The sequence below is a fragment of the Streptomyces sp. MS06 genome (assembly GCF_047200655.1).
In the GTDB taxonomy this organism is placed as follows: Bacteria; Actinomycetota; Actinomycetes; order Streptomycetales; family Streptomycetaceae; genus Streptomyces.
This window is the reverse complement of the sequence record NZ_JBJZOJ010000004.1, coordinates 1-113,599: the sequence shown is the minus strand read 5'-3', so window position 1 is coordinate 113,599 and position 113,599 is coordinate 1. Positions and strand designations below refer to the sequence as shown.

The window sequence follows — 113,599 nt, the reverse complement described above, 5'->3', positions numbered from 1 at the left end:
AACCTCCTGCTGATCGGCCACAACCCGGGTGTGCAGGGGCTCGCCGAGGTGCTGGCGGGTTCGGCCGAGGCCGACGCCCGCGCGCGGATGAGCGACCGCGGCTTCCCCACCGCCGCCTTCGCGGTGCTGTCCTTCGACGGCCCCTGGAAATCCCTGGAGCCCTCGCTGGCTTCCCTGACCACCTACTGGGCGCCGACCGACTGACCCGCGGCCCCGCCCCAGCCCCGCCGCACGGCGAGGGCGCGGCACCGCCGCAGTGCCGGGAGCTCGCCGTCCGGTCGCCGTCCAGCCGGCGACCGCTGATCCGGAGGACCGCCGCGGCGTGTCGCCACCCCGCGGCCGGTGCCGGCCGTCCGCCGGTGCCGGCCGTTCACCGCCGTTCCGGTCACTCTCCGTCGAGGCCGTTCCGGTCACTCTCCGTCGAGCGTGTCCGCCGCCTCGACCTCCTCGCGGGGCACGCCCAGCAGGTACAGGACCGTGTCCAGGAACGGCACGTTCACCGCGGTGTGCGCCGCCTCGCGCACCACCGGCTTGGCGTTGAAGGCGACACCGAGACCGGCCGCGTTCAGCATGTCCAGGTCGTTGGCCCCGTCCCCGATCGCCACGGTCTGCGACAGCGGCACTCCCGCCTCCGCGGCGAACCGGCGCAGCAGCCGCGCCTTGCCCGCCCGGTCCACGATCTCCCCGGTGACCCGGCCGGTCAGCCTGCCGTCGGCGATCTCCAGGGTGTTGGCCTGCGCGAAATCCAGCCCCAGGCGGTCCTTCAGGTCGTCGGTCACCTGGGTGAAGCCGCCGGAGACCACCCCGACCTGGTAGCCGAGCCGCTTCAGCGTCCGGATGAGCGTGCGCGCCCCCGGCGTCAGCCGCACCTCGCTGCGCACCTTGTCCACCACCGAGGCGTCCAGCCCGGCCAGCAGTGCCACGCGCGCGTGCAGTGACTGCTCGAAGTCGAGTTCCCCGCGCATCGCCGCCGCGGTCACCTCGGCGACCTCGTCCTCACAGCCGGCGTGCGCGGCGAACAGCTCGATCACCTCGTCCTGGATGAGCGTGGAGTCCACGTCCATCACGACCAGCCGCTGGGCGCGCCGGAGCAGCCCCGCGCCGACCACGGCCACGTCCACACCCAGAGCGGCCGCGTCGATCGCGAGCGCGGTCCGCAGCGGTTCCGTCTCCACCCCGGACACCGCGAACTCCACCGCGGTCACCGGGTACTTGGCGAGCCGGAAGATACGGTCGATGTTGCCGCCCGCCCTGGTGATCCGGGCGGCGATCGCGGAGGTGGCCTCCGCGGTGAGCGGGTGTCCGAGCACGGTCACGAGGGACCGGCCGAGCCCGCGCGGCCGGTTGTCGCCGATACCGGAGATGATCTCCGCCTGCATCCTCATCGACTCGGCCCAGCTGTGCACGGTCGCCCGCAGGTCCCCCTCCAGGCCGCGCGCCGGCTGGGTGACGAGCGCGCACAGCACGATCCGGCCGCGGGTGACGACCTGCTCGATGTCGATCACGTCGAGGGAGTAGGCGGCGAGGGTGTCGAACAGTCCTGCCGTGATGCCCGGCCTGTCCTTTCCGAAGATCTTGACCAGGAGGGTCGGGACGTCAGAGGTCTCGGGAACCGGGGTCTGCGAAGCGCTCATGGTGCTCCCACCGTATCCGGCACGCGGTGCCGGACGCCCCCGAGGTCCGCCTGGCGGACAGGAAACGGCCGATGCCGGCCGGGTGGTGTGTGCACCGAGTCCCGACGGCGCTCCCGCGAGCGCCGGGCGGGACGCCGGGCCGGGTCAACGCGGCCGCTTCGGCTTCCCCGGCGGAGGCGGTGAGGAGGGCGGTGGGGGCGGAGGGGGAGCGGGGGGAGAGGCGGACGACCCGGCTCCGGGGGCGGGGGACCCGTCCGGGCGGCGCGCACCGGGCCGCCCCCGGCCGGCGGGGGGACGTGGCCCGAGCGGGCCGACCATCGTCTCCGCCGCGTGCACGTCCGGGGCCGGCGGAGGTGTGCTGCGCCCGCGAGGAGCGGCGGAGCCGGGCGGCGCGGACGCCTCTTCGCCCCGCTGCTCCGGCTCGGCCTCCGCGGGACGGGCGTCCTCCGGCTCCCGCAACTCCTCCCGCAACTCCTCCGGCACCCGCAGATACGGGTTCGTGTCGGGGTTGGGCGGCCGGTAGGAGGGCCTCGGCGTGTACGGTCCCGGACCGCCACGGGCCTCCTCGCGCTGCGGTGGGCGGTGCGCGGGCCATGTCGCCCGTCCCGCCTCGCGGTGGCCGGTCTCCGCCTCGTGGTACCCCGGTGCACCGCCGTCCCGCCCCCACGGAGGGCGGGGCCGCCCCGGCAGGACCGCGGCCGTAGCGGTCGCGGTCGCCGTGTTCGTCGCGGCTGTCGTCGCCGCCGCGCCGCGTGCCCGCGGTGCCGCCCGCCGGCCGGCCGCTCCGCCGGCGTACGCCAGCAGTGCGCCCGCCGCGCCCGCTCCCGCGCCCCACAGGGCGCCGAGCGCCAGGGCGGCCCCCGGTTCCCCGCGCAGTTCCATGCCGGTGCCGAAGGCGTCGAAGCCCAGCGCGGACAGGGTCGCGACCGCGGAGACCTCCGTCAGCCGGGCGAGCAGGGGCAGGGCCAGAGCGGTGCCGATGCCCAACCGCAGTGCGCACCACCCGGCGAACGCGAGCGCACCGGGCCTCCGCCGGCCCGAGCCGGCGCCGCCGCGTCCCGCCGCCTCCGGAAGCCCACGGCCCGTCGTCCCGTGAGCGACGCCCGGGACCCGCGCGTTCCCGGGCGGCCACGTCGACTCCCACGCCGCGGGCGCGCCACCCGGCGGCGTGCCCCCAACGCCCGCTCGCGGTGCTGGGCCCCCGCCGCCCGCCCCCTCCGGCGGGCTCCCCGCGCCGGCCCGCCCCGGTGGGTGGTCGGCCCCGGCGGCGGGCGGGAGCGGCGTCCGCACGGCCGTCAGCACCCCCGCCAGCAGCATCAGCAGTGCCGCGGCCACCGCCAGCAGCCACACCCGCCCGTCCAGCTCGGCGAGGCGCCCCACCGTGACGGTACGGTCCGCGCCCCCGCCGAGAAGCCGGTCCAGCGGGTCCGGCAGGAAGTTGGTCAGCACCCCGGTCGTCCGGCCCCGCCACGGGACGAACAGGCCTGTCGGCACCCCGAGCCACACGCCGTTCGGCGCGCCGAGGAGGGCCGCTGAGGCGATCCGCCGCGGGTGGTCGTCGCCGAGCGCCGCGTACCCGGCCGCCGCGAGCCCCGCCGCGACGGCGACCAGTCCCACGGTGACCAGCGCGGACGCCGCGGGCCGCACCACCCGGTGCAGGACCTGCAGCCCCGGCGGCAGCGGAGTGCGGCGGGACGCCAGCAGGGCGACCAGCAGTACCCCGGCCGTCCAGCCGACCCCGCCGAGCACCGTGGGGGCGGTCGCCACGGCGAAACGGACCGTCACCTCCGTGTGGACGAGGTCGCCCAGCCGGTCCGGGAGCAGCCCGCCGATGCCGCCGATGTCGCCGAGTCCGGGAATGCTGGGGCCGCCACCGCCACCGCCACCGCTGCCGCCTGTACCGTCCGGCAGCCAGGACCCCAGCGAGCCGCCGTCGACGGTGACCACGTCGTGCCCGGCCCAGGCCAGTCCGCGCAGCACCGCCGCGCACAGCGCGAGCACGGTGCCCGCCCGGGCCAGCAGTTCGGCCGGCGCGATCACGGCGCCCGCCCGGCGCAGGGACCGCAGGAAGAGCAGGGACAGCAGCAGCGCGCCCACCAGACTGACACCCAGTGGCGTGATCTCGACGGACGTGGTGGCCCGCGCACCGGTCAGACCGTAGGCGGAGACGTCAGCGGTAGGGGTGACCGAACCACCCGCGGCGAGCGCCACCACCGCAGCCGTCATCGGCCCGAGCGCCGCCGCCGAATCCGCCCGCAGCAGGTGCAGCCCGAGCGCCGCGGTGCCGGCCATGCCTATCAGGGCCCAGCTCACGGCGGTGACCGAGGAGAGCAGGACATCCCCCCACGGCACCCGTGTACGGTGCCGCGCCGTCCCCGTACCTGTGGCAGTGCCCATGGCAGACCCCCCGATCCGCGGTGCGGTGTGCGCCGCGCATGTCCCCCTCGCCTGGAATACCACTCTCCGGGCCGGTTTCAACCCCGTCAACGGGAACGGCCCATGTGGATACGCGGAGTTGCCGCAAGGTCCGACTTTCGGTCAGGGGGCCGCTCCTGAAATAGTTCCCCCCGATGTTCGACATCCCTAGACTCCCCGCGACGGGGGCAATTCGGGGGACAACTCAGTGGGGCATGGAGTGCCGGAACTCGTACTGGAATCAAACGGACGCACCTGGACGCTCGATCCGTCCAGGTCATACACCCTCGGACGTGATCCGCAGGGCGACATCGTCTTCGACGACGGCAGGGTGTCCTGGCGGCACGCCACGCTCGGCTTCAACGGCCGCAGTTGGGTCATCGAGGACCACGGCAGTACCAACGGCACCTTCGTGCAGGGCCGGCGCGTCCACCAGTGGGAGATCGGCGCCGGCACCGCGGTGCACCTCGGCAACGCGACCGACGGCCCGCGCCTGAGTGTCTCCGCGGCCGCCGCAGCGGCCGCCCCGCAACCTCGGCAGCAGCAGGACCGGCAGCCCTACGCCGCGCAGAGTGCGGGCTGGTCCCCGCCGGCGCCGCAGCAGGTTCCCGAGCAGCACAACGCCCAGCAGGCCGGGCGACAGCAGGGACAGCAGGCGCCGATCCCGCCGCAGCAGGCCCCGGAGCAGCACCACGCCGCGCAGCGGACGCCCGGTGGCGACGCGGGGGCGCCGCCGGTGCACGGCGACCGCAGCCCGACCACGTTCCACCAGTTCTCGCTGGGCCGGGTGATGCGCATCGGCCGTGCGCTGGAGAACGAGCTCGTCGTCTCCGACCTCCAGGTCTCCCGCCACCACGCGGAGTTCCACGCCACGCCGGACGGTCGCATGGAGATCCGCGACCTGGGGTCGCACAACGGCACGTACGTCAACGGGCAGCCGATCGCCAAGGGCGGCACGCAACTGCTCGGCCCGACCGACGTCGTCGGCGTCGGCCACTCGACGTTCCGGATCGTCGGCGACCGGCTGGAGGAGTTCGTCGACACCGGCGAGGTGTCCTTCTCCGCCCGCCATCTGACGGTCACCGTCGACGGCGGCAAGCAGATCCTCAAGGACGTCTCCTTCGGCGTCCCGGAGAAGTCGCTGGTCGCGGTCATCGGCCCGTCCGGCTCCGGCAAGTCCACCCTGCTGAAGGCGCTCACCGGCTACCGCCCCGCCGACCAGGGGGAAGTCCTCTACGACAACCGGAACCTCTACAAGCAGTTCGCCGAGCTGCGCCAGCGCATCGGCCTGGTGCCGCAGGACGACATCCTGCACAAGGAACTGACCGTCAGGAAGGCCCTCAAGTACGCGGCCAAGCTGCGGTTCCCGGCCGACACCACGGCCGCCGAGCGCGAGGCCCGCATCGACGAGGTGCTGCGCGAACTCAAGCTGGACGTCCACAAGGACAAGAAGGTCACCTCCCTCTCCGGCGGTCAGCGCAAGCGCGTGTCCGTGGCCCTGGAACTGCTCACCAAGCCGTCGCTGATCTTCCTGGACGAGCCCACCTCGGGCCTTGACCCGGGCATGGACCGGGACGTGATGCAGTTGCTGCGCGGACTCGCCGACGACGGCCGCACGGTGCTCGTGGTCACCCACTCGGTGGCCGAACTGGCCCTGTGCGACAAGCTGCTGGTGATGGCGCCCGGAGGGGCGGTCGCCTACTTCGGTCCGCCGGAGGAGGCACTGAACTTCTTCGGCTACGACACCTGGGCCGACGTCTTCTCCGCCTTCGAGAACTACCGCGACTACGACTGGGCGGGCCGCTGGAAGGGCTCGCAGCACTACCAGATGTACGCCGCGGACATCGACGCCGTCGCCCCGCAGTCCGTACCGGTGCCGGCCATGCAGGGGATGAAGCCGCCGAAGCCGCAGGGCTGGATGTCGCAGTGGGGCACCCTGGTGCGCCGCTACCTGTCGGTGATCGCCTCCGACCGCGGCTTCCTGGCGCTGATGGTGATCCTGCCGGCCGTCCTCGGCGCGGTGAGCCTGCTCATCGACTCCGGCAACAGCCTGCTGCCGAACCGGCCGAACCCGCAGACCGGGCGCATCATCCCCAACGGCACCGCCACCACGGTCCTGCTGATCCTCGCGGTCGGCGCCTGCTTCGCGGGAGCGGCCAACTCCGTCCGCGAGCTGATCAAGGAGCGGGTCATCTACGAGCGGGAGCGGGCGACCGGCCTCTCCCGGTCGGCGTACCTGATGTCGAAGGTGTTCGTGCTCGGCCTGATCACCGTGTTCCAGGGACTGCTGGTGGTGGTCATCGGCCTCTCCAGCCGTGAGATCCCGGACCGCGGCCTGGTCCTGGGCGGTGCCCCGCTCGTCGAGCTGTCGGTGCCGATCATGGCGCTGGGCTTCACCTCGATGATGTTCGGCCTGATCATCTCCTCGCTGGTGAAGACGGCCGAGAAGACGATGCCGCTGCTGGTGATGTTCGCGATCATCCAGGTGGTGTTCACCGGCTGCCTGTTCACCCTGCACGGGTCGATCGGCGCCGACCAGTTCTCGTACCTGATGCCGTCGCGGTGGGCGGTGGCCGCCGCGGGGGCCACGCTGGACTTCAACCGGATCAGCCCGCCGGCGAAGGGCGCGGGTACCGATCCGCTGTGGGACCACACCGTCGGCGCCTGGACCCTGGACATGGCCGCGCTGCTCGTGCTCGGTGTGGTGTGCGGCTTCTTCGTCGCGCGGTTCCTCCGCCGCCACGAGCCGGAGGTCATGCGCAGGTAGCGGACCCGTCCGTCCCGAAGGGCGGCACCCCGTCAGGGAGGTGCCGCCCTTCGGCGTCTGCGTGAAGAGGTCCGCGCCGACCTCAGTACGCGCTGTTGACGTTGTCCATGGAGCCGTAGCGGTGGGCCGCGTAGTTGCAGGCCGCGGTGATGTTGGCGACCGGGTCGTAGATGTTCCAGCTGGTGCCGGCGACGTGGTAGGTCTTGAAGGTCGGCGGGATGACCTGCAGCAGGCCCTTGGACGGGATGCCGTTGATGGCGTTGATGTCCCAGTTGTTGATGGCCCGCGGGTTGCCGGAGGACTCGCGCATGATGTTGCGGTGGATGCCGCTGTAGGAGCCGGGTATGCCGTGCTTCTTCATGATCGCCATCGACTCGCGGATCCACCCGTCGAGGTTGTTCGGGTAGGTCTTGACGGCGGGGCGCTTGGCGGACCGGCTGGCGGCCGCCTTGGCCTTGCGGGCGGCCTCGGCCTTCTTCTTGGCGGCGGCCTTCTTGGCGGCGGCCTCCTTGGCCTTGCGGGCCGCTTCGGCCTTCTTCTGGGCGGCGGCGGCCTCGGCCTTCGCCTTGGCGGCGGCTTCCGCCTTCTTCTTCGCCTTGATGGCCTCGACCTTCACGGTCGCGTTGGCGAGCTGGTCGGTGATGTCGGCCTTGACGCCCTTGATCTGCTCGGTGCTGTAGGCCACGTGCTGCGCCGGCGCCGCCTCGCTCGTGGTGGTCGTGTCGGCGCTGCTGGGCACCGCGGAGAAGGCGAGCGCCGCGACACCGAGGCCGGCGACACCGCCGAGGGCGATCCTGCGGTGCGGGGTGAGGGCGCGTCCGTGGCGGACGAGGGCACGCTTGTGGCGGGTGAGGGTGTTCTTGAGCATGACGGGGGGACCTCTTCGACGAGTTGCGCGGAGGTCGCTCACGTCCGGCGGGGACAACGGGCTCTGCCCGCACGAACGCCGCGGGCAGGAACCCGCGGCGCTGAGCGACGGCAGCCATTCTTAGCTCCCGCAAAATGTCCCGGCAAAGGTGTGACCTACGATGCCGGATAGTGGATCAGGTAATGGCAAATCGGGACAGACTGGACCGTCTGTGCCGTTCATGTCGGGCATGCACCTCTCCTATTTCGCCTCGTACGTGACCTGCGCCCTATGTGCGGGCTCACACCGGTCGGGAGGTTTCCTCACCAAGGGTTGCCCGAGCAATGCAATCCGTGAGGCCTCTTCACGGGAGGACGAGATGCACGTCGCCGAACTCGTGCCACAGGTAGCGCCCCCGCAGCGCCTCCTCGTAGGCGCGGTCGACGGCCACCCGTCCCGCGAGCGCCTCCAGCATCAGCAGATGAGAGGCCCGCGGTTCGTGCAGCCCGGTCAGCAGTCCGTCCACCACCCGCACCCCGCGCTCCGGCGTCACCACCAGGTCCGTCCACCCGGCCCGCGCGCGCACCACCCCGTCGGGGCCCGCAGCCGACTCCACGGCCCGCACCGCCGTCGTCCCCACCGCGACCACCCGCCCCCCTCCTCTTCCGGGACCGGGGGCGGGTCCGGGCCCGCCCCCGGCCCGCACGGCGTTGATCAGCCGTGCGGAGGCCTCCGGCACCGCGAAACGCTCCGCGTACGGCGGCTCGTGCGCCTCGGCCGAGGCCACCCCGGTGTGCAGGGTGACCGGCGCGAACTGCACGCCCCGGCTGACCAGCTCCGCGACCAGACGCGAGGTGAACGGCCGGGCCGCACTCGGCATCTCCGCGCTGCCCAGCCCGTCGGCCGACGGCAGCGCGAACACCGTCTGGTACGCCGAGAGCGGCTGGTCCCGGTCCGTGTACGCGTAGCGGATCGGCCGCCCGTGCTCGCGCAGCAGCCCCAGGACCCGCTCCCCGCCCGCCGCCGCCGACGCGCCCGCGCCGCTCGTCCCCGCGTGCGCCGCCTCCGGCCCCTCGGCCCGCGCCCAGCGCAGCCGGCTGCTCCGCCCGTTCAGCGGTTCCTGCGGCACCAGGCGCATGCCGCCCGGCAGCATCACCTCGCTCCCCGTGGTCCACGCACGCGCGCGCGTGGAACCGCGGCCGTCCGGCTCCCGCAGCTCCACCGCCCACCGTCCGTCGTCCCCGCAGGTGGAGAAATGGACCACGACCCGCACGCCACCCTGCCGGCCGTCCACCGCGGCCGCCAAGGTCGGGGAGGTGTTCACCACCAGCACGTCGCCCGCCCGCAGCAGCCGCGGCAGCTCGGCGAACCCGTGATGCGCCACCCGCGTCCCCCGCGAGACGAGCAGCCGCACCGCGCCCCGGTCCAGTCCCGGCCCGCGCTGCTCCGCCGGTACCCGCGCCGACAGCTCCTCGGGAACCCGCAGCCGCACACTCATCGCCTGACCGCCGACTCCGCCGGCACCGCGTAGCGGCCGCTCGCGGGCCTTTCGTCCAGCAGCCGCAGCAGCCCCGGCACCACCCGGGCGGGCTCGGGACGCGGGGCGTCGTCGTCCGGTACGGCCGCCGCGTACAGGTCCGTGGCCATGTCCCCGGGGTCGACGGCCCACACCCGCAGCCCCGGCTCCTCCTCGCCCAGCACCGCCGCCAGCCGGTCCAGGGCCGCCTTGGACGCCCCGTACCCGCCCCAGGTCTCGTACGCCTCGACCGCCGCGTCCGAACTGATCGCGATCACCGTGCCCGCGTCCGACGCGCGGAGCAGCGGCAGCGCCTCCTGCACCAGGCCCAGCGCCGACACCACGTTCACCTCCAGCGCCCGCCGCAGGCCGGCCGGCGGCAGCCCCTCCAGCCGCACCAGCGGCTCGGCGCCCAGCGCACTGGCGTTGTGCACCAGGAGATCCGCACCGCCCAGCCGACGGGCCGCCGCCACCAACTCCGACCGGTGCCCGCCGTCCGCGACGTCTCCGGGCACGGCCTCCACCCGGGTCCCGTGCACCGCCAGCCCGGCGGCCGCCTTCCGCAGCGGGCCCGGGGTGCGCGCGTCCAGCACCAGGTCCCAGCCGCGCCCGGCCAGCGCCTCGGCGAGCGCCCGCCCCAGCCCCTTGGAGGCCCCCGTGATGATTGCTACCGGCATCTCGCTCACTCCCTGTTCACTGCCTTCTCGGTCCACGTTCACTGCCTTCTCGGTCCACCGGCTTCTCGCCGTGTGTGAGGTGCGTGGTGCACGTGTGACGTGCGCGGACGCGGGCGCCCGCGGCGTCCGTGCTGCCGCGTGGTGCACCCGGTGCACCCGGTGCATGCGGTGCACGCCGTGCACGCCGTGCCTGTGATGCATGCGGTGCACGTGGTGCTACCGGTGCGCGCCGTACCTGTGCTGCTCCCGCTGCTCCGGCGGCAGGTGAGCGGCGGTGGGCCCACCGTAGGAACGGCGTCCTCGGCGCCGCCTCGGCCGCGGGCAGCAGCACGGCCGGTCCCTTGGCCCTAGTCCCGCGGCCCCGGCCGCCACCCGCCCCCGGGCCGATCCGCCCGCCCCGAACCCGCCGGTACCGTGAGGACATGAGCCACGCCCCCCGGTCCGGCCTCGCCGCGGTGAGTTCCGCGCTGCTGGCCATGAGCAGGCACCTCGAGATGCGGGACGTCCTGAAGACGATCGTCGCCTCCGCCCGCGAGCTGCTCGACGCCCGGTACGCCGCACTCGGCGTCCCCGACGACCACGGGGGCTTCGCCCAGTTCGTCGTCGACGGTGTCGACGAGGAGCAGTGGAAGGCCATCGGCCCGCTGCCGCGCCAGCACGGTGTCCTGGCCGCGATGCTCCACCGGGCGCAGCCCGAGCGGCTGGCCGACGTGCGCCGGGACCCCCGTTTCGAGGGCTGGCCCGCCGCCCACCCCGAGCTGACGGACTTCCTGGGGCTCCCGATCCGGGACGGCGACGAGACCATCGGCGCCCTGTTCCTCGCCAACAAGCGCTGCCCGGAGCGCGAGGACCGCTGCGGTTTCACCGACGAGGACGAGGAACTGCTGGGGATCCTCGCCCAGCACGCCGCGATCGCCCTCACCAACGCGCGCCTGTACGAGCGCAGCCGCGAACTCACCATCGCCGAGGAGCGCTCCCGCCTCGCCCACGAACTGCACGACGCGGTCAGCCAGAAGCTGTTCTCCCTGCGCCTGACCGCGCAGGCCGCCGCCCGCCTCGTCGACCGGGACCCGCCCCGCGCCAAGGGCGAGCTCCAGCAGGTCGCCGCGCTCGCCGCCGAGGCGGCCGAGGAACTGCGCGCCGCGGTGGTGGAGCTGCGGCCCGCGGCCCTCGACGAGGACGGCCTGGCCGCCACCCTCCGTACCCAGATCCAGGTCCTCGACCGCGCCCACACCGCCCGCGTCACCTTCGTCCACGGCGATCCGCGCGCGCTGCCCGCCGCGCAGGAGGAGGCCGTGCTGCGGGTCGCGCAGGAGGCGCTGCACAACGCCCTGCGGCACTCCGGGGCCCGGCGGGTGGAGGTGGTCCTCGCCCACCGCGGCCGCGGCGCCGTCCTGCGCGTCACCGACGACGGCGGCGGCTTCGACCCGGGAGCGGTGCGGCGCGCCGGACGCCATCTCGGCCTGGTCTCGATGCGCGACCGGGCGAGCGGGGTCGGCGGCCGCCTGACGGTGGAATCGGCGCCCGGCGCGGGCACCGCGATCGAGTTGGAGGTCCCCGGTGGCTGACGCAATCAAGGTGCTGCTCGTCGACGACCACCAGGTGGTGCGCCGGGGCCTGCGCACCTTCCTGGAGGTACAGGACGACATCGAGGTGGTGGGCGAGGCGGCGGACGGAGCCGGAGGCGTCGAACGCGCCGAGGAGCTGAAACCCGACGTGGTCCTGATGGACGTCAGGATGCCGGGGATGGACGGGGTCGACGCGCTGCGGCGGATGCGCGAAGCCGGCAACGCCGCCCGCGTGCTGATCGTCACCAGCTTCACCGAGCGGCGCACGGTCGTGCCCGCGCTGCGCGCAGGTGCCGCCGGCTACGTCTACAAGGACGTGGACCCCGACGCGCTCGCCTGCGCCATCCGCTCCGTGCACGCCGGCCACGTGCTGCTGCAACCGGAGGTGGCCGTCGCGCTGCTGTCCCCGCAGGAGGGCGGACCGTCCCACGGCAGGGCCGGCTCGCTCACCGAACGGGAGCGGGAGGTGCTCGGCCTGATAGCGGACGGCCGCTCCAACCGGGAGATCGCCCGTGCCCTGGTCCTCTCCGAGAAGACCGTCAAGACCCACGTCTCGAACATCCTGATGAAGCTCGACCTGTCGGACCGCACCCAGGCCGCGCTCTGGGCCGTTCGCCACGGTCTGTCCGGGTGATCGGCAACACGGAAGTTCCGCTTCCGGGCTGAGATTCATACCGTCGTGGGAATGTCACCCGGACGGCGTACCTCCGGATGGATCTCCGCCGTTCTCCAGTGCGTGCTGCGGCGACTGCCGCGGCCATCGCGAGGAGGACTGGGAAAGTGAAGAACCTGAAGAAGGCGGCGGCCGTGACGATGGTGGCCGGCGGGCTGATGGCCGCCGGTGCCGGGATGGCCTCCGCCGCCGGCGGCTCCCACGCCGACGGACACGCCGTGGGCTCTCCCGGGGCCGTCTCGGGCAATGTCGTCCAGGCCCCGGTGCACGTCCCGGTGAACGCCGTCGGCAACAGCGTCAACGTCGTCGGCGTGCTCAACCCCGCCTTCGGCAACCTCGGCGTCAACCACTGACATCCGCCGCGCGCCGGACCACGGCCTCCCGCCCTCCCGGTCCGCCCGGGAGGGCGGGAGGCCGTCCGGCCCTGCATCTTGTCGGCCCAATGATCCGAACGGGCCCTTGCGCGTCCACCCCCGTGCCCGCCGGGCCCCGACCGCGTTGATCAGCGCACGGCCCCGCGGCGGGTCGGACACGCACAACGCAGGAGGAACGTTTCCCATGAACATCGCCAAGAAGGCCGCCCTGGCCGTCACCGTCGCCGGCCTGGCGGCCGGTGCCTCCGCCGGTGCCGCCGTCGCGGACGCGGGCGCCGACGGAGCCGCCGTGAAGTCGCCCGGTGTCGGCTCCGGCAACCTCGTCCAGCTGCCGGTCCACGTCCCGGTGAACGCCGTCGGCAACAGCGTGAACGTCATCGGTGCGCTGAACCCGGCCTTCGGCAACCAGGGCGTCAACAACTGACGCACCCGGCACAGGGGGGGGGGGGGGGAGGGGGAGGAGGGGGGGGGGGGGGGGAGAGGGTGGGGGGGGGGGGGGGGGGGGGGGGGGGAGGGGGGGGGGGGGGGAGGGGGGGGGGGGGGGGGGGGGGGGGGGGGGGGGGGGGGGGGGGGGGGGGGGGGGTTTTCGAGGGGGGGGGGGGGGGGGGGGGGGGCGGCCCCCCCCCCCCCGACACCCGGGATCACGTTCTGCCCGACGCCGATCGGCCACCCGCAGCACATACGCGGGTGGCCGATACGCGTCGAACCCGATGCGAAGCGGCGCCACCGCCCGAAGCGGGCGGGCGCCGCTCTCGCATCGGCCCCGGCCGGCGCCGCCGCGGGGCGCGGCGGGCCCCGGCACGGAGGCGGACTGCTCCGACGGGGATGCCGCTCCGCTAATCCTCCTCGGCCCGTTCCAGGGACTCCTGCTGCGCGTCGACACTGGGGGTGACGGCCTCCGCGGCCTCCCCCCGGCGGCGGCCACGCTCGCCGAGGGGCCGGAGCTCGGCCTCCTCGATCTCCCGCAGCACCTCCTCCAGCGCCGTCCGGGCCGGTTTGCGCTCCTCGGGCACGATGCCCTCCTTCCGTACGTGATCGTCGCTGCGCGGCGCGGAAGCCCGCACCCACCCGTCCGCACGCCCGGCGGGTCTCCCGGCGCCCTGCCGCGCCCCGTTCAGCCGCGTGCCGCGGCGACGCGCAGCGGCACGGGTTCCCCGGACGGCGGCCCTTCCTCCGAGGCGAGCCGGCGCACCTGCGCCCACCACGACGGGCCGTCCTCGATGTACCGGAGGATCAAACCCTCGCGGATCGCCCACGGGCAGACGCTAACCGTCCTCAGCCCGGCGAGTTTCATCGCCGTGTGCCCGACCAGCGCGCCCGCCAGGCTCTGCGCGGCACGCGGCGGGGAGATGCCGGGCAGCAGGGCCCGCTCGGCTGCGGACAGCCCGGCCAGCCGGTCGATCGCCGCGCGCAGGTCGGCACGGTGCAGCAGCCGCTGAGCGAACGGACCGCTCCGCCCCGGCGCCGCCCCGCACAGCCGCCCCAACTGCTGGAAGGTACGGGAAGTGGCCACCGCGGTGCGCGGACCCTCCCAGCGGATCCGCGCCGACACGTCGCGTAACCCGTGGCGGACCGTGCGGCGCAACGCCTTCACCCGCTCCGGCGGCGCGGGGCACAGACCCCCGTCGAGGAACTCGTGCGTCAGCCGCCCCGCCCCCAGCGGCAGCGAGGCCGCGAAGTCCGGCAACCGGCCCCGCCCGAAAGCCACTTCGAGGGAACCGCCGCCGATGTCCAGCAACGCCATGGGCCCGGCGCGCCAGCCCATCCAGCGGCGGGCGGCGAGAAACGTCAACTCGGCCTCGACCTCACCGGGCAGAGTGCACAACTCGACCCCGGTGCGGGCGCGCACACTGCGCAGGACCTCCCGGCGGTTGGGGGCGGACCGGACCACGGCCGTCGCGAAGGCGAGCGGATCGGCGGCACCCCAGCGCGCCGCCGTGCACTCGGCCGCCGCGACCGCCTCGGCCAGCCGGTCCACGGAGTCGCCGGGAACGCGTTCCCCGGGCCGGACCCGTTCCGCCAGGCGGAGACGCCACTTCGCGGTGTGCACCGGCAGCGGCATGCCGCCCTGCGCGTCCGCCACCACCAGACGCACCGTGTTCGACCCCACGTCCATCACACTGATCCGCATGGCCTCTCGCGTACCCAGTTGCCGCGCCTCATACGGCACAGCGGCCCGGCCGGCCCCTTCGAACACCACGCGGCCGGGCGGAACATGCCCTGACGCCCGCTGTGTTCCCCCTCCCGGCCGTGCAGCCGCGAGTCCCACCACCGGCCTCCGCCGGAGCGGAACCGGCAGCGCGGGCGGGGAGGCGCAGCCGAGCGTCCCGGCAGCGGGCCTCGCGCCGGACTCGGCGGTCGGGAAACGGAATTGAACACGCGGCAGTGCCCTTCCGTACCTCCAGCCACCCGGGTCCCGCCGACGCCGCGCCACCGGCCGGCACCACGGGCCCCGTCCCCCCAGGAGGTCGAGAAGGTTGAGTCACAAGCGGATTCCGAAGCGCAAGGCGGCCGTCGCGGCAGGCGGTGCGGCGGCACTCGCGGCGGCCGCACTGCTGCTCCCGCACGCCAACGCCTCCCAGCCGCGGGCGCCGCAGGCCGCACCGCGGACCCTGAAGGCGGCGGACGCCGCCGAACTCGCCGCGCAGCTTTCCCAACTGCTCGGCGACGGGTTCGCCGGCTCCTACTACGACAACGCCGGGAAGCGGCTCGTGGTCAATGTCGTGGCCGGCGACGGCAGCACCGCCGACGAGGCCCGCCGGGCCGGCGCGACGGTCCGCGAGGTCGACCACAGCATGGCCGAACTCCGCGCCGGGGCGAAGACGCTGAAGGAGAAGGCGACCATCCCCGGTACCGCCTGGGCCGTCGACCCGAGGACCGACCGGATCCGCGTCACCGCCGACAGCACCGTCACCGGCGACACCTGGGACAGGCTCGCGGCAGCGGTGCACGGCCTCGGCCCGGGCATGGCGACCCTGCAGAAGTCCGCCGGCACCTTCCGGACCTTCCTGTCGGGCGGCGACGCCATCTTCGGCGGCGGCGCGCGCTGCTCGCTCGGCTTCAACGTGACGGCGGGCGACGGCTCGCCCGCCTTCCTGACGGCGGGTCACTGCGGTGTCGCCGCCGACCGGTGGTCGGACCGCGCGAACGGGCGGCCGCTCGCCACCGTCGACCAGGCCGTCTTCCCCGGAGCGGGGGACTTCGCGCTCGTCCGCTACGACGATCCCGCCACCCCGGCACCGAGCCGGGTCGCCATCGGCGGCGGCCGGGCCGTGCCGATCAGCGGGGCCGGTGAGGCGACCGTCGGCCAGCAGGTGTTCCGGATGGGCAGCACCACCGGGCTGCACGACGGGCGGGTCCTCGGCCTCGACGCCACGGTCAACTATCCCGAGGGCACCGTGACGGGCCTCATCCAGACCGACGTGTGCGCCGAACCCGGCGACAGCGGCGGCTCGCTGTTCACCGGGAACGGGCTCGCGGTCGGCCTGACCTCCGGCGGCAGCGGCGACTGCACCGCGGGCGGGGAGACGTTCTTCCAGCCGGTCACCACCGCCCTGGAGGCGACCGGCGCCACCCTGGGGGACGACAGCGGCGGGGCCGCCGTCCAAGGAGCGCGGGAGACCGGCCGCGACCGCCGGGCGGCCCGCGCGCGGGGCGGCCCCGCCGGCGCGGGCGCCGCGGACCGCCCCGGCCCGGGTACCGCCGCCGGGTCCGACCCGGACCGGTCCCGCTGACGAGGCGCGGTCCGGCCGCCCGACCGGGGGAGCGGGCCCGGGCGGCGGAGCGGTGCGCTCCCGTGCCGGGTCAGCGCGCCCGCAACAGCAGCAGCGCGACGTCGTCGATCCGCTCCCGGTCGCCGTCGCCGCGCTGCACGAGCAGGTCGGCCAGCTCGTCCGGCGGCAGGTCCCCGGCGTCCGCCAGCCTCCGGCACAGGCCGGCCACCGCGTCCTCGATGTCCAGCCCGGGAGCCTCGACCAGCCCGTCGGTGTAGAGCGCGAGCAGGCAGCCGGGAGTGAACTCGACGTCCGTCGTCGGGTATCCGGCGGCGCCGTCGATGCCCAGCAGCGGCCCGCCCGCCAGGTCGAGGACCCGCACCCGGCCGTCCGGCCGGCGCAGCAGCGGCGGCGGATGGCCCGCCCGCGCCATCACGGCCCGTCCTCGCTCCGGATCCAGCCGCAGATAGAGGCAGCTGGCGAACAGTTCGGCGTCGAGGTCGATCAGCAGCCGGTTGGTGGAGCGCATCACCTCCGCCGGTGACTGCCCGACCGTGGTGTACGCGCGTACCGCGGTGCGGATCTGCCCCATCAGCCCGGCGGCGGTCACGTTGTGCCCCTGGACGTCCCCGATCACCGCGGCCGCCCGCGGCCGCGCGTCGAGCAGATCGTAGAAGTCGCCGCCGATGTCCATGCCCCGGGTCGCCGGGCGGTACCGGGCGACCGCGTCGAGCCCGGGCAGCCGGGGCAGCGAGTGGGGGAGCAGGGCCTCCTGGAGGCCGTGCGCGAGCCGGTGCTTGGCGTCGTACAGCAGCGCCCGCTCCAGCGCCTGCGCGATCAGCCCGCCCAGGCTGGTGAGCACCGCACGCTCGTCGGCCGCGAAGGGGTGTGGCTCGGCGTACGCCAGCACGCAGGTGCCGACCGGGCGGCCCGAGGCGATCAGCGGCAGGTAGGCCCACGCGGCGAAGCCGTCCGGGGTGGCCGCCCGGACCGGGTACAGCCGCTCCAGCTGCCGCCGCGACTCGAAGAACGCGGGCACCCCGCTGTTCAGGGCGTGCACGCCCGGGGTGGGCTCGGTCAGCGGCGTCCCGTCGAAGCGTTCCACGACGTGCGGATCGGGGTAGCCCCGGTGGCCGAGGACGTGCAGCCGCCCCGCACGCGAACCCAGCAGCACCACGGCCTGGGCGGTCGCCGCGGTGGCGAGCTCGTCCGCGACGAGCCGCACCACGTCCCGCACCCCGACCGCCTCGGTCAGCGCCCCGGCCAGGCTCATCACCTGCGAGACGGTGACCAGCCGGGACGGCGCGTCGTCCGCCTGCCCGCCCGGCCGCCGGAGCGCCGACACCGCCCGCGCCCGGCTGATCCGCACACTCAGCCCGTCCCTGCTCGGGTACAGCCGGAACGACAGCCAGGTGGCCGGCGGACGCAGTGCCACGAACGAGGTCGCCCGCTGACTGAGCAGGGCGGCGCGGTAGCGGTCCTCGTAACCCGGATCGTTCAGCCAGGGCACCGCCGCCCACAGGTGACCGCCCACCAGGTCGTCCACGCGGATGCCCATGAGCTCGGCCGCCGCCGCGTTGGCGAACCGAACCCGGCCGTTCAGATCGAGCGAGCACAGCCCGTACGGCAGCCGGGCGGCCATCCGCGCCGCCTCCACCGCGCCCAGGGAGCCGGTCACGTTCCCTGCGGGCGGTGCGGCCAGCAGGTCCGGCTCCGGTCGCGCGGGGCGGCCCCGGGCCGCCACGGACTCCAGCCGCAGCGTCAGCCGGCGGCAGGCCGAGGTCAGCTCCTCCCGCTCACGTTCGGACAGCTCGGGCGGATGCGAACCGGGCCAGGTCAGGAAGACCGCCCCGTAGACGGCGGAGTCGGTCGCCAGCGGCAGCGCGGCCAGTGCGAAGGCGTACGGCAGTACCACCGCCACGCGCGGATAGCGGCGGGCCATCTCCTCCTCGCCGCCGACCCACACCAGCCGGCGTTCGCGCACCGCCTCGGCGACCGGGACCGGTGCGTTCATCCCGATCCGCTCCCACGGTGCGGTGAAGGACCGCGGCAGCCCCGCCATCACCGCCATCTCCAGCACGGGAGCGTCGGGCGCGCGCAGGTAGACCCCGCCGGAGTGCGCCCCGACGCCGTCCAGCAGGGCGGCGAGCGCCGGCGTCAGCACCGGCCCCTCGGCGGCCGGCGCCGGTCCCGACGGTTCCGGGCCGGGCGTCTGGCCGTGGGTCACGTGTTCCACCTCCTCGCCCGGCCGCGGGAACCCCAGGGCTCCCAATCTGCCCTGCGAGCGCCCTCACCGCACGGCGAGCAGGGGAGGCCCGCCGGGCCGTGCGGTGTCGGCGCCGGCCCGGCGGCGGTGCGGACGGCCGGGCGGCACGCTCGACGGGACGCCCACGGCCACGCCCGCCGTCCGCTCGCCGCGCGATACCCACCGGGCAAACGCTGTTCGATCGCGTTCGATTACGGGTTCGGGATCTCGGGCGAGTCGCTGCAGGGGCTGCGCGCAGGCCTCACACGCGCTGTAATACGGACGTGGTCAGTGAGGGAACGGGAACAGCGGCGCGCGGAACGCGAACGCCGCATGCCGAAACCGCCCTCGCCTCGCTCACCGCCGAACCGGACACCCTCGACCGGGCGCACCGCGTCCTCGAACAGGCCCTCGTCTTCGGCGGCGCGGCCCTGGCCGCCCTGTACACCCCCGGCGAGGACGGCGAAGTGCTGTGCCTCGTGCAGAGCGCCGGCGTACCCCGGAACCTGTTCGGACTGCGGGACGGCTACGCCGCATCCGGCACCTCCGCGGCGGCGCGGGCCTACCGCGAGCGCCGGCCGCTGTGGCTCCGACCGGACGAAGCCGCCGACCCGGAACCGCCGCCGGCGCCGGTGGAGGAGTTCTTCCTGGCGGCCCTGCCCGTGCGGGACAACACCGCCGGCGACTGCGGCGGCTGCCTGCTCGCGGTGACCGAGAGCCCCGGCGGATTCGATCCCGAGGAGCGCGACTGCCTGGGACTGGTCGCCGACGCCGTGGGCTGCCCCGCGCCGGCCGAGCCCGCCGCGGTCGCGAAGGCCTCCGCGAACGCCTTCAGCCTCGCCATGGACAGCGGGCGGGTCGAGGTCGGCGACGGCATCCTGCGGCTGTTCGGGCTCACCCGGGCCGAGTTCGACGGCAAGGTGGAGAGCCTGCTCGGCCTGACCGTCCCCGAGGACCTCCCGTCGCTGATGTCCGTCGTCGAGGCAGGTCAGACCTCACCCGGCGACCGCGAGCTGGAGTTCCGCGTCCTGCAACCCACCGGACCGCCCAGGTGGCTCCTGCTGCGCGGCCGCTTCCAGCCCGGCGGCGAGGGGCAGCCGGCCCGTATGGTCGGCACCGTCGCCGACGCCTCCACACTCCGGTCGGACGTCACCGACGTGTCCCGCGTCCAGCGGCTGGCCGCCGCGCTCGCGACCGCCGGCACCGTCCGCGACGTCAGCCAGGCCGTCGTGGGCGCCCTGCGCCGCCCGCTGCGGGCGGACCGGATCGCGCTCGCCGAACTGGAGGGCGACCGCCTCGTCGTGACCGTCCTGGACCCGCCCACCCCGGAGGAGTGGCCCGAGGTGTGGCGGCGGGAGTGGCGCAGCGAGTGGCCGGACGCACCGGTGCGCACCATGCCCACCCTCGCCGCCGCCCTGAACGAGGGCCGCGCCCAGATCTGGCCCGCCGGCACGGCACTGGAGCCCGCCCTCGCCGAGGTCGGCCCCGGCGGGCTGGCCGTGCTGCCGCTGCCCGCCGGCAGCCGCATGGTCGGCGCCTGCCTCATCGGCTGGGACACCCCGCACGACTTCGGCCCCGACGAGCGCGCGCTGCTCACCGCCTCCGCGGGCCTCGCCGGACAGGCCCTGATGCGCGCCCACGCCCTCGACGCCGAGCACGAACTCGTCGGCATGCTCCAGCGCCAGTTGCTCCCCCGCCGCCTGCCCGCGCTGCCCGGCGCGGTCGCCGTCGCACGCTACCTGCCCGCCACCGCCGGACTGGAGGTGGGCGGCGACTGGTACGACGTGATCCCGCTCCCCGACAACCACGTCGCCCTCGTCATCGGCGACGTCCAGGGCCACAGCACGGCCGCGGCCACCCTGATGGGCCAGATGCGCACCGCGCTCCGCGCCTACGCCGTGGAGGGGCACCCCCCGGACGTGGTGGTCGCCCACGCCAACCGGCTGCTGGCCGACCTGGAGACCGACCTCTTCGCCACCTGCTGCTACGTCGACGTCGACATGGAGGAGGGCGCGGCCTGGTCCGTCCGCGCCGGGCACCTGCCACCGGTACTGCGTCACCCGGACGGCGGAACGGAGGCCGTCGAGTCCGAGGCGGGCCCGCCCCTCGGCGTACTGCGGCAGGCCCAGTTCCCGCTCACTCCGATGGCCCTCGCGCCGGGCACCGTGCTCGCGCTCACCACGGACGGCCTCGTGGAGTCCGCCCACGCCGACATCGACGAGGGCCTGGCCCGGCTCTGCCGCGAGCTGGCCGCCGCCGACCCGGAGCACCTCGGCCCGATCGCCGACGCGCTGCTCGACAGCGCCCCGCGCAGCGACGACGTCGCCCTGCTCCTGCTGCGGTACGACGGGATGGCCTCGCGTCCGCTGCGGGAGAGCTGGACGGTGTGGCGGGTGCCGCAGGCGGTCGGCCACGCCCGCCGCTTCACGCGGCGCACCCTGCGGTCCTGGCAGGTCGCCGAGGCGGACCAGGACGCCGCCCTGCTCATCGTGTCCGAGCTGGTCACCAACGCCCTCGTGCACACCGACGGCCGGGTCCGCCTCGACCTCACGCTGGTCAACCAGCGCCTGCGCCTCGCCGTCGCCGACGCCTCCCCGCGCACCCCCGTCAAGCCGACCAGTATCAGCTGGGAGGCCACCGGCGGGCGCGGCATCGTCCTCGTCGAGGCCATGTCGGACGCCTGGGGGACAGTGCCGGTCAGCGGGGGCAAGCAGGTGTGGAGCGAACTGTCCCTGCGCCCGAGCTGAGCACTGAACCGACAGCACTCCACCGACAGCGCTGCTCCGACGGCCTCTCTCCGACAGTGCTTCTCGGGCGGTGCTTCTCCGACCCCGAACCGGGTGCCGCCCCCCGGACGCCGCTCCATTCCTCGCCCCGGGCGGCCTACCGCGTCCGGCCCGCCACGCCCGGCGCGGAGCGGGGCGGCGGAGCGGTCCGGCGTGCCCCGGCCGGGCGCCCGCGGGCACCGGCGCCGCCCCGCGGGACACGGGGCCCCGCCACTTGCGGCAGCGGACATACCGGTACATGAGGCACACTCGAGAGGCAGGGAGCCCTGTTTGGCCGTCGGGCCGGCGGGGACCCGCTCGAGCAGGACCAACACAGAGGGAAGATGAGACGCCGTGACTCCCCAGAACAAGGAGAGGGCCGTCGCAGGCCGTCCCGAGACCGGATGGGCGCGGGCCCGTCGGCTGCGCGCCCAGCGTGCCGTGCAGACCTGTGTCCCCGCGGTCGAGTCGGCCGACGGCGCGCCGGAGCCGCGGGCCAAGGAGAACATCGTCAGGGGCGAGGACTGATCCGCGGGCGGACCGGCCCCCGGGCCGGGCGGACCGTCGCCGTGGTCCACCGGTCCACAGTGTGCGGCGGACCGGCGGCCCCCGGCCGGGCCCGGCCCGGCTGAGCCGGTGCCCCTGGCCCCGGGGCAGCCGTGGGTTCGGGTCGGCAACTGCAGGATCCTTGCCGTCGTGCCGGTCTCGCCGAGCCGGGGGAAATCCGCTCGGAGCTCGCCGGGTCGCCGGGTCGCCGGGTTCCGAGTGCTCGCCGAAGTCAGGACGAGCGGCAGGCACAGTCTCACCTGTCGATCGACCCGTGGGCGCCGCGGCCGCGGCTCTGCTCCCGGCCGTCAGGACGCGTGACCGCGCGCGGGGTGGATCGCACCCGACGTGGCGGTCAGGGGTGCGCCGCTGCCGCTCCACCGCAGGGCGACGATCTCGGCGGCGACGGACACCGCCACCTCCTCGGGAGTCCGGGCACCCAGGTCCAGGCCGATCGGTGAGCGCAGCCTGGCCAGTTCCCGCTCCGTCACCCCGGCCTGCTCGAGCCGTCTCCTCCGGTCGTCATGCGTGCGCCGGCTGCCCATCGCGCCGATGTAGGCGGCCGGTCGGCGCAGCGCCTCCTCCAGCAGCGGCACGTCGAACTTCGGGTCGTGCGTCAGCACGCACACCACCGTGCGCTCGTCGGTGGCGGTGGCCCGCAGGCAGCGGTGCGGCCAGTCCGCGACCACCTCCACTCCCGGCGGGAAACGCCTCGGCGTCGCGAACACCGGCCGGGCGTCGCACACCGTCACGCGGTAGCCGAGGAAGTCGCCGATCCGGGCGACGGCCGCCGCGTAGTCGATCGCCCCGAAGACCAGCATCCGCGGCGGCGACGCGAAGGAGTGCAGGAACACCGACACGGCGTCCTCGCGCCGCTCGCCGCCCGGACCGTAGTGGCGCAGGCCGGTGGCTCCGACGGCGAGCCCGCCGCGCGCGTCGGCCGTCACCGCCGCGTCAAGGCCGGCCGCGCCCAGCGAGCCCACCAGCCGGTCCGGCCGGACGGCGATCGTCGCTCCGCGCCGTGCCGGGCCGTCGGTGACCGTGGCGACGGTCACCGGGTCACCGGCGGCCACCGCCTCCGCGACCGCGCCGAACGCGGGATCCAGCTCGGGCGTGACCGGCCGCACCAGGACGGTGATCTCGCCGCCGCAGGTGAGCCCGACCGCGTAGGCGTCGTCGTCGCTGTAGCCGAAGGTCTCCAGCCGGGACCGGCCGTCGGCGACCACCTCCTGCGCCAGTTCGAACACGGCTCCCTCCACGCAGCCCCCGGAGACGCTTCCCACGACCTCCTGTGCGGGGCCCACGGCCATGGCGGCACCCGGGCCGCGCGGTGCGCTGCGACTCACCGAGACCACCGTGGCCAGCCCGAACGGGACGCCCGAGGCGTACCAGCCGCTCAGCACCGGGAGGATCTCCCGCACGGTCCGCTCCTCTCGACGCCCCCGACCCGCCTGCCCGACCACCCCTCGGCAGTCGAGGCCGAGGGGGGCTGCGGAGCGGAGGCTGCGGAGCGGGCGTCGTCCGACACGGCAACGGGTGGCCGCGTTCCCGCCTCCGGCCGCTCCGCGGCAGCCCGAACCGGTCCGGCGGCGCCCCGGGACGCCGGGGCCTCCGCCGGAAGCACGCCCGGACGCCCACCCGGCGCCGCGCCCGGCGGGGGCGCGACGGTTGGCGGGCGTTCACGCGGTGAGGATGTGTCAGTCGTCCCAGGCCTCGATCATGATCTGCTCGGAGATCTTGCCGTCGCGCAGCGTGATCATCGACTCGGAGAGCACCCGCAGACCGTCCGGGTACTCGCAGGACTCGCTGTAGGCCGCGTGGTCCCCCTCGATCACGCACTGTTCCATCCGGTGTTTCAGATCGCGGCTGTAGACGTCGTTCAACACCTCGGCGATCTCGTTCCGGCCGTGCAGCACCTTCGGCCGACTGGGCTGGGCGTCCTTGTTGACGAGGCGAATCTGCGCGTCGTCCGCGTAGAGCGACAGCAGAACGGTCGCGTTCTCGCCCTCGACGGCACGGCGCAGGGTGTCGGCGTCGAAACCGGTGGGTGCGGTGGTGCCCATGATGACCTCCTCGGAGGGCCGCGGCCGAGTGTCCGGCAGGCGGGCCGCGTGGCGCCTCATTTCGAGGTTCCTCTGCCCGCACCGGCGCGGCAACCGCTGGGCCCCGGCTGCGCCTGTCGGGTGAGCGCTGCGGCACGGCCGTGTCCGCCGGGCCCCGGTCACCGTTGCTGAGGGCATGATCTCCACTCGTCGAATCCTCGCCGCCGCCTGCCTCGCCGCCGGGGTCACGGGCCTGGCCGCACCGATGGCGAACGCCGCCGACGCAGCCGCCCAGGACACCGGCAAGCTCAACCCGGTCACCACCCTCGACTCCCTCGCCGCCAGCGAGATCCCCGAGGCCCGTCGCGCGGAGCTGCCCCGGGTCTCCGAGCAGCTTTCCGGGCTCAACGGGCTGCAGAAGCTCAACGAACTGCACCAGGTGACCGACCTGGCCGCCCCGGTGACCGGTCTGCTGCCCGCCGTGGAGTACTGAGCGGCGGCAGTGCCGTGACCGCAGGGCGCGGCCGGGGCGCCCGGGGCGACGGGTGTCCGGCGTCACGACCCCGGATGCGGCGGGGGCCGCGCCCGCCGAAGCGGGCTTCCGGAGCGGGGCTTCCCGCACGGGCCCGGTTCGGAGCCGTTCCTGACGGCCCTGCGGAGGCGGGGCCGTGCAGGGTCACGGCCGTCGGGTTCAGGCCGGCGCGGGCGCCGCTTCGTCCGTAGCGCGCCACCTGCCCGGACCGCCGCCGCGCGCGTAGGGTCGGCCGGGGACCGCATGCCCGCCGACGGAAGGTTCAGCACCATGGCGCAGGAAGTACGCGGCGTGATCGCGCCCGGCAAGGACGAGCCGGTGCGTGTCGAGACGATCGTCGTGCCCGACCCCGGACCCGGGGAGGCCGTGGTCCGCGTGCAGGCCTGCGGGGTCTGCCACACCGATCTGCACTACAGACAGGGCGGCATCAGCGACGAGTTCCCCTTCCTGCTCGGCCACGAGGCCGCCGGCGTCGTGGAGTCGGTCGGCGACGGCGTGACCGAGGTCGGGCCCGGCGACTTCGTCATCCTGAACTGGCGTGCCGTCTGCGGGCGTTGCCGGGCCTGCCGACGCGGGCGGCCCTGGTACTGCTTCGACACCCACAACGCCGCGCAGAAGATGACCCTCTCCGACGGGACCGCGCTCTCCGCCGCCCTGGGCATCGGCGCGTTCGCGGAGAAGACCCTGGTCGCCGCGGGCCAGTGCACCAAGGTCGACCCGGCCGTCTCCCCGGCCGTCGCCGGACTGCTCGGCTGCGGGGTGATGGCGGGAATCGGCGCCGCGATCAACACCGGGAACGTCGGCCGGGGCGACAGCGTCGCCGTCATCGGCTGCGGGGGAGTGGGCGGCGCGGCCGTCGCCGGGGCGCGCCTGGCCGGAGCGGCGCGGATCATCGCCGTCGACCTCGACGACCGCAAACTGGAAACCGCCCGCTCCCTGGGCGCCACCGACGTCGTCAACTCCTCGGACGCCGACCCCGTGGCGGCGATCCGCGAGCTGACCGGGGGTTTCGGCGCCGACGTGGTCATCGAGGCCGTCGGCCGCCCCGAGACGTACCGGCAGGCCTTCTACGCCCGCGATCTCGCCGGCACCGTCGTCCTCGTCGGCGTGCCCACTCCCGAGATGACGCTCGAACTGCCCCTGCTGGACGTGTTCGGGCGCGGCGGGGCGCTGAAGTCCTCCTGGTACGGCGACTGCCTGCCCTCCCGCGACTTCCCCATGCTGATCGACCTGCACCGGCAGGGGCGGCTGCCGCTGGACGCGTTCGTCACCGGCACGGTCCGCCTCGACGAGGTGGAGCAGGCGTTCGCGCGGATGCACCAGGGCGACGTGCTGCGCTCGGTGGTGGTGCTGTGACCACCGCCCGCATCGAACGCCTCGTCACGTCAGGCACCTTCAGCCTGGACGGCGGCACCTGGGACGTCGACAACAACGTGTGGCTCGTCGGCGACGACGAGGAGGTCGTGGTCGTCGACGCCGCCCACGACGCCGCCGCCATCGCCGCCGCCGTCGGCGACCGGCGTCTGAAGGCGATCGTGTGCACCCACGCCCACGACGACCACATCGACGCGGCGCCCGCCCTCGCCGACGCCACCGGCGCCACCATCTGGCTGCACCCCGACGATCTGCCGCTGTGGAGGCGGACCCACCCCGACCGCGACCCCGACGCCCATCTGGTCGACGGGCAGGTCATCGAGGCCGCCGGAGCCGACCTGACCGTGCTGCACACCCCGGGGCACGCACCCGGAGCCGTCTGCTTGTACGACCCGGGCCTCGGCATCGTCCTCACCGGTGACACCCTGTTCCGCGGCGGCCCCGGCGCCACCGGCCGTTCGTACTCCCACTTCCCGACGATCATCGCCTCCATCCGGGACCGCCTGCTCACCCTCCCGCCGGAGACGAGGGTGCTCACCGGCCACGGTGAGCCGACCACCATCGGCGAGGAAGCGCCGCACCTGGACGAGTGGATCGCCCGCGGGCACTGAGCCCGCGGTGCCGGGGAACGCCCGCGACGGCATGCGGAACCCCCGGCACAGGATGTCGTGAGCATGCGCACGCGCCTCATCACGGCCGGTGCCGGACGACCCGGCCCTCGGCACCGCGCCGGGGCCGGTCCGGGCACGGCCGCGAGTCGGCCGCCCGGCCGCGCCAGGGCCGCGCAGGAGACACGTCCGGGTGGGGTCCGGGTGGGGCGTCCGGGCGGGAACGCCGCTACCGCCGGGACGTGAACTGGCCCACAAATCACCGGAGATGGGCGTGACCCTTCACACGTCCGAAATGCCCGAATGGTGGCTTTTCTCTGATCTCGTTCCGGGGTCCGGGCCCGTATGCTTCACAGCATGTCCACCAGTGTTGAACCCCTCTCCGAGCGATCGGCCGCGGAGGTCAACGAAGAGATCCGGGCCCTGTGGCGCCGATCCGGCGGGACACTGACAGGCGAGCAGCGCATGGAGTACCAGCGGCTCGTCATGGAGTGGGCCGCCGCGGCCCCCCAGTCGGCCGAGGCGGCCTGACAGCCGCCCCGCCGCGACCCCCGCCGCCTTCGCCTTCCGTGAACCGGCCCTGCGGGGCGGCCGCCCGGCCGGCCCCGCACCCCGATCAACCCCATGTCGTCGAGTAGTGGCGGCGAAACGCCTTGCGGTCCTGTTCCGCCCGGACGAACCGGGTGGCCACCAGTGCGATCAGGCTCCCCGCGATCACCAGCAGCCCGGGACCTATGTTCCGGGTGTCGGTCAGGCGCGCAGCCAGCGATTCCGTACCGGAGCCCCCGCCGACCGGCGCCGAAGAACCCGGCGCGGCCGCACCCGGGGCGAGCGCGCCGCGCCCGGCTCCGTCGGACGACATGGCCGCCCCGCCGGGCTGCCGGCCGCCATCGGCGGCCCCCGACACGATCAGCCGAACGCCCAGCGCCGACAGCGCTTTCGTCACCGGCTGGAAGAAGGTCGTACCCCCCGTCGTGCAGTCGCCGCTGCCACCCGAGGTCACCCCCAGGGCGATGCCCTCGGAGAACAGCGGCCCCCCGCTGTCGCCGGGCTCCGCGCAGACGTCCGTCCGGATGAGGCCGGTGACCGTGCCCTCCGGATAGTTGACCGTCGCGTCGAGACCGGTCACCTCCCCGTCGTGCAGCCCGCTGGTGCTGCCGCTGCGGAACACCCGCTGGCCCACGACCGCCTCGCCCGCACCGGTGATCCGCACCCCCGTCCCACCGCCGATCGCCACCACGTCCGCTCCCTCGCCCGCCCGGCCGCCCGCGTAGCGCACCAGGGAGAAGTCCTGACCGGGGAAGCTGGACCTGACCGTGGAGCCGATCCGCCGAGTCGCCGCGCTGTCGGCGAACCACACGGAACCCGCCGGCCCGCAGTGGCCGGCCGTGAGCACGAAGTCCCGCTGCCCGTCGGTCACGTTGAACCCGGCGGAGCAGCGGCCCCCGGTGGACAGGATCGGCCGCGCCCCGTTCAGTCGCGGGGTGAACGCGCCCCGGGTGCGCTCCATGGTCACGGATCCGCCGATGCCGTTCGCCAGTCGGGTCATCCGGGACCAGTCGGCGGCCGGGACCGTGCGGTCCCCCTGTACCACCACCCGGTTCGTCCGGTAGTCGACCGACCACGCCGTGCCGGGCACCCGCGGGGCCGACCGCAGCTCCGCCAGCGCCGACCGCAGCTCGTCCGTGCTGTGCCGGACGACCTTCGCCTCGGCGCCCGCCGCGGTCACCCGCGCGGCCGTGTCCCGGTCGGTGACCGCCACCACCGGACGGCCGTCCGCGCCGATCCAGCTGCCCGCCGTCCGCCCGGGGCCCAGCCGCGCCACCAGATCGGCGCCGATCCGTGCGGCCGACCCCGCGGAGCCGGCCGTCGTCCGCGACCCCGCCGGTGTCTCGCCCGCCATGGCCGCCTGTCCGACCATCGCCCCTCCGAGGAGTAGTCCGCCGACCGCTGTCAGCCGGGCGACCCGACGGATGATCCGTCGTCGTGCGTGCCTCATGCATGGCTCCCGAACCCCGAACGCGCGGCATCCCCACCGCGGGGCCCCTCCTGCCGTCGAGGGCCGCCCGTCCGTGATACGGGCCGGGCCGCCGCCGTGTTCACGCGGCACCCCGGTCGCCCCGCGCGGACCGTCCGCGTCCCGCGCGGACCGTCCGCGTCCCGCCCGGACCGTCCGCGTCCCGCCCGGACCGTCCGCGTCCCGCCCGGACCGTCCGCGTCCCGTCCAGTCCGTCCGCGTCCCGCCCGGCCCGTTCGCGTCCTGCACACGGGGCTCCGGGGCCGCGGTCGCCCGCCTACACTCCCCGCATGGACTCCACGTCGCTCGCCCGGCTCGGTGCCGGCAAGTACCTGCTGCTCACCACCCACCGGAAGAACGGCACCGCCGTACCGACACCGGTGTGGGTGGTGCGCGACGGCGACACCCTCGGTGTGTGGACGGCCGCCGACTCCGGAAAGGTCAAGCGCATCCGTGCCGGCGGCGAGGTGCTGGTCGGCCCCTGCGACATGCGGGGCAGGCCCACCGGCGAGCAGGTGGCCGCCACCGCCGAACTGTGCGACCGGACGGACACGGCCCGGTACCGCGGGCTGATCGCCCGCAAGTACGGCCTCGTCGGGCGGCTCACGCTACTCGGCAGCCGGCTGCGCCGAGGTACCGACGGCTCGGTCGGGATCCGCGTCTCGCCGCGCTCCTGACCCCGAGCTGGGCCTGCCGGGGGAGCACCGGCCCGGGGCAGGTCCCCGGCCGGTGGCGGAGACGGCACCACGCTCCGGTCCCGCAGCGGTGGCGGAGGCCGCCCGCTCGGTCCCGGGGCGATGGCTGGCGGTGAGGCCCGGGCGGGGGCGGGCCGGGTCGCTTCGCGCGCCCGGGGATCCCGCGCCGGCAGCCGGTGTGCGGTCTCGCCCGGGAGGGACGGCGGTTCAGGTCCAGGCGCGGTAGGGCTCGTCGAGCAGTTGGAAGACCGGTTCGCCGCGCACCGGGTCCTTGGCGGTCGACAGCCGGACCCGGTCGCCGCTGTGGATGCCGATCGGCGGGCCCATCACCCTGCCCCGCACCACGAAGCCCTCGGCCATCTCGATCAGCGAGACGTTGCGCGCCGCGGGAGTGTTGCGGTGGACCACGCTGGAGTGGCGCACGGTGCCGATGCCCTCGCTGCGCTGCGTGCGCAGCTCGCTGCCCCGGCAGACCGGGCAGAGCAGCCGGTGGTAGGTGGCGGTGCCGCACCAGGTGCAGCGCTGGAAGACGATGGCCTCGGTGTCCGCGGACCGGGGTTCCAGGACGCCCGCAGGGGCGCCGGACGCCTGCTGAACGGCGGTTCCTGAGTGGTGGTACACGCTGGTCAACTCCCTGCGCTCGGCCGGAATCCGGCGTTCGCGGTCACCCCGCCACGCCGGTGCGCGGCCCACCGTGCGACCGTGCACGCACCACAGAGTATGGCACTCAGTGCCATAGGTAAAGGTACTGCGTACCCCGGAGGGCTGCGGAGTGGCGGATCAGCCGCGCCCGAGCGTCGCCTCGATCTCCCGCACCACCCGCCACAGCGGCGCGTCCCGGCGGGAGACCACCACGACGACGTCCTGGTCCGGCTCGCCGACCGCCGGCCCGCCGCTCGCGCCGAACGCGGCCCTGACGTACTCCAGGGCGTGGTCCACGGCCGCGCTCGCATCGCCCTGCCCGTCCGAGCGCAGCCAGGACCGCAGCGCGTTGTTGTGCGCCGCGACCACGGCCGCCGCGACCGTGTCGGCCCGCAGGATGCCGTCGGGCCGGCCGGCGTAACGCCCGCGCAGGTACTCGGCCATCGCCCGCTCGTAGCGCCACACCACCGACAACTCGTAGGCGCGCAGCCCCGGCACCTTCTTGGTGAGCCGGTACCGCTGCACCGAGAAGGCGGGGTTCTCGGCGTACATGCGCAGCACCCGGCGGGCCGCGTCGCAGACCCGGGCCACCGGCTCGTGCTCCGCGCCGCTCTCCGCGAGGAACGACTTCATCTCGGCGAGGCACCGCTCGTGGTCGGGGAAGACCACGTCCTCCTTCGACGGGAAGTAGCGGAAGAACGAGCGCCGGCCCACCCCGGCCAGCGCCACGATGTCGTCCACCGTGGTCTGCTCGTAACCCCGCTCCAGGAACAGCCGGAAGGCCGCCGTGACCAGCGCCTCCCGCATCGGCGGGCGGACCGCCGCCGTCCCCGTCCGGTCGCCGGACCCGGATGCCGCAGTGCTGGAGCTCATGGATGCGAACGTAGCATCCGCGAGTCAGGATGGCACTCAGTTCCCTCTCGGCAGGGTACTGAGTGCAAGGGGGGAGGGTGCCGGGGCCCGGTTGCCGTACCGGCCACGTAGCCTCGTCGGTGCCGCGGGCCGCAGCCCCGCGCCCCGCCGCCCGCAGGAGTCCCCATGCCCCACGCCCGCCGAGCCCGCCTCCTCTACGTCACGGACCTCGCCTACCCGGCCCGCGGACGCCGCTACGGCGACGAGGACGTCTTCCTCAGCTCCCGTCTGCGCGAGCGGTTCGACCTGGCGTTGTGCCATCCCCGGGACGCGGCCGCGCTGATGGACGGCTTCGACGCCGTCGTGGTCCGCAACAGCGGCCCGGTACTGGGCTACCGGCAGCAGTACGAGGTCTTCCGCGCCCGTGCGACGGCCGAGGGCGTACCGGTGTACAACCCGCTCACCGGCAGGGCCGACATGGCGGGCAAGCAGTACCTTCCGGAACTGAGCGCCGCCGGGTACCCCGTGATCCCCACCGTCGCCGGCGGCACGGGCACGGACCGCCTGCCGGACGCCCGCAGCTATGTCGTCAAGCCGCTGCTGGGCGCCGACTCGATCGGCCTGCAGACCGTCCCGGCGGGCGGACTCCGGGAGGCGGCCGCCGCGCCCGACGTCCTTGTCCAGCCGTGGCTCGACATCCGCCACGAGATCTCCTTCTGCTACGTCGACGACGTCTTCCAGTACGCCCTCTACGCGCCCGACCCGGCGCGCCGCTGGGAGCTGGTTCCGTACCGGGCCACCGACGAGGACCTGCGGTTCGCCCGGCGCTTCATCGACTGGAACGCGATGCGCCACGGCATCCAGCGGGTCGACGCCTGCCGGACCCGCGACGGCCGGCTGCTGCTGGTGGAGCTCGAGGACCTCAACCCCTACCTCTCCCTGGACGCCCTGGACGACGCCCGACGCGACGCCTTCGTGGCGGCGGTGACGGACTCCCTGCACCGCTTCCTGGCGGACGGCACCGCTCGCTGAGCCGGCGCCGGCGCTCCGGTCGCCGATCCGTGCCCGGCAGTGCTTCGGCGCGGCTACCGCCCGGGCCCGGGCTCCACCGGCACCCTTATGTCGAGGACGCACACGTCGTCGCGCTGCTCGCTCTCCAGGGCCGCGGCCAGCCGGGCGGCCGACGCCCCGGCGGTTCCCGGCCCCCTGGACGAGAGGGCGTCGACCAGCCGGGCGAAACCCTGGTCGATGCTCTCCCCGGGCCGCTCCACCAGGCCGTCGGTGTACAGCACCAGCCGGTCGCCGGGTGCCAGATCCAGTTGCGACTCCTCGAACACGGGCTCGTCGGTGGCCCCGAGTAGCACTCCCCGCGGCCGGGTGAGCAAGCGGGCGCTCCCGCCGCGCACCAGGACCGGTGGCGGGTGCCCCGCCTGTGCCCAGGCCAGCCGACGCCCGGCCGCCCGGTAGCGCGCCATGACCATGGTGGCGTTGCCGTGCGGTCCCGGTGCGTGCCTCAGCAGCGAGTTCAGCCGGGCGAGGGCGCCGGTCAGGGAGGAGCCGGTGCTGACCATGCCCTTGGCGGTGAACCTCAGCTGGGCCATCACGGCGACCGCGTCGATGCCGTGACCGGCCACGTCCCCGACCACGAAGAGGGCGTCCCCGCCGGGCAGTTCGATCGCGCTGAACCAGTCGCCGCCGACGTTGAGCCCGGACTGCGCGGGAAGGTACGCGACATCGACCCGCAGTCCGGCCAGCGACCGCGAACCGGCGGGCAGGGGAAGCAGGGCGTGCTGCAGCCGGGCCGCCACGGTGCGTTCGGCCTGCAGTGCCCCGTGCTGGGTCAGCACCGCCCGTTCGCTCTCGACGAGGGCGAGTTCGGCGCTGCGCTGCGCGGTGAGGTCCTGCAGGAAACCGTGCACCTCCACGGGGGTGCCGTGGTCGTCGGCGACCGCCTCCGCCACCAGCCGCAGATGCCGTACCCCCTTCGCCGTGGGAAGCCGGAACGGCAGGTCGAACGCGTGTCCGTCGCGCAGCAGCCGCCCGACGGCGGTGGCCAGCAGCGGCATGTCCTCCGGCACCGCGAGGGCGGCCAGTTCGGTCAGCCCGACCGGGCCGCGCGCCGGATCGCGGCCGAGGATCTCGCAGGCCTCGGCCGACCAGGACGCTTCCTGCGTGAGGAGGTTCCAGGTGGCCCAGCCCAGCCTGCCCAGCCGCTGGACCTCGCTGAGCCGCTGCTCCTGCCGGTCCGAGGGGTCGTGCCGGAGCCAGGTGACCACCAGCCGCTCCCCGAAGCGGGCCACCCGCGCCGAGTAGGTGGTGAGGCCGCCGGCCCCGGTGGCCGAGGTCTCCTGCTGGGCGAAGGGCTCTCCCGCGTACGGCTGCCCCGTGGCCAGGGTGTGCAGGCAGCCCCGCCACAGGGGTTCGGCGGTGACCGTCGGCCGGTAGTCCAGCAGCCGTACGCCCACCAGGTCCCGCCCGGCCCGGCCGGTGGCGTCGACCGTCTGCGGGGCCGCCGCGTCGATCCGGAAGTCCTCGATCTCCCCGCCCGGCGCGCGCAGCGGGGCGAGCAGCAGGGCGGCGCCCGGCAGGGCGTCGAACAGCTCCTGCACCACTTCCGTCGCCGTGTCGGTGCCGCGGTCGTGCGGGGCCTCCAGCACGCGCAGCCGGCCTGCGCAGAGCCGGACCACGGACCGCAGGTGTTCGCGGGTCCGGGGCGAGAAGGGCTCGTCCCGGGCGCGCAGGACTCCGAGCGCCACCTCCGCCCGGCCGCCGGTCGTCACCGGGAGCCACGCGCGGCAGGGCCAGCGCTCCGGAGACTCCCCCATCAGCAGGTACCGCCTGCCGGCTTCGTCGAGGTCCTCGATCCAGCACGGCTCCTGCGTCTGCAGGGCGTGCAGGGCCGCGACGGTGCTGAGCGGCGGCACCTGCCGCCACTGGGCGGCGAGCCGGTCGTCGACACCGGCGTGACCGACCAGCTCCAGACCGCCGGTGGGCAGGCGTGCGTAGAGCATGACGGCGTCGGCGTCAGCGGTCCGGGCGAGCTGCTCCAGCAGTGCCGTCGCAAGGCCCGGCAGGGTGTGCACGTGGATCAGGGACTGTCCCAGGCGGGCGAGGGCGGCGGCGTCGTGGACCGCGACCGCGCCCGGAGGGGCGGACGGTGCCGGCCCGGGGTCCGCGGACTCGGACGGTTCCGTACCCGACGGGCCCGGGTGCGGGGGCAGGCCGCCGAGGGTGACCCAGCACTCCTCCAGCAGGGTGCGCTCGCGGCTCTTGGCGCGCCGGAGCAACTCCTCGTACGCGGCGTCCGGGGAGCAGCCGGTCAGAGCCATCAGCGCGCCCTTGGCCCGTTCCAGGACCGCGGAGGTCGCCATGGCCTCGCCCATCCGGTCCAGCTCGGCGCGCTGGCGGGCCACCACTCCGGTGAGCGCGGCGAGGTCGGGCACGGTGTCCCAGTCGGCCGGTCGGCCCCGATCGCTCGTCACGGAAACGAGCATCGCACAGGGCGGCGGCCCGGATGGCGGTCCCGGGTATACCGATCCGGCGGCGGCCGCAGCCGCGGCCTGCGCGTGCGCGGCCCGCCCCGGCTGCCCGCGGCGCGGGCGGGGGCACCGGCGACGCCGGGTCGCGGTGTGGTGTCGCGCGGTGTCGCGCGGTGATCGGCCGGGCGGCGGGGTGTGCCGCGGCCGGTCAGCGCCCCGAACGGGGTCGGCCGGGTCCCGGGTCAGCGTCCCGCGTGGTGGTCGACCAGGGCCTGGGTCACCGCGCGCACGCTGCGTGCGATGTGCTGCAACTGCATGACCTCGGCGGCGTACAGCTTGATGGTGTGCTCGATGACGGACTCGGGAATGCCGAGCCGGGGCAGGTCGGCGCGTGCGGTCTGCAGGGCGGTCCGGGCCACCCGGGTCTCCTGCTGGACCTGGATCTGCGCGTGCCGGGCGAGCAGCACGGGGTGGCGGATGAGCGCCGGGTAGCTGGCGTAGCGCGCGGGTACCAGCTCGCGCAGCCACTTGGCCGCCGAGCGCTCCCAGTCGAAGGAACCCGGGGGCTTGACCTGGCACGGCCAGTCCGGGCTGATGCGCGTCGTCGTCAAGTGCATGTTCTTCGCTTCCGGCGTCGAGAGGGGTGGTCCGACGGATGGGGCGGCCCCGGTCCAGGGGATGACCGAGGCCGCCACGGGCGCGCGCACATGCGGTGCCCGACCGGACTCCCCGTTCGCCGACGTGGGTAGGGGACGGCGGCTGCGGGGTGGTGCGGCCGAGTGCAGTATTTATATATGCCGAGGACTTGGCAAGGCGTATGAAAACATTCATGCGCGATTTGAAAGGAAAGCTCCCGCACCGACCCATATGATCACGCTGTCGAGGCTCCGGCCGGCACCGCTGTTCTTCCGGTGGAAACTCAGTCGCGCAGGAAGAACTGGTGCTGATCCGCGATCTGCTCGTATTCCTCCAGCCTGGCCTGCACCCGCTCCGGACCGGCGTCCGTCATCGCCTGGAGCAGCGCCGCCGCCATCAGACCGGGCGCGGCGTAGGAGTCGAAGACCAGCCGCGACCCCGTCCCGGTGCTGAAGACGACGTCGCAGGCGTCGGCCAGCTCACCCAGGGACAGGTCGGTGACCAGCGCGACCTTGAGGCCCGCACCGCGCGCGACCCGGACCGCGGTCAGGGTCTCCTGCGCGTGCCGGGGCATCGAGAACGCCAGCACCCAGGTGCCGCCCGCCTCCCGCGACTGCAGCAGAGCGTCGTAGGCCACGCTGCCGCCCCGCGTCACCAGCCGGACGTCGGGGTGCAGACGGCGCGCCGCGTATGCGAAGTACTCGGCCAGGGAGGCGGAGATACGCAGTCCGAGCACCGTCAGCGGCGCGGACCGGGAGAGCCGGCGGCCGACGTCGATGACCTGGTCCGGGTCGGCGAAGTCCCGGCGCAGGTTCTCCAGGTTCCCGATCTCGGCATCGACGGCCGCCTGCAACTCGTTGCTCCGGTTGACCTCGGCCGGCCCCCCGCCGGCCAGCGTGCCCAGGGCGATCGACTGCAGGCGTTCCCGCAGCGCCGGATACCCGCTGAAACCCACCGCACCCGCGAACCGGGTCACCGAGGGCTGGCTGACCCCGACACGTTCGGCGAGATCGGTGATCGAGAGGAAGGCCGCCTCGGTGATGTTCTCGATCAGGTACTGGGCGATGCGCCGCTGCCCCGGCGACAGATGGGGCCCGTCGAACAACTCCCTCAGCCGGGACGTCGGTGACGCCTCCACCTCCGGCGCGGTCTTCCCAGAGGTGATCGCCGATGCCTGAGCGCGAGCCTGCTGCGGCGATGGCACGGCCGCGCCTCCTTTGTCTCCCACGGTGATTCAACATAGCTCACCGCACGCGCCGCACCGGGGCGCTACCGTGCCCTCCGGCGCCCGGCCCGACGCCGCGGCCCGCCCGCCGGCCCGCGCGACGCGGGTCCGGGGCTGCGGTGCGCGGGCGCGGTCACCGGCGGTAGAGGGTGATCGAGTGGCCGACCTCGTCGACCTGCCGGCTGCTGGCGAGGAGTTCGGCCAGCCGCCCGCGCGCCTTCGCCGCGGCCGAGTCCGACACCACGAGCAGCCCGTGCACCCGTGTCACGGGCACCGCCCGCGGATCGGCGGCGCGGATGCCGTAGGCCGACGGAACCCCGCTGCCCTTGTACACCAGCCACACCCGCTCGCCCGGGTACCGGGTGCGCAGTCGGTCGGCCAGCCTGCCCAGGTCCTGGCCCCAGTCCACGTTGGAGTCGTGCAGCAGCCGGTGCGTCGCGGCCGGCCCGCCGAACGCCTCGTTCGCGTAGGGAAGGTAGTACGGGAACGCACGCAGCGAACTGATCGCCACGGTCAGCGACAGCGCCACCGCGGCCGCGGACACCCGGCGCCGGCGCAACGCGCACAGGCACCCCGCCGCCACCGCCCCGAACACGGGCACGAACAGCGCGTACCTGGTGCCGAAGTCCCGCGCTCCCAGCATGGCCGTGGCCAGCAGCACCCCCACCGGTACCAGCACGTAGGGGGCGGCGGCCCGCAGCCGCCGCACGGCGACCAGCGCCACCCCACCCGCCCCCGACGCCGCGAGGAGGCCCAGCGGCGTCTTCACCAGCAGCGCCGCCGGCAGGTAGTACCAGAGCGACCCGGTGTACAGGCGGCCGAACAGGAAACCCTGCCAGGGCAGTTCCTCCAGCCCGAACTGGATCCGCACCCCGTCCCGGTAGGCCGGCGGGAACGGCAGCAGGTCCACCAGCAGGCCGCGCAGTCCGTGCACCGCCGGCACCTGCTCCGGGGCCCACCGCAACCGGGGATCGACCAGCAGGTACGAAGTCCACACGACCGCGACGGCGACCACCGCGAGCACGCCCGCGCCCGCCGCCGCCCGGCGCAGCGCCCGACGCCGGCCGGGCGCACCCCCGCGCCACACCGACACGCCCGCCAGCACCAGCAGCACCGGAACCGCGGGCAGCGCGCTCATCTTCGTGGCCAGGGCCGCACCGAGCGCGGCACCGGCGAGCGGCAGGAACCCGCGCGGGGACCGACGCGCCCGCCACACCAGCCAGACCGCCGTCAGCAGGAACCCGGTGGTGGGCGCGTCCAGGGTCGCCAGCGAACCGTGTGCGACCACATCGGGGCAGAACGCGTACAGCCCCAGCGCGCACAGCCCGCCCACCGGGCCGGCGAGATCCCGGGCGAAGGCGAACACCACGAGCCCGAACAGCAGCGTCAGCACGATCACCGGCAGCCGCGCCCACAGCATCAGCCGCCACGGATCGTTCCCCGACCCGTACAGCAGATGCCGGCCCAACGCGCCCTGGTCGCCGGTGAACGCCGCGTCGTAGTGCGGGTCGGCCACCGCCACCCCGACCGCGATCACCAGTTTGCCCAGCGGAGGATGCTCCGGGTTGTAGCGCAGCCGGTGCTCGTGCAGGTAGTCCGCGGCCGTGCCGACGTACACGGGTTCGTCGATGGTCGGTGTCTGCTGCACGGCCGTGGTGACCATCACGGCGGCCATCTGGCCCAGCAGCACGGCCACGAGAAGCGCCACCGCCCATCGCCGGAGCCCGCGCGCCGACCGCGTCGCTCCGCCCGGATCCCGGGCCCCGGCCGCGCCGGGAGTCACGTCGCGGCCCGCCGCGACCGCCCGCTGTCCGCCCACCTTCACCCCGTCCCGGCGCGGCCACCCGCACTGCGGCGGCGGGCGGCGGGACACGGGCACCCGGCGTCGAGCGTCCGTTCCCCCCGCGCCGACGTCCCGGCGCCTCGCGGCGGCAGCCCCTCTGCCGCACCGGGGAGTACGGCCGGCGGCGCGCCGCGGTTCACCCGGAGCCGAACCCTTCCGTCGGTGCCCCGCCTCCGTCGGTGCCCGGCCTCCCTCAGCGCTCCGCCTCCCTCAGCGCTCCACCCGCGTCGGCGCCGGGTCCTTCGGCACCGGTCCGGCGGCGGGCGCCGGGAGCGCGCCGGGCGGCTGCCATGCGCCCTGCGGCACGACCAGGTCGGCGCGCTCCCGGGTGCCGGCCACCAGGTCCGCGTTGCGCTGGTCGGTGCCCCGTACCCACGCCACCGCCTCCTCGTGCACCTTGCCGAACCGCTCGTGCCGGGCGACCAGCCGCCGCACCCGCTCCTCCTCGGGGACCTCGCAGAACCACACCTCGTCCAGCAGCGGCCGAACCCCCGCCCAGGCGCCCGTCGCCAGCAGCAGGTAGTTGCCCTCCGTCACCACCAGACGGGCGTCCGGCTCCACCGGCACGGCCCCGGCGAGCGGCTGCTCCAGATCCCGTTCGAACCCCGGCGCGTACACCGTCCCACCGCTTCCGTCCTCCTCGCGCAGGCGCCGCAGCAGCGCCACGTAACCGGCCGCGTCGAAGGTGTCGGGCGCGCCCTTGCGGCCGCGTCGGCCCAGCCGGTCCAGTTCGGCGTCGGCCAGGTGGAAGCCGTCCATCGGGACCTGAGCCACCCGGTTCGGGCCGTCGCCGTTCAGGGCCGCGACAAGCTGCCCGGCCAGTGTCGACTTGCCCGCACCCGGGCTGCCCGCGATACCGAGGAGGGCCCGGCGGCGGCGCCCGGCCAGTGCACGGGCCCGGACCAGCAGATCGTCGAAAGTCGGCGGCACACCGCAGAGTCTGCCACCCCGTTCGCGGAACCCGGCCCGCGGATGTGGCGTGTGCCACTCGGTAGGGGAGCGCCGGGACGGGAAACGTGTCCTGTATGACGACGGATCTCGGTCTCCCCGAAGCCATCCAGGCGTGTCTCTTCGATCTCGACGGCGTCGTGACCAGAACGGCGGCGGTCCACGCGGCCGCGTGGAAGGAGATGTTCGACGCCTTCCTGCGCGAGCGCGAAGGCGACGGCGCCAGGCCGTTCGACGACCACGACTACGACGAGTACGTCGACGGCCGCCCCAGAGCCGACGGTGTGCGGACCTTCCTCGCCTCGCGCGGCATCGACCTGCCCGAGGGAGACCCGGACGACCCGGCCGACGCGGAGACCGTGCACGGACTCGGCAACCGGAAGAACGTACTGCTGCTCGACAGGATCCGCACCGAGGGGGTGGAGGTGTACGAAGGGACCATGCGCTACATCGCGGCGGTCCGGGACCACGGGCTGCGCACCGCCGTCGTCTCGTCCAGCGCCAACACCCGCGAGGTGCTGCACGCGATCGGCGCCGAGGACCTGTTCGACGTCCGCGTCGACGGGGTGGTGGCCGCCGAGCGGAAGCTGCCGGGCAAACCGCACCCCGACACCTTCCTCGCCGCGGCAGCCGACCTCGGTGTCCCACCGGGCCGGGCGGCCGTCTTCGAGGACGCCCTCGCCGGCATGGACGCGGGCCGCGCGGGCCGGTTCGGCTTCGTCGTCGGCGTGGACCGGGCCGGGCAGGCCGACGCGCTGCGGGCACACGGCGCCGACCGCGTCGTCCAGGACCTGGCCGAACTGGGAGGCCACGCATGATCACCGAGCGTTCGTACGCAGTCGAGCCCTGGGCCGTCCGGGAGACCTCGCTGGACCTCGACCTGCTGGCGCAGAGCGAGTCCGTGTTCGCCCTGTCCAACGGCCACGTCGGCTGGCGCGGCAACCTCGACGAGGGGGAACCGCACGGCCTGCCCGGCTCCTACCTCAACGGCGTCCACGAACTGCACCCGCTGCCGTACGCCGAGGCCGGCTACGGCTACCCGGAGTCCGGCCAGACCGTCATCGACATCACCAACGGCAAGGTGCTGCGGCTGCTCGTCGACGACGAGCCGTTCGACCTGCGCTACGGCCGGCTGGTCTCCCACCAGCGGACCCTGGACCTGCGCCGCGGCGTGCTCGAACGGGTCTGCGAGTGGACCTCGCCGGCCGGATCGACCGTGCGGGTCCGCGCGACCCGGCTGGTCTCCCTCACCCAGCGGGCCATCGCCGCCGTCTCCTACGAGGTGGAACCCGTCGACAGCCGCTGCCGGGTCGTGATCCAGTCCGAACTGGTCGCCAACGAGAGCCTGCCCGACCCGGACGGCGACCCTCGGGCCGCCCGGGCACTGGAGGCGCCGCTGGAACCGGAGGAGGACTTCGCCGCCGGACCCAGGCTGCGGCTGGTGCACCGCACCCGTCGCAGCGGGCTGCGCGTCGCCGTCGCCGCCGACCACGTCATCAGCGGCCCGGACCAGACCACGACCCGCAGCGAGAGCAACTCCGACGTCGCCCGGCTGACCGTCACCTCCGTGCTGGAACCGGGCGAACGGCTGCGGGTGGAGAAGTTCGTCGCCCACGGCTGGTCCGGCGCCCGCTCCCGCCCCGCCATGCGCGACCAGGTGGAGGCGGCACTCGCCGCCGCCGGGCACAGCGGCTGGAGCGGACTCCTCGACGAGCAGCGCGGCTACCTCGACGACTTCTGGGCGCGTGCGGACGTCGAGGTCGACGGCGACGAGGAGATCCAGCAGGCCGTGCGGTTCGCCCTGTTCCACGTCCTGCAGGCGGGCGCGCGGGCCGAGCGGCGGGCCATCCCCGCCAAGGGCCTGACCGGCTCCGGCTACGACGGGCACGCCTTCTGGGACGGCGAGATGTTCGTACTGCCCCTGCTGACCTACACGTCGCCCGCGGCCGTGGCGGAGGCGCTGCGCTGGCGGCAGAGCACGCTGCCCGTCGCCCGGGAGCGCGCGGCCCAGCTCGGCCTGAGCGGCGCCGCGTTCCCGTGGCGCACCATCGACGGACGCGAAGGCTCCGCGTACTGGCCGGCCGGCACGGCCGCCTTCCACGTCAACGCCGCCATCGCGCACGCGGTCGTGCGGTACACCTCGGCGACCGGCGACACCGGGTTCGCCCGCGAGACGGGTGTCGAACTGCTCGTCGAGACGGCCCGGTTGTGGCGCTCGCTCGGCCACCACGACGCGAGCGGCACCTTCCACATCGACGGCGTCACCGGACCCGACGAGTACAGCGCCGTCGCCGACGACAACACGTACACCAACCTGATGGCGCGGGCGAACCTGCTCGCCGCCGCCGACGCGGTCGAACACCATCCCGAACAGGCGGCCCGGCTCGGCGTCGACGAGGAGGAGAGCGCCGCCTGGCGGGACGCCGCCGAAGCCGTGCACCTGCCGTACAACGACGAACTCGGGGTGCACGAGCAGCACGCCGGCTTCACCCGCTACCAGCACTGGGACTTCGCGGCCACCCGGCCCGACCAGTACCCGCTGATGCTGCACTTCCCCTACTTCGACATCTACCGCAAGCAGGTCGTCAAACAGGCCGACCTGGTGCTGGCCCTCTACACCTGCGACGACCGCTTCGACGAGGACCACATCGCCCGCGACTTCGCCTACTACGAGCCGCTCACCGTCCGCGACTCCTCGCTGTCCGCGTGCGTGCAGGCCGTCGTCGCCGCCCGGGCGGGCCATCTGCGGCTCGCCTACGACTACACCGCCGAGGCGGCGCTGATGGACCTGGCGGACCTGGAGCACAACACCCGCGACGGCCTGCACATCGCCTCCCTCGCCGGCACCTGGACGGCACTGGTGGCGGGCTTCGGCGGCATGCGCCGCGACGGGGACTCCGTCTCCTTCGCACCCCGGCTGCCCGAACGGTTCCGCGGCCTGGCCTTCCGCCTCACGGTCCGCGGCAGTTGCCTGCGCGTCGAGGTGGGCCCCGACAAGGCGACGTACACGCTGCTGTCCGGAGGGCCGCTCACCATCCGGCACCACGGAACACCGCTGACCGTGCACGCCGACGCTCCCGCGGTCGGCGCCGTCCCGCCGCCCGTACGGCGCCCGGAACCCGAACAGCCCCTGCACCGCACCCCGAACGGCCGCTGAGCCGGCCCTCCACCGGGGGCCCGGCGACGCCGCCGCGGCGGTGCGGGGTCCGAACGCCCGCACCCCGCGGCGGCCGGGGAGGGGTGCCGCGGCAGGCGCCTCCGGCGGGACTCCCGGCGCCACCGCACCGGCCGGGGGCGGGGGTTGTGCGCCGCCTGGCCGTACCGCGCGTGTCCCGGGCGCGTTCCGGGGGTTACCTTGGCGCTGCTCCCCGACCCGCGTCGCCCCGGCGGCGCTGCCCCGGGGCGCGGTGGACCCGACGAACCGCAAGGGGAGCACCTATGGCCGACCGCCTCGACCCGGCTTCGACCCCCGCACGGCCCCGCGCGGGAACCGCCCCCGGGGACGCCGGACGGCGCGGAGCGACCCCCGGACCCGACCCCGCGGCGTCCCGCGAGCGGAGCCCCTGCCCGGACTCCCGCCCGCGCGGAGCCGCCGCCGGCACGGGCGGGCAGGGGTGACCCCGCAGTCGTACGCCGACGGCCCCGCACGCCGACGGGCCCGCCGCCACACCCTCCTCATGCTGGCCCTGCTGGCCGTCGCCGCCGGCCTGGCCCGGCGCCACTGGCCGGTGCTGGAACGCGGGGTCCTGCGGCTCGCGGTCGCCGACCACGCCTGGCTCCTGGCCGGAGCCGCCGCCGCAGCCGCGACCTGGTTGTGCGCGGCGCTCGCACAGCAGGGCGCGGTCCGGCGGCCACTGCCACCCGGCCGGCTCGTCGCGGCGCAGTTCGCCGCCTGCGCCGCGAACCAGGTGCTGCCGGCCGGGCTCGGCGCGGGAGCGGTCAACCTGCGCTTCCTGATGCGCTGCGGTCTGCCCGCGGGCCGGTCCGCGGCGGCGCTCGCCGTCAAGGCCGCCGCCGGCGCCCTCAGCCGCTGCGCCCTGATCGCCGCTCTCGCCCTGGCCCGACCCGGTGTGGTGCGCCTGCCGCCCGCCACCGGTCACGGCGCGGCCGTCGCGGCCGCCGCGCTGCTCCTGCTGGCGTCGGTGCCCCTCATCGGGATGCGGCCCCGCTTCCGGCGGGCCCTGGCCACCGTCGTCGCGGACATCCGTTCCGTGCACGCCCGACCGGTCCGCGCGGCGGCCCTGTGGGGAGGGTCGCTCGCCTTCCCGGTCCTGCACGCCCTCGTGCTGATCGCCGTCACCCGCGCCGTCGGCCTGCACCTGCCGCCCGTACTGGTCGTGCTGCTGTACCTGGCCGCGAGCAGTGCCGCCGCCCTGCTGCCCACCCCCGGCGGCCTCGGCTCGCTCGACGCGGCCCTCGCGCTGGCCCTCACCGCGGCCGGCGCCCCGGGCGACGCGGCGGCGTCGGTGGTCCTCGGCTACCGGCTGCTGACCGTGTGGCTGCCGTTCCTCCCCGGCATGCTCGTCCTGGGGCTGCTGGTCCGGCGCGGGGCCCTGTGAGGGTGGTGCCGGACCCGGCCGCGTCCCCCGTCCGGCCGGTCACCGCCCTCCCGGGAGGCCTCACTCGGAACGGGGTGCCGCGGAGCCCGGGCCGCCGGGCCCCGGGCGCGCGCCCCGAAGCCGGAGGGTCGGCCCGGCCGGGCCCCGGGTGCCGTCCCACGCATCGTGCGCGACCGCCGGGACGGCGGATAATGCCCACATGGGCCATCGACTCGCCGACGCGAGTTCCCCCGCCCGGCTGGCCGCCCCCGAGGAGGGCATCGGGCCGGACGAACTCGCGCTCGCCACCAGGAACCACGGTCTCCCCCTCGAGGCGCTCCGCCACGACGTCACCCCGCCCGGACTGCACTACGTCCTCACCCACTACGACATTCCGCACGTCCCCGGCGGCACCGACTGGACCCTCGCCGTCGGCGGCCTGGTGCGCCGCCCGCTCCGCCTGTCGCTCGCCGACCTGGCGGCGTTCCCGCAGGTCACCACCCGGGTGACGCTGGAGTGCGCGGGCAACGGCCGAGCCCTGCTCACGCCCCGCCCGGTGAGCCAGCCCTGGCTGGTCGAGGCGGTCGGCACCGCCGACTGGACCGGTGTGCCGCTGCGGCTGGTGCTGGCCGAGGCCGGACTGGACCCGGCGTCCGTCGACGTCGTCCTCACCGGCGCCGACCACGGTGTGGAACGCGGAGTGGAGCAGGACTACCAGCGTGCGCTGCCCGTCGACGTCGCCACCGGCTCCGCGCCCGAGGTGCTCCTCGCCCACGCCATGAACGGCGCCGCGCTGCCCCCGCAGCACGGTGCGCCGCTGCGGGTCGTCGTGCCCGGCTGGTACGGCATGACGCATGTGAAATGGCTGCGCGAGATCACCGTCACGGACAAGCCCTTCACCGGCTTCCAGCACACGGCCTACCGGCTGCGCCGGGAACCTGAGGAGGAGGGGGAGCCGGTCACCCTGATCGCCCCGCGCGCCCTGCTCGTCCCGCCGGGTTTCCCGGACTTCATGTCCCGCACCCGTGTCGTGCGGCCGGGGCCGCTCACGCTGGAGGGGCGCGCGTGGTCGGGGCGCGCGCCGGTGACCGGGGTGGAGGTCAGCACGGACGGCGGGTCGACCTGGCAGGAGGCGTCGCTCGATCCGGAGGGCGGGCACCGGTGGGCGTGGCGGAGCTGGCGGCACACCTGGACGGCCGTTCCCGGAACGCACGTACTGGGCGCCCGCGCCACCGACGCCGAGGGGAACACGCAGCCGCTGGACCCGCCCTGGAACCGGGGAGGCTTCGCCAACAACCTCGTCCAGCGCGTCCCGGTCCTCTGCCTCGCACCGGAGGACCGGCAGCACTGACCGGAGACAGGACCGGTACTGACCAGGGACCGGCACTGACCCCGGTGCCGGCCGTTCCCGGCGCAACCCGCGGGGACCGGCCAGGGCGGGCGCCACCACCGGGCCGGTACCCGCGGGTCCGGGCGGCCCGGACCCACCGGAGCGGTCGGCACCGACCCGGAGCGGACGGGTCGACCCCGACGGATCCGGATGGGCCGTGACGGACCCGGACGGACCTTGACGGAGCTTGATCGGTCCGACCGGCCGCGCCCGCACCGCCGACACTCAGGGCAGCAGCTTGTCCATGGCGGCCGAACCCTCCTGCGCCAGCTTCTGCCGCGCCCACTCGAGGTTGCGGGGGTTGATGTCCCGCCCGGCGGCCAGCACCAGGTCCTCCGGCGAGACGTCGGTGCCGGTTCGGGTGTGCAGGAGTCGGTCCGGGGTGGCGCGGTCCTGGGACGCCTGGGACGCGTCCGGCTGTGAGGTAGACATGATGTGGGTGCTCCTCCGGTCCGGATGGGTGCGGACCCGGTGGTGTCATCGGGTCCACTAACACCATTCACCGCCCGGGCCCGGCGTGCATCCGGAGGGGGCGGCGCCGCCCCTGCGGCGGCGGCCGTCCCGGGCCCCGGGACGGCGTCCCCGCCGCCTCCGCGCGGCGCCGGGCGCGCAGGGGCGGCCCGCCTCGTCCCGGCCGCCGTACCGGTGCGCCGTCCGCCCGTCAGCCCGGCGGATGCCGCTCGGGCAGCCGCCCGAGCAGTGCGGCCTCCGCCGCGGCGACCGCCGACTGGTCCCAGCGCCCCAACGGCACCGAGCCCAGCCGCCGCCCCGTCGGATCGAGCAGGTGCCCGGCCAGTTTCACCGGCCACAGGGTCACGGCGCGATCGGCCACCCTCAGCTCCGGTACGGACGCCACCAGCCGGGACTCGAAGGCGTGGATGTCGTCGATCGACCGCAGCCAGGCCGCGAGGAGCAGGTTGTGGGGGCCGGACAGGGAGGCGCACAGCCGGATCTCCCGCATCCCCGACACGTGCGCGGTGATCCGGGCCGTCTCGCCGGGCGGTGCCGCGCACCACAGGCTCACGCTGACCGGCCAGCCGGACAGGCTGCGCGCCACCTCGCACCGGAACACCAGTGCTCCGGAGTCCTCGAGTCTGCGCAGCCGGCGTCGGACCGTGGTGGGGCTGAGCCCGGTGCGCCGGGCGAGATCGGCCACGCTCTGCCGTACGTCCTCGGCCAGCACCTGCACCAGTTCCTGGTCGTCCCGGCGCACCGCCGAGCGGCCCGGTTCGGTCCGGCCCGCCACCCGCACCGGGCCGCCCCGGCCGCCGCCGGACAGGCGGTCCAGCCGCCACCGGCTGCCCTCGGTGTGCAGCGCGGTGGCGATCTGCGTGCGGCTGGCCGCGACACCGGGCAGCGTGCCGACGCGCATCCCGGTGTACCGGGCCAGCTCCGCCAGGCTGCCGAAGGCGCACGTCAGCACCAGGTTACGACCACCGGTGACATGCTCCACGGTGAACACGTGCGGATCCCCGGCGAGTTCGGCGGCCACTTCGTACAGGCGGCCCGGCGCGCAGTCGACCTCGACGAAGGCGACGATCAGCGGCACGCCCTCCAGCCCCGTGGGGTAGCAGCTGAACCAGGCGTTCCCGGCCTCCGACAGCCGGGCCCAGCGGCGCGCGGCCGTCGACGGGTCCACTCCGAGCGCTGCCCCCACCTCCCGCCAGTCGGCGCGGGGGCTGCCCTGCAGCACCGTCACGAGGCGGAGGTCCAGTTCGTCCAGAGCGGCGCTCTCCGGCAGGGAGTCGAGGAACATCGGCGGGTCCAGGCGTGACGGGTGGGAACTGTGTGCGGACCGCACGATACCGGCCGCGATCCGGGTCGGCGGGGCCGCCGCCGGTCCCGCCGGGGCACCCGTCGCCGGTCTCCGGGGCCGCCCCGAGGAGGGCGCGCACGCGGCGGTGAGGCTGCGGTGCGCGGTCCGCGCTCAGAGCGGAGCACGGACCGGTGCGGTGTCTCCCGGCCTGCGGGCCCCGGGATCGGCGGCCGGTCCGCGCGGGGCGGCACGCCGGCCCGTCAGCGGGTACCTCCGCCGGCCCGGCCGTGTTCGGGGCGGTGCGGTGCGCGGTCCGCGAGTTCCTGCGCCGCCGAGAGCAGTTCGGTGACCCTGAGGCCGAACGCGGCGTCGCACGGATGGGGCCGGCCCCCGCGGGCGGCGGCGCGCAGGTCGTCCGCGGCACGTGCGAAGGCGGGCAGCGGGCCGTCGGCGCTCTCCGGCATGCAGGTCACCCCGGATGTGCCGCGCAGTTCGACGGCGGTGCCGGCCGCTTCCGGAGGGGCGGTCAGGCTCACCGTCAGGGCGCTCGACGCCCCGCCTTCGTGCTCGACCACCACATGCGCGGTGCCGTCGGGCCCGACGGTCGCCGCGGCCACCCGCCGCGCCTCGCCCAGCACCGGCAGCAGCACGGACAGCGCGTGCGGCCCGACGTCCCACAGGGCGCCCTTCTCCCGCCGCCAGGGGGAGTCGGCGAACGGGCTGGGAGAGGTGAACACCGCGCCCAGCCACTGCGCGCGTGCGGTGAACCAACCGCCCCGGCCTGCCTGTGCGGTGATCCAGTCGGCGGGCCCGGGCTGGAAGCGGGTGGTGAAGAAGACCACCGAGGCGACCTCGGACTCCCGCACCGCCTCGGCCACGTCCCGCGCCTGTGCCACGGTCGTGGCCACGGGCTTGTCCAGCAGCAGATGGCAGCCCGCGCGGGCCGCCCGCACCGCCAGCGGGGCCTGCACGTCCGGTGGCAGTGCGACGGCGACCGCGTCCACGTCGGCGAGCAGTGCGTCCACGTCGTCGTAGGCCCGGCAGCCGAACCGGTCGGCCACCTCCTTCGCCGCTTCCGCACGGCGGCCCCAGACCCCGGTGAACGCGAACGCCTCGTGGGCGCTGAGCGCGGGGGCGTGCACCATCCGCGCCCACGGTCCGGTGCCGAGCAGCCCGATGCGCATGCCGCCGCCTCTCCACGGAGCCGATCAGGGTCAGCGCAGAGAATTCCACACCGCGCGCCCCGCGCGTACCCCTGCCCCGGTGCGGTGGAGTGCCGCCGGTGCGCCGGCGGCGGTCAGGCGGCGGGACGTTCGCCGGCGTCCTCGTCGGAGGCGGGCCGGGGCTCCTCCGCGGCGTCGTGCTGGCGCCACCGGCCGCCCGGCACCAGACGCAGGTGCCGCGCCCGCCGTCGCTTCACCGAGGAGGCGCTCAGGAACTGGTCCTCCAGCCGGTCCATGAGCAGGAGAAGTAGGGACATCAACGGCAGCAGCAAAGTGGCGACCCAGACCACGGCACTCTCCCTCGGCCAGGCAATAGGGATCGGGTGCCACCGAAACGCGCGTTGATGCGTTCGGTTGAGGTGAAGAATTGATAACGTTTCGCAGTGTTCTGTGGCTGAAAGGTTCAACAGTCCGATAATGCCGCTTTGCTCCGGGGGTGGGTGTCCCTCCGTACGCCGTCCGCCTCGCGTCCCGAGGCCGCGACCCGCGGCGACGCCCCGGGGCGACCGGCGGCGGAGCGTCCGTCGGCGCCGATCGGCCCGTCATTCCGGGGAAGTCGGTGCGTGTGCTCGGGTGAGCGGGAAAAGTCCGGTGCACGACTCTAGGGACCGACCGGACGGTATGTCATTCTTCGGGGGCAGAACGAGTCATGCGGCGGCCGGCCTTGCGCGCCACCGGCCGGGCACCCGTGCCGCCGCGAGCACACCGCCGGGAAGCCGACCCTGGGGGAGATCCGCGATGCGCCCAGCCCTGAGACCACGAACCGTGCTCCACACCGCGCCCGCCCCGCGGCCGCGCGCCGCCCGCGGCCGCACCCTCATCGACGCCGATGCCCTGCGCGTCCTGCACCGCGCCGCCCGCGCTCTGCTGGACGACCTGCCCGGGCTCACCGACCGGCTGCTCGCCGCGCTGCGGGAACAGGAACCCGCCTACGGAGCCGCCCTGGACGGCGACCCCGCCGAGACCTGGCAGGAAGTGCACCGCTCCCTGAGGCACAGCGTCACCTCGCTGCTCGACCCCCGCGGCGCCCGGGACGCGGCCCGCAGCTGCTCGTGGCGGATCGGCGCCACACGCGCCGAGCAGGGCCTGCCGCTCGACGCGCTCCTGCACGCCTTCCGCCTCGGCGGCTCCCTGGTCTGGCAGGACCTCGTCGACGAGACCTCCCGCACCGCGCCCGAGGACGTACGGCTGCTGGTGCACGTGGCATCCGACGTGTGGCACTTCGTCGACGAGCACTGCACCCTCGTCGCGGACGCCTACCGGGAGACCGAGCGCCGCCTGTCCTGGCGGCGCGAGAACCGGGTGCGACTGCTGGCCGCCGCCCTGCTCGACGGCACCAGCCGCATCGCCGACCTCCCCGAGACGGCGAAGGCCCTCGCACTGCCCGAGCACGGCCGCTACGCCGTCGTCGCCGCCACCGGCGCGGCCGGCCCCGCCGCGATCCGGTTCGCCCCCGGCACCCGAGTGCACCGGCACACCGGCGCGGACACGGACCACGCCATCGTCCTGCTCGCCGACGGCGCCCAGGCACCCGAACCCGAAACCGCCGATCCGGGCGCCCGGATCGGCGTCGGCAGCGTCGTCGACGGCCTCAGCGCCGTCGGGGACGCCCGGAGGACGGCCGACACCGCCCTCAGCCTGTGCCCCGAGGCCGGGGGCACGGTCCGGCTCGCCGACCACCTGCCCGAAGCGCTCGTCGTGTCCTGCCCCGACCTCGGCGCAGCCCTGGCCGACCGCCTCCTCGGCCCGCTCGCCCACCTGGACGCCTGCGACGCCGAGGTGCTCCTCGACACCCTGGCCACCTGGCTCGCCTGCGACGGCTCGGCCCAGCGGGCCGCCCGCAGGCTGTACTGCCACCGCAACACCGTCCTCAACCGGCTGCGCCGGTACGAGCAGCTCACCGGCCGCTCCCTCACCCGCCCCGCCGACCTGGTCGAGGTCGGCCTGGCCCTGGCCGCCCGCCGCCTGCTGCCCCGCTGACCACCGCCCCTGGGCACCCGCACAAGCAGTCCGCGCCCAGGTTGGGAAAGCGCAGCGATCCCGCACCGGGACCTGTCCCGGCCGGCGCCGCGCGTGCTGTCGTGAGCTCCCCTTACCCCGAAGCCCGCGCCGCCCCGGCGCGGGCACCAGGAGCCGCGATGCCCGAAGCACCACCGGACGAGCGCCCCACCCTGCACGTCGAGCAACTCGGCGTGACCTACGGCCGGGCCCTGTCCGCACTCCGCTCCGTGTCCCTGACCGTGCCGCACGGCGCCGTCGTGGCCCTGCTCGGCGCCAACGGCGCCGGAAAGACCACCCTGCTGCGCGCGGTCTCGGGCACGCTGCGCCTGCACCGCGGCGCGATCACGGCCGGGACCGTCCGCTACGGCGGCACCGACCTCGACGGACGGGACCCGGTCGCGGCGGTCCGCGCCGGGGTCGTCCAGGTACCGGAAGGCAGGAAGGTGTTCGCCGGCCTCACCGTCGACGAGAACCTGCGAGCCGGCCGACTGGGTCTCGGCCGCGGCGCCCCCACCCCGGCCGGAGAAGCACGCGACCGCGTCTTCACGCTCTTCCCCCGCCTCGCCGAACGCACCCGCCAGGCAGCCGGACTGCTCTCCGGCGGCGAACAGCAGATGCTCGCCATCGGCCGCGCGCTCATGGCGGCCCCGCGCCTGCTGCTGCTCGACGAGCCCTCCCTCGGCCTCGCGCCGCGGATGGTGGACCGGATCGCCGAGGTGATCCGGGAGATCAACGCCCAGGGCACCGCCGTCCTCCTGGTCGAGCAGAACGCCGGAATGGCGCTCTCCCTCGCCGACCAGGCCCACGTGCTGGAGGTCGGCGAGCTGCGCCTCTCCGGCCCGGCCGGCGAACTGGCCCGCACCGACGCCGTACGCCGCCTCTACCTGGGCGAGACCTCCGACAGCCGGGGGGCCGCGTGAACACCACCCCGCCCCCCGAGCTGGCGGTCCGGGACGTCACCGTCCGCTTCGCCGGCCTCACCGCGCTCGACGGGGTCTCCCTCACCGTCGCGCCCGGCTCGGTGCACGCGCTCATCGGCCCCAACGGCGCCGGCAAGTCCACCTGCTTCAACGTCCTGTCCGGCCTGTACCGCCCGGCCGCCGGCAGCGTCCGGCTCGGCGAGCGGGACCTGACCCGGCTCGCCCCGCACCGCATCGCCGCCCTCGGCGTCGCCCGCACCTTCCAGAACATCCTCACCACCGAGGGCACCGTCGCCGACAACCTCATGCTCGGTCGCCACGCCCTGACCAGGGCCGGCTTCGCCGCAAGCGCCCTGCGCCTGCCGCACGCGGTGCGCGAACAGCGCACCCACCGCGCCCGCGCCCGCGAGATCGCCGAGCTCACCGGCCTCGCCGCGCACTTCGACAGCCCGGTGTCCCTGCTGTCGTACGGCGACCGCAAACGCGTCGAACTCGCCCGCGCGCTCTGCCTGGAACCGCGCGTCCTGCTCCTCGACGAGCCCGTCGCCGGGATGAACGGCGCCGAACGCGCCCGAACCGTCGAGGTGATCCAGGACGTACGCACCGAACTCGGCCTGTCCACCCTGCTCGTCGAACACGACATGGGTCTGGTCATGCGTCTGGCCGACGAGGTCACCGTGCTCGACTTCGGCCGCCGCATCGCCCACGGCAGCCCCGACGACGTCCGCCGCGACCCCGAGGTGCTGCGCGCCTATCTCGGTACCGGCGGCCCGGGAGAGGAGGACGCGGCATGACGGCCTTCGCGGACGACCTCCTCGGCGGACTCGCCCTCGGCGCGGTGTACGCGCTGGTCGCGCTCGGCTTCGTGGTCATCTTCAAAGCCTCCGGCGTCCTCAACTTCGCCCACGGCTCCCTCCTGCTGCTCGGCGGCTACCTCACCGCCGTCCTCCACGACGCCCTCGGCTTCGCCGGGGCGCTCGCGCTGGCCGTGCTGGTGACCGCAGTCACGGCGGGCGCCCTGGACCGGCTGCTGCTGCAGCACGGCGATCCCGACCCGAGAGCCGCGCACGTGCAGACCATCGTCACCATCGGCGTCGACATCGTCCTGCTCACCGAACTGTCCCGGCGGATCGGCGGCGATCTGCTCTCGCTGGGCGACCCCTGGGGCGACGCGGTCAGCCGCATCGGCCCGGTGACCGTCGCCGACAGCCGACTCGCCGCGATCGCGGTCTCCGCCGTCGCCATCGGCGCCGTCTTCGCGCTCTTCCGCTTCACCTCCTGGGGCCTGTCCCTGCGCGCCGCGGCCGAGGACACCGAGGCCGCCGCGCTGATGGGTGTCCGGCTGACCCGCGTCCGCACCCTCGCCTGGTGCCTGGCAGGCGCACTCGCCGCCCTGGCCGCGGTGTTCCTCGCGGCCTTCCCGGCCCCGGGGCTGGAACGCACCACCGGCCAGATCGCCCTGAAGGCGTTCCCGGCCGCCATCCTCGGCGGCATGACCTCCCCAACCGGGGCGCTCGCCGGAAGCCTCCTGATCGGACTGACCGAGGCGTTCGTCGCCGGACACCAGTCCGACCTCCACGTCCTCGGCGACGGCTTCGGCGACGTGGCCCCCTACGCCGTGATGCTCCTGGTCCTGCTGGTGCGGCCCACCGGGCTGTTCGGCGCGAAAGGAGCGACCCGTGTCTGACCTGCGCGTCCCCCGCCGGGTGGGGACCGTCCTGCTCGCCCTCGCACTGTGCGTGCCGCCGTTCTACCTGGACGCCTTCTGGCTGCGCATCGGCCTGTTCTCGCTGGCCGCCGCCATCGGCGCGGTGGGCCTCGCCCTGCTCGCCGGCACCGCGGGTCAGCTCTCCCTCGGCCACGCCTTCTTCCTCGCCGTCGGCGCCTACGGCTACTGCTGGCTGGCGGGCGACCCGGGACCGTCACTGCCTCCGGTACTCGCCGCCGCCGGCGCCGTCCTGCTCGCCGGGGCGGCGGGCGGGCTGTTCAGCCCCGTCGCCGGCCGGGTCCGCGGCATCTACCTGGGTGTGGCGACCCTGGCACTGGTCTTCCTGGGCCACCACCTGCTGCTCACCGCGGACTCCGTCACCGGCGGTTTCAACGGCCGCTCCGTGCCCCCGCTGACCGTGGGCGGCTTCGCCTTCACCGAGACGGACCCCGAACTCACCGTCCTGGGCATCCCGTTCGGTGCGGAGGAACGGCTGTGGTACCTCGGGCTGGCCCTGTTCGCCCTCACCTGGTTCACCGCCCGCGGCCTGCTGAACTCACGCCCCGGGCGCGCGCTCGCCGCACTGCGCGACAGCGAGACCGCGGCCGCGGTGATGGGTGTCGACGTGCCCCGCTACCGGGCGGCCGCCTTCGTCGTGTCCTCGATGTACGCGGGGCTGGCGGGAGTGCTGCTGGCCCTCTCCTTCCGCCGTGTCGTCCCGGACTACTTCTCCCTCACCCTGTCCGTCGACTACCTCGCCATGATCGTCATCGGCGGCCTCGGGTCGGTGGCCGGCGCCTCCGTCGGCGCCGTCTTCGTCACCGCGCTGCCCCTGCTCATGACCCGCTACGCCGACCAGTTGCCGCTGGTCGCGGCGCCCGGCTCCGGCGAAGGCGCGGTCGGCCCCACCGAGGCGGCCCGCTACCTCTACGGCGCCGCCATCGTCGTCATCCTCCTCTACGCACCCGACGGACTGCACGGCCTCACCGGCAGGACCCGGGCCCGCCTGCGCCGGTACCGCCCGCGCCGGCCGGGTTCCACCCCGTCCACGTCCCCGTCACCCGCCCCAGCCGCACGACCCAAGGAGCACACCCAGTGAACACCACGCCCCTCAGGCACCGCACCGCCTGGCCCGTCCTCGCCGGGGCCCTGGCCCTCCTGCTCGCGGCCACCGGATGCAGCTCCAAGGCAGACGGCAAGGGCACCACGCAAGGGGCCGACGGCGTGCGCACCGGCCCCGGAGTCGGTGCGACGACACTCAGACTCGGCGCGCTGACCGACCTGACCGGCCCCTACGCCACGCTCGGCAAGAGCATCGTGCAGGCCCAGCAGATGTGGGCCGACGAGACCAACGCGCAGGGCGGCATCTGCGGCCGCAACATCGAGATCGTCGTCAAGGACCACGGCTACGACGTCCAGAAGGCGGTCACCGCCTACGCCGACATCGCCCCGGACGTCGTGGCACTGCCGCAGGTCATCGGGTCCCCGATGGTCGCCGCGCTGCTCGACGACATCGAGCGCGACCACATGCTGACCTTCCCCCAGGCATGGTCGGCCTCGCTGCTCGGCAAGGACTCCGTGCAGGTGCTCGGCACCACCTACGACCTCGACATGATCGCCGCGGTCGACTACCTCACCCGCACCAAGGGCCTGAAGAAGGGGGACCGCATCGGGCACGTGTACTTCGAGGGCGAGTACGGCGCCAACGCCCTCGAGGGGTCCACCTGGGCCGCCGGGAAGGCCGGGCTGACGGTCGTCCCGCAGAAGATCAAGGCCACCGACACCGATCTGTCCGCCCAGGTCTCCGCGCTGCAGAAGGCCGGTGTGAAGGCCGTCCTGATCAGCGCGGGGCCCGCCCAGACGGCCTCCCTGGCCGGCGTCGCCGCCTCCCGCGGCCTGCGCGTCCCCGTGGTCAGCAGCGCCCCGGGCTTCGCGCCCCAGCTGATGAAGACCCCCGCGGCACCCGCGCTGGCAGCCCTGCTGCACGTGGTCAGCGCCGCTCCCGCGGTCAGTTCGGACCTGCCCGGCATCCGGCGCATGGTGGCCGCCTACCAGAAGAAGTACCCCGGCTCCTCGGTCGACTCCGGGGTGCTGTCCGGCTACAACGCCGCCGAGCTGATGGGAATCGATCTGAAGGCCGCGTGCGACGCCGGCAGCCTGGCCCGCGAGGACGTCGTGAAGGCGCACCGCGCGCAGAAGAACGCCGACACCGGGCTCGGTACCCCACTGGACTTCTCCGACGTCTCCCGCCCGGCCGGCATGCGGACCTACGTCCTGCGTCCCGACGCGAAGGCGACCGGCGGCCTGGTGAACGAGGAGGACGCACACCCCGTGCCCGGGGCGGAGGAGTACCTGAGTTCGCGCACCTCGTGAGGCGGCGGACGGGACACGCTGACCGCTGAACGGCGCCCTGCGGTCAGGGCGCCCGGGGACGCGACGGCGTCCCCGGGCGCCCGCCCGGCCCCGGGGCCCGGCGTCCCGGCCGGAGCCGGTCGCGGAGATGCCGCGGAACGGGCCGGCCACGGTTGCCGACGATGTACTCTCTGTCATGCCAGGCGAGTTGGCGCGGTACAGAGCTGTACGGAGCTGGGGGAGCGGGGCCCATGGAGAATCAGCTGTCCACGAAGATCGACGCCAACGTGCCGACGGCAGCACGCATGTACGACCACTATCTCGGCGGCAAGGACAACTACGCGGCCGACCGGGCGGCGTGCGAGGAACTCGACAAGGTGGTCCCCAGCACCCGTCGCCTGGCGGTCAACAACCGCCGCTTCCTACAGCGGGTGGTGAAGACCCTCGTCGAGGACTACGGCGTCCGCCAGTTCCTCGACCACGGCTCCGGCCTGCCCACCCAGGACAACGTCCACCAGGTCGCCCAGCGCATCGACCCCACCACCCACGTCGTCTACGTCGACAACGACCCGATGGTCCTGGTCCACGGGCGGGCACTGCTCGAACAGGACGAGCGCACCACCGTCATCCACGCGGACCTGCGGGAGACGGACACCATCTTCGACCATCCCGAGACCAAGCGGCTGATCGACTTCTCGCAGCCGGTCGCCGTCCTGTTCAACTCGGTCTTCCACTGCATCCCGGACGACGTGGACCACGGCCCGTCCGCCGTCGTCCGCCGGGTGACCGAGCGGCTCGCCCCCGGCAGTTACCTGCTGATGTGCCAGTTGGTCAGTGAGGATCCGGAGGTGCGCGCGTTCGTCACCGGCTTCATGGACCAGGCCACCCAGGGGCACTGGGGGCGGGTGCGCGAGCAGAAGGACGTCGCAGAGTGGTTCACGGGCACGGAGATCCTCGAACCGGGACTGGTGGAGGTGTCCACCTGGCGGCCCGACAACGAGGTGGCGCCCCGTCAGCTCACGCAGGAGTGGATCGAGTTCGGCGGCGTGGCACGGCTGCCCTGAACCGGCCCGGGCCGCGCCCCGCCGCCCGGGGCCGGTGGGCGGCGGCACCGCGCCCGGAGCGCGAGCACCGCTCACGCGCCGGGGGCACCGTTCACGCGCCGGGGTAGCGCTCTTCCATCGTCCTGCGCAGCAGGGCGAGTGACTCGCGGGGCTGGAGCGCCTCGTCCGCCAACCGGTCCAGCGCGAGCCGGTACTCCTCCGTCTCGTCGCGGTCCTCGAGGAAGTTGGCGCTGCGGATGTGCTCCAGATACACCACGTCGGGCAGGTCCAGGCCGCCGAACCGCAGGTAGGTGATCGGCACGTTCGGCGCCGAGGCGTTGCTCACGTCGAGCGGCACGACCTGCACCGTCACATGGGGGCGCTGCGCCATCTCGACGAGATGCGCCACCTGCTCCCGCATGGTCCCGCGGCTGCCCAGGACCCGCAGCAGCACCGACTCGTCGAGCACCGCCCACAGTCTGGGGGCGTCCGCACGGTGCAGCAGCTGCGCCCGGCGCATGCGCAACTCCACCCGTCGCCGCACCTCCGTGGCGGGCGCGTTCGGCAGGCCGCGGCGCACGACCGCCTCGGTGTAGTCCGGGGTCTGCAAAAGGCCCGGCACGTACTGGATCTCGAAGGTGCGGATGGTGGCGGCCGCCTCCTGCAGACCGACCAGCCGTTCGAACCACTCCGGCATCAGGCGCTTGTCGTACCGCTGCCACCAGCCCGGTTCGCCGGCCCTGCCCAGCAGCCGCAGCAGCACCGAGGCCTCGTACTCCTCGGTGCCGTACAACGCCAGCAGGGCGCGCACGTCCTTCTCCGTGGGAGGCCGACGGCCCTTCCCGGACTCGATGCGGGAGAGCTTCGCCCCGCTGAAGCCGAGTGCGCGTGCGGCCTGGTCCTGCGCCAGGCCCGCGTCCTCCCGGAAGCCTGCCAACTGGACTCCCACCAGCATCTTCAGCAGAGTCGGCGCGGGCTCGGGACGGTCCAGATACGATTCGAGCCGGGAGATGCGTGGCGATTCCGCGGACATGCTGGACTCCCCTCCGGACCGGCGGACGTGCTCGCCAGACTACCGCGCCGTGCCGGGCGGCGCGCATCCTCCCGTCCGCACAACGGAGTTGGGGGACTCCGACGGAGTCGGGACGCTCAGATCAGGTGGTCGAACTCGCCGTCCTTCGCCCCGGCCAGGAACGCCGCGACCTCGGCCGGAGTGTAGACGAGTGCGGGGCCGTCCGGATCGCGGGAGTTGCGCAGCGCGACACCGCCCTCGGCGAGCGCGGCCACCTCCACGCAGTTCCCCTCGGCGTTGCTGTACCGGCTCTTGACCCAGCGGGCGTCCAACGTGCTCGCCCGCACTCCGTTCCGTACCTGTCGCACCGCAGTCTCCTTGCTGTTCGTGCTCACCGCCGGGCTCCGGGGTCCGCCGGTCGTGGGGGTCGGCCAACCGCCGGGGCTGACCGCGCAGCGACCGCTTTTCGCGCAATTTCTCGTGCAATTGCACGCGAGCGCCGTCTGCGTGGATAATAGCCGTGGCGTCAACCCCACTACGGACGCGCGGATCTGAACTCCACTCAGCACAAACGTTGCAGGGGAGCGCGGTTCGACCGGTCCGGGACGCCGCAGTCCCACACATCCGACACCGACTGCCGTGGAAAGGCCCCCACGCCATGCGCACCGCTCCGACAGAGCAGCCGAGCAATCAGCGCACCGACCGCGGCGCGCCCGCCTCCGCCGCGGGCCACCCGCCCCTCGCCACTCTCGACCGCGTACCGTGGTCGCAGTTCAGGGACTCCACCGGCTCCGCCGCGGCCATCCCCCACCTGCTGCGCAGCGTCGCCCGCGGTGACGCGCCCACCGCCCGGGCGGCCCTCTGCGAACTGCGCACCCGGGTCTGCCAGTACGGCTTCGTCGTCGAGCAGGCCACCGCCGCGACGGTGCCGTTCCTGTGGGAACTCGCCCAGCTCCCGCACGTCGCCTGCCGTGCGCAGATCATCAAGCTGCTCGGGGACATCGCCGACGCGCGGCAGTGGGAGACCACCGCCGCCGCCTATCCCAAACTGCTCAAGCACCGGGACAACCACGTGACCTGGGAGCGCGCTGCCCGGCAGGCCGTCAGGGAACGGCGCGGCGCCCTGCGTCTGCTGCTGGCCGAGGGCGACAGCGACGTCACGCACGCCACCACCCGACTGGCCCGCTCCCTGGGCGCGTAGCCGCGTAGCCCTGCACGGGCCGGGGCGCGTCACCGGCGGCGACGTCCTCCTCGAACGAGCCTCCGGCGCATGCGAGTCGACCGCTCGTCATCGGCGTCATCCGGATGGATGACGAGGCGGGGAGGGCGGGCCGACGCGGACCGGATCCTCTTCATGGGGGAGGGACGTGTCCCGGAGACGGGACGCACCGGAGCGTGCCGCTCCGCGGCGGTGCCTTCACGGCCCTGCACGCGGGGCGGGCCGCCTGACACATCCCCGGGGCGCCGCCACGGGACCTCGGTGCCGCGGCCCCGTCCGGCCGGGGGAGGGGGAGGCGGTCGCGGGCAACCCGCCCGCGCTCCGCCTCGGTCGTGTCGGTCCGGGCGACGGCCGTACGGCTCCGCGGGCGCGGAACGCACCCCGACCGACGCGACGGGAAATCCTGCGGATATGGCCGGAAAGCGTGCATGATGCTGTCGGGGGCGGGCATACGGAGCAAAAAATCAAGAGAGGGGAGCCTCCGTGCTCGTTCCGGACCGCAAGACCGTCAGGATCCTGCTGACGCGGTACGCCACCCTGAGGATCGCCCAGGCGGAGCGGGAGAACCCGGTGGCCGCCAGGGAACTGCAGGACGTCAGCTACACCCTGTGCGTTCTGATGGGTACCACCGGTGTGCGCGAAGCGATCGCCAAGGCGGACGTCCTGCTGCTCGGTGCGGAGCCGCCGGCGGCCGACACGGTCCGCGCGGACGGGGAAGGCGGTCTGCCGCTGGCGGTGTGACCACGCCGCGGGGCGGAGCACAGGTCCCACTGGTGGCGCAAGCACTTGGGGGAATGAACACCCCGGTGAGCCCGGACGCATAGACTCGGCTGCCGTGCCGAGACGCATGGATGTATGAGATGAAAGGCGCGTTGCCGGGTGTTCCAGGATTCCCCCATCTACGACCGAATGATCGCGGAGTGCGGCGATGTGCCCGCCGAGGTACGCCGGGAGGCTGAGCGCGTCAACAGGGAGCTCGAGTTCGTCCTGCGCCCCCTGAGGTCGCCGGGCCCGTCCGACGCGTCCGCCCGTCCCGCCCAGCCCGGTGCCGGATGGCAGCGCACGGCGCTGCTGCCCGGCCCGCGGCCGCAGTGAGCGGCGCGACCGCGGTCGGAACGGGCCCGCGGGGCGGGCCGGTGAGGCCTCAGGGCAGCGGGGTGCCGGTTTCGGCGCCCCGCTCCGGCCGTTCGTCCGGAGCGGGGCTCCCCAGCCAGCGGGCGATGCTGCGGGCGATCGGCTGACCCGTCTCCACCTCCACGAAACCGAACTGGCCGGACTGGTTGCACTCCAGGAACCACCAAGTCCCGTCGGAGTCCTCGGCGAAGTCGAACGCCCCGTATGCCAGTTCGGCCTCCCGGAGGTAGGTGTGCACGGCTTCCGCCACCCGCGGGGGCACCTGCACCGGCTGCCACGGTGCGTCCGAGGGGGCGAAGCGGACGTCCACCGACTCGGGGCCGGCGTCGGGGTCTGCTGCCTTGCGGGCGGCCAGCAGGCACTCCCCGACTGCCGTCAGCCGCACGTCCGCCTGCTTGGCGATCCTGCGCTGCAGCAGCGTCGGACCGTACGCCACGGCCGCGAAGTCGGTGCCGGGCGCGACACGGCTGGTCGGCACCGCCCGCGGAGGGTCCTGCGGGTGCGCGCCCGAGACCGGTTTCACCACCAGATCCGGGTAGCGCTCCGCGAACTCCCGCGCGGCCTGCGGGAACGTCGTGATCAGCGTGGCCGGTACGGGCAGTCCGCTGTACTGGGCGTGTCTCAGTTGCCATGGCTTGTGCCGGGCGCGGCGGGCCGCGTCCGGGTGGTTCATCCAGCGCGCGGGCGTGCCGCGGAGCATTCCGTACAGGGCTTGTGCCGACTCCTCGGTCAGCCAGGCCGAGGGTGCGGCCGCCCGCGCGGCCGCGGAACCGGGCCTGCGGACCCACACGGACCGCAGGCCGTCGAGGCTCACCAGGCGTCCCGCGGCGGACAGATGTCCGCTGAAGGCGCCGTGGACGTATTCGCCGGAGAGGGCGACGCCGCTCGTCAGGTCGGCGGGATCGAGCCGGACCACCGGGACGCCGGCGGTGTTGAGGTGGACCACCACCATGTCCGCCGTGACATCGTCTTCAGAGGTCAGGATCAATACGGTCATCGTCGGGGGCTCGTGTTCAGTCGTCGAAGTGGGTTTTCGAACCCGCGGTCGACGTGGTGGTTCCCAGTTCTCTCAGCAACGCATGGTCACGAGCTGCTATCCGGCCGTCAGCAAGCACGTTCAACTGCAGCCCGGAGTCATAGGTGTAGGGCGCAGCGAACTCCAACTCCGCTGCTGTGCGTGCGTAGTTGAGTGCGAACGGTTGCATCGTCTCTCCCTAGTCGGTACTGCCTCGAACAAGTGCTGCCGTTGCGGGGCACCACTTGGACCAGCGCATTCCAGCGACCTCCAGTCACTTATACGAATCGAACGGGTGATTGGTTTCCTTACTCTGCGTGATCAGCGCGGAGTCGGACATCGTCGTTCGTCGCGTGCAGCGTGCCGAGCGGTGCGGAACAGGGGAGCAACAGGCCGGTCAGCGCAGGCTTTCGGGCGGCTCGGGGTACCGGTGCAGGGTGCGCAGCGCGAGCAGCAGTACCCCGATGTCGTCCAGGTAGACCGGGTCGGGCAGCAGGTCGGTCGGCAGGACGAAGTACAGCACCGCACCCCAGAAGACCCAGCGCGGACCCGTGGGGAGTCCGGCTCTCCTGAGATCCCGTCGCGCGCGGACCAGCCGCACGAGCACGGCGACGGCCACGGCGAACACCGCCGCCACGACCGAGGCGACGGCGACGAGCGTGGTGGTCGAATCCACGGGCCCTCCCTTGCGCGGTGTGCCGCGCCGTGTCCGCTGTTCCCCCGCTTCCGAGGGTCGGATTCCCGTTTGGGACGCGGTCCTCACACGTGTGCCACGGCCAAGTGGCGATCACGGACGGAGCAGCCCCGTAATGGGCAGGGTCAAGCCGCGTGTCGCTGTCGGGGGCCCCAGCCGCGTCACGCACCCTTCAGAGAGAGCCAAGCATGATCACCCGCTCTTCCACCCCCGGACCGGCCCGGCCCGCCACGGCCGTCCCCGATCCCGCCGGCGCCTCGGCGCAAGCCGGCGCCGGAGCACCGCCGCCCCCCTCGGCGGCCGCTGCCGACCCCGGCTCGCCGGACGACGCCGAGCCTGCCGCTTCCGCCCCGTCACAAGCAGCCGCCGACACGCTCCACAGCGCCCCCGCGCCCTCCCCGGCGCCCGCCGCAGCCGGTCGGCCGTACCCGGACGGGCCTGCCGCCGCGCCGCCCGGCACCCGGGTGCCGGTCGGTCCCGCACCCGGCGGGCCGCCCCGGAACGGCTCCGACTACGCCGACCCCGTCGACGGGCTGCTGCACGCCGCAGCGGCGCAGCGGCCGCTCGAGGACGTCGCGCGGCTGATCGCCCTGCTGGCGGAGTCCGGCGACGGCATCGGCCCGGTCGCGGAGATGCTGTGCGCGGTCGGGACGGACCGGCCGGTGGAGGACGTCGCCCGACTGGCCGCGGTCCTGTCGCGGCCACCGCACTCCGAGGAGGACGCCGTGCGCATGATCCGCGCCGCGGCCGAACAGCGCCCCGTCGACGAGGTCACCCGCCTGATGGCGCTGCTGCACCGGGCACCGCGGGAGCAGTCCCGCGGCGCCCAGGCGGTCCAGGCCGCCGCGACCGGCAGGCCCGTGGAGGAACTGGCGGACCTCATAGGCCGCCTGTCCAGGGAACGCGGGACCGCAGGCGCCCCGCCCGCCACCCCGGCGCCGCCCCCGCATCGCTCGCAGGCCCCCCGCACGACAGCGGACGCGGCCGCCGGGTCCGCGGCCCGCACGGCCGGCCCCGCCCCCTGGACGGGACGGCTCACCGTCGTGGTGCTCGCCCTGTGCGGAGCGTCGTACTTCCCGCTGCACCGCGACGGAGCACCACCGAGCGTCTACGGGCTGGCCCTGGGGCTGTCCGGAGCCTGCCTGGTACTGGCCCTGCTGCTGACCCTGCACACCGCGCGCGCACTGCTGTACACGGCCGTCGCGGTCCCCGCTGCCCTCGTGGCGGCCCAGCTCCTCGTGGGTCCGGTACACGCGACCGCCCTGGCACGGTCGTTGGACATCACCGCCGCGCCGACCTGGCTCGCGGGCCCGGTGGCCGCGACGGCCGCGCTGGCCGCGCTGACCGCGCTGCTCGTCCCCGGAGAGGAGCGGGCACCCACCCCCGGGGCCGCCGACGCGGCGCACACCCGGACCGACCCGGTCGTGCTCGGCGCCCGTCCGGCGCCCCGCACGCCCGGCCCGGAGTAGGGAGCGGTCGGGGTCGGTCCCGGTGGGTCGGACCCCGGACGCGGGGCGCGGCACGCCCTTCCGCGGCGCTGCCGCCGGCTGCCGGCGCCCCGCGTCGAGACCTCCTCCGGTCAGCCCGGCGTGCACCGGCGGGCGCCCGCGCCGGCCGCTGCCCGCCTCGCGGCCGGACGCACCGGGCCGCACCCACCCGTCCTGATCCGCGGGACACGGCCCAAGCCCCGGCGCCCCCCGCGAACCGGCGGGGCCGGACGCGGCACGGGGCGTCCTCCCGCACCGGGCGCACGCCGGGAAGCCGGGGCGGACCCGGCGGGGCCGCCGTCCCGTCCGCCGTCGTCGCAGGCCGCACCGACCGCGGTGCGCGGTGCCCCCGTTCACCCCTCGCCGGCGCCGGTGTCCTCGTCCGTGACGTCGCCGGAGGCCGGAGTGCCGGCCGCGTCGCCGGAGCCCTTCGGCAGTGCCGGGGGGCGCAGTGCCCGGACGGTTCCCCTGAGCCGCTCCAGGGTGCGGGTCAGATGCGGGGCCGGTGGCCCGGCCGGGGGGTGGGAGTCGGCCGGCTGCGGCTCCCCGGCAGCCTCCCGGTAGGCCGCCAGCGCCTCGTGGGCCCGCTCGGCGGCCTCCCGGTACAGGTCGCGGGAACGCGTCATCGCCTCCAGCGCCTCGGCGTACATCGCCACGAGCCCCCGCTCCCGTACCAGTTGCTCCTCCACGGTCAGCAGGTGCCACTGGCCGCGCAGCGCCTCCAGCGCATCCTCCGCACCTTCCGGCAGGCGCCTCGGCAGCGCGGCGAACCGCAGCACCGTGCCGATCAGTTCGGTGGGTTCACCGCCGTCCAGGAACACGCTGCGCACGGAGAGGTCCACCGGATCGCAACCGGGCGGAGCGGGGACGCCCGGCAGTACCACGGCACCGCCGCGCGGCACCTCCACCGCGAACTCGCGCAGCGCCCAGTTGACCGAACGCAGTTGGTGCGGCGCGGCACGGTGCTCCACCACCCGGTGGCGCAACCCGGGCGGCAGGAACCGGGTGAGCGGTGCGCGGCCGCGTTCGTCGGGTGTCATGGCCTCGTGGACCACGACATGGATCGCCCAGCTGTCGCGCCCGGCCGCCCGCAGTGCGCGGCGCAGCTCCCTCTCGTCCTCCGGAAGGGTGTTGGCGACCAGGAACCGCGACCCGGCCGTGGAGGCGTGCGGACCGCCGCCGTCCGGCTCCGGGGGCCAGAACATCTCGAGAGGCGAGGGCCACTCGTCGTCCCAGGAGCGCTCCGCCTCCGCGACCAGCAGCCAGTCCGCCTGTCCGTCCGCCCGGTCCGCGACCTCGGTACGGGATCGTACGGTCACCCCGTCCGCCACCGCCCAGCGCGCCTCGAAGGCCGTCCGCCCGGGCGTCGTCTCGTCTCCGGGCAGTTCCAGGTAGTCGTGGACGGCCCCGCGGTCCTTGAGCCGGCGCAGGTGCCGGCGGACGGTACCGGCCGGGTGGGGACCGGCCGCGCGGCCGCGGGCCGGCCACACCGTGGCGGGGGTCGGGGGACGGTCGGAAGAGGTCGGCATGGGTCCGTTCGGGATACGGCGGAATGTGTACGCCCGCCAGTATCGTCGCCCTGAGCCCGACCTGGTCGGGCGGGGGCCCGACGGTCGCGGGCACGGGGTCGCGGGCACGGGGTCGCGGCCGTGCGGCGGAGCCCCGAACGGCGACGGCCCGTGCCCGCATCCCCGGTCGGGGACCGGGCGCCCGGCGGGTCACCGGGGGGATCCGGCCGAGGCCACCTGCGGACCGCACACGGGACACGCGCCGCCTCGCCCGGGTGCGCGCCACGCACCGGGGCCCACCGCGCGCACCCCGTGTCGCCGCACGCTGCCGGCACGCCACAATCGGCCGGGCGGACAGGGCCCGCCCACCATCCGCAACGGGGCGGGTCCTGCCCGTTCGGCCCCCGCCCGCCGCCGGCCCCCGTTCGAGTGCCCTATACCAAAAGGTGACGCGCTCACGGGCATGTTCCAGCGGAAAATTCCAAAGATCCCGTCGGCCGTCGCCACGTTCCGTAGTGTCAGGGTCACACATCCGTGGAGCAGCCGTGCGAGGTGAGGGGGTTCGGCGTGCCCGGAATCGACGAGAGCCTGCTGCACGCCATGCGCATACCCGGTGCGCGGGGTGCGTCGGTGGTGGACTGGATCAGCGGACTCGCCCTGGGCACGATCGGTGACCCGCCGGGCGGTGACCACGAGGCGGCCGCCGCGGAGGCGGCCGAGCTGGCCCGCTCGGCCCTGGAGAGCCGGGCCTTCACCCCGGTCACCGGGAGCGGGACGGCGCCGCCGCAGGACGAGCGGCCCGTCGAGGACCTGGTCGTCACGACCCAGGATGCCTACCACGTGCTGAGGTTCGTGGACACGCCCTTCGACAGCAGCGTGTTCCTCCACCTGTGGGTGGACCGCATCGACGGAAACCTGGCCCTGGCCCGCATCCGACTCGCCGAGACGGCGCACGGGCTGGTGCTGGGATGACGACCACCTCAACCGCGGCGCCCCTGCTCCGCTCCCTGTGCGAGCTGTCGGCCCAGGCCGCGACCGGCGCCCTCTCCAACGACCGCGGCACGCTCTACCTGGTGGCCGGCCGGATCGGGCACGCGGAGTCCCCGCTCGCCCCGGGGCTGAAGGCGCTGCTCACCGGCAGCGGCGCAGTCGACCCGGTCGGCTGGCAGGAGGCGGTCGAGGAGAGCGGCGTGCAGCGGCGGGTGGGACGGCGCCTCGTCGACAGCGGACGCCTCAGCGCGGGCGCGCTGGAGCTGTGCCACCTGGGAGTGCTCTTCGACGCGGCCTACTTCGCCCTCAGCAGCGACAGCCGGCCGCCGCGGTTCCGGCCGGGAGCCGCGCACTGGCTCGGTGCGGTGCGCCCGGTCGCCGTCGACCTGGTGATACGCGAGTCGCGGCGCCGCCACGACCGCCTCCAGTGCATCTGGCCCGAACCGGACATCGACCGCGTCCCCCTCACCCGGGTTCCGGACGCGCCCTGCGTGACCCTGCCGGCCCGGCGCAGCCGAGCCCTGGCCGAGGTGGACGGCGTGCGTACGGCCGCCCAGATCGCGGCCGCCCTGGCCTGGCGTACCTACCCCACCCTCGTCGAGTTGCGGCGGCTGGCCGCCGCCGGGCTCGTCACCACGGCGCCGCCACCCGCGCGGCGGCCCGGCGCACACGTCTCCGGACCCGCGGTCGCCGCCTGCGACGAACCCGACATCGCCCTGCTGCTACGGCTCCGAGACGCCCTGGAGGCCCTGTGATCCGCACACGCCGACAGCGTGGCGAAAGGAGACTGGTCATGGCCCTCGAGGCCGACGTCCTGAAGGAACTGCGTCGACTGCGCACCCGTGTGCCGCTGCTCACGGGTGCGCTGGCGGCCAGTGCCGACGGCCTCGTACTCGCCCGGGACGTACAGAGTGTCGAGGCCGAGGGGCTCTCCGCACTCACCGCGGCGGCCCTGGGCGTCGCCCACCGCATGACCGACATCGCCGGCCGGGGGCACTTCCGCGAACTGCTGGTGCGGGGATCCGAAGGCTACGTCGCCACCTACGCCGCCGGCCCCTCCGCCGTGCTGACCCTGATCGCCGACGAGCATGCCAACGTCGGCCGCCTGCACCTGGAGGGCCGCCGCAGCGGTGCGCGGATCGCCGAGCTGGTGGCCGCCGGCCTCGACAACGGGGACGCCCGGGCGGCTGCCTCCACCGGCGGTCCGGGAGCCTCCGCGCCGCCGGGCCGCAGCCTCGGCACGCTCCCCGTCCGGATGCCCGGGGAGCCCCGGCGGCCGCTGCAACCCGGCGCCGGCAACTGACCCACATGCCTGCATGACGCACCGATACCGCCGGCCGGCCCGCGCCCACACGCACGGTCCGGAACCCGGCACACCCACCCACCCGAAAGGACACCACCCATGGCCAATCTCGAGACCGCGCTCAAGGAATGCCTCAGCAGCATCGACGGAGCGAGCGCTGCCGCACTCGTCGACTACACCAGCGGCATGGCACTCGGCACGGTCGGCGGCAGCAAGGACTTCAACCTGGAAGTCGCCGCGGCCGGCAACACCGACGTGGTCCGGGCCAAGCTGCGCACCATGGAACACCTCGGCCTGCAGGAGGAGATCGAGGACATCCTGATCACCCTCAACACCCAGTACCACATGATCCGGCTGATGAAGGGCCGCAGCGGCCAGGGGCTCTTCCTCTACCTCGTCCTCGACTCCTCGCGGTCCAACCTGGCGATGGCCCGGCACCAACTGCGCAAGATCGAGTCCGAACTGGAGGTCTGAGCAGGCTGCGCGTGCGGGCGGGCGCCGCCCCCGGCCGAACGCCGGGGAGCCCGCCCCACGCGCAGCCGCCGGCACCGCGGGCGGCGGAGACGACTCCTCCGTCCTTCCGGTGCCCGCACGCACGCGTCCACGCACGCGGACCGAGTCCGTTGGTGCGAGGCGGTGCCGGTGCCGCCCGTGATCGTGCCCTCGGCGCGGTCACTACCCGCCTTCGCGCTTGCGAGCGGGCCGCCCGCCCGGCGTCCGCCCGGTCGCCCCGTCGGCGGCGGGGGCGCTGAAGCCGCCCGGCACCGCCTGCAGATGCCCGGCCGGTGCGGGGGAGGGCGCGGCCGCCGGCCGGGGCTGCTCCGGCACCCTGGCCGGATCCGCCGGAGCGGAACGGGCCACCACACGACCGTGGTTGATCAGCGGGGCGCACGCCGAGCACACCTCGCTGAGCGTCCACACCTGGCCCACGGCGGGGTCGTGGCGCAGTACGAGCACGACCGGGCCGGCGCAGCCCACCCGGCTGCCCTCGTGCGCGGAGCACCGCTGCATCCGGCACCAGCAGGCGGCGTCCGGGCGGACCGCCGCCGCTCTCGCGTGAGCCGCCGCATGAGCCTCGGCGAAGCGGCGCAGCGCCGCGAGGTCGCGCGAACGCGCGGGCATGGCGCAGGCCGAGGAACAGGTGACGGAGGCGGTGCGGTCGCGGTGGCCGACCACGCGGATCGTCCAGGTGCGGCCGGGGCGGCGGGCCGAGGGGGCTTCAGGGTACGCGAGAGCCAATGCGACACGTCCTTCGGGGAGCTACGAGCAAGGGGTCGACGTCAGGAAGGCCATCGGTCCACCACGAGTGACCTCGCTCACAGCATGCCCGGGACGGGACGCACCGATGCATTCCGTCCGCGGCGGGTGCACCCATCTGCCGCGCACCGGGAATCCCGCACCACCGGGCCGTGCACCCGCTACCGAACCCGCACCGCACCCGACCGGAGCAGCGCGGCTCCGGCGCCGTCGGAGCGGTGCGGCGAGGCGCTACGCCCCGCTCTCCCGGAGCATGTCCTCCCGCTCGACGATCTTCACGCGCTCGCGGCCCTGCGGTTCGCCCAGCGCCTTCTCCGCCGCGTCCAGCCGGTGCCAGCCCTCCCAGGTGGTGAAGCGCACATCGCGCTCGGCCAGGAACGCCTCCACGGCCTCCGGGTCCGGGGAGGACGGGGTGTGCAGGCGCCCGTGGGCGTGGTCGTCCAGCAGGTTGGCCACCGCCTCGTTGGCGTCGCCCTTGGTGTGGCCGATGAGGCCGACCGGGCCGCGCCGGATCCAGCCGGTGACGTACACCGACTGCAGATGCGCGCCGCTCTCCTCGACGACCCGGCCGCCCTCGTCCGGGACGGTGCCCGAGTCCTCGTCCCAGGGCAGCTTCGGCAGCTCCTCGGACAGGTAGCCCACGGCGCGGTACACGGCCGTGACGTCCCAGTCGGTGAACCTGCCGGTGCCCCGGACGTTGCCGGTGCCGTCCAGTTCCGTCCGCTCGGTGCGCAGGCCGGCGACCTTCCCGTCCTCGCCGAGGATCTCGGCCGGTGACTCGAAGAAGTGCAGGAAGAGCTTGTGCGGGCGGTCGCCCGGGTCGCGGATCGCCCAGTTCTCCAGGGTCTTGGCGACCATGTCGGCCTGCTTGTTGCCCCGCCGGGTCTCGATGGAGCCCTTGTCGTAGTCGATGTCCTCGGGGTCGACGACGACCTCGATGGTGGGGGAGTGGTCCAGTTCGCGCAGCTCCATCGGGGAGAACTTCGCCTGTGCCGGCCCACGGCGCCCGAACACGTGGATCTCCACGGCCTTGTTGGCCTTCAGTCCGTCGTGGACGTTCGGCGGGATCTCGGTGGGCAGCAGTTCGTCCGCCGTCTTGGCCAGGATGCGGGCCACGTCCAGGGCCACGTTGCCGACGCCGAGCACGGCGACCTTCTCGGCGTGCAGCGGCCAGGTGCGGGGCACGTCGGGGTGGCCGTCGTACCAGGAGACGAAGTCGGCCGCGCCGTGGGAGCCGTCGAGGTCGGCGCCGGGGATCGGCAGCGAGCGGTCCGACATCGCGCCGGTCGAGAAGACCACCGCGTCGTAGAAGTCGCGCAGGTCGTCCAGGCCGATGTCGGTCGGGTAGTCGACGTTGCCGAAGAGGCGGATCTGCGGCTTGTCCAGTACCTGGTGCAGAGCGGTGACGATGCCCTTGATCCGGGGGTGGTCGGGGGCGACGCCGTAGCGGATCAGGCCGAAGGGGGCCGGCATCCGCTCGAACAGGTCGACGGACACACCGGGCCCGGCGGCCACGTCGGACTTGAGCAGCGCGTCGGCGGCGTAGATCCCGGCGGGGCCGGCTCCGACAATGGCTACCCGCAGGGGGCGGGGCATGATCAGGTTCCCTTCGAGGGGCGATGGAACGACTCGACGGGAAGCCTAAGCTAAGGCAAGCCTAAGTCGGTACCGGGGTCGGCTCTATGACCTCATAAGGCTGTCTTATGACCGCCCAAAGCCGCGTTAGGGGGTCAGGGCAGCGTCTGCTCCGCCCAGATGATCTTTCCGGTGGGGGTGTACCGGGTCCCCCACCGCTCGGCGACCTGCGCCACCAGGAACAGGCCCCGCCCTCCCTCGTCCGACAGCGCCGCGTACCGCAGGTGCGGAGAGGTGTTGCTGCCGTCGGAAACCTCGCAGATCAGCGAGCGGCCGCGCAGCAACCGGACCCGGACCGGAGCACTGCCGTACCGGATCGCATTGGTCACCAGCTCGCTGAGGACCAGTTCCGTCGTGAAGGACAGCTCGTCCAGGTCCCACTCCGCCAGGCGGCGGGTGACGAAGGCGCGGACCTCCTTCACCGCCGCCGGATCCATCGGCACCTCCCGCTCCGCGACCCGGTCGGAGCCCAGCCCCCGGGTGCGGGCGACCAGCAGCGCGATGTCGTCGTTCGGCCGCGCCGGGAGCAGCGCCTCCAGGACCGCCCGGCAGGTGTCCTCCGGCGAGCCCTCCGCCCCTGCCAGGGCGTCCCGCAGCAGGTCCAGCCCGCTGTCGATGTCCCGGTCCCGGTCCTCGACCAACCCGTCCGTGTACAGCACCAGCCGGCTGCCCTCCTCCAGCGCCAGCTCCGCCGTCTCGAACGGAAGCCCGCCGAGTCCCAGCGGGGGACCGGCCGGCACCTCCGGGAACTCGACACGCCCGTCCGGGCCGACCACGGCGGGCGGCGGGTGACCGGCCCGCGCGACGGTGCATCGTCTGCTCACCGGGTCGTAGACGGCGTAGAGGCAGGTCGCACCGCTGACCGGGGCGGACGCTCCCTGCTCCGTCTCGTCCTGGTCGATGCGGCCGACCAGCTCGTCGAGCAGCACCAGCAGCTCGTCCGGCGGCAGGTCCAGGGCGGAGAAGTTGTGCACGGCGGTGCGCAACCGGCCCATCGTGGCGGCCGCGTGCAGTCCGTGTCCGACGACGTCCCCCACCACCAGTGCCACCCGGGCCCCGGACAGCGGCAGCACGTCGAACCAGTCGCCCCCCACTCCCGCCTGGGCGGGAAGGTAGCGGTAGGCGATGTCCAGCGCGTCCTGCGCCGGCAGCGAACGCGGCAGCAGGCTGCGCTGGAGGGTGACGGCCAGACCGTGCTCCCGGGTGAAGCGGCGGGCGTTGTCGATGGAGACCGCGGCCCGTGTCACCAGTTCCTCGGCCAGCGCCAGCTCGTCGGAGTCGAACGGCTCGGGCTGCTGGGAACGCCAGAAGCTGACCACGCCCAGTACCAGGGCGCCGGCCCGCACCGGCACGGTGATCAGCGAGTGCACGCCGAACTCGATGACCTGCGCCGAACGCTCCGGGTCCTGCGCCCGCCAGCCCGGCGCGTCCACGAGCCGGGGTTCCGCCACCGCCCGTCCGGTGCGCATGCTCCGCGCCTGCGGCGAGGAGTCGACGAACCGGAACTGCCGGCCCACCGGGTACAGCGGCACGTCCGCCCTGATCCCTTCGAGCGCCGTGCGGCGCAGGGAACTCCCGGGCTCGGGCTCCTCCCCGCCGAGCACGGTGTCGAAGAGGTCGACGGTGGCGAAGTCGGCGAACCGGGGGACGGCGAGCTCCGCCAGCTCCTCGGCCGTACGGGTGACGTCCAGAGTCGTCCCGATGGCCACGCCCGCGTCGTACAGCAGGTCCAGGCGCTCCCGTGCCGCCTCCGCACGGCCGGACAGGGCTCGCAGCTCCGTGGAGTCCCGCAGGGTGGCGACACTGCCCGGCGGGCCGCCGGTGAGGTCCGTGGGCCGCTGGTTGATCGCCAGCAGCCGCTCGCCCACCAGGTGCACCTCGTCCGTGGCGACCCGCCCCGAGGCCAGCAGCTCGGCGGTGCCGGGATCCAGGCCCAGGTCCAGGACCTGGCGGCGTTCGGCGTCCGCGGGCAGGTCCAGCAGCCGGTGCGCCTCGTCGTTCGCGAGGAGCATCTCGCCGTCCCCGCCGACGATGATCACGCCCTCCCGGACCGAGTGCAGAACCGCGTCGTGGTGCTCGTACATCCGGGTCATCTCGCGGGGCCCCAGACCCCGGGTCTGGCGCAGCAGCCTCCTGCTGATCAGCGCCGTGCCCGCGGTGGCCAGCGCCAGTGCCACCCCCGCGGCGGCGATCACCAGCGGAAACTGCCGTTGCGCCGCGCCACCCACGTGCTGTGTGGTGATCCCCGAGGAGACCAGCCCCACCACCGTCCCGTCGGGTGTCTCCACCGGCACCACCGCCTGCACCAGCCGGCCGATGGTGCCGTCGATCTCCTCGACGACGATGCCGCCGGCCTGCGCGGGCGCGATGTTGCCGACGAACTTCTTGCCGATGCGGTCCGGCTTGGGATGGGTGTACCGGATCCCCGCCGGGTCCGTGACCACGATGAAGTCCACGTCGGACGCCTTGCGGGCGGCCTCCGCCCGCGGCTGGAGGACGGCCGTCGGGTCCGGGCTGCGCAGCGCCGCCACGATGCCGGGTGAGTTGGCGAACGTCTGGGCCACGGCCAGCGAGCGGTTGCGGGCCTCCTGGGTGCTGTCGCGCTCGGCCCGCAGCACCAGCGCCACCACGGCGGCCCCGATCAGCAGCAGCACCACGACGACCTGGAACAGGAACACCTGTCCGGCCAGACTGCGGGCGCTGAGCGTGGCCCGCAGTCCCGCGCGCCTGCCGCCGGGCCGCTTCACCCGCCGTCCCAGCCGCCTGCGGGCGGGGCGGGGGCGGTCGGGTGTGCGCGCGGAGCCTGCCGCGCCGGAACGGGGCGACCGGGGCCCGGATCGACCCAGGAGTCGGACCATGCGACGATTCTAGAGGCCTGACGAACGGCCAGTTCGATGGACGGCCATCCGGTGGGCGGCCGCCGCGCCCGGTGCGGCGCACGGCCGGAAACCGGGGGCGCACCGGCCGGGAACGGCCCCGGAAGCAGACGTCCCCGATCGCGGCCGGACGCGTCCACCGCGCACCGCGCGACCGACCGCCGCCACCGGAGCCGGTTCGGCCGCACCCGGACGCCCGGTCCGCCCGGTCCGCCCGGGGACCGCCGTCCGGCCCGGGCGCCTCGCGCGCCGCCCCCGGCCCCGGCCCACGGGCGGGCGCCGGCGGAGTTCGCGTGCGCGCCTCGGCCCTGCCGTTCCGCCGCACCGCGCGGCCCGCGGTCCGCGCGGGACCCCGCACCGGACCGCGGGTCCGGCCGGACGCACGCACCGGACCGCGGGCCCCGCCGGCCGCACGCAGCGGACCGCCCCCGGCCCGCGGTCCTCAGGGCTTGATGCCGACCCCGGTCCACAGGCTGACCTCCGCGTCCGTCAGCGGCCCCGCCCCGTCGGGTTCCGCGTCCGGGCGCCAGCGGTGGCCGACCGCGACACCCGGATCGAGCAGTTCGAGTCCGTCGAAGAAACGGGCGACGTCGTCGCGGGACCGGAACCGCACCGACGTGCCCGCACCGGTGTAGATGTCGGTCACCTTCTGCCAGGTGTCCGGGGCGAAGTCGGGGGTGCAGTGGCTCAGCGCCAGGGCGCTGCCGGAGGGAAGCACGGCCAGCAGGCGGCCGACGATGCCGTACGGGTCCTGCTCGTCGGTGACGAAGTGCATCAGCGCGTTGAGGGACAGTGCGACGGGTCGGTCCAGGTCCAGCACCTCGGCGAGCTCGGGGGCGTTCAGCAGGGCCTCGGGATCGTTGACGTCCGCCTCGACGTAGGTGGTGCGGCCCTGGGGCGTGCTGCGCATGAGGCGCTCGGCGTACTTGAGGACCAGGGGGTCGTTGTCGGCGTAGACGACCCGGGCGTCGGGGACCACGGACTGGGCGACCTGGTGCAGGTTCGGCTCGGTGGGGATGCCGGTGCCGATGTCCAGCCACTGGCGGATCCCGTGCTCCCGGGCGAGGACCCGGGTGGCCCGGTGCATGAACGCCCTGTTCTCGCGGGCGCACACGAAGATGCCCGGGTACGCCGCCGCGACGGTCTCGGCGGCCTGCTCGTCGACCGCGAAGTGATCCTTTCCGCCGAGGTAGTAGTCGTACATCCGAGCGGAGTGCGGCCTGCTGGTGTCCAGGTCCCGTGCGGCCCGGTTGCTGCTCATCCTGTCCCCTTCGGTGGTGATGTGGGCGCGCCCGGATGTGCCCGGCGGGTCGTGCGCGGGCGGCGCGGTGCCTCTCTCGGCCGGAGCGGCGTTCACCCGGTCGTCAGATGGTCGGCGAGGCCCTGCTTGACCCCGGCCACGAACGCGCTGATCTCCTCCCGCGTGTAGATCAGCGCGGGCCCGGAGGGATCGGTCGACTGGCGTACCGCGACGCGGCCGTCCGGGAGCTGCTTGGTCTCCACGCACTGGCCGCCGTTGGGCCCGCTCCACGGGCACTCCCAGCCCCGCTCCCCGAGGCGGGTGGCGGGTATTCCGTTGTAGACGCTGCCGTGGCTGATGGTCATGAGTACTCCTTGCGCATGCGGTGCAAGAGCGCCGTGCTGTCCCCGGACGAGGTCAACAGCGACATCCGGCTGTGGGCCTCCAGGTGGGCGGTGACGTCCGAACGCTGGTCCAGGTACATGGAGGCGGAGAGGATCTCGCTGTAGACGACGTCGGGGAGCTCCGGTTCCGCGAACCGGAAGTAGGTGAAGGGCGCGCAGGCGCCGACGTGGGCGCCTGCCGAGAACGGCACCACGTCGATGCTGACGTGCTCCAGTTCGGAGACCTCCAGGAGCCGGTCGATCTGCTCGCGCATCACCTCCGGCCCGCCGACCGCGCGGTGCAGCACCGCCTCCTCCATCACCACCCACAGGGTCGGCGCGTCGGGTGCGTCCAGCAGACCCTGCCGCCGCAGCCGCAGGTCGATGCGCCGTTCCAGTTCCCGCTCGGTGTCGTTGGGGAACCCGCCGCGCAGGACGGCGCGGGCGTAGCCGTACGTCTGGAGCAGTCCGGTGACGTAGTGGGGCTCGTAGGTCCGCAGGGTCCTCGCGCCGGTCTCCAGACTGACGTAGGCGGAGAACCAGCCCGGCAGCACGTCACGGTACGCGTGCCACCAGCCCGGCTCGTTGGCCCGCTCGGCCAGGGCCACGAACTCCTCGACCTCCTGCCGGTCGGCCCCGTAGCTCTCCAGCAGCCTCTCCACGTACAGCGGTTTGAGGGCGACCTCCGCCTTCTCCAGCCGGCGGATCGTCAGCGACTTCACCCGCAGCGTCCGGGCCGCGTCGTCCAGGGAGGCCCCGGCGCTCCTGCGCCGCTCCTGCAACCGGCGCCCGAGGATCATGCGGAGGACGGTGGGCGCGCTGGTACCTGAACCCGAACGACCCTCACTCACGCCACTGCCTCCTGACGGCACGTCATCGGGATGGGATCCGGCAGCGCGGTGCTGATGCCGCCGGATGGATACCTCCGGACTGAAATTATCAGGGAGTTGGTTGCACCGTGAAGTCCGCAGCGAGCATAGTTACGGGTGTGAGCGATCCCACCGAACGCACGCGTCGCCCTGTCAACTTCCGCTCCCCACAGGGAAGTTGGCCGACCTCGCGTTCGGGTCGCAGGTCGCTTCCCGAAATCCGCCCGCCGGGACGGGCTGTCGCCGTCGCCCCTGCGTGTCCCGGCTCCCCCCTCACTGCGGCCCGTCCCCGGATGGAAGGCGACCACCGTGTCCCCCCACATGACTGACCAGCTCCCCGCCGTCGTCGGCCCGGACCGGGCGCACTGGCTCGAACTGCCGGCATCCCGCGCGAGCGTGCGCGCCGCCCGCCGCGGCGTCGGTGAACGCCTGGGCGCATGGCGGATGCCGGCCGAGCTCTGCGGTGACGCGGTGCTGCTCGTCTCCGAACTGGTCACCAACGCCGTGGTGCACACCTTCAGCGCGCGGATCCTGTGCGGAGTCGCCCTCCTGCCCGACGGGTCCCTCCGGGTCGAAGTGCACGACGACGACCCCGCGACGCGCCGCCCGGCGCCGGGCCGGCCCTGCCCGGACGACGAATCCGGGCGCGGACTGTGCATCGTCCGGGAACTCGCGGACAGTTGGGGAACCGGCCAGTCGACGCGCACCGGCGGCAACGCCGTGTGGGCGACGCTGCGCGCCGCCTACTGAGCGCGGCGCGGCAGCAGGGCCCCGGCCCGCGGCGACCCGCAACGCACGCCGCCGCACCGCGCGGCCCCGGTCCACCCCGGCACTCCGGTCGCGGCTCCGCCTCACCGGGCCTTGGGGGAGGCGGGCCCGTCGCCCTCGGCGCGGCGGGTGGCCAGCAGCAGCGCGATGTCGTCCGGGCGGTCGACGGCCTGCCGGGCCGACGCGGTGAGCCGGTCCGCCAGGTCCGCCAGTGCCCGGCCGTCCGTCCGCCCCGCCGGGGCGCCGGAGCGCGCCAGGGCCAGGCGCAGCGCGGTGATGCCGTCGTCGATGTCGGAGCCGGGCCGTTCCACCAGCCCGTCGGTGTACAGCGCCAACACGGAGCCCGGCTCCAGATACAGCTCGGCCACCGGATAGTGCGCACCCGACTCCACACCGAGCACCACCCCCACCGGCAGATCCACCACCCGGGTACGCCCGTCCGCGTGGCGCAGCAGCGGCGGCGGGTGCCCGGCCCGCACCGCACGGGCCCGGCCCGTGGCCGGGTCCAGGCGGACGTAGCAGCAGCTCGCGAACTGGCCCGGATCGAGATCGATCAGCAGGTGGTTGACGCCGCTCATCACCTCGCCGGGCGGGCGGTCGCCCAGGGCGAACGCCCGCACCGCGCTGCGCAGCTGCCCCATGGTGGCCGCCGCCTGCACGCCGTGGCCCTGCACGTCGCCGATGACCAGCGCGAGCCCGTCCTCGCCCGCCTCGACCACGTCGTACCAGTCCCCGCCCACGTCCATGCCCTCGGTGCCGGGGAGGTACCGGCCGGCGGTCTCCATCCGCGGGTGCGCCGACAGCCGCCGCGGCAGCAGGGCGCGCTGCAGCCCTCGGGCGAGCGCCGCCTCGGTGTCGTAGCGCTGGGCCTTCTCCATCGCGTGGGCGATCAGACCGGCGAGCGCCGTCAGGACCGTACGCTCCTCGGTGCTGAAGCTGCGGGAGCGGTCGAAGCCGAGGATGCAGGAGCCCACCGGCCGGCCCGAGGCGATCAGCGGCAGAAAGGCCCGGGCACCCTCCGTCGCGTCCAGGGGGATGCCGGGGTAGGCGCCCTGGAGCTGCTGCATGGAGTCGAAGAACAGCGGGCGGCCGGTGGTGAGGGTTTCCACACCCGGCAGCCTCGCGTCCAGCCCCACTCCCTCGAACCGGGACAGGAAGCCCGGAGGGAACCCGGTCTCCCACGCCAGGTACAGGTGCCGCTCCTGCAGCAGGTAGATGGCCAGACGGCGGCCGCCGAAGGCGGGCAGCAGCTCCTGCACGACCACGGCGGACACCTGCCGTGCGGTCACCGCCTCGTTCAGCGCGATCGCCAGCACGATCGGCCGGTACTGCGGGGCCGCCTCGGCCGGCTCCGGCAGGACCCCCTCCTGCGCCGGGGCCTCGGCCGGCGGTTCGGCCACCCGGTTCGCGGGGACGACGGTGCAGGTCACCAGTGAGGGGCCGGGGTAGGCGGACAGGGCGAACCAGTCGCCCCCGTACTGCCGGTGCCCGTCGCCGGGCGGACGGCGGACCCGGAAGTGCACCGGCTCCGTCGACAGCAGTGCGCCCCGCAGATGGTCCTCGCTCGCCGCGTTCCCCAGCCAGGGCACGGCCTCCCACAGCGGCCGCCCCGTGAGACCGTCGGTCGTGGTGCCGAGCAGCCTGGCGGCGCTCGGGTTGGCGTACCGCACCTCCCCGAGCCGGTCCAGGCAGAACACGCCCTCCGGCAGCGGGTCGGCGGCTCCCCCGCCCGCCCAGGCCGCCCCCGGGTCGACCAGGAGCCCGCTGACGCGCCGCGCCGCACCGCCCGCGTCCGCAGCGTCCTGCGGCACCCACAGGTCCAGCAGCAGCAGCGCACCGCCCGCGGTACGCACCGGGACCGGCAGCCGAGGCGGACCGCCGCCCGCCGCCTCCCGCAGCAGCCGGGGCAGACGTCCCGCGTCCGCGGCGCACAGGCCCCGGGCCAGGGCTTCCGCGGTTTCGGGCGGGGTGTCCACCGCGAGGCCCAGCAGCCCGGCGAGCTGCCGGTCCGCGGTGAGCCGACCGGACGGCACGTCCCAGGCGAAGCGCCCGATCCGCTCCGGTGCCGCCGCGGGCTCCGGTGGGCGCACGCTCATCGGCGGCCCGTCCCAGACGACGTCCGCTCCGGCGCCGGACAGCCGGCCCAGATCGGCCGCGAGGCCGTCGGCGAGCCGGGCCAGCCGGTCCCGGGCCCCCGTCAGTTCGTCCGCGTCCGCGACCGAGGGCCGCAGAGCGACCAGCGCCCCGAAGGACCGGGCCGGAGTGGCGACCGGCACGCTGACGCAGCCGAGCGGGAACGGCAGGCCGGCCGCGAACTGCGGGTAGCGGCGCATCGCCTCGGTGACGTTGGGCAGGACCACCGGAGCGCCGAGGCGGTGCGCCTCGGCGACCGGGAACGCCCGGTCCGTGTGCACCCGCCACCAGGGCTTGAACAGCTCACCCGGCAGTCCCGCGAGCGCGGCCAGCCGCAGCGTTCCCGAGCTGCGCGAGCACAGGTAGACGCCCGCGGCGCGGCCACCGGCCGCACTGGTCGAAGCCGACGCCGCCTGTGTCAGCAGCTCGGTCAGCCGTCGCGGTGCTCCTGAGTGGTGCGCGGCGCTCCCAGTCATCGGTCCTGCCTCGTGAGGGTGTCGCCCCGGGGCGACACAGCAAGAATGCCCCCCGCCCGGACCGGAGCGCATCCGCGGGCTCACCCGGCTGTCTCCGGGGTCCCGCCCCGTCCGGCCCGGCTCCGGGGCCGGACGGGTGACGGATTCCCTCTTCCCGGGTACCCCGTCTGCGCGCTTCAGGTCGGAGCAGGGGATCTTGGGACCAGCGGTCTCGGCGAAAAGGAGCGTGAGATGGCGATCGGTGAGCCCGATCCCGAGCAGATCACGACCGACCCGGCGGCGGTTCGCCGCCACCGTGCCCTGTTCCGGGCCGTGCGGCGGCGCAGGAACCCGCCACTGCGGCGCACGGACATCACGGTGACCGACGAGGACTCCGTGCGGCGGGCGGTGAAGGCGGCCTCCCTCGGCAACGCGATGGAGTGGTTCGACTTCGGCATCTACAGCTATCTCGCCGTCACCATCGGGCACGTCTTCTTCCCCTCCGGGAACGACACCGTGCAGTTGCTGTCCTCCTTCGCGACCTTCGCGGTGTCCTTCCTGGTCCGCCCGCTCGGCGGCATGGTCTTCGGCCCGATGGGCGACCGGATCGGCCGCAAGAAGGTACTCGCCCTCACCATGATCATGATGGCGGTGGGCACCTTCTCCATCGGCCTGATCCCGTCCTACGACGTGATCGGTTTCGGGGCGCCCGCCCTGCTCATCCTCTTCCGGCTGGTGCAGGGCTTCTCCACCGGCGGGGAGTACGGCGGTGCCTCCACCTTCATCGCCGAGTACGCGCCCGACCGGCGGCGCGGGTACTTCGGCAGCTTCCTCGAACTCGGCACCCTCGCGGGCTACGTCGGTGCCTCCGGCCTGGTCACGGTGCTCACCGCGCTGCTGGGCAGCGACGGAGTGGAGGCCTGGGGCTGGCGGGTCCCGTTCCTGGTCGCCGGCCCCATCGGGCTGGTCGGCCTGTACCTCCGGCTCAGACTGGACGAGACCCCGGCGTTCCGGAAGCTGGAGGGCGAGTCCGCGCACCGGGCCTCCGAGGCGGCGGCGGTGGAGACGGCCGCCAAGGGCGACCTGGCGGTCATCTTCCGGCAGTACTGGCCCACGCTGATCCTCTGCATCTGCCTGGTCGGTGCCTACAACGTCACCGACTACATGCTGCTGTCCTACATGCCGACCTACCTGTCGGACGAGATGGGGTACTCCGAGGCTCACGGCCTGAGCCTGCTCATCGCCACCATGATCGTGCTGATGCTCATCCTCAACCAGGTGGGCAGACTGTCGGACCGGGTGGGCCGCAAGCCGCTGCTGATGACCGGGATGCTCGGCTTCCTGGTCCTGTCGCTCCCGGCGTTCCTGCTGGTCGAACAGGGCGGCCCGGCAGCGGTGTCGGCAGGCATGCTGATGCTCGGCCTGTCGCTGGTGTGCCTGCTGGGCACCATGTCCGCGGCCCTGCCCGCGCTCTTCCCGACCCCGGTGCGCTACGGCGGACTCTCCGTCGGCTACAACCTCTCCGCCTCCCTCTTCGGCGGCACCACGCCGCTCGTGATCACCGCCCTGATCTCCGTCACCGGCAGCGACCTGATGCCCGCCTACTACTCCATGGCCGCCGCGCTGGTGGGAGTCGTCGCGGTGGCCTTCATGAAGGAGACGGCGGGCAAGCCGCTGGACGGCTCCCCGCCCGCCGTCGCCACACGGCAGGAGGCGGCCGCGCTGGTCGCGGAACAGGCCCCGGTGCCGAGGTTCTGAACAACGGGGACGTCGCCGAGCCGGCGGGCGGTTCACGCCGACACGCCGGGGACGGAGGGCAGCTCCCCGCCGAACGCCGGTGAGAATGGCCCGGCGGGCCCCGACCGAACACCGGAACGCCACGTCCGAGCCGGCCCGGACGGCCTCCCGCCGTCACCCGCGGGCGGACGGCGACGGTGCGGCCGGACCCGGGAAGCACCACCCGGGCGCGCGGGTGGTGCCGCCCCCGCGCCCGGCCCGGATACGGACACGCACGCACGAGGGGTTGGGTCATGAGCGGGCAGCACGAACCGTCGGGGGACGACGGCGGCGACGGGACGCGCCTGTCCACCGGGCAGGTCGACGCCGCCACCGTGGCGGCCCTCGGAGCGCTGTCGAAGGCCCGGGAGACGACCGAGCGCGCCCGGGGCCACCTCTACTCCTTCCACCAGCTCACGGGCACGGCCGACCGCGAACTCGACCGGGCCGTCGAGCTGCTGCGCAGGGCCGGCCACCCCGGATGGGCCGACCGGGTCGCCACCGAGATCCTCGGCCGGAACGTGATCCCGGACCACTGGACGTTCCAGATCGTCGACGCCTACGAGGCGACCTACTACGAGCCGTTCCGGCAGCTGGAGCAGGCCGCGGTCGACGAGCTGGCCGACGGCCGCGCCCACCTGCACGAGGCGGCGATGAAGGCGGCCCGCCGGACCCGCGGGCACCCCGACCACACCGCGGGCCCCGCGGTACGCAGGCACGGCGAACCCGACCGCCACCGCGAACCGCCGGCCGACGACACCCTCTAGGGCCCTGTCGGCCGACTCCTCAGTAGCCCCGCGCCCGGGCGTGCTCGACCAGTTGGTCGACGAGCTCGGGTGGCCGGAGACCCAAGGCCGTCACCGCGGACACCTCCAGCGGGATCCGGACAGGCGTGAACTCGCCGCAGTCGGGGTCGTCCAGCTCCGGGCCGCCACGCCGGCGGAGGTCGACCTCCAGCACGTCCGCGTGGAAGAAGTGCCGCACGACGGTGACCCGTTCGCCCGGTTCGGTCAGCGTGTGGAACTCGGTGGCCGGGCCGATCGTGGCGCCGATCTCCTCCATCGCCTCTCGGCGCAGCGCCGCTTCCAGCCCGGTGTCGCCCGCCTCGACGCCGCCACCCACCGTCGTGCAGTACGCAGGGCCGCCCGGCCACCATCGTCGGCGCAGGAGCACCAGATGGTCGCCGTCGACCAGAACCGCCCGGACGTTGTGACGGACCCTCATGGGCGCGACGATACGGCGCCCGGCCCGCGGGCGGGGCGCGAATCGGACACGGGCCGGACCGGAGGGTCCGGCCCGCCGCTGCTCGGCCGAGACGATCTCCCGAGCGGGGATGGACTCCGCTTCGCGATCAACCGGTCAATTCCGGGCAGTATTGATATTTACGGCTTCTGGGGTCCAGTTGCCGATATGTTCTCTTCCGCCGAGCAGACAGATGCAGGGGGGCGCTCGGGCAGGTGGGGGCCTGTTCCGGCGGCGTTGGGCTCGGAGTCGTGCGTGCTCCCTTGCCGATGCCGTGAAGGAAGCAAGTGCACGTGAACAAGCGGCGCGAAGACGCCCAGCCTGAACCGTCGACCACACAGGCAGCCGCGTCGGCCGCGCGGGGTGAACCGTCCGACCGAGCGGATTCACCGGCGGCCACCGGGGGAAGCCGTGCCCTGGCCGCACCCCTCGGGGATCCGTGGGCAGGGCCGTCGGCCACCGGGGAACCGGCGGGTGGGGGAGGCGGGCAGGACGAAGAGCTGACCGTGTGGCTCGGCACCGGCGCCGGCCGGCCGGAGGGCCGGCCGCTCGGTCCGGGCGACGAGCCTGCGGCTTCCGACAGCCCGGTCTTCGTCGACGACTCGGGCCGGCGCAGCAGACGGTACCGCCGGCTCGGCAAGGCCGTCGGGATGGCGTGCTCGGTCTACGCCGCGGTCATCGCCGCGACACTGGCCTCCGGGAACTCCAACGCACCCTGGATGCCCGTCCTGGTCCCGGGAAGCGCCGACGAGCCGCTGAGGAAGAAGGCCGACCCCGCTCCGGCGCCCGCGCCCTCGGAGTCGGCCGCGCCGTCCGACCTCGGCCCGGTCGGCGTGGTGATCCCCGCCGTCCCGGCGCCGCCGCGCGCCCTCCTGGTGACCGCACCCGGAGCCGCGGCGTCCGCTCCGCACCCGCTGAAGGGCGGCCCCACCAAGGCACCGGCCTCCGCCCAGGCGGCGGCCGCCGCCGGGATCCCGGCCGTCCCCGCTCCCGTGCCGACCGCCACGGCCACCGCCGAGCAGGTGGTGCAGCAGCACAGTCCGGCACCGTCCTCCTCCTCGCCGGCCCCCGCGGTCACCGCGCCCGCTCCCACCACCACCCCCGGCACCGCAGGCGGCACGCCCTCGCCGTCGGCGGGGGCACCGAAGGCGACGCCGTCCACCCCGCCGTCCACGGCGCCCGCGTCACCTCCCGGTACCTCGAGGGTCGCCGGGCCCCCGCCGTCCCCGGCCGCTTCTCCGTCCCCGGCCCCCTCACCGTCCGCCGCTTCCCCGTCCGCCGCTTCCCCGGCCACCGCTTCCCCGACGTCCGCCGCTGCCGGACCGGGCAGCGCCGCACCGGTCGACAGGGCGCCGGGCACCACCGCCCCGGCACCCGTGTCGCCCGCCCCCGCGGGGTCGTCGGCCTCGGCCGCGTCGGCAGGGCGATCCGTGTGACGCGCACGGCCGCCCGCCCTCGTCCGCGGCGGTGCCCCCGGGACGGCGGTCGCGGGGGCGGGCCGCCGTCAGCGCGCCGATCGGGACTCGAGGCGGCAGCGGAGCTGAAGGGCGAGGGCCCCGGCCATCAGGGCGGCCGGCACCAGGGTGAAACCGCCCAGGAGTGCGGTCAGCGCGCCGTGGGACTGGACCGCCGTGCGCCCGTCGGCGCTGGAGACGAAACCCCCCGCCGTCAGGACGGCGGAATAGAGGTACGGGCCCACCGCCGTTCCCGCGGCGTCCGTGGCGGTCCACACACCCGTGTAGGCACCGGCGAGTGCGGTTCCCCGGGCCTCCGCGGCGGCAACCGCGTCCGGAACCATCGAGAAGGCGAACAACTGCAGGCCCGCGAACGCGCATCCCATCGCGACCACGACGGCTGCCGTGGTCGCGGTGCCTAGCCGCCCGCCCATCGACAGAGCGAGCGAGCCGACGATGAAGACGCCCTGCGAGAACAGCAGCCCCCGCTGCTTGCCGATACGCCGCGACAGCGCCGTCCAGCCGGGTCCGGCGAGCACGGCCGGGCAGAGGAAGCAGCCCATGAGCACCGTGGTGAGCGTGTCGTCGTGGAGGATGTGGTCGGTGTAGAAGGGAAGCCCGGCCAGGAACAGGTGAGTGGTGGTGCCGGTCAGGAGGTACGACAGCACCAGAGCCCGGAAGTCCCGGTCCCGCCAGGCGGTCCCGGTGTCGCCGACGAGCGAGTGCGGCTGCCGGCGGGGGACGCGGAAGCCGCACTCCGCGGTGAGCCGCCGCACTCCCGAGACGGCGACCAGCCCGCAGACCACCATGGCACCGCCCAGCAGCAGGGCCATCCGCGCATAACCGGCACGGCCGCCGCCCTGTACCAGGGCAGGGGCGGCGACCCCCGCTCCGAGCAGGCCCAACGTCAGGAAGAGCATCCGGTACATGAAGACGCGGGTGCGCTCGTGGTAGCCGATGCGCAGGTCGGACGGTGTGGTCAGGTACGGCACCTGGAAGGAGGCGAAGAGCAGGTTGCCGACGGCGAACCAGCCACCGACCCACAGTGCCGCCGGCAGCCCCTGCCAACCGGCGGGAACGGTGAACACCGCCACCATGGCCGCCGCCAGCAGCAGTCCCCAGCGCAGCATCCCGAGCCGATGCCCCGACCTGCGCGCCTGCCGGTCCGACAGGGAACCCAGCAGCGGATGCACGAGCGTGTCGAGGACCCGGGGCAGCAGCAGCGCCACCCCGGCGAGTGACGGGGAGACGCCGAGGGAGTTGGTCAGGAAGTACAGCAGCAGGAGCCCCGGGACGGTCACCCACACGCCCATCCCCACGGAGCCGGCGGCGTAGGCGGTGAGTGCCGCGGCGGTGGCCCGCCCGCTCGGCGCCGGCTGCGGAAGCGCCCCGGGCAGCGGTCTGCCGGGAGCGGTGCTCACGGTTCCTCCGAGTGGCGCCGGACGACCCCGGCGGCGGCTTCGGCGCCGCCGAAGGCGCCGGAGCGGACCCGTGCGGCGAGGGTGCGGGCGACGATCCGGTCCGTCACCCCGGGCAGATGCCGGGCCAGGAAGAACTCGACGGCACCCTTGCGCGTGGTCGCCAGGTCACGGCGGGGTCTGCGGCTCAGCGCGGCCCGCAGCACCGCGTCGACCACCCCTTCGAGCGGCTCGTACGTGCTCATGCCTTCGAGGGAGAGCCCCGCGGCGGCCGTCGAGTCGTGGATGGGGCTGCGCACCGCCGACGGGTACACGCAGGTCACGCCGACGTGGGTGCCGACCTCCAGCCTCAGGGCGTCGGCGTACGCCACCAGCGCCCGCTTCGACGCCCCGTACGCGGCCGCCAGCGGGAGCTGCAGAACGGCCATCCGCGAGGCGAGCATGACCACCCGCCCGCGCGATGCCACCAACTCGCCGACACACGCGGCGGTCACCCGCCAGGTGCCCAGCAGGTTGACCTCGAGCTGGCGACGTACCTCCGAACCGGGCGGCAGTTCGGCCGGTGCCGGGCCCCCGATCCCGGCGTTGTTGACGAGGACGTCGATACCGCCGAGGACGCCGACCGCCGTGCCGACCGCCGCCTCGACGCTCGCGTCGTCGGTGATGTCGCAGCCGACGACCTGCACCGGGTCGTCCGGCCGGGGGGCGAGGTCCAGCCCGACCACTCGGGCGCCGAGCCCGTTCAGCCGCGCGCAGACGGCCCGGCCGAAGGTGCCGGAGGCTCCGGTGACGACCACTCGCAGGCCGCGTGCGCTGCGGCGACCGCCCAGCAGGGCCGCCAGGGGGCGGGGGGCGGCACTCATCGCACCGTCCGTTCCCGGCGGGCCGGCGCGAAGGGGAGGCCGCCACCGCGTTCCAGCCGGGTGCGTCCGGCCGCGATCTCGCGCGGCAGGTCGGCGACGTACCGGTCGAAGTCGATCCGCATCATCGGGCGCCGGTCCCGGCCCCAGCGCTCGATGGCGGCCCGCAGGGCACGCTCCACCGAACGTCGCTGGTCCCGCACCGCGGGCAGCGCGTAGCGGCCGCCGTAGCAGGCCGCGACCAGTTTGGCCTGGGCCTCCACCACCGGCAGCGCGGCACCGGTGGACTGCATCAGTCCCACGAAGGCGAGGCCGGGGTCGTCCAGATGGAAGACGCGCTTGTACAGCGGCAGCCGTTCGGGGTCCTCGCCCGTCCACTCGACGGGCAGGAACGGCATCGCGACCCGGTAACCGGTGGCCCAGACGATCATGTCCACCGGGTCGGACGTCCCGTCGGTGAAGACCACCCTTCCGGCGTCGAGCCGGTCGATCGCGGGACGGGCGGCCACCTCGCCGTGGGTGAGGCGGTGCAGGATCGTGTCGCTGACCGTGGGGTGGTTCTGGAGCAGCCCGCCCTCCGGGGCCGGCAGACCGTAGCTCTGCGGCGTCCCCACGGCCACCCGCAGCAGGGTCTCCGCGATCCGCTGCCGGACACGCCAAGGCAGCACGGCCAGCGCGCCGCCGGTCGCGTCGGAGGGCCGGCCGAACAGGTACTTGGGCACGATGTGCACACCGCGGCGGGCGGAGAGCAGCACCGGGCCGCGACCGGCGTACGAGGCGTCGACGGCGATGTCCATGGCGGAGTTGCCCGTGCCCACCACGAGGACCCGCTTGCCGCGGAAGACCTCCGCCGTGCGGTAGTCGTGAGCGTGCATCTGGTCTCCGGTGAAGGCGCCCGGGTACGCGGGAGCGGGCCATCGCGGATCCCAGTTGTGGCCGTTGGCGACCACCACGGCGTCGAACCGGTCCTCCCGGCCGTCCTCGGTGCCGACGCGCCATCCGGGGCCGCTCCCGTCGCGGTCCACGGCCGTGACCGTGGTGCGGAAGCGGATGTGCCCGGTGAGCTCGAAGGCCCGCGCGTAGTCGGTGAGATAGCCGGCCACCTGGTCGGCCGACGGGTAGTCGGTCCACTGCGCCGGCATGGGGAAGTCCGCGAACTGGGTGCGCCGCTTGCTGGTGTTCAGGTGCAGCGACGCGTAGGCGGGGGACAGGCCGCTCGCGTTGTCCCGCGCCCACAGTCCACCGGGCCGGTCGCCCTTCTCGTGGGCGACCACGTCGCAGCCGGCTTCCAGCAGGGCTTTCGTCGTGGCCAGGCCGGCTGCACCGGCGCCGATCACGGCGACGCGGCAGTGAGGTGTCATGTGTGTCTCCTCCGGGGACGCGAGGACGGGAACGGGACCGACGGGGCGGGTCCGACGGGGCGGAACTGACGGGGCGGAACTGACGGGGCGGAACTGACGGGCGGTTCTGGCGGGAGCGGGGGACGCGGCCGGGAGGACCCGCGCGGCGCCGGCCGGGGAGTGGTCCGCGGCGGGCGCCGCCACCGGCCCCGGGGAAGACGGCCGGCGGAGCGTGCTCCCGGTGCGCCGGCCGCAGCGCGCCGCCCGCTAGGGCGTGTTGCCGCGGAGCCGCCGCACCATCAGGCGCAGATAGCCCCGGGGCGAGATGCGGTTGGCCCACCAGGCGAGCCGGGCGGTCCGCCCGACCAGGAGCAGGTCCCTGCCGCCCGACACCGCCCGGACGATCTCCCGGGCCACCTGGTCGGAGGTGACCTCCGATCCCGTGACGGGACGCGACACCCCGGCCGCGCGGGGCACCTCGGTCATGCCGCCGGTGACGAAGGTGGGGTGCACCATCGTGACGGAGATCCCTCGGGGCGCGAGTTCGGGTCGCAGTGCGGTGAACAGCCCGGTGACGGCGTGTTTGGCCGCCACGTAGGCCGGGCGGCCCAGCACCGGAGCGAAGCCCGCGACGGAGCTGAGCACCACGATCCGCCCCCGGGAGGCGGTCAGGGCCGGCAAGGCGGCACGGGTGCAGATCAGCGATCCGACGTAGTTGACCTCCAGCACCCGCCGGTAGGTGGCGACGTCGTGGTCCAGCAGGCCCCCGATGGCGGAGATCCCCGCGTTGTTCACCAGGACGTCGAGCCGCCCGTGGCGGGCCGCCAGCCGGTCGAAGGCCTCCTTCACCTGCTCCTCGTCGGTGATGTCGCAGGCCAGGAAGCGGTCGTCGCCGGGCGGGCAGGCACCGGGCAGGTCCAGGCCCGCCACCGTGCAGCCCGCTTCGGTGAAGCGCTGCATCAGTCTCGCGCCGATGCCGCCGGCCGCGCCGGTGATGGCGACCACCTGGGTCATGGGGCAATCCTCGTTTCGCGTCCTGTGTGCGCGGTGGTGGCGGGCGGGGCCGGCGGCCACCGGTCCGGTCCGGCACCTCGAGCCGTCCCGGCTTCCGGCCGCTGCTCCGCGCCGGCGTTGTGACGGATGCCAACAGTAGGCAGCCGGAACGGCGGCGGCCATGGCGTGGCCCACGGTCTTCGGCGCCTGCCTTGTGCTCCGCCACAACACGGGCCACGATCGCGGGATGGATCCGACTGACGACTGGTCCGCGGTCGTGGAACTCATCGAGCGGGTGGTCGGCGAGGACGACCTGCTGTCCTCCTCGGTGGCCGGTGTCCGGACGATGGTTCCCGAGGTCGCCGCGCTGACCTCGGCCGACATCGCCGGGCACACCCGCGCCCTGCTGGCCGCGGCGACCCGGGCGCTGGCGGCCCGGCGCGGTCCGACACCGGCCGAGCTGTCCTTCGTGGAGGACCTGGGAGTGACCCGCGCCCGGCAGGGTGTGCCGATCGAGGCGGTGCTGCGCGCCGTGCACGTGGCGGAGCGGGCGATCTGGTCGCGAGCACGGGAGATGGCCCCCGGCGCGGGCGTCGGCGCCGAGCTCCTGCTGGACGCGCGCGAGCTGTACGACGACTGGGCGGAGGCCGTGCGCGCCCGGCTCATCGAGGCCCACCGGGCGACGAGGGCCGACCAGGGAGTGCGGGCAGGCAACCGGAACGCCGCGCTGCTGCGCCGGGTGCTGCAGGGCGGGTCGGCGGCGGCGCTCGCGGTTGCGGAGGCGGGTCTGCCGTCGGGCGGCCTGTGGCTGCTGGTCCTGCGCCCGGACGCGGACGGCGGGAGTGTGCAGCACCGGCTTCCCGGCGAGGGTGCGGTCCTCTCTGCGGTGGTCGACGGACTGCTGGTGGGCGTGCTCGCCCAGGCGCCGCCGGGTGGGCTCGCCGGACCCGGACGGGCCGGCCTGGCGGGGCCCACGGGGCCCGAGGAACTGGCTGCCGCGCGGCGCCTGGCGGTGGCGGCGCTGGCGGCCGCCGAGGCCACCGGCCGGACCGGCACCGTCCATGTGGCGGAGGTCGCCGCGCTCGCCGCGGTGCTGGACCGGGCCGACCTGGCCACCGTCCTGCTCGAACGCCACCAGCAGGCCCTGGCGGCGCTCGGCGTCAACGCCGAGCCGGTGGCGCTCGCGGTCCGTGCCTGGCTGGAGGCCGACAGGGACGTCGCGGAGGCCGCCGAGCGGCTGTTCGTCCACCCCAACACCGTCCGCAACCGCCTGCAGCGCTTCGCCGAGGCCACCGGGGTCAACCCGAACACGACGTTCGGCGCCGTCGACGCCTGGTGGCTGTGCCGATCATGGCTGACCCCCGGCTGACCCCCGACTGATCCCCGGCTGATCCAGGGCTGATCCCCGGCCGATCTCCGGCCGATCTCCGGCCGAAGGCTGCGGGCTCCGCCTCCGGCGCCTCCCGGCGCCCGGCACGGCGGTGGGAGCGGCGCTCCGCTCGCCCTGCCCCACGGTGCGCTCCGGCCCCGGCACGCGCATGACACGGGGGGCGCCCCGGTCCCGGCACGCGAATGGCGGGGCGGGGCGGCGGGCACCAGGTGCCCCGGTACGACGCGGCCGCCGGGCCGCCGGGCCGCCGGGGGGAGCCGGAGGCCCGGCGGCCGGGGAGCAGGCTCCCGGCGGTGAGCCGCACCCGGGGGCGTCAGCGGGTGTGGACGCGGGTCCGGATCCGGAAGATGACCAGCCCGGCGGCGCCGAAGGCGACCGCCCATGCCAGGCCCAGCGCCAGGTGACCCCACAGCGCGGTGTTCCCGAAGGCGCCGCCGACGGCGAACTGCATGGGTCCGAACGACGGGAACCATTCCAGAATCGGCTTGTTGGCCAGCGGGTTGCCCAGCGGGTTCTGCAGGAAGGTGTCCATCAGGCCGCCCATGATGATCAGGAAGAAGCCTTCCAGGTCATGCCGCACCAGCACGCCGAGCAGGAGTCCGAGCGCGCCGTAGGTCAGCGCGATGGTGGTGAACCCGGCCAGGACCGCGAACCAGCCGCCGGCCCCCGGCCGCCAGAACAGCAGCAGGGCGAGGGCGGTGTAGAGCGCGATCGCGGTCGCCACCAATGTGGTGGCCAGCGACTTGGCGCCGATCAGTACGGGCTGACGGTAACCGGCGAAGACCAGGCGCCGGTCGAAGGCGAGCGCCTTGCGGACCGCGTCGAAGACGACGAAGCCGGCGATCATCGTCACCGAGTTGAGTCCGGCCGAGATGACGGTGAGATGGCCGCCGTCGACGTGCAGCACCCGGCCCGTCGCGTACAGCTTGAAGTCGAGTGGCTCGTGCCCGGCCATGGCGTCCATCACCAGGTACCACACGGGGACGAACAGGACCAGGAGCAGAGCGGCGAGCCGGTTGCGGGTCTGGTCGCGCACGCAGAAGCGTACGGCGGTGGGGAACTGGCGGTAGGGCGTTGCGGACGGGAGTGCGCTAGAGGGCGGCACGGTGGTCCTCCTTGGACGCGGTGCGGGGGGTGATCCGGCCGTCGGTCAGGTCGGCCAGCAGGTCGAAGCGGTCCTGCTCGAAGACCAGGTGAGTGATGATCACCACGGCCTTTCCGCGGTCGCGCAGGTCGTCGACGACGTCCCAGAAGCGCAGGTACGTCTCCCAGTCGAAGCCCTGGTACGGCTCGTCGAGAAGGAGGACGTCCGGATCGTGGAGCAGGGACAGGGTCAGGTTGAGCTTCTGCCGGGTGCCTCCGGAGAGTTCGCCGACGGCCGTGTCGCGGTAGGACTCGTAGCGCAGGATGTCCAGCAGTTCGTCGCCGCGGTCCAGGGTGGGCAGGCGGTACGCGGCGGCGAAGTAGCGCAGGTGCTGCTCGACCGTGAGGCCGGCGTTGAGAACCGGGTCCTGCGGGCAGTAGCCGAGCGTTCCGGCGAGGCGCACCTCGCCGCTGTCCGCGGTGAGCGTTCCGGCGAGGACCTTGAGCAGCGTCGACTTGCCGGCGCCGTTCTCCCCGACCACGGCGACCAGCTCGCCGGGGGACACGGTCAGGTCGGCCCCGGTGAGCACGCGATGGCTGCGGTACGACTTGTGGATGTCCCGGGCCTCCAGCAGGGGCGGCGGGGTGGGAGTCGGTCCTGTCGGCATGGTGCGCACTCTCCTTACGCGGTCGGTCCCTGCGGGCCGTGCGGCCCGTGCGGGTTGTGCGGTTCGGTGGAGCTCTCCGGCTGGTGCGGGGGCTCCGGCTCGCCGGGGTGTTCCGGTCGGTGGGGTCGCTGCGCACCGGGGGTGTCCTCCGGTCGCTGCGGCCGCTGCGCCGCCTCCGGGTCCCGCGCTCCGGCCGGCGGTTGCGGTGCGTCGGGAGCGGGCGGCGCGGGCGGGGGCTGCGGGGCGGCTCCGAGCCCGGCGGCGTAGATGCTGAGCATCTCCGGCGCCCAGCGGGTCATGCCGTCGGGGGACAGCGGATCGACGCCGACGACCTCGGTGAGCCGGTCGCGGAGCAGGAACAGCGAGAGGTCGTTGGCGAGGAGGAACGCGGCGCGCACCACCGGATCGCGGCCGCGGTCCGCGAGGCCGGCGGCCGCCAGGTCGTCGAGCGCCGCCCTGCTCAGTTCGAACAGCCTGCGGAACAGCTCCCGCGCCGCCTCCGTGTCGGCCAGCAGCAGCCTGCGCAGGTAGCCCGGCAGCGGGGAGTCGGCGGGCAGGTGTCGGGCGAAGACCTCGCTCAGCGACATCCCTCCGGCGCCGGGGTCCAGCAGGTCCTCTCCGTTCGGGCCGGTGAGTTCGCCGAGCATCGCTCCGAACGCGGCCAGAACGTACCGGTCGACCTCCTGGCGCAGACCGTCCTTGGACTTGAAGTGGTGCACGACCAGGCCTGCCGACACGCCCGCCGCCGCGGCGATCTGGCGCACGGTGACCGTCTCGGGGCCGTGTTCGGCGAAGAGGCGCAGGGCCTCGTCCCTGATCACGGCACGCGTGGTCCGGTCGTCCTCGATTGAACGCATGTACAGTATGTTAAACAGACGTTCAGCGCAAAGTCCAGAGGCGGTGGCGCCCGTGCGTCGCCGCAGGCTCCTCGCCGGGCCCGCCGCCGGTTTTGCATAATGCAAGGGATCGGGGAGGGCGGCCTCTCGTCGAACGGGGCCCGGAGGGGGTGCGCGCATGGCCGGACGCCACAGCGGTGCGCCGCGGCGCCTTAGAGCGTCCCCGCTCCTGATGGACCACGTCAGGGCATCGGTGTGGGGCCCCGCCGAATTCGTCGGGCCGCCGCCGTTGCGCCTGCTGGTCGAGGGGCTGCTGACCGGCACGCTCGGGGCCGGAGTGATCATCGGGGTCGCCGTCGGCGGCGCCTGGAACGGGGCGCCGGTGCTGGCGGACGGTGAGGCCGGTCTGGTGTGCGCCCTTGCGCTGGCCGTCCACCTGACCGCCGTACGGGCCGGCCGGGCGCTCATCGGCATCGTCCTGGTACTCGGCGTCTGCCTGGCACTGCACGCCCCGCAGTCGGCGGCGGGCGTGGTCCTCGCGCAGCGCGGCCGGGAGCAGTCCGTGGTGGTCACCTCCGTGCAGGGCGGAGGAGCGGCCGCCGCACGCCCGGGACGGTACTTCTGCTCGGTGGCGGACCGGGACGGAGTCCCGCTCAAGGTCAGGATCTGGCGCGGTTGCGGGCAGGCCACCCGGCCGGGGGACGCCCTCGCGGTGGTGTACGACCCCTCGGGGCGGGTGCCTCCCCGCGGCGCGCGGGCCGGGGTCTCGCTGGCCGGACCGCTGCGCGACCTGGCCGGCTGGGCGGCCGCCCTGGTCGGAGGATGCACCACCGCGGTCGTGCGCTCCTACCGGCTCACCGATCCCGCCGTCGACCGCACGCGCCCAGCGCACGGCCAGCGCCTCTGACCGCACCCACGCCGCACACGGCGGGGCTCGCCGACCGGGCGCACGGAGCCGGCCCGGGGGTGCCGCCCGCGTGCGGTCACAAGCCGTGTGGCGTGGTGCGCTCCCGCCGGTGCCGCCTCAGGGGCGCGGCCAGGGGCGCCCGGCGATCCGCTCGATATCGGTGTTGAAGCGCTTGAGGTATGCGGCGAAGGCCGCGATGTCCTCGTCCGGCCAGTCCGTCATCACCTCGTCCAGACTGTGCACGATGCCCTGGCGCTCCTCCTCCATCAGGTGCTCGCCCCGCACCGTGATCCGGAACTTGCGGGCCATCCCGCCGTCCGGGTCCGGGATGCGTTCCACCAGCCCGGCCCGCATCGCCGCCGCCGTCTGCCGGTTGAGCGTGGAGGCATCGAGACCGAAGGCGTCGCTCAGCTCGCCGATGGACATCGGCCCCTGCACCCGGATCCGGCTGAGCAGGATGTACGCGCTGCGCTCCAGTACGCCGTCCTTGCGGCGGCCCCCCGCGTGATGCAGGTACGTGTACCTGCTGAGCAGCATCTGCTCGTACTCGACCTCGTGCGTCGGCCTGGCCATGGCGCCTGCGCCTCCCGTCTCCCGCTGCGGCCGCGCCGGCTCGTGGGCGCCCGGACGGGATCATCCTCTCACATCGATATGTATGACACATATGGTGTGTGAGTGGCACATCATATGCGTGATGCATATCAATCTCGCCGGACCCCGTTCCGCCTGCCGGTACCCCCTGCATCCTGCCCCTCCGGACACCGGCCGCGAAACTCCGCCGTCCGGTCGCAGGCCCGCGGTCGCCGCCGTCCGGCGCCGTGGACTGCGGTCACCCTCGGGGCCTTGAGCAATTCTTTGCCGATGGCCGATTCCCGGTCCCGGCGCCCGCACACCCGGGCACCGGCCGATGACGGTGGTGCAAAGGCCGGCCGAAAGCACCGGGTTCGCGCCGGACGCGGACGGTGGGCCGCATTGACCTGCTCCGCCGCTCCGACGCACCGTCGTTCGGCGGGGCCCGGCACGACGGGCGAGGCGGTGGCCGCCCCGCCGGTACGGGGAGCAGCGCCGGCCGGCGGGCCCGACGACGCGCTCCGAGGCAGGAGGACAGGCATGTGCGGCATCGTCGGCTGGGTCTCCTTCGACCGCGAACTGCACACCGAGAGCCCGACGTTGCGGGCCATGACCGAGACCATGGCCTGCCGCGGCCCCGACGACGGCGACATCTGGGCGAGGGGCCCCGCGGCACTCGGACACCGCAGGCTCGCGGTCATCGACCTGCCGGGGGGCCGCCAGCCGATGACCGCCGACACCCCCGACGGGACGGTCGCGCTCGTCTACTCGGGCGAGACCTACAACTTCACCGAACTCCGCCGCGAACTCCTCTCCCTCGGCCACCACTTCACCACCCGGTCCGACACGGAGGTGGTACTGCGCGGCTATCTCCAGTGGGGTACCGCGCTGCCCGGACACCTCAACGGCATGTTCGCCTTCGCCGTGTGGGACGCCCGCCTCGGCCGGCTGACCCTGGTCCGCGACCGGATGGGCGTGAAGCCGCTCTACTACCTGCCGACCCGTGACGGCGTCCTGTTCGGCTCGGAACCCAAGGCGATCCTCGCCAACCCGCTGGCCCCGGCCCGGGTACGCCTCGACGGGCTCCGGGAGCTCTTCACCACCGTCAAGACCCCCGGCCACGCGGTCTGGGACGGTATGCGCGAGGTCGAGCCCGGCACCGTCGTGACCGTCGACCGCGCGGGCGTCGGCACACACGCCTACTGGAGACTGGCGACCCGCCCGCACCCCGACGACCGTGCCGCCACGATCACGACCGTCCGTGCGCTCCTCGACGACATCGTGCGCCGCCAACTCGTCTCCGACGTCCCCCTGTGCACCCTGCTCTCCGGCGGTCTCGACTCCTCCGCCATGACCGCCCTCGCCTCCCGCCACCTGGCCGAGCACGGCGAGCGGGTGCGCAGCTTCGCCGTGGATTTCGCCGGCCGGACCGACCACTTCGTCGCGGACGACCTGCGCGGCACCCCGGACGCCCCCTTCGTGCACGACGTGGCACGCACGGCCCGGACCGAGCACCAGGACATCGTCCTCGACGCGCAGGCGCTCGCCGACCCCGGGATCCGCGCACGCGTGATCCGGGCACGCGATCTGCCGATCGGATTCGGCGACATGGACACCTCCCTCCTCCTGCTCTTCCGTGCCGTCCGCGACCAGTCCACGGTCGCCCTGTCCGGGGAGAGCGCCGACGAGGTGTTCGGCGGCTACCTGCAGTTCTTCGACGAGGCGGCCCGCAGCGCCGACACCTTCCCCTGGCTGGTGCGGTTCGGCCGGGACTTCGGCGACGACACCGCCGTGCTGCGTCCCGATCTGACCCGGGCACTCGATCTGGAGACCTATGTGGCCGACGCGTACCACGACGCCGTCGCGGGCATCGAGCGACTGGACACGGAGAGCGACTTCGAGTACCGGATGCGGCGCATCTGCCTGCTGCACCTCACCCGCTTCGTCCGGATCCTGCTCGACCGGAAGGACCGCGCCAGCATGGCGGTCGGGCTGGAGGTCCGCGTTCCCTTCTGCGACCACCGGCTGGTCGAGTACGTATACAACGCACCCTGGGCCCTGAAGTCCTTCGACGGTCGGGAGAAGAGCCTGCTGCGCGAGGCGACCGCGGACCTCCTGCCGGGATCCGTCTACCGCCGGGTCAAGAGCCCGTACCCGTCCACCCAGGATCCCGCGTACGGGGCCGCCCTCCAGGAGCAGGCCAGGGAACTCCTCGCCCGGCCCGGCCACCCGGTCTTCGACCTCGTCGACCGCGAACGGCTGCGCAGCGCGGCTCACCGCCCTGAGCCGGTGAGCACCCAGGCCGCCCGCCGCGGCCTCGAGCGCGCCCTCGATCTCGCGCTCTGGCTGGACCTCTACGCCCCCGACCTGTCGCTCGCCTGACCGCGGTCAGCCCCACAGCGGCACGGTGACCGTACGTGCCGTCCGCTCGGGTCGGCCGTCGGGATAGGTGAGCGTCAGCAGGGTGTAGTGCTGCGGATTCGGCTTCTGCTTCCACTGTCGCGGGTGGTCGAGCCGCACCTCGACCCGGTAGGAGTGGAAGCGGCCCGCCGCGCAGTAGGGCTTGCAGTCGTTGACCACGTTCACGCCGGTGCCGACCGCCGCTCCCGCGTCCCAGCGCGACCAGTGCAGCGAGGCGAGCCGGCTGTTGCCGTCCCCGCAGGCCAGCACGAACGCGCCGGGCCGCACCTGCGGATGCCGGGCGCAGTCGACGAGCACCGGCTGCTGCGCGGCCCGGCGCTCGGCTCCGCTCGCGGTGGTCGTGGGGGACGCGGCCGAGGCCGGTACCGCTGCCGCCGCGAGTGAGGCGACGGCGCACACCGCGAGTGCCGTCCTGAGGGTAAGGGTCCGCATGGTCCACCTTCCGGGGCCGCTCGTCCGGACGGGCGACGAGCCGCCGCCCGGCGGTGGCCCGTCTCCGCCCCCGACGCTACGGCCGACTGCCGCACCGCACCACTCGTACCGCCGATCCGGCGGCGACGGGTTCGGAACGCCGGCCGGAGGGGTGGGGCGTGGTTCCCGGTCCCGGTGGCGCGGCCGGGCTCCGGGACCGGTGAGGTCCCGGAGCCCGGCCGTCACCGCGTGCAGCGCGGTCCCCGGCCCCGGGCGGGGGAGCGGGCGGCTCAGACCGCCGGTGCGGGGTAGGTCGGGTACTCCACCCCGGAGATGTACTGGACGACCCGGGTGACCTGGCAGGAGTAGCCGAACTCGTTGTCGTACCAGAGGTAGAGGATGGCGTTGTCGCCGTCGACCTTGGTGGCGCCGGCATCGACGATCGATGCGTGCCGGGAGCCGATGAAGTCGCTGGAGACCGCGTCGGGTGCGCTGATGAAGTCGATCTGCCGCTTGAGCGGCGAGGTCAGCGACACGTCACGCAGGTAGTCCAGGACGTCCGCGCGGGTGGTCTCCTGCGCCAGGTGCAGGTTGAGGATGGCGATCGACACGTCCGGCACCGGCACCCGGATCGAACTGCCGGTGATCGTGGCCCGGAGGTCGGGCAGCGCCTTGGCGACGGCGGAGGCCGCGCCGGTCTCCGTGATGACCATGTTCAGCGGCGCCGAGCGTCCGCGCCGGTCCGACTTGTGGTAGTTGTCCAGCAGGTTCTGGTCGTTGGTGAACGAGTGCACGGTCTCGACGTGGCCGCGCAGCACGCCGTACCGGTCGGCCATCGCCTTGAGCGGCGGCACGATGGCGTTGGTGGTGCAGGAGGCGCAGGAGATGATCCGCTCGTCCGGCTTCACGGTGTCGTGGTTGACGCCGTGGACGATGTTGGGCACGTCGCCCTTGCCGGGTGCGGTCAGCACCACCTTGTCGATGCCGGGGCGCAGATGCCGGGACAGGCCCTCGCGGTCGCGCCACCGGCCGGTGTTGTCGATCAGGATGGCGTCCTTGATGCCGTGGGCCGTGTAGTCGACGGCCGCCGGGTCGTCGGAGTAGATCACCTTGATCGGGTTGCCGTTGGCGACGATCGTGCTGTCCGCCTCGTCGACGGTGATGGTCCCCTGGAACTGCCCGTGGATCGAGTCGCGGCGCAGCAGCGAGGCACGCTTGACGAGGTCCTGGGCGCCGCTGTTGCGGACCACGATGGCACGCAGGCGCAGCCCGTTGCCCGAGCCGGTCTTCTCGATGAGCAGACGCGCGAGCAGGCGCCCGATGCGGCCGAACCCGTACAGGACGACATCGCGCGGCTCGCGCCGGTCGATCTTGCCGGCGCCGGTGGCGCCGGCGACGGCCTCCGCGGTGAACTCCGCCACCGACAGGCCGCGGTCGTCGACGCGGTACGTGGCGGCGAGCATCCCGATGTCGATCTGGGAGGGGCCGAGGTCCAGCGCGGTCAGCGCCTGGAGGAAGGGCAGCGTCTCGGTGACCGAGAGTTCCTCGCCGGCTATCTGCCGGGCGAAACGGTGGGTCTTGAGGATGCTGACCACCGACTTGTTCACCAAGGAGCGGCTGTGCAGCAGGATCGTGACGTCCCGCTCGCGGTGCAGCTTCCCGATGATCGGGATCATCGACTCCGCGATCTCCTCGCGGTTCTTCCAGTGGGTGAACGAGTCTTCGTTGACAGTCACAAGAGGCATCTTTCGAGCTAGAGGGCGCTCATATGATAGACCCCCTGTTCGAGTGCGTCCGATCGCCCCCGGCGCGCCGGTGCCGGTGGCGGCCGTCGTGGTGAGCGGTGCGGGTGCGGCGGTGGGGCGCGGGGCGCGCCGGGGCCCTCCGGACGCCCGGCTGCGCCTCAGTCCTGCCGGACGTCCGCGTCGTCGAACAGCCGGCGCACCGAGTCGAGGGCGGCCGCGCGGTCCTGCGGCACCAGGCCGATCCGGGAGCGCCGGTCGAGGACGTCCGCCTCGTCCAGGGCGCCCTCGTGCCGGATTGCCCACAGGGCTTCGGCGCCGGTGACCGGATGACCCGGCAGCAGGGGAGCGCCGAGCCGCGGATCGTGCGCGGCGAGCGCCTGCACCGCGCCCGCCTCGGTGCCGTAGCGGCGGACCAGCCGGCGCGGCGCCGGGAGACCGCTCAGCGCCCGGGGCGAGGCGGCGCCCACCAGGGGCAGCCGGGCCGTCGGTGACGGTCCGGCGGCGAGCGAGTGGGCGGACACCGCGGCGTCGACGGCGTCCTCCGCCATCCGCCGGTAGGTGGTGAGCTTGCCGCCGACGACGGTGACCACGCCGTCCGGCGAGGTGAGGACCGCGTGGCGGCGGGAGATGTCGGCGGTCCTGGGCGCCGCGGCGGGCCGCCCGGCCGGCGCGGTGTCCAGCAGCGGGCGCAGTCCCGCGAACGCTCCCACCACGTCCTCCCGGCGGACGGGCTCGTCCAGCACCGATCCGAGTACGTCCAGCAGGAATCCGATGTCCGTCTCCGGGGCCTCGGGGACGTCCGGGAGGTCGCCGTCCACGGGCTCGTCGGTGAGCCCGACGTACACTCGGCCGTCGCCCTGCGGCAGCACCAGGACGAAGCGGTTGGTCTCGCCGGGCACCGGGATGTGCAGGCCTGCCGGAAGGCTGCCGAAGCGCGCGGCGCGGAGGACGAGGTGGGTGCCCCGGGACGGTCGGATGCGTATCCCGTCCACCAGCCCGCCCGCCCACACGCCGGTGGCGTTCACGACCGCGCGGGCGCGGATCTCGCCCTCCTCGCCGGTGCGCTCGTCGCGCACCCGGGCGCCGTCCCGGTGGAGCTCCAGGGCCCGTACGCGGGTGAGGATCCGTGCGCCGTGCGCCGCCGCGGTGCGGGCCACGGCCGTCACCAGCCGCGCGTCGTCGGTGAGCCGGCCGTCCCAGGACAGCAGGCCCCCGCGCAGCCCCTGGGTGCGCAGCGACGGCGCCAGCAGCCGGGTCTCCGCGACCGACAGCCGGCGCGGCGGCGGAAGAGTGGCCCGGGCCGTGCCCGCCGCCAGCCGCAGTGCGTCCCCCGCCCGGAACCCGGCCCGGGCGAGCGCGGCCTGGGCCCGCGACACCAGCGGGGTCAACGGCAGCACGAACGGCTGGGCGCCCACCAGGTGGGGCGCGGTGCGCTCCATCAGCACGCCCCGCTCCACGGCGCTCTCGTGGGCGACGTCGAGCTGTCCGGCGGCCAGGTAGCGCAGCCCGCCGTGGATCAGCTTCGAACTCCACCGGGAGGTGCCGAACGCCAGGTCGTGCGCGTCGACGGCGGCGACCGACAGTCCGCGCGCCGCGGCGTCCAGCGCGGCCCCGGCTCCGGTCGCGCCGAGGCCGACGACCAGTACGTCCACGGTCGGCCCGCCGACGGTCCGGTCGAGGTCGGTGGTCCGCCGGGCGGCGGACAGGGACGAGCCGGGAGCGGGAGTGTCGGCGGCGATGTGGCTCATGGCGCAAGAGTCCTTTCGAGAACGGCACGCAGCTCACCGAGGAAGGCCGGGGAGTCCAGTTCGGCGTCGTCCTCCTCGGCCATGGTGCGCAGGGACAGGGTGAACGACTGGACGATCAGCAGCAGTGACCGGGCCTGCCGCGCGGTGTGCTCCGTGCGGACCGACCCGTCGGCGTGCCCCTCCTCCAGTGCCTCGGACAGCAGTTCCAGGAGGGCGTCCTGGCTGGCCCCGCGCCGGTCCAGCACGTAGGGCAGCAACAGCTCCGGGTCCACGTCCACGATCTTGTTGAACAGCGGGTGGGCGCGGAAGGCGGCGACGCCGGACACCAGGCCCTCGACGATCAGGTCGCGCGTCCGCACCCCGGGCCGCCGCTCGGGCATGGCGCCGCCGGCCACGCCGATCCACTCGCGGGTCATCAGGTCGCCCACCAGGGAACGGACGTCCGGCCAGCGGCGGTACAGCGTCATCCGGGAGACCCCGGCGCGACGGGCCACGTCCGTGAGCGTCGTACGGCGCACGCCCACGGCGAGCACGCAGTCGCGCACCGCGTCGAGCACCGGATCGCTCTCCGAGTCCTTGTGACGAATAGGCGTCATGTGTAACAGTGTAACGCCCCTCGGGCGGGGGACGCTTCCCCGCTCCGAGCGGGGCGCCGCCCCGGGGGTGCTCCGGCACCTCGCGAAGCGGCCCCGCGCTCCACCCCCGAGCAGCCGCGACCGCCTCCACCGCCTCCGCGGGGGAGCGGACCCGGCGACACCCGCACCGAAACGGTAAGGACGATCATGGACATGCTGTGGAACGGCTGGGGCGACCCGGAACAGGCCGCACCGCTGCCCGGCACGGTGACCGGACTGCTGCACGAACTGCTCGGCGTGACACCGCGCAGCACCGCGCCCGCCGCGCTGGAGGACCTCGCCGTCCCCGCGCCCCGCCTGGGCGACGGGGCGCTGCGGGCGCTGCGCGAGGCCGTGGGGGACGACGGCGCGCACGTCCGTGTCGACGCGGAGACCCGCGTCCGGCACACCCGCGGCAAGTCCACGCCGGACCTGCTGCGCCTCCGGGACGGCGACGTCCGGGACGTACCGGAGGCGGTCGCGCTCCCCGCCGGCCACGAGGAGGTCCTGGCCGTACTGCGCGCCTGCGCCGCGCACGGCCTGGCGGCCGTACCGTTCGGCGGGGGCACCTCCGTCGTCGGCGGCCTCGCCCCCGAGCGGCGCCGCCCCTTCGTCGCCCTCGACCTGCGGCGGATGGACCGGCTGCTCGCCCTCGACCCGGTCTCCCGCACCGCCACCCTGCAGGCCGGGCTGCGCGCCCCGCACGCGGAGGCACTGCTCGCGGCCCAGGGCTTCACCCTCGGGCACTTCCCCCAGTCCTACGAGTGGGCCACCCTCGGCGGATTCGCCGCGACCCGCTCCAGCGGGCAGGCCTCCGCGGGATACGGCCGCTTCGACGAGATGGTCCTCGGCCTCACCCTCGCCACCCCCGAGGGGACCCTCGAGACCGGACGGGCGCCCCGCTCGGCCGCCGGCCCCGACCTGCGCCAGCTCGTCCTGGGCTCGGAAGGGGCGTTCGGCGTCGTCACGTCCGTCACCGTGCGCGTGCGGCCCGTCCCGCAGGTCCGCCACTACGAAGGCTGGCGCTTCGCATCCTTCGAAGAGGGGACGGCGGCCCTGCGCCGGCTCGCCCAGGACGGCCCCCGCCCGACCGTGCTCCGCCTCTCCGACGAGACCGAGACCCTGATCGGCCTCGCCCAGCCCGACGACATCGGCTCCCTCGACGCGCGGAGCAGCGCCGGATGCACCGCGATCCTCGGCTTCGAGGGAACCCCGGAGGACACCGCGCACCGCCGCGCCGGCGCCGCGGACATGCTGCGCGGCAGCGGCGGCACACCGCTGGGCGGGGAGCCCGGCCGCCGCTGGGCCGAGGGCCGCTACTCGGCCCCCTACCTGCGGGACTCCCTGCTGGAAGCCGGGGCGTTCGCGGAAACCCTGGAGACGGCGGCCTTCTGGTCCCGCCTTCCCGAGCTGTACGGGTCCGTCCGCGCGGCGCTGACCTCGACCCTCACCGACGCGGGCACCCCTGCGCTGGTCATGTGCCACATCTCGCACGTCTACGAGAACGGCGCCTCGCTGTACTTCACGGTCGTCTCCGCGCAGGGCGCCGACCCGGTGGCGCACTGGACGCGGGCCAAGCACGCCGCCAACGACGCCGTCCTCGCCGCCGGCGGCACCATCAGCCACCACCACGGCGTGGGCACCGACCACCGCGACTGGTACCTCCGGGAGGCGGGCGAACTGGGCATCGCCGCGCTCCAGGCGGTCAAACACCGGCTGGACCCGGCAGGCCTGCTCAACCCCGGCGTGCTGCTGCCCGCCGACTGACCCCGGCCCGGGCCCCGCCCCCCTCGTACACCCGCACCGCCGCCCGTTCGACCGGCCACCGTCCCGCCAGCCCCGGAGGCACCACCGATGCGACAGTTCACCGCCGTCGTCAACCCCACGGCCGGCGGATCCGCCGGAGCCGCGGCACTGCTCGGCGTGGCCAGGCTGCTGCGCGCAGCGGGCGCCGAACTGGAGACCGCCTACAGCAGCAGCCTCGCCCACGCCCGACGGCTGGCGCGGGACGCCGGCGAGGACGGGCGGGTGGTGCTCGCCGTCGGCGGCGACGGCATGGCCGGCGCGGTCGGCGGAGCCCTCAGCGGCACCGGCGCGGTGCTCGGCCTCGTGCCCGCCGGCCGCGGGAACGACTTCGCCCGCGCCCTCGGCCTGCCCGCGGACCCCGCCGCGCTGGCCCGCGTCCTGCTGGAGTCCGCGCCGCGCGCCGTCGACACGGTCGAGGTCACCTCGGCCGTCCACGACCGCACCGTGGTGCTGGGCAGCGTCTACGCCGGAGTCGACGCCCTCGCCAACCTGCACGCCAACAACGCCCGGCTGCTGCGGGGCGCCGCCTCGTACTACGCCGGGGGGCTGCGCGCGGTGGCGTCCTGGCGCCCGGCGCGCTTCCGGCTCACCGTGGACGGCACCGAGCACACCCACGGCGGCTACAGCGTGGTCGCCGCCAACTCCGGCTACTACGGTTCGGGCCGCCTCGTCGCACCCGGCGCCCGCGTCGACGACGGACTGCTGGACGTGGTCGTGATCGGTGAGGCGCCCAAGCGGCTCTTCTTCACCCTGATGAACGAGCTCGCCACGGGCCGCCACGTCCAACGCCCCCAGGTGACGGTCCTGCGCGGCAAGGAGATCCGCATCGAGGCCGACCGGGACGTCCCCTACGGCGCCGACGGCGAGGTGGACGCCGCGCTCCCGGTCACCGCCCGGGTCCTGCCGGGGGCGCTCCGGGTGCTCGGCTGAGGGCGGCCGCCGGGGCGCGGGCCGCCGACGGTGCGGCCGGGGCCCCCGCGCCCCGGCGACCGGCGCCCTCGGACGGCTCCGCGCTGCCCCGGCGACCGACTCCCTCGGACGGCTCCGCGCTGCCCCGGCGGCCGGTTCCCCCGGACGGCTCCGCGCTGCCCCGGCGGCCGGACCCGCACCCGTCCCGGAGCGGGTCGGGACGTGACGGAGCGCGGGCCCGGCGTCGGCCGATGGGGCGGCATCGGCCTCCCGCGCCCATCTCCTCCGGCCGCGGCGGGAACGGATCGTCCGGTCGGCCCCGGTCACCGGTGCGGTGGGCCGCCGGAGAGAGGAGACGGACATGAGCTACCGCCTGAAGACGCTCACCCGCGAGGAGCATCTGGCCTTCGTCCGGGCCAGGCCGTCGGTCAGCCACACGCAGGTGCCCGCCTGGGGCGAGGTGAAGCCCGACTGGAGGGCGGAGAGCCTGGGGTGGTTCGACGGCGGCGGCCGCCTGGTCGGCGCCGGTCTCGTGCTGCTGCGGCCGCTGCCGGGGATCAAGCGCTACTTTGCCTACCTCCCCGAAGGCCCGGTCATCGACTGGAACGCGCCCGACCTGGAGCAGTGGCTCGCGCCGATGCTGGACCACCTGAGGTCCCGCGGGGCGTTCTCGGTGCGGATGGGACCCCCCGTGGCCGTACGCCGCTTCAGTGCCGAGACGGTCAAGGACGCCATCGCCGATCCGCGGACCCGCTCGCTGCGCGAGGTCACGGCCACCTCCCGGGACGCGCGGGCCCTGCACGTGGCGGACCGGTTGCGGGCGCTGGGCTGGCGCCAGAGCGAGCCGGACGCCGAGGGCGGCTTCGCCCTCGGCCAGCCCCGCCACGTGTTCCAGGTCCCGCTCGCCGGACGCACCCTCGACGACGTCCACCGCGGCCTCAACCAGCAGTGGCGGCGCAACATCAAGAAGGCGGAGAAGGCAGGCGTCAAGGTCGTCCAGGGCGACCACGACGATCTTCCGGCCTTCCACGAGCTCTACACCGAGACGGCGGCACGGGACCGCTTCCTGCCCCGCCCCCTGTCCTACTTCCAGCGCATGTGGACCGCGCTGCGGGCCGAGGACCCCGACCGCATGCGCCTCTACCTCGCCCACCACGACGGAGACCTGCTCGCGGCCGCCACCACGCTCACCGTCGGCGAGCACGTCTGGTACTCCTACGGCGCCTCCACCAGCCGCAAACGCGAGGTCCAGCCCAACAACGCGCTCCAGTGGCGGATGATCTGCGACGCCCACGCCGGCGGGGCGGCCGTCTACGACCTGCGCGGCATCACCGACACCCTCGACGAGGACGACCACCTGGTGGGACTGCTCCGCTTCAAGGCGGGCACCGGCGGAGAGGCCGTCGAGAACCTCGGCGAATGGGACCGCCCGCTCAGCAGAGTCCTGCACAAGGCCTTCGGCCTCTACATGTCCCGGCGCTGATGTCAGCCGAGGCCGGGACGGATATCATCCTTTAAGAGCTGAATCTAGGGTTTTGCCCTGACCGGGGCGCATGTCCTCGCGGAGTGATCGATGTCCCGTAAGCGCCCGACGGACGACGGCGACGAGCTGCTCGCCAGGCTCGGTGCGCTGACCGCTCAGGCCCGCGAGCGCGCGGAGCTGCAACGCTCCCAGGTCGAACTGGCCATCGCCCTGCAGCGCGGCATGCTTCCCAGGGACCTGCCGGCCGCTCCCGGCCTGCACCTGGCCGTGCGGTACTCGCCCGCCAACCACAGCCTGAGCGTGGGCGGCGACTGGTACGACGCCTTCGACCTCCCCGACGGCCGGATCGGCCTCTCCATCGGGGACGTCCAGGGCCACAACATCGAGGCGGCCGCCTACATGGGGCAGGTCCGGGTCTGCCTGCGCGCGCTGGCCTCCGTCTCCAGCGAGCCCGGCGAGCTGCTGTCCCGCACCAACGAGCTGCTCCTCTCCCTCGGCACGGACCTCTTCGCCACCTGCACGTTCCTGCGGCTCGACCCCGTCACCGGGCTGCTGGAGAGCGCCCGGGCCGGCCACATACCCACCGTCTGGGCCACTGCCGACGGGAAGTCCGGCATCGCGGACGACGGGGGCGGGCCCCCGCTCGGCGCCGTGGGCGGCATGGACTATCCGGTCACCCGCCACCGGCTCTCCATCGGCGGGGTCTTCGTGCTCGTCACCGACGGAGTCGTGGAAGGGCCGTCCATGAGCGTCGACGAAGGCCTCGACCAGGTCGTGCGCCTCGCCGGCATCGCCGCGGTCGCCGGGATGAACGCCTCCTCGCTCGCGGCGGCCGTGATCAAGGGGGCCGAACGGGTCGGACACGCGGACGACGCGGCCGTGCTCGTCGTCGGTCACGACGGTGCGGAGCGTCGGCCATAAGGCGGGGTGCCGCGCCGCTCGCCTCGCAGTCCGGGCGGCGGCGGTGTCTCATGGCTGCTGTGGTGGCTTCCCTCGACCTGCGCCGATCGGCCGGCTTCCTCGCACTGACGCTCGCCGTCGCCGCCTGCTACTTCGCGGCCGGACGGCTGGGACTCATGCGGCAGCTGGTCATCCAGGGCGCGGTCTTCACCCCCATCTGGCCGCCCACCGGCCTCGCGCTGGTCGCCCTGCTGGTCTACGGGCTGCGCTGCTGGCCCGGGATCGCCATCGGGGTCCTCCTCGTCATCATGTCCATCACCCCGCTGCGTCCGATCGCGCTGGTCACCGTGGCGAGCAACACCGCCGCGCCCGTCTGCGCGTACCTCATGCTGCGCCGGGTCGGCTTCCGCGCCAGCATGAACCGCTTGCGCGACGGGCTCGCCCTGGTCTTCCTCGGCGCGTTCGGCGCCATGCTGATCAGCTCGATCACGGGGGCCGGCGTGCTCGTCCTCACCGACAAGATCGCACCGCACAGTTTCTGGCCGGTCTGGCTGGGCTGGTGGGTCGGGGACGCGATGGGCGTGCTCCTCGTCACCCCTTCGCTGCTCCTGCTGCGCCGGGCCCGCCTGCCCGTGAACATGTCGCGGTGGAAGGAAGTCGTCGGGCTGACCGCGATCACCGCTCTCGTCGTACCGCTTTCCACGCACAGCAGCCTCAGCCTGCTGTTCCTGGTCTACCCCCTGCTGATCTGGACGGCGCTGAGCTTCCAGCTGGCGGGCAGCATCCTGTGCGCGCTCGCCACCTCCGTCCTGGCGGCCGCGGCGGCGACCGACAAGGTCGGCCCCTTCGCACAGCTGAGCAATATCGAAGTGATGGTCAAGCTCCAGGCCTTCAACGGGTCCATGGCCCTGACCGCCCTGCTGCTCTCGGCCATGATCACCGAACAGCGGAACACCCGCCGCTCGGTGGAACGCGCCTGTCAGGAACTGGCCGAGGTACTGGACCACCTCACGGCGGGCGACTCCGCGATCCGCCGCGGCGAGGCGAACGAGACCGACGGACCAGGCCCGTACGACACCCGCTGACGCGAACGGCGCGGTGATCCGGCGGAGCGAACCCGCCGCTGCGGACGTATGCCCCACCCTGTTTCGACATGCCCGGCGGACCGGGCCGGAATTGGCATGGACCTGACTCTCTGTCGCGGCTAGTCTTCCGGGCACTGTGTGAGAGCGCTCTCACCGATCGGTTGTTCCACCCCCACCCAGCCGGAACGACGAAAGGCCCCCATGAGACGCCCCCGACTCCTGCACGCAGGTCTCACCGCCCTGCTGCTCCTCGGTACCTGGACCGCCGCCGGAACCCTCCCCGCCTCCGCCGACGCCTCCGCCGACACCGCCACCTCCGCCGACACCGCCACCTCCGCCGACCCGGCACCCGCGTCCGACGGTCTGCTCTCCGCCATGCAGCGGGACCTCGGACTGACACGCACCCAGGCCGAGGCGCGACTCCAGGCCGAGCGGGCGGCCGGCGCGATCACCCCGAAGGCCCGCCGGGCCGCCGGCTCCGCGTACGGCGGCTCCTGGTTCGACGCCGCCACCGGCCGGCTGAACGTCGCCGTCACCGCGGACGCCACCGCGGACGTCCGCCGCGCCGTGCGCACCACCGGCGCCGCGGTCCGCACGGTCCGGCACAGCGAACGGCAACTCGACACCACCAAGGCGCGCCTAGACCGGCTGACCGCACCCTCCGGCGTGAGCGGCTGGCACGTCGACCCCGAGGCCAGCACGGTCGTCGTCGACGTGGTCCGGGACCGGCTCGCCGACAACGATGTCCGGCACTTCCTGACGCAGGCCCGGGCCACCCGCGGCCCGGTGACCGTCGAGACCGTCCAAGCGGCCCCCGAAACCCTCGCGGCCGGCACCGTCGGCGGCGACCCCTACTACACCGGCAACGTGCGCTGCTCCATCGGCTTCTCGGTGTACGGCGGATTCGTCACCGCAGGCCACTGCGGTCAGCCGTACGCCGCGGTCTACGGTTGGGACGGCTCCTACGTCGGCACCTTCCAGGGATCGTCCTTCCCCGACAACGACTACGCCTGGGTCAGCGTCGGCAGCGGCTGGTGGACCGTACCGGTGGTGCTCGGCTGGGGTACGGTCTCCGACCAGCTGGTGCGCGGCTCGGCCGTGGCACCGGTCGGCAGTTCCATCTGCCGCTCGGGATCGACCACGCACTGGCACTGCGGCACGGTGCTGGCCCGGAACGAGACGGTCAACTACAGCCAGGGCGCCGTGCACCAGCTGACGAAGACCAACGTGTGCGCCGAACCCGGCGACTCCGGCGGCTCCTTCATCAGCGGTGACCAGGCGCAGGGCGTCACCTCCGGCGGATGGGGCGACTGCTCCGGCGGGGGCGAGACCTGGTTCCAGCCCGTCAACGAGATCCTCAACCGCTACGGGCTGACCCTGCACACGGCCTGACCCGGCCGCCGCCGCGGTCACACCGGGGGCGCCGCCGGGCCACCACCCGGCGGCGGTCCCGCCCCGTCCACCGCCGCTCCCGCCCTGCCCGCCCGGCTACCCGGGCGCCCCACCAGTCCACCCGGGTTCCCCCGCACGCAACCACCGCGGGCGGCCGGCCCGTCGGGGCGCCGTCGCCGTCGCCGTCGCCGTCGCCGTCGCCGTTGCTGTCGCCGTTGCTGTCGCCGTCGCCGTTGCTGTCGCTGTCGCTGTCGCTGTCGCTGTCGCCCCTGCCGCGGCCCCGCCCGCCCGTTCGCCACGCGGGCGCACCGTCCGGGGCCTCGGTCCGACCGGGCACGACAGGGCCCCGGCAGCCACCGCACCTCCGCCTCGCCCACCCACCGCTTCCCCCGCGCCCCGCGGATCCCCACCACCGGATCGCCGGTCCGGCCGGATCGCCTGTCGTACCGGGCCGGGGGCCAACGCTCCCTCCGGCGGCGGGGGGATGATGAGTGAGCACACGAACACCCGACCGACGTGGAGGAGTGGACGCATGGACCAGCGAGCCGGGAAGCCCGCCGACCCCGAGGACCTGATCGACGTCGCCCGGCTGGTGACGGCGTACTACGCACTGCACCCGGACCCGGCCCGACCGTCGCAGCGAGTGGCCTTCGGCACCTCCGGGCACCGCGGCTCCTCGACGGCCGTGGCGTTCAACGAGGACCACATCGCCGCCACCAGCCAGGCCATCTGCGAGTACCGTGCGCTGCAGGGCACCGACGGCCCCCTCTTCCTCGGCGCCGACACCCACGCCCTCTCCGAGCCGGCCCGCACCACCGCCCTCGAGGTGTTCGCCGCCAACGACGTCACCGTGCTCATCGACAGCACGGACGGCTACACCCCCACCCCCGCCGTCTCGCACGCCGTCCTCACCCACAACCGGGGCCGCACCTCCGGCCTCGCGGACGGCGTGGTCGTCACCCCCTCCCACAACCCACCCGGCGACGGCGGTTTCAAGTACAACCCGCCGAACGGCGGACCGGCCGGTTCCGGCGCGACCTCCTGGATCCAGGACCGGGCCAACGAGATCATCGCCGCCGGTCTGAAAGAGGTACGGCGCGTCACCTACGCCAAGGCGCTCACCGCCCCGGGCACCGGGCGCCACGACTTCCTCGGCGCCTACGTCTCCGATCTGCCGGAGGTCCTCGACCTCGACGCGATCCGCGCGGCGGGCGTGCGCATCGGCGCCGATCCGCTCGGTGGCGCCTCCGTCGCCTACTGGGGCCGCATCGCCGAGCAGCACCGGCTCGACCTGACGGTGGTCAACCCGCTCACCGACCCCACCTGGCGGTTCATGACGCTCGACTGGGACGGCAGAATCCGCATGGACTGCTCGTCACCGCACGCCATGGCCTCGCTCATCGAGCAGCGCGACCGCTTCGACATCGCCACCGGCAACGACGCCGACGCCGACCGGCACGGCATCGTCACCCCGGACGCGGGCCTGATGAACCCGAACCACTACCTCGCCGTCGCCATCTCCCACCTCTACACGCACCGCCCGCAGTGGCCCGGCACCGCGGGCGTCGGCAAGACCCTGGTGTCGTCCGGCATGATCGACCGGGTCGCCGCCGACCTCGGCAGGCGCCTGGTCGAGGTGCCGGTCGGTTTCAAGTGGTTCGTCGACGGCCTGGCCGACGGCTCCCTCGGCTTCGGCGGCGAGGAGTCCGCAGGGGCGTCGTTCCTGCGCCGCGACGGCTCGGTGTGGACCACCGACAAGGACGGCATCGCAGCCGCGCTGCTCGCCGCCGAGATCCTCGCCGTCACCGGCCGCACACCGTCCCAGCGCTACGCCGAACTCACCGCCCGCTTCGGCGAGCCCGCCTACGCACGCATCGACGCACCCGCCACCCGCGAGGAGAAGGCCCGCCTCGCCGAGCTGTCCCCGGCGCAGGTCACCGCCGACACCCTGGCGGGGGAGCGGGTGACCGCCGTGCTCACCGAGGCCCCCGGCAACGGCGCGTCCATCGGCGGCATCAAGGTCGCCACCGAGAACGCCTGGTTCGCCGCCCGCCCCTCCGGCACCGAGGACGTCTACAAGATCTACGCCGAGTCCTTCCGGGGGCCCGACCACCTCCGCCGGGTCCAGGACGAGGCGAAACTCGTGGTCCTGGAGGCGCTGGGAGGCTGAGCCACCCGACGGGGAGCCCGGCGGCCGGGTCGGCCCCCGGTGCGGGACGTCCGGCACGCACCGGCGGCGCCCCCGCCCGCAGCCGCCCGGCGCCGTTCGGCCCCGGGCGGCATGGCGGCGGAGGCCCGGCCCCGACGGCGGCACGTCGGCCGGGCCTCCGTCCGGTGGACCGCTCAGAGCTGCCCGGAAGCAGCGATGGCGATCTTGGCCGAGGTGGCGCCGCTGCTGCTGCCCAGCGCCTCGATCTTCTTCACCACCTGCATGCTCTCCTCGTCGGCGACCTCACCGAACACGACGTGCTTGCCGTCGAGCCAGCCGGTGACCACGGTCGTGACGAAGAACTGGGAGCCGTTGGTGTTCGGGCCGGCGTTGGCCATCGACAGCAGGCCCGGCCGGTCGTGCTTGAGCTGGAAGTTCTCGTCCGGGAACTTCTCCCCGTAGATGCTCTTGCCGCCGGTGCCGTTGCCGGCCGTGAAGTCGCCGCCCTGCAGCATGAACTGCGGAATGACCCGGTGGAAGTGCGAACCGGCGAAACCGAAGCCCTTCTCGCCCGTGCACAGGGCCCGGAAGTTCTCGGCGGTCTTCGGGACCACGTCCTCGAAGAGGTTGAAGACGATGCGCCCGGCGGGCTCGTCGTTGATCGTGATGTCGAAGTAGGTCTTGATCGTCATGGCCTCATCCTCCCATCCGATGCGGGAGACGCCGAATCGAGCCGCACCCGCGTCCGCCGCCTGCGGCGGACGCCGAACGCCGCACCGGAACCACCGGCCGCCCGGCAAGGCCGGCCGGGCGGCCATGCCGGGCGCCGAACCGGGGTACCCGTAGACCACCCGGGCCCGCACGCCCGAGGCATCCCCCGGCGCCGACACAGGACGAGAATGGACCCATGGACGCACTGGCCCGCCGCTCGCTGTGGTCCTACGCGCTGATCTGGAGCGTGGCGGTGCTGAGCCTGACCGTGCTGGCCCTGGCCGCCGTCACCCGGAACACCCTCCTCAATCCCGGCTTCTACGGCCGGGCACTGGAGGACGAGCGGGCCTACCAGCGGTTCTACGACCAGGTGCTGGTAGACCCGCACAACGGGCCCGTCGTCCGCGACCTGCTGGGCAGGCTGCCCGTCCCGCAGTCCACCGTCACCGCCAACCTGAAGGTGGTGATCCCCGCCCAGACCCTGCGCGCCATGGGCGACCGGCAGATCGCCGAGGTGATCCGCTACCTGGAGGGCGACCGCGACACCCTGCGCCTCACGGTGGACCTCGGGCCGATCGTGGCCAACATCGAGAGGATCAGCCGGACCTACTTCGCCGACGCGGTCGCCTCGCTCCAGCAGCGCTCCGAGCCGGACTACCAGGCCTTCGTGGACGGTGTCGTGCACACGGCGGGACAACTGGTCGCCGGACACGCCCCCGTCGACGGGGTACCGCTGCTCGCCCTGTCCCACAACCAGGCGGTGGCGGCCACCAGCGTCCTCATGCGTCTCGTACCGGAATCCGAACGCGCCGGGCTGCGCCCCGAGGTGGAGGCCGCCCTGCTGGACGGCGACGTCGCCTCGGCGCTGGCCGCCGTCGCACCCGCCGCCGTCACGGACCAGGTGCGGGCGGCCGCCGCGCAGCTGCTGCACGACGCCCAGTCCCACCAATGGCTCATCACCACCGACTTCCGGCCCTCCGGACCGCTCGCCGACCACATGCACCGGGCACGCTTCTTCACACGCCTCTTCCAGGACGTGGTGGAGCCGTCCGCCGCCGTGCTCGGCGCCGCCGCGCTGACCCTGCTCTGGCTGGCCAGACCGGATCCGATCGCGCGCCGCCTCGTCCCGCTGGGCTGGGCCCTGACGGCAGCCGCAGCACTGACGGGCCTGGTGGCCTGGCTCGGCCGGCTCAGCGTCGGCGATCCCCCGTTCCGGCCCCCCTCCTCTTGGTCCCCGACAGCCGCCCGGCTGATCGTGGACGTCCAGACCAGGGCGATGGACCGGCTGCTGACCACCGCCACCCTCGTCACCATGATCCTGCTCGCCGCCGGCGCCCTGCTCGTCACGCTCGGCTGGGCCTGGCAGACCCGGCCCGGCCTGCCGTCGTTCCTCGAACCGCGCCACGGACTCACCCTGACCGCGGCCGTGTCGGTCTCCGCGCTCGTCGCCACCGTCCTGGCCCCCGTCGCCATGACCGGGGCGGCACCGCGCATCTGCCAGGGCAGTGCCCGGCTGTGCGGCATGCGCTACGACCAGATCGCCCAGGTCGCCGCGCACAACGCGATGGCCACCACCGCCAACCGGTTCATCGGGCCGCTCCAGGACCCCGACATCGTCGGCCAGTTGAACGCGGGCGTGCGGGTACTGCTCATCGACACCCACCACTGGGAGCACCCCCGGGAGGTCGCCGACCGGCTCGGCGACTCCGAGTTCTCCCCGCAGCTGCGCCGGCAACTGGTACGGGTCCTCGGCCACGTGGACCCGTACCGCCCCGGGCTGTGGCTGTGCCACTCGGTCTGCGGTGCCGGAGCGCTCGCCCTGACGCCCACGCTGCGGCAGATCGGCGACTGGCTGCGCGACCACCCAACGGAGATCGTCACGCTGATCGTGCAGGACGGCGTCAGCCCGGCGGAGACCCGGACCGCCTTCGAGGACGCGGGCCTCGACGACCTGCTGTACGTGCCCGACGAAGACCCGGACAAACCATGGCCCAAGCTCAAGGACATGATCGACGACGGTCGGCGTCTGGTCGTCTTCGCGGAGAAGGCGGACGGACCCGCCCCGTGGTACCGCAACTTCTACCGCTACGGCATGGAGACCCCGTTCGCGGTCCACAGCCCGCAGGCGATGACCTGCGAGCCGAACCGGGGAGGCACGGACAAGCGGCTGTTCCTGCTCAACAACTTCGTCTCGTCCGGCGGCGGCCGACGCCTCGACGCCGGCGTGATCAACTCCCGCCAGTGGGTCCTCGACCGGGTCCACGCGTGCGAGCGGCAGCGCGGCAGACCGGTCAACTTCATCGCGGTCGACTACGCGACGGTGGGGGACGTGGCAGGCGCGGTCGACACGCTCAACACCGAACGCCTCGACGGTCCGGGCTGAGCCGACTCCTGGGCCTGCCGCGCACCGGGGGCCGCCGGCGCCGGGCCGCCACACGGTCGGCGCACCCCGGCGTGCAGCCGCCCGGCACCGGCCGCAGGCTGGAGCCATGGCCTCCGCCCAGCCCATCGCGATCTACCCGCCTGCCGACGACGGAGGCCGACGGGTCCGCGTCGACGGCAGGTTCGTGGGGATGGCGTACGGTCTGCTGGACGTCATCGAGTTCCTGCAGCTGGCCGGACTGGAGGAAGCGGACGACGACTGGGTGCGCCGATCAGCACTGATCGAGTGGCAGGGCGGAGGCCCGGACGTCTGGCACTGACTCGCGGCGCGCTGTCGCGCCCCGACGCTGCACACCCGCCCCCGCACGGCAGCACGGCAGCACGGAGAGAACGTAAGCCGGATCGGCGGCCGCGCGCCTGCCGGCCGGGCGAGAGCGGCCCGCCCTCGCACACGCGGGGCCTGGCGCCGACGCCGTCGGCCCTCGGGCCGATCCCCCCGGAGCGCCGGACTCAGGTGTCCGGGGCGAGCTGTTCGCGGACCCAGGCGGGGTCCGGGTTGGTGTGCGTCCGGCCTGCCGCGACGACGGTCGGCACGGTCTCGTCGCCGTCGTTGACGGCGCGGACCGCCGCCGCGCCGTCCGGGTCCCGCCAGATGTCGACCCAGTGCAGCCGGCGGGCGTCGCGACCGAGCCTGAAACGCAGCCGCAGGCAGTACGTGCAGCCCGGCCGCCAGTAGACGATCGGCCGGCCGTCGGCCGCGCTGCGGCGTTGTGCCTCCCGCGCGGCGACCGACCTCGGGAAGACCAGTGGCGAGTTCACCGCGGCGAACGCCGCGAACAGCAGCCAGACGGCGGCTGCCGCGCCGGGGCCGGGACCGGTGACGAGTTCCGCCGCGAGAACCGAACCGCACAGGACGAGCAGTATCGGCAGTAGCCAGACGCGCTTCATACGAAGCAGGCTACCGACCGTCGGGGCCGGTGCACCCCGTGGGGCGAGCCGCTGGGCTGACTGCTCCTCAACCTGCCCGCTCCGCAACGCATCGGCACCTCCGAGCGGCGGACGCGGGCCGGGAAGTGAACGCCGGGAGAGTTGTGAATCCGGGAGGCGGATGAACGCCGACGGGGCGGTCCGCGTACAGAGGTGAAGCATTCGTGCCGGGCCCGCGCCGCGCCGGCCGCCCCTACGCGTAGGAGTACTTCCGTGAAACGCAACACGCGCAGACGCCCCAAGGGCGCACGTCGCGCGACCTTTGCAGCAGTCGCGCTGATGATGGGGGGAGGAGGACTCGTAGCGGCGAATGTCTACGCCTCCGCCACGGAAGGCAGTCCGGGCGGGGCGGCGAACCAGCAGCCGTACAGCGGCGGCGACGGGGTCGCGCCCGCGGGTGCCGCGACGATCGCCTGCCCGGATGTGGGGCAGCAGCTCACCGACGTGCCGAGTGCCGCGCGCGCCGCCGTGGACAAGGAGCTGGCCAACCTCGACCGGCAGGTCGTCGAGGCCTACGCCCGGCTGGCTTCGACGCGTCAGGAACAGCATCAGGACGCGTCGTTCGTGCAGAACGCGGTTCTCGGTCCCCTCGAGGACAAGCGCACCGCGGTCATCGAGCGGATCGCGATGGACCTGCACAGGGCGGGCGCCATGGCACCCGGGCAACTGGGCGATCTGGCCAAGTGCACCGCGAGCGACGGCGCCGACCAGGGCGGCCAGAACGGCGGCGGTCAGGATGGCGGCGGCCAGGACGGCGGCAACCAGAACGGTGGCGGT

Annotated in this window: 100 protein-coding genes and 1 pseudogene (1 of these 101 cut by a window edge); 50 read left to right on the top strand and 51 right to left on the bottom strand. The window is 74.3% G+C overall.

Going from position 1 to position 113,599, the window contains the following annotated elements; translation table 11 throughout:
• Positions 1–204, top strand: partial view of a SixA phosphatase family protein gene (locus ACL02U_RS03505; protein ID WP_412789100.1) — the end only. 315 nt of this gene lie to the left of the window's left edge; the window shows 204 of its 519 coding nt (coding positions 316–519); its start codon lies off the left edge, out of view; it ends in the stop codon at positions 202–204.
• A gap of 206 nt (positions 205–410) precedes the next feature.
• On the opposite strand, the gene serB is transcribed toward ACL02U_RS03505, so the two are convergent.
• Together serB and ACL02U_RS03495 are read right to left on the bottom strand one after the other, a co-directional pair.
• Complete coding sequence (gene serB / locus ACL02U_RS03500; RefSeq protein WP_412789099.1) at positions 411–1,634, bottom strand: phosphoserine phosphatase SerB; 1,224 nt, start codon at positions 1,632–1,634, stop codon at positions 411–413.
• Between the two features lie 144 nt (positions 1,635–1,778).
• On the bottom strand, positions 1,779–4,031 hold the full coding sequence (locus tag ACL02U_RS03495) for a streptophobe family protein (protein WP_412789098.1): 2,253 nt from the start codon (positions 4,029–4,031) through the stop codon (positions 1,779–1,781).
• 238 nt (positions 4,032–4,269) lie between these two features.
• Between ACL02U_RS03495 and ACL02U_RS03490 the strand changes: the two genes are divergently transcribed.
• A complete protein-coding gene (locus tag ACL02U_RS03490) occupies positions 4,270–6,816 on the top strand; it encodes an FHA domain-containing protein (protein ID WP_412789171.1) in 2,547 nt (848 codons plus the stop codon).
• Positions 6,817–6,898: 82 nt separating this feature from the next.
• Here the strand turns inward: ACL02U_RS03490 and ACL02U_RS03485 are convergent, their stop codons facing one another.
• The 3 genes from ACL02U_RS03485 to ACL02U_RS03475 form a co-directional block, all read right to left on the bottom strand.
• Positions 6,899–7,684: a transglycosylase SLT domain-containing protein gene (locus ACL02U_RS03485; protein ID WP_412789097.1), complete on the bottom strand. Its 786-nt coding sequence runs from the start codon at positions 7,682–7,684 to the stop codon at positions 6,899–6,901.
• A gap of 343 nt (positions 7,685–8,027) precedes the next feature.
• Positions 8,028–9,161 carry an S-adenosylmethionine:tRNA ribosyltransferase-isomerase gene (locus tag ACL02U_RS03480; RefSeq protein WP_412789096.1) on the bottom strand — a complete coding sequence of 378 codons (1,134 nt, stop codon included), beginning with the start codon at positions 9,159–9,161 and terminating at the stop codon, positions 8,028–8,030.
• On the bottom strand, positions 9,158–9,856 hold the full coding sequence (locus ACL02U_RS03475; protein WP_412789095.1) for an SDR family NAD(P)-dependent oxidoreductase: 699 nt from the start codon (positions 9,854–9,856) through the stop codon (positions 9,158–9,160). The genes ACL02U_RS03480 and ACL02U_RS03475 overlap by 4 nt, the downstream gene beginning before the upstream one ends.
• Before the next feature lie 422 nt (positions 9,857–10,278).
• Here ACL02U_RS03475 and ACL02U_RS03470 point away from each other — a divergent pair, with 422 nt between their 5' ends.
• From ACL02U_RS03470 to ACL02U_RS03455, 4 genes are all read left to right on the top strand, one after another.
• Positions 10,279–11,424 (top strand): GAF domain-containing sensor histidine kinase, encoded by a 1,146-nt coding sequence (locus ACL02U_RS03470; protein WP_412789094.1) that lies wholly within the window; start codon positions 10,279–10,281, stop codon positions 11,422–11,424.
• Positions 11,417–12,058: a response regulator gene (locus ACL02U_RS03465; protein ID WP_412789093.1), complete on the top strand. Its 642-nt coding sequence runs from the start codon at positions 11,417–11,419 to the stop codon at positions 12,056–12,058. Before ACL02U_RS03470 ends, ACL02U_RS03465 begins: the two co-directional genes overlap by 8 nt.
• Before the next feature lie 146 nt (positions 12,059–12,204).
• Positions 12,205–12,450, top strand: a complete 246-nt coding sequence (chpE, locus tag ACL02U_RS03460) for a chaplin ChpE (RefSeq protein ID WP_412789092.1) — start codon at positions 12,205–12,207, stop codon at positions 12,448–12,450.
• 205 nt (positions 12,451–12,655) lie between these two features.
• Positions 12,656–12,895 (top strand): chaplin, encoded by a 240-nt coding sequence (locus ACL02U_RS03455; RefSeq protein WP_412789091.1) that lies wholly within the window; start codon positions 12,656–12,658, stop codon positions 12,893–12,895.
• A gap of 412 nt (positions 12,896–13,307) precedes the next feature.
• Here the strand turns inward: ACL02U_RS03455 and ACL02U_RS03450 are convergent, their stop codons facing one another.
• Entirely contained in the window at positions 13,308–13,484 is a 177-nt protein-coding gene (locus tag ACL02U_RS03450) for a hypothetical protein (protein WP_412789090.1), read from the bottom strand.
• A 101-nt stretch (positions 13,485–13,585) separates the two neighbouring features.
• Positions 13,586–14,602, bottom strand: coding sequence for a Ppx/GppA family phosphatase (locus tag ACL02U_RS03445; RefSeq protein WP_412789089.1), 1,017 nt, complete (start codon positions 14,600–14,602; stop codon positions 13,586–13,588).
• A gap of 346 nt (positions 14,603–14,948) precedes the next feature.
• On the opposite strand from ACL02U_RS03445, the gene ACL02U_RS03440 reads away from it, so the two are divergent.
• Positions 14,949–16,205, top strand: coding sequence for a S1 family peptidase (locus ACL02U_RS03440; RefSeq protein WP_412789088.1), 1,257 nt, complete (start codon positions 14,949–14,951; stop codon positions 16,203–16,205).
• 70 nt (positions 16,206–16,275) lie between these two features.
• Here the strand turns inward: ACL02U_RS03440 and ACL02U_RS03435 are convergent, their stop codons facing one another.
• Positions 16,276–18,411 carry a SpoIIE family protein phosphatase gene (locus ACL02U_RS03435; RefSeq protein WP_412789087.1) on the bottom strand — a complete coding sequence of 712 codons (2,136 nt, stop codon included), beginning with the start codon at positions 18,409–18,411 and terminating at the stop codon, positions 16,276–16,278.
• Between the two features lie 302 nt (positions 18,412–18,713).
• Here ACL02U_RS03435 and ACL02U_RS03430 point away from each other — a divergent pair, with 302 nt between their 5' ends.
• A complete protein-coding gene (locus ACL02U_RS03430) occupies positions 18,714–21,176 on the top strand; it encodes a SpoIIE family protein phosphatase (protein ID WP_412789086.1) in 2,463 nt (820 codons plus the stop codon).
• 372 nt (positions 21,177–21,548) lie between these two features.
• Entirely contained in the window at positions 21,549–21,722 is a 174-nt protein-coding gene (locus ACL02U_RS03425) for a hypothetical protein (protein WP_412789085.1), read from the top strand.
• Positions 21,723–22,048: 326 nt separating this feature from the next.
• On the opposite strand, the gene ACL02U_RS03420 is transcribed toward ACL02U_RS03425, so the two are convergent.
• Positions 22,049–23,161, bottom strand: a complete 1,113-nt coding sequence (locus ACL02U_RS03420; protein WP_412789084.1) for an XdhC family protein — start codon at positions 23,159–23,161, stop codon at positions 22,049–22,051.
• A gap of 276 nt (positions 23,162–23,437) precedes the next feature.
• Positions 23,438–23,803 (bottom strand): nuclear transport factor 2 family protein, encoded by a 366-nt coding sequence (locus ACL02U_RS03415; protein WP_412789083.1) that lies wholly within the window; start codon positions 23,801–23,803, stop codon positions 23,438–23,440.
• 175 nt (positions 23,804–23,978) lie between these two features.
• Between ACL02U_RS03415 and ACL02U_RS03410 the strand changes: the two genes are divergently transcribed.
• From ACL02U_RS03410 to ACL02U_RS03395, 4 genes are all read left to right on the top strand, one after another.
• Positions 23,979–24,275: a hypothetical protein gene (locus ACL02U_RS03410; protein ID WP_412789082.1), complete on the top strand. Its 297-nt coding sequence runs from the start codon at positions 23,979–23,981 to the stop codon at positions 24,273–24,275.
• Between the two features lie 309 nt (positions 24,276–24,584).
• On the top strand, positions 24,585–25,670 hold the full coding sequence (locus tag ACL02U_RS03405) for an S-(hydroxymethyl)mycothiol dehydrogenase (protein ID WP_412789081.1): 1,086 nt from the start codon (positions 24,585–24,587) through the stop codon (positions 25,668–25,670).
• Positions 25,667–26,299, top strand: coding sequence for an MBL fold metallo-hydrolase (locus tag ACL02U_RS03400; RefSeq protein WP_412789080.1), 633 nt, complete (start codon positions 25,667–25,669; stop codon positions 26,297–26,299). The genes ACL02U_RS03405 and ACL02U_RS03400 overlap by 4 nt, the downstream gene beginning before the upstream one ends.
• Before the next feature lie 342 nt (positions 26,300–26,641).
• Complete coding sequence (locus ACL02U_RS03395; RefSeq protein ID WP_412789079.1) at positions 26,642–26,827, top strand: hypothetical protein; 186 nt, start codon at positions 26,642–26,644, stop codon at positions 26,825–26,827.
• Positions 26,828–26,912: 85 nt separating this feature from the next.
• Here ACL02U_RS03395 and ACL02U_RS03390 read toward each other — a convergent pair whose 3' ends face one another.
• Positions 26,913–28,295 carry a S1 family peptidase gene (locus ACL02U_RS03390; protein ID WP_412789078.1) on the bottom strand — a complete coding sequence of 461 codons (1,383 nt, stop codon included), beginning with the start codon at positions 28,293–28,295 and terminating at the stop codon, positions 26,913–26,915.
• Positions 28,296–28,603: 308 nt separating this feature from the next.
• On the opposite strand from ACL02U_RS03390, the gene ACL02U_RS03385 reads away from it, so the two are divergent.
• Entirely contained in the window at positions 28,604–28,990 is a 387-nt protein-coding gene (locus ACL02U_RS03385) for a PPOX class F420-dependent oxidoreductase (protein WP_412789077.1), read from the top strand.
• A 225-nt stretch (positions 28,991–29,215) separates the two neighbouring features.
• On the opposite strand, the gene ACL02U_RS03380 is transcribed toward ACL02U_RS03385, so the two are convergent.
• Both ACL02U_RS03380 and ACL02U_RS03375 read right to left on the bottom strand, forming a co-directional pair.
• A complete protein-coding gene (locus tag ACL02U_RS03380) occupies positions 29,216–29,629 on the bottom strand; it encodes a Zn-ribbon domain-containing OB-fold protein (protein ID WP_412789170.1) in 414 nt (137 codons plus the stop codon).
• Positions 29,630–29,788: 159 nt separating this feature from the next.
• Positions 29,789–30,523 (bottom strand): TetR family transcriptional regulator, encoded by a 735-nt coding sequence (locus ACL02U_RS03375; protein ID WP_412789076.1) that lies wholly within the window; start codon positions 30,521–30,523, stop codon positions 29,789–29,791.
• Positions 30,524–30,688: 165 nt separating this feature from the next.
• Here ACL02U_RS03375 and ACL02U_RS03370 point away from each other — a divergent pair, with 165 nt between their 5' ends.
• Complete coding sequence (locus ACL02U_RS03370; protein WP_412789075.1) at positions 30,689–31,534, top strand: hypothetical protein; 846 nt, start codon at positions 30,689–30,691, stop codon at positions 31,532–31,534.
• Positions 31,535–31,587: 53 nt separating this feature from the next.
• Here ACL02U_RS03370 and ACL02U_RS03365 read toward each other — a convergent pair whose 3' ends face one another.
• From ACL02U_RS03365 to ACL02U_RS03345, 5 genes are all read right to left on the bottom strand, one after another.
• Positions 31,588–33,984: a SpoIIE family protein phosphatase gene (locus ACL02U_RS03365; RefSeq protein WP_412789074.1), complete on the bottom strand. Its 2,397-nt coding sequence runs from the start codon at positions 33,982–33,984 to the stop codon at positions 31,588–31,590.
• A gap of 239 nt (positions 33,985–34,223) precedes the next feature.
• Positions 34,224–34,598, bottom strand: coding sequence for a hypothetical protein (locus ACL02U_RS03360; protein ID WP_412789073.1), 375 nt, complete (start codon positions 34,596–34,598; stop codon positions 34,224–34,226).
• 302 nt (positions 34,599–34,900) lie between these two features.
• Positions 34,901–35,821, bottom strand: a complete 921-nt coding sequence (locus ACL02U_RS03355) for a MurR/RpiR family transcriptional regulator (RefSeq protein ID WP_412789072.1) — start codon at positions 35,819–35,821, stop codon at positions 34,901–34,903.
• A gap of 154 nt (positions 35,822–35,975) precedes the next feature.
• Entirely contained in the window at positions 35,976–37,517 is a 1,542-nt protein-coding gene (locus ACL02U_RS03350; RefSeq protein ID WP_412789169.1) for a phospholipid carrier-dependent glycosyltransferase, read from the bottom strand.
• Between the two features lie 378 nt (positions 37,518–37,895).
• Entirely contained in the window at positions 37,896–38,615 is a 720-nt protein-coding gene (locus tag ACL02U_RS03345; protein ID WP_412789071.1) for a nucleoside/nucleotide kinase family protein, read from the bottom strand.
• A 95-nt stretch (positions 38,616–38,710) separates the two neighbouring features.
• Here ACL02U_RS03345 and ACL02U_RS03340 point away from each other — a divergent pair, with 95 nt between their 5' ends.
• The 4 genes from ACL02U_RS03340 to ACL02U_RS03325 all read left to right on the top strand — a co-directional run bounded on the left by ACL02U_RS03340 (position 38,711) and on the right by ACL02U_RS03325 (position 44,522).
• Positions 38,711–39,451 carry an HAD family hydrolase gene (locus tag ACL02U_RS03340; protein WP_412789070.1) on the top strand — a complete coding sequence of 247 codons (741 nt, stop codon included), beginning with the start codon at positions 38,711–38,713 and terminating at the stop codon, positions 39,449–39,451.
• Positions 39,448–41,790: a glycoside hydrolase family 65 protein gene (locus ACL02U_RS03335; RefSeq protein WP_412789069.1), complete on the top strand. Its 2,343-nt coding sequence runs from the start codon at positions 39,448–39,450 to the stop codon at positions 41,788–41,790. The genes ACL02U_RS03340 and ACL02U_RS03335 overlap by 4 nt, the downstream gene beginning before the upstream one ends.
• A gap of 520 nt (positions 41,791–42,310) precedes the next feature.
• Positions 42,311–43,192, top strand: a complete 882-nt coding sequence (locus tag ACL02U_RS03330) for a lysylphosphatidylglycerol synthase domain-containing protein (RefSeq protein ID WP_412789168.1) — start codon at positions 42,311–42,313, stop codon at positions 43,190–43,192.
• 199 nt (positions 43,193–43,391) lie between these two features.
• The gene (locus tag ACL02U_RS03325) at positions 43,392–44,522 is read left to right on the top strand and encodes a sulfite oxidase (RefSeq protein WP_412789068.1); all 1,131 of its coding nucleotides are present in this window, start codon (positions 43,392–43,394) and stop codon (positions 44,520–44,522) included.
• A gap of 264 nt (positions 44,523–44,786) precedes the next feature.
• Here the strand turns inward: ACL02U_RS03325 and ACL02U_RS03320 are convergent, their stop codons facing one another.
• The 4 genes from ACL02U_RS03320 to ACL02U_RS03305 all read right to left on the bottom strand — a co-directional run bounded on the left by ACL02U_RS03320 (position 44,787) and on the right by ACL02U_RS03305 (position 47,830).
• Positions 44,787–44,993, bottom strand: a complete 207-nt coding sequence (locus tag ACL02U_RS03320) for a hypothetical protein (RefSeq protein WP_412789067.1) — start codon at positions 44,991–44,993, stop codon at positions 44,787–44,789.
• Positions 44,994–45,222: 229 nt separating this feature from the next.
• A complete protein-coding gene (locus ACL02U_RS03315) occupies positions 45,223–46,317 on the bottom strand; it encodes an Lrp/AsnC family transcriptional regulator (RefSeq protein ID WP_412789066.1) in 1,095 nt (364 codons plus the stop codon).
• Between the two features lie 260 nt (positions 46,318–46,577).
• Positions 46,578–47,501, bottom strand: a complete 924-nt coding sequence (locus ACL02U_RS03310) for a Gfo/Idh/MocA family protein (RefSeq protein WP_412789065.1) — start codon at positions 47,499–47,501, stop codon at positions 46,578–46,580.
• Positions 47,502–47,614: 113 nt separating this feature from the next.
• Complete coding sequence (locus tag ACL02U_RS03305; protein WP_412789064.1) at positions 47,615–47,830, bottom strand: hypothetical protein; 216 nt, start codon at positions 47,828–47,830, stop codon at positions 47,615–47,617.
• A gap of 448 nt (positions 47,831–48,278) precedes the next feature.
• On the opposite strand from ACL02U_RS03305, the gene ACL02U_RS03300 reads away from it, so the two are divergent.
• The 7 genes from ACL02U_RS03300 (at position 48,279) to ACL02U_RS03270 (ending at position 55,585) form a co-directional block, all read left to right on the top strand.
• Positions 48,279–49,520 carry a PucR family transcriptional regulator gene (locus tag ACL02U_RS03300; protein ID WP_412789063.1) on the top strand — a complete coding sequence of 414 codons (1,242 nt, stop codon included), beginning with the start codon at positions 48,279–48,281 and terminating at the stop codon, positions 49,518–49,520.
• Between the two features lie 158 nt (positions 49,521–49,678).
• Positions 49,679–50,461 carry an ABC transporter ATP-binding protein gene (locus ACL02U_RS03295; RefSeq protein WP_412789062.1) on the top strand — a complete coding sequence of 261 codons (783 nt, stop codon included), beginning with the start codon at positions 49,679–49,681 and terminating at the stop codon, positions 50,459–50,461.
• Positions 50,458–51,255: an ABC transporter ATP-binding protein gene (locus ACL02U_RS03290; RefSeq protein ID WP_412789061.1), complete on the top strand. Its 798-nt coding sequence runs from the start codon at positions 50,458–50,460 to the stop codon at positions 51,253–51,255. Before ACL02U_RS03295 ends, ACL02U_RS03290 begins: the two co-directional genes overlap by 4 nt.
• Complete coding sequence (locus tag ACL02U_RS03285; protein ID WP_412789060.1) at positions 51,252–52,148, top strand: branched-chain amino acid ABC transporter permease; 897 nt, start codon at positions 51,252–51,254, stop codon at positions 52,146–52,148. Before ACL02U_RS03290 ends, ACL02U_RS03285 begins: the two co-directional genes overlap by 4 nt.
• Complete coding sequence (locus tag ACL02U_RS03280; protein ID WP_412789059.1) at positions 52,141–53,268, top strand: branched-chain amino acid ABC transporter permease; 1,128 nt, start codon at positions 52,141–52,143, stop codon at positions 53,266–53,268. Before ACL02U_RS03285 ends, ACL02U_RS03280 begins: the two co-directional genes overlap by 8 nt.
• Positions 53,265–54,542 carry an ABC transporter substrate-binding protein gene (locus ACL02U_RS03275; protein WP_412789058.1) on the top strand — a complete coding sequence of 426 codons (1,278 nt, stop codon included), beginning with the start codon at positions 53,265–53,267 and terminating at the stop codon, positions 54,540–54,542. Before ACL02U_RS03280 ends, ACL02U_RS03275 begins: the two co-directional genes overlap by 4 nt.
• A gap of 230 nt (positions 54,543–54,772) precedes the next feature.
• A complete protein-coding gene (locus ACL02U_RS03270; protein ID WP_412789057.1) occupies positions 54,773–55,585 on the top strand; it encodes an SAM-dependent methyltransferase in 813 nt (270 codons plus the stop codon).
• 91 nt (positions 55,586–55,676) lie between these two features.
• Here the strand turns inward: ACL02U_RS03270 and ACL02U_RS03265 are convergent, their stop codons facing one another.
• On the bottom strand, positions 55,677–56,597 hold the full coding sequence (locus ACL02U_RS03265) for a helix-turn-helix domain-containing protein (RefSeq protein WP_412789056.1): 921 nt from the start codon (positions 56,595–56,597) through the stop codon (positions 55,677–55,679).
• A gap of 116 nt (positions 56,598–56,713) precedes the next feature.
• Entirely contained in the window at positions 56,714–56,944 is a 231-nt protein-coding gene (locus ACL02U_RS03260; protein WP_412789055.1) for a DUF397 domain-containing protein, read from the bottom strand.
• Between the two features lie 290 nt (positions 56,945–57,234).
• Between ACL02U_RS03260 and ACL02U_RS03255 the strand changes: the two genes are divergently transcribed.
• The 3 genes from ACL02U_RS03255 to ACL02U_RS03245 all read left to right on the top strand — a co-directional run bounded on the left by ACL02U_RS03255 (position 57,235) and on the right by ACL02U_RS03245 (position 58,890).
• The gene (locus tag ACL02U_RS03255) at positions 57,235–57,777 is read left to right on the top strand and encodes a hypothetical protein (protein ID WP_412789054.1); all 543 of its coding nucleotides are present in this window, start codon (positions 57,235–57,237) and stop codon (positions 57,775–57,777) included.
• A 501-nt stretch (positions 57,778–58,278) separates the two neighbouring features.
• A complete protein-coding gene (locus ACL02U_RS03250; RefSeq protein WP_412789053.1) occupies positions 58,279–58,536 on the top strand; it encodes a DUF5133 domain-containing protein in 258 nt (85 codons plus the stop codon).
• A gap of 138 nt (positions 58,537–58,674) precedes the next feature.
• The gene (locus tag ACL02U_RS03245) at positions 58,675–58,890 is read left to right on the top strand and encodes a hypothetical protein (RefSeq protein WP_412789052.1); all 216 of its coding nucleotides are present in this window, start codon (positions 58,675–58,677) and stop codon (positions 58,888–58,890) included.
• 49 nt (positions 58,891–58,939) lie between these two features.
• Here ACL02U_RS03245 and tgmB read toward each other — a convergent pair whose 3' ends face one another.
• From tgmB to ACL02U_RS03230, 3 genes are all read right to left on the bottom strand, one after another.
• On the bottom strand, positions 58,940–59,926 hold the full coding sequence (gene tgmB, locus ACL02U_RS03240) for an ATP-grasp ribosomal peptide maturase (protein ID WP_412789051.1): 987 nt from the start codon (positions 59,924–59,926) through the stop codon (positions 58,940–58,942).
• A 16-nt stretch (positions 59,927–59,942) separates the two neighbouring features.
• Positions 59,943–60,134: a putative ATP-grasp-modified RiPP gene (gene tgmA / locus ACL02U_RS03235; protein WP_412789050.1), complete on the bottom strand. Its 192-nt coding sequence runs from the start codon at positions 60,132–60,134 to the stop codon at positions 59,943–59,945.
• Positions 60,135–60,341: 207 nt separating this feature from the next.
• On the bottom strand, positions 60,342–60,620 hold the full coding sequence (locus ACL02U_RS03230; protein ID WP_412789049.1) for a YkvA family protein: 279 nt from the start codon (positions 60,618–60,620) through the stop codon (positions 60,342–60,344).
• A 206-nt stretch (positions 60,621–60,826) separates the two neighbouring features.
• Here ACL02U_RS03230 and ACL02U_RS03225 point away from each other — a divergent pair, with 206 nt between their 5' ends.
• Positions 60,827–62,107: a hypothetical protein gene (locus tag ACL02U_RS03225; RefSeq protein ID WP_412789048.1), complete on the top strand. Its 1,281-nt coding sequence runs from the start codon at positions 60,827–60,829 to the stop codon at positions 62,105–62,107.
• A 371-nt stretch (positions 62,108–62,478) separates the two neighbouring features.
• Here ACL02U_RS03225 and ACL02U_RS03220 read toward each other — a convergent pair whose 3' ends face one another.
• Positions 62,479–63,654, bottom strand: coding sequence for a hypothetical protein (locus ACL02U_RS03220; protein WP_412789047.1), 1,176 nt, complete (start codon positions 63,652–63,654; stop codon positions 62,479–62,481).
• Between the two features lie 546 nt (positions 63,655–64,200).
• Between ACL02U_RS03220 and ACL02U_RS03215 the strand changes: the two genes are divergently transcribed.
• From ACL02U_RS03215 to ACL02U_RS03200, 4 genes are all read left to right on the top strand, one after another.
• Positions 64,201–64,605 carry a hypothetical protein gene (locus ACL02U_RS03215; protein ID WP_412789046.1) on the top strand — a complete coding sequence of 135 codons (405 nt, stop codon included), beginning with the start codon at positions 64,201–64,203 and terminating at the stop codon, positions 64,603–64,605.
• The gene (locus ACL02U_RS03210; protein ID WP_412789045.1) at positions 64,602–65,378 is read left to right on the top strand and encodes a hypothetical protein; all 777 of its coding nucleotides are present in this window, start codon (positions 64,602–64,604) and stop codon (positions 65,376–65,378) included. The genes ACL02U_RS03215 and ACL02U_RS03210 overlap by 4 nt, the downstream gene beginning before the upstream one ends.
• Before the next feature lie 38 nt (positions 65,379–65,416).
• On the top strand, positions 65,417–65,926 hold the full coding sequence (locus ACL02U_RS03205) for a roadblock/LC7 domain-containing protein (protein ID WP_412789044.1): 510 nt from the start codon (positions 65,417–65,419) through the stop codon (positions 65,924–65,926).
• Between the two features lie 99 nt (positions 65,927–66,025).
• Positions 66,026–66,400: a hypothetical protein gene (locus ACL02U_RS03200; protein ID WP_412789043.1), complete on the top strand. Its 375-nt coding sequence runs from the start codon at positions 66,026–66,028 to the stop codon at positions 66,398–66,400.
• Between the two features lie 201 nt (positions 66,401–66,601).
• Here the strand turns inward: ACL02U_RS03200 and ACL02U_RS03195 are convergent, their stop codons facing one another.
• The 6 genes from ACL02U_RS03195 to ACL02U_RS03170 form a co-directional block, all read right to left on the bottom strand.
• Positions 66,602–67,165: a hypothetical protein gene (locus ACL02U_RS03195; protein WP_412789042.1), complete on the bottom strand. Its 564-nt coding sequence runs from the start codon at positions 67,163–67,165 to the stop codon at positions 66,602–66,604.
• A 249-nt stretch (positions 67,166–67,414) separates the two neighbouring features.
• Entirely contained in the window at positions 67,415–68,779 is a 1,365-nt protein-coding gene (locus ACL02U_RS03190) for an FAD-dependent oxidoreductase (RefSeq protein ID WP_412789041.1), read from the bottom strand.
• Between the two features lie 134 nt (positions 68,780–68,913).
• A complete protein-coding gene (locus ACL02U_RS03185; RefSeq protein WP_412789040.1) occupies positions 68,914–71,676 on the bottom strand; it encodes a SpoIIE family protein phosphatase in 2,763 nt (920 codons plus the stop codon).
• A gap of 460 nt (positions 71,677–72,136) precedes the next feature.
• Positions 72,137–72,955 (bottom strand): SAM-dependent methyltransferase, encoded by an 819-nt coding sequence (locus ACL02U_RS03180; protein ID WP_412789039.1) that lies wholly within the window; start codon positions 72,953–72,955, stop codon positions 72,137–72,139.
• A 92-nt stretch (positions 72,956–73,047) separates the two neighbouring features.
• A complete protein-coding gene (locus tag ACL02U_RS03175; protein ID WP_412789038.1) occupies positions 73,048–73,299 on the bottom strand; it encodes a DUF397 domain-containing protein in 252 nt (83 codons plus the stop codon).
• On the bottom strand, positions 73,296–74,168 hold the full coding sequence (locus tag ACL02U_RS03170; protein ID WP_412789037.1) for a helix-turn-helix domain-containing protein: 873 nt from the start codon (positions 74,166–74,168) through the stop codon (positions 73,296–73,298). The genes ACL02U_RS03175 and ACL02U_RS03170 overlap by 4 nt, the downstream gene beginning before the upstream one ends.
• 339 nt (positions 74,169–74,507) lie before the next feature.
• Between ACL02U_RS03170 and ACL02U_RS03165 the strand changes: the two genes are divergently transcribed.
• On the top strand, positions 74,508–74,936 hold the full coding sequence (locus ACL02U_RS03165; RefSeq protein WP_412789036.1) for an ATP-binding protein: 429 nt from the start codon (positions 74,508–74,510) through the stop codon (positions 74,934–74,936).
• A 101-nt stretch (positions 74,937–75,037) separates the two neighbouring features.
• Here ACL02U_RS03165 and ACL02U_RS03160 read toward each other — a convergent pair whose 3' ends face one another.
• Positions 75,038–77,563, bottom strand: coding sequence for a SpoIIE family protein phosphatase (locus ACL02U_RS03160; RefSeq protein ID WP_412789035.1), 2,526 nt, complete (start codon positions 77,561–77,563; stop codon positions 75,038–75,040).
• Between the two features lie 231 nt (positions 77,564–77,794).
• Between ACL02U_RS03160 and ACL02U_RS03155 the strand changes: the two genes are divergently transcribed.
• Positions 77,795–79,300 (top strand): MFS transporter, encoded by a 1,506-nt coding sequence (locus ACL02U_RS03155; protein ID WP_412789034.1) that lies wholly within the window; start codon positions 77,795–77,797, stop codon positions 79,298–79,300.
• 272 nt (positions 79,301–79,572) lie between these two features.
• Positions 79,573–80,085: a hypothetical protein gene (locus ACL02U_RS03150; protein ID WP_412789033.1), complete on the top strand. Its 513-nt coding sequence runs from the start codon at positions 79,573–79,575 to the stop codon at positions 80,083–80,085.
• A 19-nt stretch (positions 80,086–80,104) separates the two neighbouring features.
• Here ACL02U_RS03150 and ACL02U_RS03145 read toward each other — a convergent pair whose 3' ends face one another.
• The 6 genes from ACL02U_RS03145 to ACL02U_RS03120 form a co-directional block, all read right to left on the bottom strand.
• On the bottom strand, positions 80,105–80,542 hold the full coding sequence (locus ACL02U_RS03145; protein ID WP_412789032.1) for an NUDIX domain-containing protein: 438 nt from the start codon (positions 80,540–80,542) through the stop codon (positions 80,105–80,107).
• 682 nt (positions 80,543–81,224) lie between these two features.
• The gene (locus ACL02U_RS03140) at positions 81,225–81,920 is read right to left on the bottom strand and encodes a hypothetical protein (RefSeq protein WP_412789031.1); all 696 of its coding nucleotides are present in this window, start codon (positions 81,918–81,920) and stop codon (positions 81,225–81,227) included.
• A 144-nt stretch (positions 81,921–82,064) separates the two neighbouring features.
• Entirely contained in the window at positions 82,065–83,435 is a 1,371-nt protein-coding gene (locus ACL02U_RS03135; protein ID WP_412789030.1) for an MFS transporter, read from the bottom strand.
• Positions 83,432–84,295: an SDR family NAD(P)-dependent oxidoreductase gene (locus ACL02U_RS03130; protein WP_412789029.1), complete on the bottom strand. Its 864-nt coding sequence runs from the start codon at positions 84,293–84,295 to the stop codon at positions 83,432–83,434. The genes ACL02U_RS03135 and ACL02U_RS03130 overlap by 4 nt, the downstream gene beginning before the upstream one ends.
• Entirely contained in the window at positions 84,292–85,653 is a 1,362-nt protein-coding gene (locus ACL02U_RS03125; protein ID WP_412789028.1) for a flavin-containing monooxygenase, read from the bottom strand. Before ACL02U_RS03125 ends, ACL02U_RS03130 begins: the two co-directional genes overlap by 4 nt.
• A gap of 246 nt (positions 85,654–85,899) precedes the next feature.
• Positions 85,900–86,646 carry an SDR family NAD(P)-dependent oxidoreductase gene (locus ACL02U_RS03120; protein WP_412789027.1) on the bottom strand — a complete coding sequence of 249 codons (747 nt, stop codon included), beginning with the start codon at positions 86,644–86,646 and terminating at the stop codon, positions 85,900–85,902.
• Positions 86,647–86,872: 226 nt separating this feature from the next.
• Here ACL02U_RS03120 and ACL02U_RS03115 point away from each other — a divergent pair, with 226 nt between their 5' ends.
• Positions 86,873–87,994 carry a helix-turn-helix domain-containing protein gene (locus tag ACL02U_RS03115; protein WP_412789026.1) on the top strand — a complete coding sequence of 374 codons (1,122 nt, stop codon included), beginning with the start codon at positions 86,873–86,875 and terminating at the stop codon, positions 87,992–87,994.
• 334 nt (positions 87,995–88,328) lie between these two features.
• Here ACL02U_RS03115 and ACL02U_RS03110 read toward each other — a convergent pair whose 3' ends face one another.
• Genes ACL02U_RS03110 through ACL02U_RS03100 form a run of 3 tightly spaced genes read right to left on the bottom strand, consistent with a single transcriptional unit; the run spans position 88,329 to position 90,623 of the window.
• Positions 88,329–89,120 (bottom strand): hypothetical protein, encoded by a 792-nt coding sequence (locus ACL02U_RS03110; protein WP_412789025.1) that lies wholly within the window; start codon positions 89,118–89,120, stop codon positions 88,329–88,331.
• Positions 89,107–89,766, bottom strand: coding sequence for an ABC transporter ATP-binding protein (locus tag ACL02U_RS03105; protein WP_412789024.1), 660 nt, complete (start codon positions 89,764–89,766; stop codon positions 89,107–89,109). Before ACL02U_RS03105 ends, ACL02U_RS03110 begins: the two co-directional genes overlap by 14 nt.
• A 14-nt stretch (positions 89,767–89,780) precedes the next feature.
• Positions 89,781–90,623 carry a TetR/AcrR family transcriptional regulator gene (locus ACL02U_RS03100; protein WP_412789023.1) on the bottom strand — a complete coding sequence of 281 codons (843 nt, stop codon included), beginning with the start codon at positions 90,621–90,623 and terminating at the stop codon, positions 89,781–89,783.
• 211 nt (positions 90,624–90,834) lie between these two features.
• Between ACL02U_RS03100 and ACL02U_RS03095 the strand changes: the two genes are divergently transcribed.
• Positions 90,835–91,509, top strand: a complete 675-nt coding sequence (locus ACL02U_RS03095; RefSeq protein WP_412789022.1) for a hypothetical protein — start codon at positions 90,835–90,837, stop codon at positions 91,507–91,509.
• 117 nt (positions 91,510–91,626) lie between these two features.
• Here ACL02U_RS03095 and ACL02U_RS03090 read toward each other — a convergent pair whose 3' ends face one another.
• Positions 91,627–92,082, bottom strand: a complete 456-nt coding sequence (locus ACL02U_RS03090) for a MarR family winged helix-turn-helix transcriptional regulator (protein ID WP_412789021.1) — start codon at positions 92,080–92,082, stop codon at positions 91,627–91,629.
• Between the two features lie 537 nt (positions 92,083–92,619).
• Here ACL02U_RS03090 and asnB point away from each other — a divergent pair.
• A complete protein-coding gene (gene asnB / locus ACL02U_RS03085; RefSeq protein WP_412789020.1) occupies positions 92,620–94,461 on the top strand; it encodes an asparagine synthase (glutamine-hydrolyzing) in 1,842 nt (613 codons plus the stop codon).
• 6 nt (positions 94,462–94,467) lie between these two features.
• On the opposite strand, the gene ACL02U_RS03080 is transcribed toward asnB, so the two are convergent.
• From ACL02U_RS03080 to ACL02U_RS03065, 4 genes are all read right to left on the bottom strand, one after another.
• Entirely contained in the window at positions 94,468–94,932 is a 465-nt protein-coding gene (locus ACL02U_RS03080) for a hypothetical protein (RefSeq protein WP_412789019.1), read from the bottom strand.
• Positions 94,933–95,201: 269 nt separating this feature from the next.
• Positions 95,202–96,647, bottom strand: coding sequence for a glyceraldehyde-3-phosphate dehydrogenase (locus ACL02U_RS03075; protein ID WP_412789018.1), 1,446 nt, complete (start codon positions 96,645–96,647; stop codon positions 95,202–95,204).
• Positions 96,648–96,814: 167 nt separating this feature from the next.
• A complete protein-coding gene (locus ACL02U_RS03070; protein ID WP_412789017.1) occupies positions 96,815–98,404 on the bottom strand; it encodes a glycerol-3-phosphate dehydrogenase/oxidase in 1,590 nt (529 codons plus the stop codon).
• Positions 98,401–99,000 carry a TetR/AcrR family transcriptional regulator gene (locus ACL02U_RS03065; protein ID WP_412789016.1) on the bottom strand — a complete coding sequence of 200 codons (600 nt, stop codon included), beginning with the start codon at positions 98,998–99,000 and terminating at the stop codon, positions 98,401–98,403. Before ACL02U_RS03065 ends, ACL02U_RS03070 begins: the two co-directional genes overlap by 4 nt.
• 186 nt (positions 99,001–99,186) lie before the next feature.
• Between ACL02U_RS03065 and ACL02U_RS03060 the strand changes: the two genes are divergently transcribed.
• From ACL02U_RS03060 to pgm, 7 genes are all read left to right on the top strand, one after another.
• Positions 99,187–100,785 (top strand): FAD-binding oxidoreductase, encoded by a 1,599-nt coding sequence (locus tag ACL02U_RS03060; protein WP_412789015.1) that lies wholly within the window; start codon positions 99,187–99,189, stop codon positions 100,783–100,785.
• 87 nt (positions 100,786–100,872) lie between these two features.
• Positions 100,873–101,754 carry a diacylglycerol/lipid kinase family protein gene (locus tag ACL02U_RS03055; RefSeq protein WP_412789014.1) on the top strand — a complete coding sequence of 294 codons (882 nt, stop codon included), beginning with the start codon at positions 100,873–100,875 and terminating at the stop codon, positions 101,752–101,754.
• A 340-nt stretch (positions 101,755–102,094) separates the two neighbouring features.
• On the top strand, positions 102,095–103,216 hold the full coding sequence (locus ACL02U_RS03050) for a lipid II:glycine glycyltransferase FemX (protein WP_412789013.1): 1,122 nt from the start codon (positions 102,095–102,097) through the stop codon (positions 103,214–103,216).
• Positions 103,217–103,306: 90 nt separating this feature from the next.
• A complete protein-coding gene (locus ACL02U_RS03045) occupies positions 103,307–104,137 on the top strand; it encodes a PP2C family protein-serine/threonine phosphatase (RefSeq protein WP_412789012.1) in 831 nt (276 codons plus the stop codon).
• Positions 104,138–104,187: 50 nt separating this feature from the next.
• Positions 104,188–105,201, top strand: a complete 1,014-nt coding sequence (locus tag ACL02U_RS03040) for an MASE1 domain-containing protein (protein ID WP_412789011.1) — start codon at positions 104,188–104,190, stop codon at positions 105,199–105,201.
• 201 nt (positions 105,202–105,402) lie between these two features.
• The gene (locus tag ACL02U_RS03035) at positions 105,403–106,593 is read left to right on the top strand and encodes an alpha-lytic protease prodomain-containing protein (protein WP_412789010.1); all 1,191 of its coding nucleotides are present in this window, start codon (positions 105,403–105,405) and stop codon (positions 106,591–106,593) included.
• Positions 106,594–107,125: 532 nt separating this feature from the next.
• A complete protein-coding gene (gene pgm, locus ACL02U_RS03030; protein ID WP_412789009.1) occupies positions 107,126–108,763 on the top strand; it encodes a phosphoglucomutase (alpha-D-glucose-1,6-bisphosphate-dependent) in 1,638 nt (545 codons plus the stop codon).
• A 173-nt stretch (positions 108,764–108,936) separates the two neighbouring features.
• Here the strand turns inward: pgm and ACL02U_RS03025 are convergent, their stop codons facing one another.
• Entirely contained in the window at positions 108,937–109,434 is a 498-nt protein-coding gene (locus ACL02U_RS03025; protein WP_412789008.1) for a peptidylprolyl isomerase, read from the bottom strand.
• Between the two features lie 215 nt (positions 109,435–109,649).
• On the opposite strand from ACL02U_RS03025, the gene ACL02U_RS03020 reads away from it, so the two are divergent.
• Both ACL02U_RS03020 and ACL02U_RS03015 read left to right on the top strand, forming a co-directional pair.
• Positions 109,650–111,836, top strand: a complete 2,187-nt coding sequence (locus ACL02U_RS03020) for a PI-PLC domain-containing protein (protein WP_412789007.1) — start codon at positions 109,650–109,652, stop codon at positions 111,834–111,836.
• 106 nt (positions 111,837–111,942) lie between these two features.
• Entirely contained in the window at positions 111,943–112,155 is a 213-nt protein-coding gene (locus ACL02U_RS03015) for a hypothetical protein (RefSeq protein WP_412789006.1), read from the top strand.
• A gap of 190 nt (positions 112,156–112,345) precedes the next feature.
• On the opposite strand, the gene ACL02U_RS03010 is transcribed toward ACL02U_RS03015, so the two are convergent.
• The gene (locus ACL02U_RS03010; protein WP_412789005.1) at positions 112,346–112,783 is read right to left on the bottom strand and encodes a glutaredoxin domain-containing protein; all 438 of its coding nucleotides are present in this window, start codon (positions 112,781–112,783) and stop codon (positions 112,346–112,348) included.
• 252 nt (positions 112,784–113,035) lie between these two features.
• On the opposite strand from ACL02U_RS03010, the pseudogene ACL02U_RS03005 reads away from it, so the two are divergent.
• Positions 113,036–113,599 (top strand): annotated as a pseudogene (locus tag ACL02U_RS03005) (hypothetical protein); the annotation flags it as partial.

Coding starts and splice junctions, on each gene's coding strand:
- ACL02U_RS03475 (WP_412789095.1), bottom strand. CDS start 9,856: ATGCCGGTAGCAATCATCACGGGGGCCTCCAAGGGGCTGGGGCGGGCG.
- ACL02U_RS03010 (WP_412789005.1), bottom strand. CDS start 112,783: ATGAAGCGCGTCTGGCTACTGCCGATACTGCTCGTCCTGTGCGGTTCG.
- ACL02U_RS03300 (WP_412789063.1), top strand. CDS start 48,279: ATGCGCCCAGCCCTGAGACCACGAACCGTGCTCCACACCGCGCCCGCC.
- ACL02U_RS03200 (WP_412789043.1), top strand. CDS start 66,026: ATGGCCAATCTCGAGACCGCGCTCAAGGAATGCCTCAGCAGCATCGAC.
- ACL02U_RS03480 (WP_412789096.1), bottom strand. CDS start 9,161: ATGAGTGTGCGGCTGCGGGTTCCCGAGGAGCTGTCGGCGCGGGTACCG.
- ACL02U_RS03335 (WP_412789069.1), top strand. CDS start 39,448: ATGATCACCGAGCGTTCGTACGCAGTCGAGCCCTGGGCCGTCCGGGAG.
- ACL02U_RS03115 (WP_412789026.1), top strand. CDS start 86,873: ATGGATCCGACTGACGACTGGTCCGCGGTCGTGGAACTCATCGAGCGG.
- ACL02U_RS03180 (WP_412789039.1), bottom strand. CDS start 72,955: ATGAGCAGCAACCGGGCCGCACGGGACCTGGACACCAGCAGGCCGCAC.
- ACL02U_RS03320 (WP_412789067.1), bottom strand. CDS start 44,993: ATGTCTACCTCACAGCCGGACGCGTCCCAGGCGTCCCAGGACCGCGCC.
- ACL02U_RS03390 (WP_412789078.1), bottom strand. CDS start 28,295: ATGAGGCACGCACGACGACGGATCATCCGTCGGGTCGCCCGGCTGACA.
- ACL02U_RS03405 (WP_412789081.1), top strand. CDS start 24,585: ATGGCGCAGGAAGTACGCGGCGTGATCGCGCCCGGCAAGGACGAGCCG.
- ACL02U_RS03080 (WP_412789019.1), bottom strand. CDS start 94,932: ATGCGGACCCTTACCCTCAGGACGGCACTCGCGGTGTGCGCCGTCGCC.
- ACL02U_RS03270 (WP_412789057.1), top strand. CDS start 54,773: ATGGAGAATCAGCTGTCCACGAAGATCGACGCCAACGTGCCGACGGCA.
- ACL02U_RS03035 (WP_412789010.1), top strand. CDS start 105,403: ATGAGACGCCCCCGACTCCTGCACGCAGGTCTCACCGCCCTGCTGCTC.
- ACL02U_RS03370 (WP_412789075.1), top strand. CDS start 30,689: ATGCCCCACGCCCGCCGAGCCCGCCTCCTCTACGTCACGGACCTCGCC.
- ACL02U_RS03155 (WP_412789034.1), top strand. CDS start 77,795: ATGGCGATCGGTGAGCCCGATCCCGAGCAGATCACGACCGACCCGGCG.
- ACL02U_RS03445 (WP_412789089.1), bottom strand. CDS start 14,602: ATGCGGATCAGTGTGATGGACGTGGGGTCGAACACGGTGCGTCTGGTG.
- ACL02U_RS03325 (WP_412789068.1), top strand. CDS start 43,392: ATGGGCCATCGACTCGCCGACGCGAGTTCCCCCGCCCGGCTGGCCGCC.
- ACL02U_RS03255 (WP_412789054.1), top strand. CDS start 57,235: ATGCGCACCGCTCCGACAGAGCAGCCGAGCAATCAGCGCACCGACCGC.
- ACL02U_RS03045 (WP_412789012.1), top strand. CDS start 103,307: ATGTCCCGTAAGCGCCCGACGGACGACGGCGACGAGCTGCTCGCCAGG.
- ACL02U_RS03225 (WP_412789048.1), top strand. CDS start 60,827: ATGATCACCCGCTCTTCCACCCCCGGACCGGCCCGGCCCGCCACGGCC.
- ACL02U_RS03190 (WP_412789041.1), bottom strand. CDS start 68,779: ATGCCCCGCCCCCTGCGGGTAGCCATTGTCGGAGCCGGCCCCGCCGGG.
- ACL02U_RS03385 (WP_412789077.1), top strand. CDS start 28,604: ATGGACTCCACGTCGCTCGCCCGGCTCGGTGCCGGCAAGTACCTGCTG.
- ACL02U_RS03090 (WP_412789021.1), bottom strand. CDS start 92,082: ATGGCCAGGCCGACGCACGAGGTCGAGTACGAGCAGATGCTGCTCAGC.
- ACL02U_RS03395 (WP_412789079.1), top strand. CDS start 26,642: ATGCTTCACAGCATGTCCACCAGTGTTGAACCCCTCTCCGAGCGATCG.
- ACL02U_RS03145 (WP_412789032.1), bottom strand. CDS start 80,542: ATGAGGGTCCGTCACAACGTCCGGGCGGTTCTGGTCGACGGCGACCAT.
- ACL02U_RS03455 (WP_412789091.1), top strand. CDS start 12,656: ATGAACATCGCCAAGAAGGCCGCCCTGGCCGTCACCGTCGCCGGCCTG.
- ACL02U_RS03015 (WP_412789006.1), top strand. CDS start 111,943: ATGGCCTCCGCCCAGCCCATCGCGATCTACCCGCCTGCCGACGACGGA.
- ACL02U_RS03125 (WP_412789028.1), bottom strand. CDS start 85,653: ATGACACCTCACTGCCGCGTCGCCGTGATCGGCGCCGGTGCAGCCGGC.
- ACL02U_RS03130 (WP_412789029.1), bottom strand. CDS start 84,295: ATGAGTGCCGCCCCCCGCCCCCTGGCGGCCCTGCTGGGCGGTCGCCGC.
- ACL02U_RS03410 (WP_412789082.1), top strand. CDS start 23,979: ATGATCTCCACTCGTCGAATCCTCGCCGCCGCCTGCCTCGCCGCCGGG.
- pgm (WP_412789009.1), top strand. CDS start 107,126: ATGGACCAGCGAGCCGGGAAGCCCGCCGACCCCGAGGACCTGATCGAC.
- ACL02U_RS03025 (WP_412789008.1), bottom strand. CDS start 109,434: ATGACGATCAAGACCTACTTCGACATCACGATCAACGACGAGCCCGCC.
- ACL02U_RS03310 (WP_412789065.1), bottom strand. CDS start 47,501: ATGCGCATCGGGCTGCTCGGCACCGGACCGTGGGCGCGGATGGTGCAC.
- ACL02U_RS03175 (WP_412789038.1), bottom strand. CDS start 73,299: ATGACCATCAGCCACGGCAGCGTCTACAACGGAATACCCGCCACCCGC.
- ACL02U_RS03150 (WP_412789033.1), top strand. CDS start 79,573: ATGAGCGGGCAGCACGAACCGTCGGGGGACGACGGCGGCGACGGGACG.
- ACL02U_RS03100 (WP_412789023.1), bottom strand. CDS start 90,623: ATGCGTTCAATCGAGGACGACCGGACCACGCGTGCCGTGATCAGGGAC.
- ACL02U_RS03415 (WP_412789083.1), bottom strand. CDS start 23,803: ATGGGCACCACCGCACCCACCGGTTTCGACGCCGACACCCTGCGCCGT.
- ACL02U_RS03060 (WP_412789015.1), top strand. CDS start 99,187: ATGGACATGCTGTGGAACGGCTGGGGCGACCCGGAACAGGCCGCACCG.
- ACL02U_RS03065 (WP_412789016.1), bottom strand. CDS start 99,000: ATGACGCCTATTCGTCACAAGGACTCGGAGAGCGATCCGGTGCTCGAC.
- ACL02U_RS03350 (WP_412789169.1), bottom strand. CDS start 37,517: ATGGCCGCCGTGATGGTCACCACGGCCGTGCAGCAGACACCGACCATC.
- ACL02U_RS03105 (WP_412789024.1), bottom strand. CDS start 89,766: ATGCCGACAGGACCGACTCCCACCCCGCCGCCCCTGCTGGAGGCCCGG.
- ACL02U_RS03220 (WP_412789047.1), bottom strand. CDS start 63,654: ATGCCGACCTCTTCCGACCGTCCCCCGACCCCCGCCACGGTGTGGCCG.
- ACL02U_RS03040 (WP_412789011.1), top strand. CDS start 104,188: ATGGCTGCTGTGGTGGCTTCCCTCGACCTGCGCCGATCGGCCGGCTTC.
- asnB (WP_412789020.1), top strand. CDS start 92,620: ATGTGCGGCATCGTCGGCTGGGTCTCCTTCGACCGCGAACTGCACACC.
- ACL02U_RS03160 (WP_412789035.1), bottom strand. CDS start 77,563: ATGACTGGGAGCGCCGCGCACCACTCAGGAGCACCGCGACGGCTGACC.
- tgmB (WP_412789051.1), bottom strand. CDS start 59,926: ATGACCGTATTGATCCTGACCTCTGAAGACGATGTCACGGCGGACATG.
- ACL02U_RS03285 (WP_412789060.1), top strand. CDS start 51,252: ATGACGGCCTTCGCGGACGACCTCCTCGGCGGACTCGCCCTCGGCGCG.
- ACL02U_RS03210 (WP_412789045.1), top strand. CDS start 64,602: ATGACGACCACCTCAACCGCGGCGCCCCTGCTCCGCTCCCTGTGCGAG.
- ACL02U_RS03495 (WP_412789098.1), bottom strand. CDS start 4,031: ATGGGCACTGCCACAGGTACGGGGACGGCGCGGCACCGTACACGGGTG.
- ACL02U_RS03485 (WP_412789097.1), bottom strand. CDS start 7,684: ATGCTCAAGAACACCCTCACCCGCCACAAGCGTGCCCTCGTCCGCCAC.
- serB (WP_412789099.1), bottom strand. CDS start 1,634: ATGAGCGCTTCGCAGACCCCGGTTCCCGAGACCTCTGACGTCCCGACC.
- ACL02U_RS03315 (WP_412789066.1), bottom strand. CDS start 46,317: ATGTTCCTCGACTCCCTGCCGGAGAGCGCCGCTCTGGACGAACTGGAC.
- ACL02U_RS03295 (WP_412789062.1), top strand. CDS start 49,679: ATGCCCGAAGCACCACCGGACGAGCGCCCCACCCTGCACGTCGAGCAA.
- tgmA (WP_412789050.1), bottom strand. CDS start 60,134: ATGCAACCGTTCGCACTCAACTACGCACGCACAGCAGCGGAGTTGGAG.
- ACL02U_RS03120 (WP_412789027.1), bottom strand. CDS start 86,646: ATGACCCAGGTGGTCGCCATCACCGGCGCGGCCGGCGGCATCGGCGCG.
- ACL02U_RS03185 (WP_412789040.1), bottom strand. CDS start 71,676: ATGGTCCGACTCCTGGGTCGATCCGGGCCCCGGTCGCCCCGTTCCGGC.
- ACL02U_RS03020 (WP_412789007.1), top strand. CDS start 109,650: ATGGACGCACTGGCCCGCCGCTCGCTGTGGTCCTACGCGCTGATCTGG.
- ACL02U_RS03340 (WP_412789070.1), top strand. CDS start 38,711: ATGACGACGGATCTCGGTCTCCCCGAAGCCATCCAGGCGTGTCTCTTC.
- ACL02U_RS03070 (WP_412789017.1), bottom strand. CDS start 98,404: ATGAGCCACATCGCCGCCGACACTCCCGCTCCCGGCTCGTCCCTGTCC.
- ACL02U_RS03375 (WP_412789076.1), bottom strand. CDS start 30,523: ATGAGCTCCAGCACTGCGGCATCCGGGTCCGGCGACCGGACGGGGACG.
- ACL02U_RS03205 (WP_412789044.1), top strand. CDS start 65,417: ATGGCCCTCGAGGCCGACGTCCTGAAGGAACTGCGTCGACTGCGCACC.
- ACL02U_RS03330 (WP_412789168.1), top strand. CDS start 42,311: ATGCTGGCCCTGCTGGCCGTCGCCGCCGGCCTGGCCCGGCGCCACTGG.
- ACL02U_RS03470 (WP_412789094.1), top strand. CDS start 10,279: ATGAGCCACGCCCCCCGGTCCGGCCTCGCCGCGGTGAGTTCCGCGCTG.
- ACL02U_RS03095 (WP_412789022.1), top strand. CDS start 90,835: ATGGACCACGTCAGGGCATCGGTGTGGGGCCCCGCCGAATTCGTCGGG.
- ACL02U_RS03165 (WP_412789036.1), top strand. CDS start 74,508: ATGACTGACCAGCTCCCCGCCGTCGTCGGCCCGGACCGGGCGCACTGG.
- ACL02U_RS03055 (WP_412789014.1), top strand. CDS start 100,873: ATGCGACAGTTCACCGCCGTCGTCAACCCCACGGCCGGCGGATCCGCC.
- ACL02U_RS03265 (WP_412789056.1), bottom strand. CDS start 56,597: ATGTCCGCGGAATCGCCACGCATCTCCCGGCTCGAATCGTATCTGGAC.
- ACL02U_RS03050 (WP_412789013.1), top strand. CDS start 102,095: ATGAGCTACCGCCTGAAGACGCTCACCCGCGAGGAGCATCTGGCCTTC.
- ACL02U_RS03360 (WP_412789073.1), bottom strand. CDS start 34,598: ATGCACTTGACGACGACGCGCATCAGCCCGGACTGGCCGTGCCAGGTC.